This is a genomic window from Streptomyces sp. NPDC003379 (assembly GCF_053589195.1).
In genome coordinates this window covers 112,844-215,245 of the sequence record NZ_JBSFRK010000009.1, presented here as the reverse complement: position 1 = coordinate 215,245, position 102,402 = coordinate 112,844, and the positions used below count along the sequence as shown (strand labels likewise).

Sequence of the window (102,402 nt, the reverse complement as noted above, 5' to 3'; positions counted from 1 at the left end):
GCTCGGGCCCAGCGGCCGTTCGCTGCTGCGCGGGCCGACAGGTCGTCCTCGACCGCCGCGACCGAGTGGCCGTCTTCCGCCACTGACGTCGACGGGGCCTCCTCCGCCGCTCGGGCCCAGCGGCCGTTCGCTGCTGCGCGGGCCGACAGGTCGTCCTCGACCGCCGCGACCGAGTGGCCGTCTTCCGCCACTGACGTCGACGGAGCCCCCTCCGCCGCTCGGGTTGGCAGGCCGTCCTCCTTCAGCACCACCCACGCCGCCAACCGCTTGCCGCCGTCCGGCGCGGGCCTCGCGGCGACCACCGCGCGGGTGACGCCGGGGCAGGTCATCAGTGCTGCCTCCACCTCCGCCGGTTCGACTCGGAAGCCGCGGATCTTGAGCTGGTCGTCGGCGCGGCCCGCGAATTCGAGGGTGCCGTCAGGGGTTCTGCGGGCCAGGTCGCCGGTGCGGTACATACGGGTGCCCGGGGTGCCGTGCGGATCGGGGACGAAGCGTTCGGCGGTGGCGGCGGGGCGGGCCAAGTAGCCATGGGCGAGTCCGGATCCGGCGATGTACACCTCGCCCACGCAGCCGTCCGGCACGGGGCGCAGGCGGGCGTCCAGGACGTGGACGCGGGTGCCGTCCAGCGGGCGGCCGATCGGCAGCGGGCCGCCGCTCGGGGCGGTGTGCGGGAGGTGGGGGGCCGGGTTGTGGGGGGCCGGGTTGTGGGGGGCCGGGTTGTGGGGGGTCGGGTTGTGGGGGGACATAACGCGCGGGGTCGTGGCCCGGTCGACCGGGGCGCCGGGGGCCAGGGCGCCGGGAGCCAGCGCACCGGTGACCGGAACGTGCTGGTCCGGGACTCCGTCGGCCGGGACTCCGTCGGCCAGGACTCCGTCGGCCAGGATTCCCTCAGCCGGGAGGTGGTGGGCCGAGACACCGGGCGCCGGAAGGCCGGTCGCCGGGGTGCCGTCGGCTGGGATGTCGGAGGCCGGGGCGTGGTGGACCCTGGTCCGGTGGGGCGGGATGACGTCGGTCGGTATGCCGGGGGCCGGGGCATCGTCGGCCGGGGCACCGGACACCGGGAGCCCGGACACCGGGAGCCCGGGCACCGGGACGCCTGGCACCGGGACGCCTGGCGCCGGGACACCGGGCGCCAGGACACCGGGCGCCGGGACACCGGGCGCCGGGATGCTGGGGCCCAGCACACCCGCAGCCGGAACGTAATGCGTCGTCGCGAAGACCGTCGTCTCCGTAGGGCCGTAGCCGTTGACGATCGCCGTGCCGGGGCAGTGTTCCCTCACGCGGCGCACCGCTTCGGGGTCGACGATGTCGCCGCCGGTCCACACCTCGCGCTGCCCGCGCAGCGACCGCGGTGCCAACTCCGCGACCGTGCGGAAGAGTTCCGCCGTGAGCCACAGCGCGGTGACACGCCGCTCGGGCAGCACCTTCGCCAGCAGGGCGGGGGTGACGGGCTCGTCGGGGCAGATCACCACCGTGCCGCCGTTCAGGAGCGGGACCCACACCTCGTACGTGGCGGCGTCGAACGTGTGCGGGCTGTGCAGCAGGACGCGGCTGTGCGCGTGCGCCGCACCCGGCTCGCCCCTCCCCCCGGGTCGGAAACGCGTGTCCCCGGCCAGTTCCACGATCGCCCGCTGCGGGACCACGACTCCCTTGGGCTCGCCGCTCGAACCGGATGTGTACATCACGCACGCCGGGGACTCGGGGTGCGGCGACACGGTGAGCCGTCCGGCCTCCGGTGAATCCCCGTGCACGGGCAGTCGGCGTACGTGCGCAGGTAGCCGCGCCGACGGCTCCCCCTCCGTCAGCACCAGCCGCGCCGACGCCCCGTCCAGCAGACGCGCCAGCCGCTCGGCCGGCTGCGCCTGGTCCAGGGGCAGCCAGCACGCCCCCGCCTTGAGCACCGCGAGCTGCGCGATGACCAGCGACGGCGAACGTCGTAGGAGCAGAGCCACCGTCGAGCCGGGCGTCACGCCCGCCGCGGTGAGGCGGCGGGCCAGGCGGTCCGACTCCTCGGCCAGTCGGGCGTACGTGAGGATGTTGTCGCCGTCGGCGCTCTCTACGGCTGGCGCGTCCGGCGTGCGCGCCGCCTGCTCGGCGAACCGTCCGGTCATGGTGGCGGGCCCGGCCGAGGGCGCCGTCCGCGCCGTCCGCGCCGTCCGCGTTCCGGCGGACCGTGCCAGCAGTTCGCGGTGCTCCTGCTCCGGGAGTACGTCGATCCGGTCCACCGGCGTCGCGGGGTCGCCCGCCAGCTGCTCGAACGCCCGCGCCACGCGTGCCGCGACCGCCGCCGCGGAGATGCCACGCCGGCAACCCACCGAGAGGAGCATCCGTTCGCCCGCGACGACGGCGAGCGTCACGGGGTAGTGCGTGGCATCCCGTACGTCCGTGACGCGGACGGTGTGCGGGCCGTCGTCCCGCGGGCCCCGCGCCGCCCCACGCGGGAAGTTCTCGAACGCGAGGACGGAGTCGAAGAGTTCGCCCGGCCCGGGACCATGTCCACGTCCCGTGCCGGGGATCGGGATCGCCATCCGTTGTACGTCCGTGAGCCGCACGTGGTGGTACGGGGCGAGGCCCCACTGCTCGTCCTGGATCCGGGTGAGCAGCTCCCCGACGGTCTCCCCGTCGCGCAGCCGGACCCGTACGGGCAGCGTGTTGATGAACAGGCCCACCATCTCGCCCGCACCGGGCAGATCGTGCGGGCGGCCCGAGACGACCCCGCCGAAGACCAGGTCCCGCCCGCCGGTCATCCGGGCGAGCACCAGGGTCCAGGCGGCCTGCGTCAGGGTGTTGAGCGTGACGCCCTCGGCGGCGGCGCGGCGAGCAAGGGCGGTGGTGAGCTCGGCGGTGAGGTGCAGGCGCACGGTATCGGGCTCGTCGGCGGAGTCGCCGCCCGTGTCGCCGCCCGCGTCGTCGCCCGGGGGCGCCGGGGCTGCCGGAGGTACCGGGGGTACGAGGGGTGCGGGGCGCTCCAGGCCCGCGAGTGCCTCGCGCCAGGCCGCCTCGGCGCGGCCCTGGTCCTGGCGGCTCAGCCACAGCGCGTACTGCCGGTAGGGCACGGCGGGCGGCAGCGTCCTGCCGGTGACCAGGGCCGCGAGGTCGCGTTCCAGGACCGGGACCGACCAGCCGTCGAGCAGGATGTGGTGGAAGGAGAGGACGAGTTCGCTGCCGGTGTCGTGCCGTATGAACAGGGCGCGGAGGGCCGGCGGGCGCGCCAGGTCGAAGCGGCGGGTACGGTCGGCGGCCAGCAACTGGGCGGTGGCCGCGTCCACTTCGGCCGGTGCCCGCCCGGTCAGGTCGGCCTCCCTCCACGGCACGGCGACCTCGTGCGGGATCACCTGTACGGGCCGGTCGAGACGTTCGTACCGGAAGCAGGCCCGCAGATTGGGATGCCGCTCCATGAGGGCGCCGAGCGCGGCCCGTACTGTCTCGGGCCTGATCGCGTGGCCGATGTGGAAGCGGGCCTGGACGAGGTAGGGGTCGGGGCCATCAGAGTCCCGTACGGCGTGAAAGAGCAGCCCTTCCTGGACCGGGGTGAGCGGCAGAACGTCCGCGATACGCCCGTTCATCGCCCACCCTCCGGCTCCGCCGCCGGGTCGGGAAGGTCCGCTGGGCCGGGTAGGTCGGCTGGGCCCGAGAGGCTGCCCCGCGCAGGGAGACCCCCCGGACCCGCAAGGCCCGCCAGACGAGAGAGCCCGACCCCATCGCCGGGGCTCGCCTCGTGGAGACCTGCCCGGCCAGGCACATCCGCCGGGCCAGGAAGGTCCGCCGGGCCCGAGAGGCTGCCCCGCGCAGGGAGATCCCCCGGGCCAGCAAGGTCCGCCAGGCCAGGGAGTCCGACCCCGTCGTCGGGGCTCGCCTCGTGGGGACTCGCCCCGTCGGGAAGACCCCCGGGCTCAGCAAGACCCGCCAAGTCCCCCTCCAGCATCGCCAGCTGCTCCATCGAGAGGCCCACCAGTGGGAAGTCCGACGGCGTGGCGCCGACCGGACCGCCTCTCTCCGTCTCCCGCGCCAGTACGGCGATCGCATCCCGCCACAGTCGGGCGAACTCCCGTACCTCCGACTCCGCGAGGACCCCTTCCGCGTACGAGAAGGTCGCTTCGAGGCACAGCCCACCGTCCTCACCCTCCTTGGCGAGGGCGTCGATCTCCACCGCGTGGGCTAGCGGGACCGCGTCGGGGCCGGCCGCGAGGAGTTCGCCGCCCGCCGCGTCCTCGGAGGTGAAGCGGCCGAGGTAGTTGAAACGTACGTCGGGTGTGGGGAGTTCGGCGAGGAGCGGGGCCGTCTTCGGGTTGAGGTGGCGCAGGAGTCCCCAGCCGATGCCCCCGTTCGGCACGGACCGCAGCCGCTCCTTCACGGCCTTGAGCGCCTCGGCGCCCCCCTCCTGTCCCAGGTCGAGCAGGACCGGGTACTGCGTCGTGAACCAGCCGACCGTGCGGGACACGTCCGCAGGCGCGGACAACGCCTCCCTGCCGTGTCCTTCCAGATGTACGAGCAGGCCGGTGCCCGAACCCCGGTGGCGTACGGCGGCTGAGGCGAGCGCGGTGAGCAGTACCGCGTCGGGGCCGCAGTTGAAGGCGGCGGGCAGCGTGGTGAGTGCGGCCTCGGTGAGGTCGGCCGGGAGGTCCACGGTGAGGGTCGCGCGGCGGGCGCCCGCACCCCGCCCCGTCGTCGCGGTGACGAACCTGGACTCCTCCGGCTCCGACGCCGACACACTCGCCTGCCACCACGGCAGTTCCGCCTCCAGCTCCGGGCTCATCGCTGCCTCGGCGAGCAGCCCGGCCCAGCGGTGGAAGGAGGTGCCGGGGGCCGGGGTCACGGTCACGGCGCCCCCGCCCCCGCCCCCGCCGTCGCCCGATAGCGCTGCGGCCAGTTCCGGGCCGATGATCCGCCATGAAACGCCGTCGACCGCCAGGTGGTGCAGGGTCAGGAGCAGCAGGCCCCGCCGACCCGGCCCGGCGTCGAGCCAGACGGCGCGCAGCATCTCTCCGTCCTCGGGGGCGAGGCGGGTTTTACGTGCCAACTCCCGTGCTGTGCCGAGCGCTTCGGTCTCGTCGGTGACCTCGACCCGTACGAGTCCGGCTGCCCCGGGCGGAGCCTCCTGCGTCACCTCGATCTCCAGCTCCGACGCCAGCAGCCGCATCCGCAGCGCCCCGTGCCGCTCCGTGAGCGCGCGCACCGCGGCCTCGATCCGCTCCCGGTCCGTGCCGGGCGGCACGGGGAACGCCATCGACTGGGTGAACGCCCAGGTGTCGCCGCCCTGTTCGAGCCACCACCGCATCATGGGCGTGAGCGGGAAGCGGCCGACGCCGGTGTCCGAGGCGTCCGGGCCGCCCTCGGCGGTCGCCGACCGCGCGTGGACGGCCAGCTGTGCGGGCGTACGCAGGGTGAACACGTCGCGCGGGGCGAGGACGAGTCCGGCCGCCGACGCCTGTCCGGCGAGCTGGATGGCCATGATGCTGTCGCCGCCGAGCCGGAAGAAGTCGTCGTCGGCGCCGATCTCTTCGGCACCGAGGACCTGGGCGAAGAGGCCACACAGTTCTCGTTCGCGGGTAGAGGCGGGTGCCCGCGTCGATGAGCGGGGCCGGGGTGCGGGCAGGGCCGTACGGTCGAGTTTTCCGCTGGGAGTGAGGGGGAGTTCGGGCAGCTGCACTATGTCCGAGGGCACCATGTGTGCGGGCAGCCGGGTGGCGGCGTAGGCGAGGAGTTCGTTCGGGTCGAGGGTGTGTGTTCCGGGGGCGGGCACGGCGTAGGCGATCAGTTGTGGCCTGCTGCGGTGACTGCCGCTGTGGCTGCTGTGACGGCCGTGGCTGCTGTGGCGGCTGTGGCGGCTGTGGGTGTCGTCGCCGTCCTCGCTGCCGTCCTCCCCGCCGTCCTCGCGTATGACCGCGACCGCCCGCGCCACCGCGGGGTGCTCGGTGAGGGCCGCGGCGACCTCGCCCGGTTCGATGCGCAGGCCGCGCAGCTTGACCTGCTCGTCGGTGCGGCCCAGGTAGTGAAGGGTGCCGTCGTCGTCGCGGTACGCCAGGTCGCCGGTGCGGTACATGCGGGAGCCGGGGGTGCCGTAGGGGTCGGCGACGAAGCGTTCGGCGGTGGCGGCGGGCCGGTTCAGGTAGCCGCGGGCCAGACCCGCCGAGGCGAGGTAGAGCTCGCCCGCGACTCCGGTGGGCACGGGGCGCAGCCGCGCGTCGAGGACGTACGCGGTGGTGCCCGCGACGGGGGTGCCGATGGGCGGGGCGGTGCCGTCGCCGGTCAGCGGGCCGGAGAGGGTGGCGGCGACGGTGGCCTCGGTGGGCCCGTACGCGTTGTGGAAGCGGCGCCCGCCGACGGCCCAGCGGGCCACGAGCGCGGGCGGGCAGGCCTCGGCGCCGACCGCGAGCGCGCGCAGCGCCGGGTAGGGGCCCTCGGGCACGGTCGCGAGGACGGACGGCGGCACCATCGCGCAGGAGATCCGCCGCTCGGTGAGGACGCGGCCCAGGCCGTCCCCGGCGAGCGGGCCCGGCGGTGGCACGACGAGGGTGCCGCCGGGCCCGAAGGCCATGCACATCTCGGCGACGGAGATGTCGAACGCCGGTGAGCCGAGCAGCAGGACCCGGGACCCGGCGTCCAGCGCGAAGCGGTCCACAAGGCTGTGGACGAGCGCGGCGACCCCGGCGTGGGTGACGACGACGCCCTTGGGGGTGCCGGTGGAGCCGGAGGTGTGGATGACGTAGGCGGCGTGGGTGGGCGGGTGGGGTGCGGGGCTGAGGGGCGCGGGGGCGAGGGGTGCGGGGGCGAGGGGCGTGGGGGTGAGGGGCGTGGGGGTGAGGGGCTCGGGCGCCAGGGACTCCCCCGCATACACGCCCTCGTCCAGGACCAGCCACGGCAGGTCGGTCCGCGGCAGCACCCCGGCGGTGGCCGTCCGCGTGTCCGTGATGAGAAGTACCGGTGCCGCGTCGTCGAGCGTGCGGCGGACGCGTTCCGTCGGGTAGTCCGGGTCGACCGGCAGATAGGCGGCCCCGGTCCGCTGCACGGCGAGCGCGGCCACCGGGAGGTCCGCGCCGCGCCCGACGGCGAGCGCGACGGTCCGCCCCGGTCCCGCCCCGTGGCGGGTGAGCACCTCGGCCAACCGCTCGACCCGCGCGGCGAGTTCGGCGTACGTCAGACTCAGCCCGTCCGCTTCCAGGGCGGGCGCGTCGGGGGTCCGGGCGGCGTGCCGGGCGACCATGTCCGGAAGGGACTCGGCCGCGGGCGCGGCCGGGCCCCGCGCCAGGGCGAGCAGGCGGCGGCGTTCGGCCTCGGGGACCACGTCGAGGTCCCGCAGGAGGGCGGCCGGGTCGGCGGCGACCTGCTTGAGCAGATGCAGGTAACTGTCCGCCCAGCGGATCACCGCCTCGGGCGAGAACAGGTCCGTACGGATCTCGAAGCTGCCGTCCATGCCGTCGCCGCTGTCCCGTACGACACCCACGAGGTCGTGCTCGCCGCCGGTGTGGATGCGCTCGGGCTCGGCGAACTCCCGTACGGCGGAGACGCTCGGCTGCTCCGTGAGGTGCATGAACACCCACTGGAAGAGAGGGGAGCGGCCCGCGCTGCGTTCGGGAGCGGCGGCCGAGACGATGCGGCCCACCGGCAGGTCGGCGCCCGCCATCAGGGCGGGGAAGTCCGTGCCGAACCGGGCCAGGACGTCGGCGAAGGAGTCGTCTTCGGCGATGCGCCAGCGGGTCGGCACGGCGTTCATCACGTATCCGATGACGTGTTCGAGGCCCTTGGTAGAGCGGTTGGCTACCGGCGTGCCGATGACCAGGTCGTCGGCGCCGGACACGCGGTGCGCGAGGACCGCGAAGGCCGTCATGAGGACGACGTACACGGACGCGCCCCGCTCGCGGGCCAGCGCGCGGACGGCCCGTGTGGTGTCGGCGTCGACGCGGAAGCGGATCTGCACGATGCCGTCCTCGCCGTCGGTCGACGGGCTGTCGGTCTCCGGGCTGCCGGTCTCCGGGCTGCCGTGGCCCGGCACCGTCAGCGGACCCGGCGGGTCGGCCAGGTACCGGCGCCAGAAGTCGAGACGCGCGTCGAAAACCCCGGCGGCCTCCAACTCGCCCTGCCAGGAGGCAAAGTCCGCGTACTGGACGGTGGGCCGGGCCAGCTTCGGCTCGGTGCCGTCGCGCACGGCGCGGTACGCCTCGGCGAACTCGCTCTGCAGGACGTCGAAGGACCACCAGTCGGTGATGATGTGGTGCAGGCTCAGCATCAGCGTCGTACGCGTGTCGTCGACGCGCACGAAGCGGCCCCGGATCAGCCGCTCCGCCGTGAGGTCGAACGGGCGGCGGCGGAAGGCCCGGAAGGCCTCCTCGATGGTGGTGCCCGTGCCGCGCAGGTCCTCGCGCTCCAGTACGAAGGGACCCTCGTCGGGGAAGTCGACGCGCGGGTCGTCCGCCGTGCCGGAGATGCGGGTGCGCAGGATGTCGTGGTGGGCCTGGATGAGGGTGAGCGCGGCCTCCAGGTGGGCCGGGTCGACGGACACGCCTGCGTCGTCGAAGTGGTAGGCGCAGCAGAGGTTGAGGGCCGGAGTACCGGGATACAGCGACTCGTACACCCACAGGTCCCGCTGGGCGGGGCTCAGCGGCACGGTGCCGCCGGCGTCGCGGGGCGGCACGACCGCGGGAATCTCCCGGGCGCGGCCCGCGTCGACGAGGCGGCGCATCAGCCGTATCCGCTGTTCACCGCTGAGGGCGCTGAAGCGGTCTGCCATGGAGGGCTGGTGCGGGGTCGTGGAAGGCTGGTTCGGGGTCACAGTGCGGCGGCCTCTCTCAGCTCGGCGAGGCGGTGCAGCCCCGCGAGTACTTCGTCCCGTCCGATGCCGAAGTCGATGAAACAGGCCACCTCGTCGCAGCCCAGGTCGCGCAGGTCGGCGAGCATCTTGGCGCAGGTGCCGGGCGAGCCGAGGAGGCTGCCCCAGGTCAGATAGCGCTGGAAGGCGAACTCGGCGAGCATCGCCGTCTGTTCGCCGGTCAGCTCCGCGCCCTCGCGCGCCCCGGCGGCGCGGTTGGCGGCGGTCTGCCGCAGATACGAGGCGAGGTACGACTTGAGGGGCGCGGCGGCCAGGCGCCGCACCTCCGCGTCGTCCGCGCCGACGTACGTGTGTGCCATCAGCGTCACGCGGCCGTGCGCGTCGGTGCCCGCCTGGTCGGGGGCGGCGGCGCAGGCGGCGCGGTAGCGGGCGATCTTCTCGGCCAGCTCGTCCCTGCTCTGCCCGACGGTCGCGCCGAGCACTCCGGCGCGCAGGCGCCCGGCGGCCTCCCAGGTCTCGGGGTTGCCGGAGGTGGTGATCCACAGCGGCAACTCCCGCTGCACGGGCCGGGGTTGCGAGACGACGCCGACGGGCTGCCCGGTGCCGTCCGGATAGGTGGCCGCCTCGCCCGCCCACAAGCGCCGCAGCTCCGGGATGGCCCGAAGGGTCCGCTCGCGGCGGTCCTCGTAGTGGTCCGGGGCCAGGGTGAAGTCGGTGGAGTGCCAGCCGGTGGCGACGGAGATCCCGGCCCGGCCGTGCGAGAGGTTGTCGACGACCGCCCAGTCCTCGGCGACCTTCAGCGGGTGGTGCAGCGGCAGTACGACGCTGCCCGCGCGGATGTGGATGCGCTCGGTGGCGACGGCGAGGGCCGCGCTGAGCACGGGCGGGCTGGGGAAGACCTGGCCCACCTGCTGGAAGTGGCGCTCGGGGGTCCAGATGGCGTGGAAACCGAGGCGGTCGGCGGTACGGGCGACGGTGAGGATGTCGTCGTATGTCTGTGAGTGGGGGGTGGCGCGGTCCGCGTTGACCGCACCGGCTGCACCGCCTGTACTGACTGCACCGCCTGCGCTGTCCGCGCTGTCCGCGCCGAAGAACATCACGCTGAGGTCCACGGCCTCTCCTCCTGTTTCTTGCCGAGGTGGCTCTGCTGTTCCTGTCGGCGGGGCACGCGTGGCCGCCGTGGGATGGGGGCGGGGGCGGGGCCTGCGGTCACGGGCGCCCGGGCCAGTTCGGTGGCGAGGGCGGCGACGGTCGGGGCGGCGAAGAGCTGTGCGGCCGTCACGGTTCGTGTGTCGGTGGTGAGGCGGGCCGCGACCCGTAGCGCGCGCAGTGAGTTGCCGCCGAGGGCGAAGAAGTCGTCGTCCCGCCCGATGCCGTCCGGCACGCCGAGGACGTCGCGCCAGACGGCGGTGATGTCGCGCTCCAGCGGGGTGACGGGGCCGGCTGCGGCCACGTCGCTACCCCTGTCCCCGTCCCCGTCCCTGCCCCCGCCCCTGCCCCTGCCCCTGTCGCTGTCGTCCGCGCGGCGCGGGGGCCCGGTGGGGACGAGTGCGGACAGTGGTGTGTCCGGTGCGGCGGCCGCTGCCTCCAGGGCCTGGGGCAGCGCGTCCGCGAGCCACTCCACGAAGGGCTCCTCCAGGGAGTCGACGCGGTACTCGAAGGTCATCGTCAGGCCCTCGGGGGCCCCGCCGGGTCCGACGGCGTCGGTGACGTCGACGAGCAGCTCGAAGCGGGCCTCGCCGGTACGCACCACCTCGACTCCGGCGTCGGCGCCGGGCAGGTCCACGTCGGCGCGCGCGTTGTTCTGCAGGGCGAGGACGACGTCGGTGAACGGCTGCCGGCCCCGCGTACGCGGCGGATTCAGCTCGCCCACCACATGCTCGAACGGCACGTCCTGGTGGGCGAAGGCGCCGAGGTCCGCCTCCCGGACGCGGGCGAGCAGCTGCCGCGCGCTCGGGTCGCCGGAGACGTCGGTGCGCAGCACGAGCATGTTCACGAAGAACCCGACGGCGTCCTCCACACTGCCGTCCCCCGCGCGCCCCGCCACCGGCGCGCCGATCGCCAGATCCTCGCCCGCGCCCGCCCGCGCGAGGACGCCGGCGAGTGCGGTGTGCAGAGCCATGAAGAGGGTGGCGCCCTGAGCGCGGGCGGCGTCGACGACGCGAGCGTGGACGGCCGCGTCGAGCCGACGCACCACGGTCGCGGCGACGGACCCCGGCACGGCGGGCCGGTCCGAACGCCGGGGAAGCAGAGGCCCGTCGGGTCCGACGCCTCGCAGGGTCCGCTTCCAGTAGTCGAGTTGGCGGGCGGCGAGGGACGAGGGGTCGGCGGGCGAGCCGAGACGGGCTGCCTGGCGGCGGGCATGTTCGGCGTAGGTGAGGGGCAGGGGCGGCAGCGTTCCCGGGCCGGCGGGGCCTGCTGCGGCCAGGGCGTCGAGGGACGCGTCATCGACGGGCGCAGCGGACGAGCCGAGGTCGTCCGCCGAACGGCGGGCCTGCCCGACGTAATCGCTGGGCAGGGGCGCCAGCAGCCCCGAGACGGCGGAGCCTCCCGCAGTCCGAGCGGACCCTGCGTCGTCGCGGGCAGCGGACGCGCCGAGGTCATCCGCCGAACGGCGAGCCTGCCCGACGTAACCGCTGGGCAGGGGCGCCAGCGGCCCCGAGACGGCGGAGCCTCCCGCAGTCCGAGCGGCGAGGGACGCGGGGGCGGCGGGCGGACCGGAGCGGGGTGCCTGGCGGCGGGCCTGCTCGGCATCCGTGATGGGCAAAGGCGGCAGCGTTTCCGAGACGGCCGTGCCCGCCCCCGCGGTCCGTGCCGCGTACGCGCGTGACAGGTCGCGGAAGAGTGGTGCGAGGGACCAGCCGTCCCCGGCGATGTGGTGGACCAGGACGAGCAGGGCGTGCTCGTCGGGTCGCTCGTGGGTGCTGAACAGCGCGCCTCGCAGGGGCAGTTCGCGGCGCAGGTCGAAGTGGTGCCGGGAGGCGTCCTCGACCGCCGTTGGCAGATCGGCCCGCGGCACCGTGCGGTGCCGGAACGGTGGCCTGGCCTCGGTGCCGCTCAGTACGCGCCGCACCGGAGCGCCGTCCACCTCGTCGAAGACGGTACGGAGCACCTCGTGCCGGACGGCGACGTCCGCGAGGGCGTCCCCCAGGGCGTCCGGGTCGACCGCGCCGCGCAGCCGCACCAGCATGGGCAGGTTGTACGCGACTCCGGCGCCGAGCCGGTCCAGGAACCACAGCCGGTGCTGGGCGTGGGAGACGGGCAGCGGGGCGGCGGTGGCGAGCGGCGAAGGGGCCGCGGGCCGCGGGGACTTGTCGGCGGCGGCGGCGTCGACGTACGGTGCCAGCCCCGCCGGGGTGGCCGCCGTGAAGAGCGTACGAAGGTCGAGTTCGGCGCCCAGCGTCGCGTGGACGCGGCCGAGGACCCGCGCCGCCAGCAAGGAGTGGCCGCCCAAGCCGAAGAAGTCGTCGTGCGGGCCGACCGACGCGACGCCGAGGACATCGGCGAACAGGGTGCACAGGGCGCGGACCGTCCCGCTCTCCGCGTCGTCGACGTCGGTTGCGCGCGGTGCCGGGGTCTCGGCCCGGAGCGACGGCTTCGGGAGCGCCGCCCGGTCCAGTTTGCCGTTGGCCGTCAGCGGCAGCGCGTCCAGCGGGACGAAGGCCGCGGGCACCAGGAAGTCGGCGAGTTCGCGTTCCGCGTGGGCGCGCAATTCGGCTTCAGAGACGGCCTGTTCGCTTCGGGCCGTAGGGACCACGTACGCGACCAGTTGCCGCTCGCCGTCCGCCTCCGCGCGGGTCGCCACCACGGCGGCGCGGTCGACTCCGGGGTGGCGGGCCAGCGCGGTCTCGACCTCGCCCGGTTCCACCCGGAAGCCCCGGATCTTCACCTGGCCGTCGGCCCTGCCCAGGTACTCGAAGGTCCCGTCGGCCCTTCGCCGCGCCAAGTCGCCGGTGCGGTAGACGCGTTCACCCGCGGCCTCGGCGCCGGTGCCGGGCGGCGCCGCCACGAACCGCTCCGCCGTCAGCGACGCGTCGCAGTAGCCGCGCGCGACGCCCGCCCCGGCGGCGTACAGCTCACCGGTGACGCCGTCCGCGACCGGCCGCAGCCGCTCGTCGAGCACGTACAGCCGCTTGCCCGCCAGCGGGCGGCCGATCGGTATCGGACCGTCTCCGCGTGCGTCCTCCGGGGTGACGTGGTGGACGGTGAGGAAGACCATGCACTCGACGGGGCCGTAGCCGTTGGTGATCCGCAGGCCCGGCTCGCGCTCCAGGGCGCGGGCCACGTGCGGGGGCGACAGCGTCTCGCCGCCGACGACCAGTTCGCGAAGCCCGGCGATCGCGCGCGGATACTCGTCGACGATGACGTTGAACAGGGACGCGGACAGGTACATGGACGTGACGCCGTACGCGGCGACGAGCCTCGCGATCACGACCGGGTCGGGGCGGCGCCCCGGATGCAGGACGCACGTCCCGCCGCCCAGCAGCGGCCCCCACAGCTCCAGCGCGAACGCGTCCCACGACACGGGCGCGCTCTGCACCCACACCGAGCCGGGACCGAAGGAGGCGAAGTCCTGGCCGGTCAGCGTGGCGGTGACGGCGCGGTGCGGTGCGACGATGCCCTTGGGCCGCCCCGTCGACCCGGAGGTGAACATCACGCAGGCCACGTCATCGGGCGCCACCCGCACCGCCCCGCGCGCCAAGGGCCGCGCGCGTGCGGCGTCCTCGACGTACACCACTGGCACGCCCGCATCCCCCACGGGCCCGCCCGCAGCACGCCCCGCCAACACCACCGCCACCCCCGCGTCCGCCGCCATCCCCCGCAGCCGTCCCGCCGGGAAGCCGGGGTCCAGCATCACGTAGCCCGCCCCCGCCTTCAGCGTGCCGAGGACCGCCACCGCCAGCTCCACGGAGCGCTCCAGGTACACCCCGACGGTGGCGCCGCGCGTCACGCCGCGCGCCGCGAGGAGGCCCGCCAACCGGGCGGCCCGGGCGTCCAGTTCGGCGTACGTCAGCCGTTCACCCTCGTACACCACCGCTGTCGCGTCAGGCGTACGTCCCGCCCACTCCTCGAAGAGCTCATGCACGCACCGCGTCATCCTTCTCACCGCCCTTGCCACTCTTGACGCCTTTGACGCCCTTGTCGCCCTTGTCGCCCTTGCGCTCGGTCTCGTCGCCATCGCCATCGCCACCGTCGACATCGGCGTCGATGTCCGGCAGCAGTACGTCGATGTCCCTGATGGAGCGGCTCGCCAGGCCCCACAGTGCGACCGCGAGGCCCGCGACGCCGGCGAGGAGGAGCATCCCCGCCATGCCGCTGCCCGGCGCGTCGCCCAACAGGGGGCCGAGGAGTACGAAGACGCCGGCCCCGTCCGCGGCCTGCGGCTCGAAGAGGCCGTCGGCGAGCGGCCCGGAGACGGCCGTGGCCAGCGGTACGGAGATCTGCGACAGGAACATGACGGCGCCGAAGACCCGGCCCTGCCACTCCTGGGGGACCTTGGTCTGCACGATCGCCTGCATCGAGGCGTTGACGAGCGTCATGAGCAGCGCGCCGACCAGGATGGCCGCGCACCAGCCGGCGACCCCGCCGACCAGGGCCATCCCGATCTGCGCCGACAGGCACATGCCGACGATGCCGAGCATCATGCCCCGGCCCCGGTTCTTCGGGCCGCCCCAGGCCGCCATCAGCAGACCGCCGACGACTCCGCCGACGCCGATCGCGCTGTTGACGGCGGCGAGCGCGCCGTTGCCGGACTTGAGCAGGACCATCGGCTGGATGACGGCGAAGCCGAAGACCATGACGAGGTTGACCGTGCAGAAGTTCACGGTCATGTCGCGCAGGCTCGCCTGCCGGAAGAGGTAGCGCAGCCCTTCCACGGCCTCCGCGACGATCTTGGAGCGGGGCGCGCCCGCGCCCTCGGGGACCTTGTCGCCCCTCATCCGTACGACGCGTACGCCGATGAGCGCGAAGGCGTAGCTCACCAGGTCGATGACGAGGACGGCACCGATCCCGGAGACGGCGACCATGACGCCGCCGAGCGCCGGGCCGCAGATCCCCGCGGCGCTCCTCGCTCCGGCCAGCAGGCCGTTGGCGCGGCCCAGTTGGTCCTTGCGCACCAGGAGGGGTACGGCGGCGGTGAGCGCGGGCAGCTGGAAGGCGGCGCTGACGCCGAGGAGGACGGTGGCCGGGTAGACCTGCCACGGTTCCAGGCCGCCGCCGAAGAAGTGCACGGCGGCGAGGAGACCGACGGTGAGGAATCCGCCCGCGTCGGCGATCTGGAGGGCGGAACGTTTGCGGATGCGGTCGATTATCGCGCCCGCGAACGGGCTGAACAGCGCCTGCGGAAGCAGGGCGCAGAGAGACAGCGCGGTGACGGCGGTGGCCTGCTCCCCGGTGGACCAGACCTCGATAATGAAAGCGAATCTGAGAACGGCGCTTCCGACCAGTGATACGGCCTGTCCGGACCACACGAGCATCAAGGGACCCGCACCGCTGAAGCGGCCCACCCCCTCTTTTCCGTCCCCCCGCGACGCCGCTTTTCCCTCTGCCCTTTCGCGGTCGGTCACGTCAGGAGCCGGATATCAGGCTCGCCGGACGCATGTCCGTCCAGTGCTCCTCCACGTAGGCCAGGGAATCGGCCCGTGAACTCGCCTCTTGTACGACGGTCCAGCCGGACGGGGTGTCGAGCCCGGCGGGCCAGAGGGTGTGCTGATTCTCGTGGTTCACGAGTACCAGATATTCCGCACCATCATCTTCAAATGGATTAGTGGCCATATACCTAAACCCTCCGGAAATCCTAAAGAATCCCATTGTGTCCGCAGAGATCATTGCGCGGAGGGTCTAATTCCATCAAGCGATTGTGACATCTATCACAGGTCACAAAAGGGCGAGAGGGTGCGGTTTGACCGTATTCAGTTGAGGACTTTATGCGGCTCGCTCTCGTAGTTGTCCTCGGCGGCCCTCTCGGCGCGGCGGCCGAGCTTTGCAATTTGCCGTGCCGCGTCAACCGCCAACCGCCAACCGTCAACCACGCGAGTGGCGGGCATTCGGCGCCGATTCACGCGGACGCCCGGCGCTTCGCCGTCGCCTTCTTCGCCGGCGCCGCCTTCTTCTGGGTCGTCTTCCGGGTCGTCTTCTGGGCCGCCGACCTGCCCGTCGCCGCCTTGCCCGCGGCCGGCTTGCGGGCCGTCGACGTGGACTTCGTCGCCGTCCTCTTGGCGGGGGCGTCCTTCTTCTTCGCCGAGGCCGACGTCGACTTCTTGCCGCCGACCTGCTTGGGGGCGGCGGGGGACGACTTGCGCGCCGAGCCCGAGCCCGACGCCGACGCCGACGCCGACGCCGACTTCGCGCGGCGGGCGCCGAGTTGCGTGACCTCCGCCTCCGTGCCGCCCTCTTCACCCTGGACGCCCGCGTCGGACTCGCCGGACCCGCCGGACTCGCCCCGGGCCGTGCGGGCCGCGCGAACGCTGTTCTCCAGCGCGGCCATCAGGTCGATGACCTTGCCACCGCCCGCCTCCGCGGCGGGGGCCTGCTCCACGGGAGTGCCGCCCTGGACCTTCGCGGCGATCAGCTCCTCCACCGCCGAGCGGTAGTCGTCATGGAGTGTGGACATGTCGACCTCGCCGAGCGTGTCCATCAGGGCGTCCGCCAGGTCGAGTTCGGCGTCGCGGACCGTGACGTCGGAGTCGGGCGCCACCCCCTCGGGCTGCCGGATCTCGTCCGGCCACAGCAGCCCGTGCATCGCGATCACGTCGTCGACCACACGCAGCATGCCGAGCCGCTCCCGCCCCCGGAGCGCGTACTTCGCGATGGCCACCCGCCGGCTCCGCTTCAGCGCCTCGCGCAGCAGCGTGTAGGGCTTGGCGGCGGGGACGCCGTTCGCCGAGAGGTAGTACGCCGCGTCGATCTGGAGCGGGTCGATGCGGTCCGCGGGGACGAAGGCGACGATCTCGATCGTCCTGGCCGTCGGGATGGGCAGCGCGGCCAGGTCCTGGTCCGTGATGGGGATGATCGAGCCGTCCGCGTCCTCGTAGCCCTTGCCGATCTCCGCCGAGGTCACCTCGCGCTCCTCCAGCTCGCACACCTTGCGGTAGCGGATCCGGCCGCCGTCCTCGGTGTGGATCTGACGGAAGGAGATCGAGTGGTTCTCGGTGGCGTTGACGAGCTTGATCGGGATGCTGACCAGGCCGAAGGAGATCGCACCGTTCCATATGGATCGCACGTCCGGGACCTCTCGCTGTGGGGGCAAGGGAACAAGGGAACAAGGGAACAAGTTTTGTGACCGATTCATGGCGTTTCATACGTTTTATGGGACTCTCATGGTATGACGCCGATCACAGAGGTGGAGGGGCGAAGGATCTCGCTCAGCAACCTGGACAAGGTCATCTATCCCGCGAGCGGCTTCACCAAGGGCGAGGTCCTGCACTACTACGCCAGCACGGCCGACGTCTTCCTGCCGCACCTCGCGGACCGGCCCATGTCCTTCCTGCGCTACCCCGACGGGCCCGACGGGCAGCGTTTCTTCACCAAGAACGTGGTGCCGGGCACCCCCGAATGGGTGCGGACCGCCGAGGTGCCCCGCTCCGACGGGATCGCCCGCCAGATCCTCGTACAAGATCTGGCCTCGCTGATGTGGGCGGCCAATCTGGTGACCGAGTTCCACACGCCGCAGTGGCGGGCCGACGCCCCGGCGCAGGCCGACCGGCTGGTGTTCGATCTGGATCCCGGCCCGCCCGCCACCGTCGTGGAGTGCTGCCGGGCCGCGCTCTGGCTGCGCGAGCGGCTCACGGCCGACGGGTTCCACGTGTACGCGAAGACGTCCGGGAGCAAGGGCCTCCATCTGCTCGTGCCGCTGGAGGCGACGCCCTCCGAGCAGGTCAGCGCGTACGCGAAGTCGCTGGCCGTCAGGGCCGAACAGGAGCTGCCCCAGCTCGTCGTGCACCGCATGACGCGCAGCCTGCGGCCGGGCAAGGTCTTCGTCGACTTCAGCCAGAACGCCGCCGCGAAGACCACCGCCGCGCCCTACACCCTGCGGGCCCGCGCCGAGCCGACCGTCTCCACCCCCGTGACCTGGGCGGAGGTCGAGGCGTGCGAGGAGCCCGGCCCGCTGGTCTTCATGGCGGACGACATCGCGCCCCGGCTGCGCGAACACGGCGACCTGCTCGCCCCCCTCCTCGACCCCGACCGGGCCAGACCCCTGCCCCTGCCCCCGCCCACGGGAAGCACCCGGAGCGCCCGGAGCGCCCGGAGCGCCCGGACCGCGCGATGAGCCTCCCCCGGCCCGTACGGGTGGCCCTCGCGGAGGGCGTGAGCGCGCTGCCGGAGGGCGGCGGCTGGGCGTACGAGCCGAAGTTCGACGGTCACCGCATGGTCGTCCTCCGGGAGGACGGTGGCCAGGTGACCCTCCAGGCCCGCTCCGGGCGAGTCGTCACCTCCGCCTTCCCCGACCTCGCCGAGGCCGCCGCCCGGCTGCCCGAGGGGACCGCCCTCGACGGCGAGGTCGTGGTGTGGTCCGGCGGGCGCATCGACTTCGCCGCCGTGCAGCAGCGGGCGGCGGCCACACGCGCGCGTGCCGCCCTCCTCGCGCGCACCCTGCCCGCCTCGTACGCCGCCTTCGACCTGCTCGCGGAGGGCGGCGAGGACTGCCGGCGACTGCCGTACGAGGAGCGGCGCGCGCGTCTCGTACGGCTGCTCGCGCCCTGGGGGCCGCCGCTCCAGGCGGTGCCGTCGACGACCGACCGCGACACCGCACTGACCTGGTACGAGTCGCTGCCCGGCACCGGCGTCGAGGGCCTGGTGATCAAACGGCTCGACGGGGCGTACCGGGGCGGCACGCGCGCGTGGCTGAAGTTGCGGCACAGCGACACCCGGGACGCGGTGGTGATCGGCTGCACCGGGAACCCCGCCCGGCCCCAGGCGCTGGTCCTCGCGCTGCCGGGGGACGGCACCCCGGTGGTGTCGTCGCCGCTGTCCCCGGCGGTGCGGTCGGCCGCCGCGCGGGCGCTGCCGGAGCCGGTCGGTGAGGGCGTGGCGACCGCGGTGGGCATCGGCGACGTCACGTACGCGGTGCTGCCCGCGGAGCCTGCGGTGGTGGTGGAGGTACGGCAGACCACGACGCGGCACGCGACGGCGGTCGTGGTCCGTTTCCGGTGACGGCGCCCCTCGGGCCGAAGCCCGGCACTTGTGACCGGCATCACGTCTAATCAAGTTTGACTAGTGGCCCAACGAGGCATAACCTCCTCAACGATAGTCAAAGTTGACTACCTATGGCTTACTGCTGAGGAGACCGCGTGACCTTCCTGCCCGAGACCGGATACGTCCCGACCGACGAGGACCGCGCGAGCCTGGACGCCTGGTTCGCCGAGTACGACGCGCACAGTGCGAAGCGCGATGTGGAGCGCATGGCCGATCTGGCCGTCTTCCCGCTCAACCTGGTCAGCGACGACTCCGCCGGTGACGGGCGGGCGGCGCAGTGGGGCCGGGAGCAGTTCGTCCGGACGATGACACACGTGATGGGGGACGGGAGCGAGGACATCACCTTCGAGTCGACGCGCACGCCCGTCTTCCTCTCCCCCGCCATGGCCGTCGTCTTCACCGACTCGGCGATGACGGCGAACGGCGAGACGCAGCACCTGCGGTACGCCGACATCCTGATCAGGCGCGGTGGGTCATGGGCCTTCCAGACCATGATCCAGGGAGGCTGGGGGGACAACCTCTGACGCCGTCCCTCTGACGCCGTCCCTCTGACGCCCCGGGCGGGGCCCCTCGGCTCAGACCCGCTGCCAGGTGTGGCGGTCCCTGGCCAAGGCGTGCAGGGCCTCCACATCGGCCGGTTTCAGTACGCCGCCCAGGCGGGCCAGCGTCGGCAGGTCGCCCTCGGGCAACACTCGTACGTCGCGGGGCGGCGCCGCCACGTCCGGGTCCGCCGCCCCCGGCCCGGCCAGCGCCAGGACGGGCCGGACCTCGGCCGTCAGCGCGAACGAGGCGCGGCCCGCGTCGGAGCGGATCGTGCGCAGCAGCGGGGCTGGGTCGCCGCGGCCGACCGTCACCATCGGGTCGGCGATGCGCACCCGCTGCTTGCGGACGGCGAGGGTGCCCACGCAGAACAGGCCACCGGGGCCGATCAGCAGATGGTGGATGCGGGCGCCGCCCGGCAGCGGGACGGAGTGCAGCACGCGCCAGCCCGCGCCTTCGAGGGCGTCCAGGGCGTCACCGACCGCCTGTTCCGCCGCGAGCGCGCGGTGCCGGGGGTCGGCGCGCAGCCTGCGCGCGGGCGGCCGGTCGCGGTCCAGGGCGATGTGGAGGGCCTCGCCGGGGCGGTTCGGGGCGAGGTCGTCGTCGGGGTGCAGCGCGAGGCGGGCCAGCTCGGCGGGGGTGGGTACCGGCGGCGGGCCCACCGTGACGTCACCGGTGAGGTAGGGCGCGAGGACGCGCAGGACGTCCGCTTCGCGGTCCTCGCTGAGCAGGTTCACGCGGGATGTGTCGCGGTCGTACCAGGCCACGCTCCCGCCGTCCGCGAGACAGACGTACAACCGCTCCTGCCCGTGCCGCCAGGCCGGTACGACGCGCAGTCCACTCATGCCGCATCACCCCTCGACCATGGGACCAGCCCGCATGCCACCGGGGCAAGAACCCGTCGGCGGCGCACGGAAGTTGAGGCGTCTTTACGCCGACTTCGACCGGTCCGGGCCCGAAGTCCCCCCGGTCCCGTAACAGCACTGCCCGCACAGTTATGGCGCGTTGTTACACGGCTGGCGGGCCTCCGCAATGGCGGACACCTACCTTCGAGGTCGTCCATCCGATCGCTCCGGAGCCACCGGCACCCGGCCGACCGCAAGGAACGTCCCGTGAGCACCCACCGCCGCCACCCCTCCCTCCGTGCCGCCGCCGTCTCCGCCCTCGTCGGCGGGGCGCTGCTCGTGCCGGCCGCCGGGGCGTTCGCGGACTCGCCGCCGTCTCCGGAGCCGAAGACCGAGGTCTACGACGTCGCCCTCGGCGACGGCGCGAAGGCCGAGGTGCGCCACCGCGGCGGCTCGTACGCCGCGACGCTCTCCGTCGAGGGCCGGCAGATAGCCACCCTCTCCGTGAAGCACCCGACGGTCACCGAGGGCGGCGTGCGGTACGAGCTGTACCCGTCCAACGGGCACATCGGCATCACCCACCTGAAGGGCGAGGCCCCCAAGGGCGGCAGCGAGGCCGTCACGCCCAGGGGTGGCGTCAAGGCGGGTGCCGAGGGTGTGCGGAGCGGGGGCGATCCGGTGTTCCTGGTGGCGGGTGGCGGCATGGCGGCGGCCGGCGCCGCGGGCCTGGGCTTCGCCATGCTGCGCCGCGGCCGCACGGACTCCTGACCGCCCGCCCTCCACCGCGGAGAGCGAGTGGGCCAAGGAGACCGAGGAGCCTTCTGTGCGCACCCCCCACAGCGCGGTGGAACGCCGGCGTCGCCGCACCGCGCCCCTCCCTGCCGTCGCGGCCGTCGCGGCCCTCACCGCTGCCCTCGGCATCGCCCTGATCGCCTGCGGGCAGGGCGCCAAGGGTTACCCGGCCCCCGACGTCACGGTGCACGACGCCGCCACCACGCGGCCCGGGCGTGCCCCCGCCCCGTTGAAGGCGTCCAGGCCGACCGGTCTGCGTATCCCGGCGGCGGGCGTCGACGCGAAGTCGATGCTCGGGCTCGGCGTGGGCGCGGACCAGGAGCTGGAAGTGCCGCCGGTGGACAAGGCGGACGAGCCCGGCTGGTGGACCGGCGGGGTCACGCCCGGCGAGAAGGGCGCCGCCGTGATCGTCGCGCACTACGACACCGCGAACGGCCCGGCGCTGATGAGGAACGTCGCGAAGGTCGGGGTCGGCGACACCGTCGCGGTGCCGCGCGCGGACGGCGGCACGGCGACGTTCGAGGTGCGGGAGATCCAACAGGTGGACAAGAAGGACTTCCCCACCCATAAGGTGTACGGGGCGACCGGGCGGCCCGAACTGCGCCTGCTGACCTGCGGTGGGCCGATCGTCGGCGGTCACCGGTCTGACAACATCATCCTCTACGCCGACCTGGTGTCCTGACAGCGGGCCGGGCACCACGACAGGCCGCGCCCCGCGGCAGGCAGGAGCGCAGTGAACCGCAGCCGGCTCGCCCTCACCGCCGCCTTCGCCGCCCTCGCCGCGGCGCTGGCCGGCGGCTGCGGCGACCCCGGCGGGCTGCGCGGCGCCGGTGCGACGCCCACCGCCCAGGGCCCCACGCACCTCTGGCCCGACCTGCCGCCCCCGTCCGCGCCCGCCGAGGACTACGGCGCCATAGAGAGCGTGCGCGTCACCGGTGTCAAGGTGCCCGGCGGCGATCTGCGCAAGGTGGACCCCGCCGACGTCGTCCGCGCGGACTTCGACCAGAACCCCGGGACGTACGACCCCTCTGACTCCTCGTACAAGAAGACCGTCGAGCGGCTCGACGACTGCGCCGACGACACCTCCGACGACGCCTCCGACGCACGGGAGCGGTGCCCGGTCCTCAAGGCGTACTACCGCGATCTGACCGGCGACCGGAAGGACGACCTGATCGTCGGCGTCTCGACGCCCGACGACAACCTCGACATCCGCGTCTACGCCGAGGAGGGGCGGCGGCTGACGCAGATCATGGAGATGAGCGACGCCGTGCTCGGCGTGGAGCTGGCCGGACGCGATCTGATCATCCGGGCCGTCTCCAGCCTGCCGGGGTACGAGTACCACACGGTGTGGTCGTGGGACGAGCACCAGAAGACGATGCTGCCGACGCGGGACGAGATCGTCCGCTCCGCGAACGCCTCTCGCCCCAAGCCGCCTCGGTCCACGCCCGCGAGGCCGTCGGAGAGTGCCTCCCCGGGCGGCGGGCGATGAGCCGCCGCCGGCCGCGCGGGCCGCGGCTCCCCGCCTGGACGGCGACGCTCACCTGGAAGGCCGCCGTCTTCATCGCCGTCATGTGCTGCGCGCTGGCCGCGCTGCTCGGCGCGCTCGTGCACGTCTCGGTGACCAACCAGACCGTCGGCCAGGCCCGTGAACGGGCCCTCGACCGCCTGAAGGAGGCCACCGAGCGGTACGAGGCGGGCGACCGGCTCGGCCCCGGCGCGGGCGTCGACCCGGAGGGCCTGCCCGAGGGGCTGCGCGAGCTCGCGGTGAGCGGGGAGCGCGGCACGATGGTCGCCGCGCACGAGTCCCGGCCGACGATGTGGGCGGCGGGGCCCGCCGACGGGGGCCGCGCCATCGCCGTCCAGGTCGACTACGCCCAGGGTGCCCGCACCATCGACGGGCTCGACCGGGCGATCCTCGGCTCCTCCGTCCTCGCGATCGGCGCGACGCTGCTGGTCGGCGCGTTCGCGGTGACGCGCGTGACCCGGCGGCTCCACCAGACGGCGCAGGTCGCCCGGAGGATCAGCGCGGGTGACCTCGACGCGCGCGTCGGCGACCCGCGTACGAAGGTTCCGGCCCGGCGCCAGGACGAGGTGGCCGCGGTCGCCGGGGCCCTGGACACCATGGCGTCCTCGCTGCAGGGCAAGTTGCTGAGCGAGCAGCGGTTCACCGCCGACGTGGCGCACGAGCTGCGGACGCCGCTGACCGGGCTGCACGCGGCGGCCGAACTCCTTGAGCCGGGGCGCCCCACCGAGCTGGTGCGGGACCGGGTGGCCGCGCTGCGCACGCTGACCGAGGACCTCCTGGAGATCTCCCGGCTCGACGCCAAGAGCGAGCGGGTGGACCTGGACGCCCACCAGCTCGCCCCTTTGGCGGAGCGTGTGGTGCGGGGTTCCGGCGAGGGCACGGAGCTGGTCGTCGTACGCGATGTCTGTGTGGAGACCGACCGGCGGCGCCTGGAGCGGGTGCTCGGCAATCTCGTCGCCAACGCGCTCAAGCACGGGCGGGCGCCGGTCGTCGTGACCGTCGACGGGCCCGTCGTCACCGTGCGGGACCACGGCGACGGCTACCCCGACTACCTGCTGGAGCACGGCCCGCAGCGCTTCCGTACGGAGGGCACCAGCAAGGGGCACGGCCTCGGTCTGACCATCGCGCTCGGCCAGGCCGCGGTCCTCGGCGCCCGGCTGACGTTCGCCAACGCCTCGGACAGCGGCGGGGCGGTGGCGACGCTGCGGCTGCCCTTCGAGGAGAACCCCGAGGGGCAGGAACAGCCGGACGGACCCGAAAGCGCCACCTGAGCTTGTGTGCTGACACTGTGTCGCTTTTAGTGGGGTTTGCGGCCTTTGCGCAATCGCCAGAAGCCACCAGACCCGCCCTTCCCAGAGGAGGCTCCATGTCCCTGCGGACCACCGCCGTCCGGCTCGCCACACTCGCCGCCGGCACCGCCCTCACCACGCTCACCGTCGCCGGCCCCGCCACCGCCCTGGACGACGCCGACCACAAGCGGCCCGTCTACAAGGGCCGCGTGACCGCCAAGTCCGGGCTGCTGCTGCGCGACAACCCGATCCGTGGCAGCCGTGTGGTCCGCAGCGAGCCCTACGGCAAGGTCGTCACCCTCTACTGCAAGACGAAGGGCGACCAGGTGGGCCACACCAAGCTCTGGTACCTGCTCACCGACGGGACCTGGGCCTGGGGTTCCGCCCACTACATCGCCACCATCGGGAAGGCGCCGCGCTGGTGCTGACGCCGTCCTGCCCCGCTGGCCGACATAGACGACATAAGCGGACTTGAGGGCGGGTTGCTTGCTACGTTCCGGGCATGACCGGAACGAGAGCGGGCTCGGCACCCCCCGTGGTCCCCGCCGTCCGTGTCCCCCGGCGCCGCGGCACCGAGCTGGCCCTGCTCGTCCTCGCCGTGCTGCTGTCCGTGTACGGCTACTGCGATGTCGGCCTCGCCAAGAACGGCACCATCCCGCCCGGCGCCGCCGGTTACGGCGCCGGGCTCGGCGTGCTCGCCCTCCTCGCGCACCTCGCCGTCCGCTTCCGCGCCCCGTACGCCGATCCGCTGCTGCTGCCCATCGCGGTCCTCCTCAACGGGCTCGGCCTCGTGCTCATCTACCGCCTCGACCTGGAGACGCCGAACGACGAGGCCGCGCCCGCCCAGCTGATCTGGTCGACCGTCGGCGTCGGTCTCTTCACCGCCGCCGTGCTCCTCCTGCGCGACCACCGCGTGCTCCAGCGCTACGCCTATCTCTCCGTCGTCACCGCGCTGATCCTGATGATCGTGCCGATCTTCTTCCCGGCCGTGAACGGCGCCCGGATCTGGATCAGGGTCGGCGGGTTCTCCATCCAGCCGGGCGAGTTCGCCAAGATCCTGCTCGCGGTCTTCTTCGCCAGCTATCTGGCGGCCAACCGCAACGCGCTGGCCTGCACCGGCCGCACCCTGTGGAGGTTCAGACGCCTCCAGCTGCCCACCGGGCGCGTCCTCGGCCCCATCGTCGCCATCTGGCTGCTGAGCGTCGGCGTCCTGGTCCTGGAGCGCGACCTCGGCACCTCGCTGCTCTTCTTCGGCCTCTTCGTGATCCTTCTCTACGTCGCCACGGGCCGCACCGGGTGGATCGCGGTCGGCCTGCTGCTCGCCGTGCTCGGCGCGTACGCGGTCGGCTCGCTCGAACCGCATGTGCACAGCCGCGTCCAGGACTGGCTGCACCCGTTCGCCTCCATCGACGCGGGCGAGGGCCCCAACCAACTCGCCCAGTCCCTCTTCGCGTTCGCCGCCGGCGGGATGCTCGGCACCGGGCTCGGGCTCGGCCACTCCATCCTCATCGGCTTCGCCGCCAAGTCCGACTTCATCCTGGCGACGGCGGGCGAGGAGCTCGGCCTCACCGGGCTCTGCGCGGTCTTCCTGCTCTACGCCCTCCTCGTCGAACGCGGCTACCGCGCCGGGCTGGCGCTGCGCGACCCCTTCGGGCGGCTGCTCGCGGTCGGGCTCGCCTCGATCGTCGCGCTCCAGGTCTTCGTGATCGCCGGTGGCGTCATGGGGCTCATCCCGCTGACCGGCATGGCGATGCCGTTCCTCGCGCAGGGCGGTTCATCGGTCGTCACCAACTGGATCATCGTGGCGCTGCTCATCCGGATCAGCCACTCGGCGCGCAGCCAGCCCGTCGGGGAGGCACCCCGATGACCCGGTACATCCGGCACGCCGCCGCGTTCTGCGCGCTCCTGCTCATCGCCCTGCTCATCAACGCCACCCGCGTCCAGGTCGTCGACTCCGACTCCCTCGACCACAACCCCGCCAACCGCCGCCTCGCCATCGTCCGCTTCGACCAGCCGCGCGGCGACATCCTGGTCGAGGGGCGCCCGGTCACCGGCTCCGAGGACACCGGGGAGCAGCTCCGCCATGAACGTACGTACAAGCACGGGCCGTTGTACGCCCCGGTGACCGGTTTCGCCTCCCAGATGTACGGCACGACGTTCCTGGAGAACGCCGAGGACGACATCCTCTCCGGCACCGAACCGATGCTCGCCCCGCTCCCCCTGTGGAACGACATCACGCGCACGCAGAACCCCGGCGGCAAGGTCGAGACGACGATCAAGGCGGCGGTGCAGCGGGCCGCGTACACCGGGCTCGGCGGCAAGAGGGGCGCCGTCGCGGCGATCGAGCCGTCCACCGGGAAGATCCTCGCGCTGGTCAGCACGCCGTCGTACGACCCCGAACGGCTCTCCGGCAGCAGCCGGTCGGTGGCGAACGCCTGGGCCGGGCTGAACGGCAGCGCAAGCAAGCCGATACTGAACCGCGCGATCCGCCAGACGTATCCGCCCGGCTCCACGTTCAAAGTGGTCACGGCGGCCGCCGCGCTGGACGCGGGCGTCGTGACGGATCTGGACGCGCCGACGAAGTCCCCCAGCCCCTACACCCTCCCGGGCACCAGCACACAGTTGACCAACGAGGTGGACGGCTGCACCAACGCCTCGCTGCGGTACGCCTTCCGGTGGTCCTGCAACACGGTCTTCGCGAAGCTCGGGGCCGACACGGGCCTGAGGTCGATGGTGAGCACCGCACGGAACTTCGGCTTCAACGACGACGGGCTGCGCATCCCGTCGTCCGTCGTGCCCAGCAACTTCGACACGTCCCTGGACAAGGCGCAGCTCGCGCTCTCCTCCATCGGCCAGTACGACACCCGTGCGACGCCCCTCCAGATGGCGATGGTCTCGGCGGCCGTGGCCAACGGCGGCTCGGTCAAATCGCCCTACCTGGTGGAGAGGACGACCACGGACGACGGTGACGTGGTCACCACCACGGGCACTCGGACGCTGCGCCAGGCGATGAACCCGGCGTCGGCGGCACGGCTGCGCGACCTGATGACGGAGGTCGTCGAGAAGGGCACCGGCAAGAACGCCGGCATCCCGGGAGCGACGGTGGGCGGCAAGACGGGCACCGCCCAGCACGGCATCGACAACTCCGGCACACCGTACGCCTGGTTCGTCTCCTGGGCGCGGGGCGCCGACGACCATGAGCCCTCGGTGGCGGTGGCGGTGGTCGTCGAGGACGCGTCGGCGGACCGCGGCGACATCAGCGGCGGCGGCAGCGCGGCACCGATCGCGAAGGCGGTGATGGAGGCGGCGCTCAGCGGCGGCGGGGCGCGGGGAAGCCGATGACCAGGGGGAACGGCGCTCAGTCCGCCGCCCCGCCGGACGCGATCGCGTCCCGTACCTCCTCGACCCGCTCCCGCTCCTCGGCCGCGAAGCGCTCCGCGTCCAGCTTCTCGGCGATCTCCTCGTCCTCCGCCATGAGCTGGTCGAGGTTGGCGTCGCCCATCTCGAAGACGCCCATGTCCACGTACGCCTGCTGGAGGCGCTTTCCCCACAGGCCGATGTCCTTGACGCACGGGACGATGCGGCTGAAGAGCAGCTGCCGGAAGAGGGCGAGGAACTCGGACTGCTCGCTGTACTGCTCGGCCTGCGCCTTGGGGATGCCGAAGTTCTCCAGGACCTCGACGCCGCGCAGCCGGTCCCGCATCAGGTAGCAGCCCTCGATGACGAATTCCTCGCGCTCGCGCAGCTCGGCGTCCGTGAGCTGCTTGTAGTAGTCACGCAGCGCCATCCGCCCGAACGCCACGTGCCGGGCCTCGTCCTGCATGACGTACGCGAGGATCTGCTTGGGCAGCGGCTTGTCCGTGGTGTCGCGGATCATGCCGAAGGCGGCGAGCGCGAGGCCCTCGATGAGGACCTGCATGCCGAGGTAGGGCATGTCCCAGCGGGAGTCGCGCAGGGTGTCGCCGAGGAGCGCCTGGAGGTTGTCGTTGATCGGGTAGAGCATCCCGATCTTCTCGTGCAGGAAGCGGCCGTAGATCTCGGCGTGCCGGGCCTCGTCCATGGTCTGGGTCGCGGAGTAGAACTTCGCGTCCAGGTCCGGCGCGGACTCCACGATGCGCGCCGCGCACACCATCGCGCCCTGCTCGCCGTGGAGGAACTGGCTGAACTGCCAGGAGGCGTAGCTCCTGCGCAGCTCGCCCTTGTCCTTCTCGGTCAGCTTCGCCCAGTGGGGCGTGCCGAAGAGCGACATCGACTCGTCGGGGGTGCCGAGGGGGTCGAGCGGGTCGACCTCCAGGTCCCAGTCGATGCGCTTGACGCCGTCCCACTGCTTGTCCTTGCCCTTCTGGTACAGGGCGAGGAGACGGTCCCGCCCTTCGTCGTACTCCCAGCTGAAGCGCGCCGAACCGGCTGACGGAACCTGCCAGTTGGGCTCCGACGGGGGCCTGGTGTAAAGCTCATGCGTCGACATATGGGCAGGCTCACACGCTCCTAGACGCGGGGTCAACAAGTCGTGCGCGAGGGATTGACGGCCTTGCTGACAGGGAGTCTCATAAGAGTTGACCGCCGGTAACCCGCGACAAGGCAGGAACAGTCATGACGACCGTGACGGAAGATGTCTCCCTGGAGGGCCTGCGGGACGCGCTCGGACTGCTCAAGGACCGGGAGCAGGTGGCCGTCCGTCTCCTGGAGTCCTCCGCCAAGCACTCCTTCGACCCCGACAAGGAGCTCGACTGGGACGCCCCCGTCGAGGAGGGCAAGTGGTTCTGGCCCCCGGAGCTCGTCTCGCTCTATGACACCCCGCTGTGGAAGAAGATGTCCGAGGAACAGCGGATGGACCTCGCCCGGCACGAGGCCGCCTCGCTCGCCTCGCTCGGCATCTGGTTCGAGATCATCCTCATGCAGCTGCTCGTACGGCACATCTACGACAAGTCGGTGACCAGCGCGCATGTGCGGTACGCGCTGACCGAGATAGCCGACGAGTGCCGCCACTCGATGATGTTCGCCCGCATGATCGAGAAGGGCGGCGCGCCGACGTACCCCGTCACGCGCCTCAACCACAACCTCGCGCGCGTCCTGAAGACGGTGTCCACCACGCCGGGTTCGTTCGCCTGCACGCTGCTCGGCGAGGAGATCCTCGACTGGATGCAGCGGCTCACCTTCCCGGACGAGCGCGTCCAGACCATCGTGCGCGGCGTCACCCGTATCCATGTGGTGGAGGAGGCGCGCCATGTGCGGTACGCCCGTGAGGAGCTGCGGCGCCAGATGGTGAGGGCACCGCGGTGGGAGCGGGAGTTGACGCGCCTCAGCTGCGGCGAGGCCGCCCGCGTCTTCTCCCTCGCCTTCGTGAACCCCCAGGTGTATACGAACGTCGGTCTGGACCGGCGCGAGGCCGTCGCGCAGGTGAAGGCGAGCGGGCATCGCACGGAGGTCATGCAGACCGGTGCGAAGCGGCTGACCGACTTTTTGGAGGACATCGGCGTGATGCGGGGGGTCGGGCGGCGACTCTGGAGGTCTTCGGGGCTGCTGGCATAGCCGCCGAAGTGCGCTGCCCGGTTACGCTGCGAGGCATGACCTCGCCCGCCACCGCCCCCGCGTACCGCCGCCTCAGCGTCGAAGCGCGGCGGCGGCAGCTTCTGGAGTCCGCGCTGTCCCTCTTCGCGCACCGCGCGCCCGAGGAGGTCAATCTCGACGACGTCGCGGAGGCGGCCGGCGTCTCACGGCCGCTCGTGTACCGCTACTTCCCCGGCGGCAAACAGCAGTTGTACGAGGCCGCGCTGCGGTCCGCCGCCGACGAGCTCGAGCAGTGCTTCGCCGAGCCCCAGGAGGGCCCGCTGACCCAGCGCCTCTCCCGGGCGCTCGACCGGTATCTGGCCTTCGTCGACCAGCACGACACGGGGTTCAGCGCGCTGCTCCAGGGCGGCAGCGTGGTGGAGACCTCCCGGACCACCGCGATCGTGGACGGCGTGCGCAGGGCCGCCGCCGAGCACATCCTCGCCCATCTGCACGTGCCTGAGCCGGGGCCGCGGCTCCGGATGACCGTACGGATGTGGATCACCGCGGTGGAGGCGGCCTCGCTGATCTGGCTGGACGAGGAGAAGCAGCCGCCGCTGGACGACCTGCGGGACATGCTCGTCGAGCAGTTCCTGGCGGTCCTCGTGGCGACGGCGGGACGCGATCCGCAGACGGCGGCGGTCGTGCGGTGGGCGCTGGCCCTGGAGACACTGGAGGGGCCCGTGGGTTCCCTCGCGCGGCGCGTGCTGCCCGTGGTCGCCGACGCGGCGCATCTGCTGTGACACACGTGGTGTGACACTGGTGGTGTGAAGAGCGAAGACACCCCCTTCGTGGGTGGCCCCCTGGACGGCCGCGTACTCCCGGTCCTGCTCGGCCCGACCGGGCACCCGCCGAAGGTCTACCGCGTGCCCGTACCGGACGACGCGGGCGGCCCGCCGACCGTCCTGGTGTACCGCCGGGTGGCGGCGGAGACGGGCAGGCGGCTCGCGCTCACCCCCAAATGGCAGTACGAGTACGACGCCGAGGGCGACAAGGACGGCGGCCTGAAGTGGCCGTGGTCGAAGCCGAAGAGGCCCTGAGCTCCCACGCAACACACCACACCGCCCAGCCCTGAACGAGTGACCGCATTGCGCCGACCGCCCCCCGCCGGGAGGCGGACCCGGCGCCCGGACCCGACGCTCACGGTGCGCGCAGGAGGTACCTCCGCGCACCGGAGGTGATGACGTGTCAGAACGGTTGCTGCGCTGGGCCTGCACGGGGGCCGCCCTAGGCGCCCTGTGCACAGCCGCTCCCCCGGCCCAGGCGGCCCCGGGGCCAGGAGAACGCCCCGTGGCCGAGCTGCTGACGGACCTTCAGCGGCTGTACAGATCGGCCGAGGAGGCCACGGAAACCTACAACGCGACCGAGGAGAGGCTGAAGGAGCAGCGCGCGAGGGCCGAGGACCTCGCCACAGAGTTGGCGAAGGCGCGCGCCACCCTGCACGACAGCCGGGGCGCCGCGGGCCGCCTCGCCCGCCAGCAGTACCAGGGCGCCACCGAGCTGTCCCCCTACGTACGTCTGCTGCTCGCCCGCGATCCGCAGCGCGCCCTCGACCAGGGCCACGTCATCCAGCGGGTGGCCGCCGGGCGCGCCGCCGCCGTGGAGCGCCTGGCCGGCGGCGAGAGGAAGGCCGACGAGCTGGCCGGCGCGGCGAAGAAGGCGCTGGCCGCGCAGAGCGCCCTGGCCGCACGGCACAAGGAGCAGCGGGACGAGGTCGACGGACAGCTCAAGGAGGTCCAGGAGCTGCTCTCCGCGCTCACCCCCGAGCAGCTGGACGCGCTGCGGGAGGCGGAGGACGCGAGCACGGCCAGGGCGCAGCGGGAGTTCCTGGCGTCCGGCGCGCTCAGCGGCAGCCCGGCCACGCGGGCGCCGTCACGGCAGGGCGGCGCGGCCCTGGACTTCGCGGTGCGGCAGATCGGGAAGCCCTACAGGTGGGGCGCCGAGGGCCCCGACGCGTACGACTGCTCCGGGCTGACCTCCCGGGCCTGGGCGCGCGCGGGCCGCGAGATCCCCCGGACCAGCCAGGAGCAGTGGGCCCAGCTGCGGCGCGTCCCGCTGTCGAAGCTGCGCCCCGGTGATCTGGTCGTCTACTTCCCCAAGGCCACGCATGTGGCGTTGTACCTGGGCGAGGGGAGGGTCATCCAGGCGCCGCGCCCCGGCGCCAGGGTCAAGGTGTCGCCCATCGCGGCCAACCCGATCCTCGGCGCGGTGCGGCCCGACCCCGAGCGCCGCCCCATGCGCGGATACACCCCGCCGAAGCTGCCCGAGGGAGCGACCTCGGGCAGCGACCTGGGATACAACGGCGATCAGGCGCCGGGCGCGACCGACTCCAGGTAGGCGGCGGCCTTCTCCGGGTCGTAGAAGAAGTTCTCGAAGTCGGCCGGGTCGTTGAAGCCGTTGGCGAAGCGGTCGGCCACCGGCTGGAGCTGCCCCGCCGCGCCGAGGATGTTCAGGACGTGCTCCGGCGGGGCGCCCAGCATCGCGTTCGTCCACTTGGTGACCCACTGCGCGGTGTCCCAGTAGCGGTCGAAGGCCGACTGCATCCACGCCTCGTCGAACGGCTGGTCGCCGTGCTCGACGATGGAGGAGATGTACGAGGCGGCGCACTTGGACGCCGAGTTGGAGCCCTGCCCGGTGATCGGGTCGTTGGCGACGACGACGTCCGCCACACCGAGGACGAGCCCGCCGCCGGGCAGCCGGCCGACGGGCTTGCGGACGGTGGGCGCGTACCGCCCGGCGAGCGTGCCGCCCGCGTCGGTCAGCTCGACGTTCGTGGCGCGCGCGTACTCCCAGGGCAGGAACTTCTCCAGGAGTTCGAGCGTCAGCGCCAGATGCTCCGAGGGGTCCTTGATGCCCTGGAAGACATCGAGGGGACCGCCCGGGACGCCTTCCCAGAAGAGGATGTCCGCGCGGCCGGAGAGGGTGAGGGTCGGCATGACGAACAGCTCGCCGACGCCGGGTACGAGGTTGCAGCGCACCGCGTCGAACTCGGGGTGCTCCGGACGCGGGCCGAGGCCGTGGACGTACGCGACCGAGAGGGCGCGCTGCGGCTCGGTGAACGGCGAGCGGGACGCGTCGCGCTCGAACATCGAGACAAGCTCGCCCTTGCCCGCCGAGACGAGCACCAGGTCGTAGGCGCGCGAGAAATAGTCGAGGTCGGAGACCGCCGCGCCGTGGATGACCAGCTGGCCGCCGCGCTGGGCGAACGTGTCCATCCAGCCCGCCATCTTCACGCGCTGGTCGACGGACTGGGCGTACCCGTCGAGCCTGCCGACCCAGTCGATGACACGGGAGGAGTCCGGGCCGGCCACCGAGACGCCGAGGCCCTCGATCTTCGGAGCCTGCGACTCCCAGAAGTTCACCTGGATGTCGCGCTCGTGCTGGAGGGCGGTGTGGAACATGCACTGGGTGGACATGACCCGCCCGGAGCGGATCTCGTCCGCCGTGCGGTTGGACATCAGGGTGACCTCGTACCCCTGCGCCTGGAGCCCGAGGGCGATCTGGAGACCGGACTGTCCGGCTCCGACGACAAGTATCTTCCGCATGCGGGTCCTTCTTTTCCTCAGGGCTCTTACTCAGGGGTGACGTCCACGCAGGAGTGACGCTACTCAGGAGTGACGTCGAGCGCGTGTCCGACCAGGGCGAGCAGCGACTCGATCACCGAGATCCGATGCCGGGCGTCCATGATCAGCACGGGTATGTGCGGCGGCACCGTCAGCGCCTCGCGCACATCGGCCGGCTCGAACTTCTCGCTGCCGTCGAAGTGGTTGACGGCCACGATGTACGGCAGGCCGCAGCTCTCGAAGTAGTCGAGCGCCGGGAAGCAGTCGGACAGGCGGCGCGTGTCGGCGAGGACGACGGCGCCGATCGCGCCGCGCACCAGGTCGTCCCACATGAACCAGAAGCGCTGCTGACCGGGCGTGCCGAAGAGGTACAGCACCAGGTCGTCGTCGAGCGTGATGCGGCCGAAGTCCATGGCGACCGTGGTGGTCGTCTTCTCCGGGGTGCCGCTCAGGTCGTCGGTGTCGGCGCTCGCCTGCGTCATCAGCGCCTCCGTCTGGAGGGGCGTGATCTCGGAGACGGCCGTCACCAGCGTCGTCTTGCCGACGCCGAAGCCGCCCGCCACCACGATCTTCGTGGCGATCGGGGCGCGCGACCGGTCCGTCTGCCAGGCCTGCAACTGACTCTCGTTCTCGTCCTCGACGAGGAGTTCAGAGACGGCGGAGTCCACTCAGCACCCTTTCCAGCAGTGCGCGGTCGGGCCGACCCGGGCCGTGGCCCGTTCCGTACACGCGGATCTTTCCCTGGTCGGCGAGGTCGCTGATGAGTACGCGGACCACGCCGAGCGGCATCTTGAGGAGGGCCGCGATCTCCGCGACCGTGCGCATGCGGCGGCAGATCTCGACGATCGCCCGCATCTCCGGCATGACGCGGGACGAGAGCGTGCCCTTGGGCAGTTCGAGGCGCTCCTCGGGGGCCTCGATCGCCGCGTTGCTCGCCACGAAGGTCTCGACGAGCAGGACGTGCCCGAACCTGGTCCGGCCGCCGGTCAGCGAGTAGGGGCGTACGCGAGCGGGCTTCCGCCCCCCGCCGCGCTGAGGCAACCTGGCCGCCGTGGCTGCCGTGGCCGCCTTGGCCGCCTTCGCCTTACGGCTGCTGCTGCTCATCGGGCGCTCTCCATCGACTTGCGCAGCTCGCTGCGGAGTTCGGGGGTGAGGACGTGCCCGGCGCGGCCGACGAAGAGCGCCATGTGGTACGCGACGACGCTCATGTCGCAGTCCGGTGTGCCGTGCACGCCGAGCAGCGAGCCGTCGCTGATCGACATGACGAAGAGGCTGCCCTCCTCCATCGCGACCACGGTCTGCTTGACCGCTCCGCCGTCCATCAGCTTGGCGGCGCCGATGGTCAGGGAGCCGAGCCCGGAGACGATGGTGGCGAGGTCGGCGCTGGAACCCTTGGGGCCCGTGGGGTTCGCGGCGGGTCGCTCGGCGTTGCGCCCCGGGTCGGAGGAGAGCAGGAGCAGTCCGTCGGACGAGACCACCGCGACGGAGAGGATCCCGGGCACCTCCTCCACGAGGTTCGTCAGCAGCCAGTGCAGGTTGCGGGCTTCACTGCTCAGGCCGTATGTGGCGGGTCCGGCCGGTGCGGCGGGTGCGGCGGGTGCGGCGGAAGAACTGGGCGTGCGCATGGGCGCAGTCAACTGCTTGCCTCCTCGACTGAGTCCCCCATTACGTCTGCGGCTTTTACGATCTTTTCGTTACGTTCCGACGGTTCCGACGGTTCCGACGACTCCGCCGGATTCCCCTCGGCGGCGATCTCGGCCTCCACGTCCCGCCGCCCGCTCTGCGCCCCCTGATGGAAGCCGCCGAGCCGACGGCGGAGCGCGTCGGCGTCCACGGAACCGCTGCGCGGCTTGGGCGCGGCGGACACGGGCGCGGTGATCTTCGGAGTCCGCTTGGGCAGCCCCTTGTCGGTGACGCGCTCCCATGCGGGGGGCGCGGGCGCGGACGCGGCGGCGGGCTCGGATTCCGACGCGGTCGCGGCGGCGGAGTCGGGCTGGGGCTTCGGCCCGGCCTGGGACTGCAGCTCCGGCCCGGCCTGGGGCTTCGGCCCGGCCTGGGACTGCGGCCCGGCCTGGGACTGCGGCTTCGGCCCGAGCTCGGGCTCCGGCTCCGACCCGGCCTGGGGCTGCAGCTCCGGCCCGGCCTGGGACTGCGGCTTCGGCCCGGCCTGGGACTGCGGCTTCGGCCCGGCCTGGGGCTGCAGCTCCGGCCCGGCCTGGGACTGCGGCTTCGGCCCGGGCTCGGGCTCCGACTCCGGATCGCTCTGGAGTTCCGGCTCCGGTTCGGTCTGAGGCTGCGGCTTCAGCCCGGACTCGGCTGCGGGCCCGGGCTTCAGCCCGGCCTCCGGTTCCGCCTCCGGAGTGGGCGGGACGATGAGCTCCATGGTCGTCTCGGCCGAGGGCGACGGAGACGGCACGGGGCCGGATTCCGACGCGGCTTCGGCCGTGAACTCCCGCACGCCGCCAGCTGCGCAACCCGGCCCGGCTTCCACCGCAGACCCCTGCGTACCCCCGGCTGCGGACCCCCGCATGCCTTCAGCCGCAGACCTCGGCGTGGCCTCAGCCGCAGAGCCCCGCACGCCTTCGGATGCGGACCCCGGCGCGGCTTCCACCGCAGAGCCCCGCACTGCTGCGGGCTCCGGCGCGGTGCCCGGCGTGGGCTCGGTGGTGGGTGTTGGCGTGGGCGTCCCCGCCCGCTTCGGCAGGGTTGTTTCCAGGGTTCGTTCGGCCGCCGCGATCAGCGGGTCCTCGCCGGGGGCGCCGGACGAGCGTCCCGGGAGTACGTTCGAGTTGGCCTCGGCCTCCGAGCCCGGCAGGTGCATCACGGGCTCACCGCCCCGAGGCGGGGCGACCACCGCGGCCGTGGAAGGCGCCTCCGCCAGAATCGGCTTCGGCAGGACCACGACCGCCGCGATCCCGCCCTGCTTCTGGTCCCGCAGCCGCACCCGCGCGCCGTGCCGCGCCGCGAGCCGCGCGACGACGTACAGGCCCAGCCCGAGGCCGTCCCCGCTCTCCTGGTCGTACGCGTCGTCGGGGTCGAAGTCCGCGAGGCGCGCGTTGAGCTCGCGCATGCGGTCCTGGGTGACGCCGATGCCCTCGTCCTGGACGGAGAGCATGACCTCGCCGCTCTCCAGGAGCCAGCCGGAGACCTCGACGGAGGCGTCCGGCGGCGAGAACGACGTGGCGTTCTCCAGGAGCTCGGCGGTGAGGTGACTGATGTCGTCCGCCGCGAAGCCCGCGATGTGCGCGTGCGGCGGCAGCGTGGCGATGCGCACCCGCTCGTACCGCTCGATCTCGGAGACGGCGGCGCGCACGACGTCGACGAGCGGGACCGGGCCGGGGTGATGGTGGCCGTGCTCGGCGCCCGCGAGGACCAGGAGGTTCTCGCTGTGCCGGCGCATGACGGTGGCGAGGTGGTCGAGCTTGAAGAGCGTGGCGAGCCGGTCGGGGTCCTGCTCGCGGTCCTCCAGGTTCTCGATGACGGCGAGCTGGCGCTCGACCAGGCCGAGGGTGCGCAGGGCGAGGTTGACGAAGGTGCCGTGGATGGACTGGCGTACGCGCTCCAGGTGCGCGGAGGCCTCGGCGAGTTCGGCACGCAGGGCCTCGCGCTCATCGGCCATGGACTGGCGCTTGCCGATGAGGTGCTTGCGGTCGGTCTCCAGGGTGGCCAGGCGCTCGGTGAGGGCGGCGGCGTGGCCGTGCAGGGCGTTGACGGAGCGTACGACCTGGGCGAACTCGTCGTCGCGGCCCGTGAAGCGGATCGGTTCCTGGGGCGCGGGCTCGGTCGCCAGGCGGGTGGAGCCGAGCCGCAGGACGGCGAGCGGGCGGGTCAGCGAGCGGGCCATCGCCATGGAGACGCCGACCGCGACGAGCAGGAGTACGCCGACGAGCGCGACGCGGATCTCCAGCGCCGTGACGTCGTCGTCGCGGAGCTGGGCGAGCTGCTTGGTGCGGTCGACGCCGAGCGCGGACTCGGCGCCGCGCATCGTCTCGATGCGGGCGGAGAGCGCGGCGTCGAGCTTCTTGCGGTCGTAGTTCTGCTCGGCGGTGGAGAGCGTGGGCTGGTCGGTGAGCTTGGCGAGGTGCTTCTCGGCGGCGGTGACCTCGGGTCCCGTGACCGTCGACTCGTACGTGGCGCGGGCGGAGTCGCCCGCGGCGTCGCGGAAGTCGGCGAGCGCGGCAAGTTCGCGCAGGTGGGCCTGCTGGGCGGCGGCGCTGAGCCCGTCGCGCCGCTTGCCGTCTGCGTCGTCCGGTGACTCGTCCGTGCCGGTGGCGGGGAGGCCGGTGACCGGGTCGATCCCGGGGGTGGTGGTGCGGGGCACGGCGAGGGCGGCGAGGAGGAGGCCGCGGGCGGCGGCGGCCTGCTCGACGGCGTGGTCGAGGTCGGCGAGGGCGAGGGCGCCCCTGTTGACCTCGGACGGCAGCTGCTCGGCCAGGTCGCGGGTGAGGCCGTGGAGTTCGGCGATGACCTTCGTGTACGCCTCGTGCGCTTCGAGGGCGGTGCTCTTGCCGGTGAGGGCGGCGCGGCGGACGGCGGCGATGTCGGCGAGCTCGCCGCGCAGCCCGGCGGGGGCGTCGGCGCCGCGCAGCTCGTCGATCTGCCGGTCCACGCGGGCGCTGCGGCTCTCGGAGAGGCCCTTGCCTTGGGGGCGGCCCGCGGCGATGAAGGAGGTGACCTCGTCGCGCTCGTCGGCCAGCGAGTGGCCGAGGGAGACGGCCTGCTGGGTGTGCTCGGCGAGGGTGACCAGGCTCTGCGTGTCGTTCAGCCGCCCGGAGGCGGCGACGATGGCGGGCCCACCGGCTCCGGCGACGGCGGCGGCCACGACCGCCACGGCGACGATCAGCCGATTGCGCACGCGGGCGGTGGGCTTCTTACCGATCCCGGCAGCGGCCACGGCGGCCGCCTTGGCGGCCTCCCCGGCGGGGGGCGCGGCCGCGGTCTGCCCGACGGGGACCTCGGAGGATGCCGCTTGCCCAGCAGCCGCCCCGGACGGCGCCGCCTGCCCAGCAGGAACCCCGGCCGACGCCGCCTGCCCGCCGGATGCCCCGCGCGGCGCCGCCTGACCCGCGGACGCCCCGGACGGCGCCGCCTGCCCGGCGGATACGCCAGTGGGTGTCGCCTGCCCAGCGGATGTACTAGTCGGTGTCGCCTGTCCTGCAAACGCCCCACGCGACGATGCCTGCCCAGCGGGAACCCCGGACGGCGTCGCCCGCTCGGCGGATACCCCACGCGGCGTCACCTGCCCCGCAGGCATCCCAGCCGACGCCGCCTGCCCGGCAGATGCCCCACGCGGCGTCACGTGACCCGAAGGCGCCCCAGACGGCGCCGCCTCCCCCGCAGCCGCTCCGGCCGATGTCGACTGCCCCGCAGCCGATCCAGGCGTCGCTTCCCCAGCGGCGGGCGCCCCAAGTGGCGTCGTCTCCCCCGCGGCCGCTCCCGGGGACGTCACCTCAGACGTCGCCCCCGCACGCGCCGCGGCGGATGACTCAGGCGGAGTGGAGGCATCCCGCCCCGTGGGCGCGTCCACCCGCGCCGCTGGGTCCGTGGCGGCGCGCTCCGGCGCATGCTCGGTCGGAGTGGTCGCGCCCGGCGTGGTCCCTTCCGGGGCCGTCTGCTTGCCTTTGCGCCCAGGCCGCATCATCTGCACCGGTGCTCGCATTCCTGTTTTTCGTCTGCCCATGGGCCCGGGTGACGATCCGTCAACACGAGCGCGCCCCCGGTACGGCTCCCGACCCTTTCAGTGCCGGTGAGTGGCGGTCGCGCATCGCCTGCCCGGCCACCCGAAGGAGTGAACATCGGCGGGGAGTTGGCGAGCAAGTCCCGGCGTACGGAACACCCGGCACAAGCGGAGCGCCGGTTGGACGTCGCCGACCGGCTTTGGCAGGATGCGCCGCCACACCCCGCCGGAGTCGATCATTCCGGTCGAATTCCGGCGCGTGGCCCGCAGGTCCGGGCCAATCCCGCCGCCCTTCGCCGCTTCCGGCGGACCCCGTGAAGGGCTCGTGCAGACTGGCCGGATGCGTATCGAACTCGCCACAGAGCCCGGAGACCCCGCACGCCCCAACGAGGACTACGCGTCGGTCGCGCTTCCCGCGTCCGGACAGGGCGGATCGCTCGTCCTCCTGGACGGCGTGACGCCACCCGAGGGATCGGTGGGCTGTCTGCATTCCGTCCCTTGGTTCACCGCACGACTCGGCGGCGCCCTGGGCGAACTGTCTGTTTCGCGGCGGGATATGACGCTCCCTGAGGTGTTGGCGGCCGCCATCTCGCGTACCGCCGACACGCATAGTTCAACCTGTGACCTTTCTCACCCACGGACCCCTCAGGCAACAGTGGTGCTCGTGCGGTGGGACGCCGAGCGCGTCGAGCACCTGGTCCTGTCCGACTCGGCGCTGCTCATGACGGGCCACGGCGGCGAGGTGACGGCCGTCCTCGACCGGCGTCTGGCCGAACTGCCGCCCGCCGTACGCGCCCTGCGCGACCAGGTGCGCGCCCTGCCGCGCGGCTCGGCCGAGCGGGAGATCGCCGGTCGCGCGTACGGCGTGGCGGTCGAGGCCCTGCGCAACGCGGAGGACGGCTTCTTCACCGCCGCCGCGGACCCCTCGGCCGCCCAGCGCGCGATCACAGGCGAGGCGGCGCGGTCGGACGTCGCGGCGATGGCGGCGCTCACCGACGGGGCGTCGCGGTGGGTCGAGACGTTCCGCGAGGGCGACTGGTCCGAGTGCTTCGCGCTGCTGCGCAAGGAGGGCCCGCAGCACCTCCTCGACCGGGTACGGGAGTTGGAGCTCACCGACCCCGCCGGCCTCGCCTTCCCGCGCGGCAAGCCGCACGACGACGCGGCGGTGGTGTACGTCGAGCTGTAACCCACCCGGTCGAGCTGTAACTCACCCGCGCCTGCCCTCTACGACTCCGCGCTCGCGTTCAGCTGCCCGAGCAGCCGGGCCAGCTCGGCGACCTCCGTCCGGTCCCAGCCCTGGAGTTGACGCACGTACCGGGCGCGGCGGGCGGCGCGCACCGTGCGGAAGCGGGTGCGGCCGTCGGGCGTGAGCCGGATGAGCCAGGCGCGCCCGTCCGCGGGGTCGGGCTCGCGGGAGACCAGGCCGAGCTCCTCCATGGCACGCAGCTGGCGGCTCATCGTCGCCTTGCCGACCCCGATGTACGCGGCGAGGTCGGTGGCCCGCTGCGGTCCCGAGTCGTCCAGGCAGACGAGCAGACCGTACGCGGCGGGCTCCAGGTCGGGGTGGACCTGGCGCGCCATCTCGCCGGACGAGGCCCGTGCGCGGCGCAACAGCAGGGACAACTCCCGTTCCAGGGAGAGGAACTCACGGTCCACGCCCGGCTCGGCGTCACCGTGCGTCCCGACCTTCACGCCCTCTTCTGCAGCACCCATGTCCCTTTTTCCGATTCTGAAAGTTATCGCCGGAAGGCTCTCGCGCCGCGGCCGTGGCGCCAGCGGCCTGACCAGTATTTCGCAAGGTCGAGGCGGTGCCGCACCGGTGGCGCCGCCACAGGAGTGGACCAACGGCAGCCATCTGCCCCTCTTCCCTCGCGACGGTCTACGTGCGTAGCTTTTCAAGTGACATGTTCACACCATGAACCTGTCGCAAGGTCCCCCCCAGAGCACCACCGAGGCCTTCGGAGGCACGCATGCCCGTGCACAGACCCGGACCGGCCCGCCGCCCGCGCTTGTCGCCGGCGGGGGTTCTCCTCGCAGCACTCTCCGCTCTCTCCCTCCTCCTGACGCTCCCCACGGCGGCCCAGGCGGACGACGTCCCCCCGCGCGGCTCCGCCCGCCTCGGCCAGGGCGTCATCGAGCACGACGGCCAGGGCGGCCTGCCCAGCGGCGGCGGCGCCACCCAGACCGAGGGCGTCGACGTCAGCAGCCACCAGGGCAACGTCGCCTGGTCGACCCTGTGGAACAGCGGAGTGAAGTGGGCCTACGTGAAGGCCACCGAGGGCACGTACTACAAGAACCCCTACTTCGCCCAGCAGTACAACGGTTCGTACAACGTGGGCATGATCCGCGGCTCCTACCACTTCGCGACGCCCGACACCACGAGCGGCGCCGCCCAGGCCAACTACTTCGTGGACAACGGCGGCGGCTGGTCGCGCGACGGCAGGACGCTGCCGGGCGCGCTGGACATCGAGTGGAACCCATATGGGGCGGCCTGCTTCGGCAAGTCGCAGTCCGCGATGGTCAGCTGGATCCGTGACTTCCTGAACACCTACAAGGCGCGCACCGGCCGCGACGCCGTGATCTACACCGCCACCAGCTGGTGGAAGCAGTGCACCGGCAACTACAGCGGCTTCGGCGCGAGCAACCCGCTGTGGATCGCCCGCTACGACACCAGCCCGGGAGAACTCCCGGCGGGCTGGGGCTTCCACACCATGTGGCAGTACACCTCTTCCGGGCCGACGGTCGGGGACCACAACAAGTTCAACGGCGCCTACGACAGGGTCCAGGCGCTCGCCAACGGCTGAGTACGCGAACGGCTGGGTACGCGAACGGCGGCCGCCCCGTGCGAGGGCGGCCGCCGTTCCCTTGCCGTTACGCCGCGACCGGGGCCTTCACCTCGGCCACGGTGGCGGTGGCTTCGGTGAGCGCCAGTTCGAGCACCTGGCGCACATCCGTGACCGCGTGCACGTCCAGCTTCTCCAGGACCTCGGCCGGGACGTCGTCCAGGTCCGCCTCGTTCCGCTTCGGGATGATCACCGTGGTGATCCCGGCGCGGTGCGCGGCGAGCAGCTTCTGCTTGACGCCGCCGATCGGCAGGACCCGGCCGGTCAGCGAGATCTCACCGGTCATCGCCACGTCCGTACGCACCTGGCGCCCGCTGAGCAGCGAGGCGAGGGCGGTCGTCAGCGTGACGCCCGCGCTCGGCCCGTCCTTGGGGACCGCGCCGGCCGGGAAGTGGACGTGCACCCCCCGGTCCTTCAGGTCGCCGACGGGCAGCTCCATCTCGGCCCCGTGGGCGCGCAGGAAGCTCAGCGCGATCCGCGCCGACTCCTTCATCACGTCACCGAGCTGGCCGGTGAGCGTGAGCCCCGTGGCGCCGGTCTCCGGGTCGGCGAGCGACGCCTCCACGAACAGCACGTCGCCGCCGGCTCCGGTGACCGCGAGTCCGGTGGCCACGCCCGGCACCGCGGTGCGGCGCTCGGCCGGGTCCTGGGCGGACTCGGGCACGTGGTGCGGCCGCCCGATCAGGCCCCGCAGATCCTCGTCGGTGACGGTGAACGGCAGCTGCCGCTCACCCAGTTCGTGCTGGGCCGCGACCTTGCGGAGCAGCCGCGACACGGAGCGTTCGAGGTTGCGGACGCCCGCTTCGCGCGTGTACTCACCGGCGAGCTTGCGCAGCGCGCTCTCGTCGAGGACCACCTCGTCCTTCTCCAGGCCCGCCCGCTCCAGCTGGCGCGGGAGCAGGTGGTCGCGGGCGATGACGACCTTCTCGTCCTCGGTGTAGCCGTCGAGCCGGACCAGCTCCATGCGGTCGAGCAGCGCCTCCGGGATGGCTTCGAGGACGTTCGCCGTCGCCAGGAAGACGACGTCGCTCAGGTCCAGCTCCACCTCCAGGTAGTGGTCCCGGAAGGTGTGGTTCTGCGCCGGGTCGAGCACTTCGAGGAGGGCGGCGGCCGGGTCGCCCCGGAAGTCCGAGCCCACCTTGTCGATCTCGTCGAGGAGCACCACCGGGTTCATGGACCCGGCCTCCTTGATGGCCCGCACGATCCGTCCGGGCAGCGCCCCCACGTACGTACGACGGTGTCCGCGGATCTCCGCCTCGTCGCGTACGCCACCGAGCGCGACCCGCACGAACTTGCGGCCCATGGCGTGCGCGACGGACTCGCCGAGACTCGTCTTGCCGACACCCGGAGGGCCCACCAGGGCGAGGACCGCACCGCCGCGGCGGCCGCCGACGACGCCGAGGCCGCGCTCGGAGCGGCGCTTGCGCACCGCGAGGTACTCGGTGATGCGCTCCTTCACGTCTTCGAGGCCCGCGTGCTCGGCGTCGAGGACGGCCTGCGCGCCGCGGATGTCGTACGCCTCCTCGGTCCGCTCGGTCCAGGGCAGTTCGAGAACGGTGTCCAGCCAGGTCCTGATCCACGAGCCCTCGGGCGACTGGTCGCTCGCGCGCTCCAGCTTGTCGACCTCCTTGAGGGCGGCTTCACGCACCTTCTCGGGCAGGTCGGCGGCCTCGACGCGGGCGCGGTAGTCGTCGGACTCCTCGGCTGCGTCCTTGCTGTCGCCGTTGAGCTCGCGCAGCTCCTTGCGTACGGCGTCCAGCTGGCGGCGCAGCAGGAACTCGCGCTGCTGCTTGTCCACGCCCTCCTGGACGTCCTTGGCGATCGTCTCGGCGACGTCCTGCTCGGCGAGGTGCTCGCGCAGCTGCGCGGTGGCGAGCTTGAGGCGGGCGACCGCGTCCTCGGCCTCCAGGAGTTCGATCTTCTGCTGGGTGGTGAGGAAGGGGGAGTATCCGGAGTTGTCGGCGAGCGCGGAGACGTCGTCGATCTGCGTGACGCGGTCGACGACCTGCCAGGCGCCGCGCTTCTTCAGCCAGCTGGTGGCGAGGGCCTTGTACTCCTTGACCAGCTCGGTGACGGCGCCCGGCAGCGGTTCGGGCACGGAGTCGTCGATCTTCTGCCCCTCGACCCAGAGGGCCGCGCCGGGGCCGGTCGTACCGGCGCCGATCCGCACCCGGCCGCGGCCGCGGATGAGGGCGCCGGGGTCGCCGTCGGAGAGCCGCCCGACCTGCTCGACGGTGCCGAGGACGCCGGTGGCGGCGTACGTCCCGTCGATGCGCGGAACAAGCAGCACCTTCGGCTTGCTGTCGCCCTCGGAACGGGCCGCGGCCTGCGCGGCCTCCACCGCGGCGCGCACCTCGGCGTCGGAGAGGTCGAACGGGACCACCATGCCGGGCAGGACCACCTCGTCGTCGAGCGGCAGCACAGGCAGAGTGAGCGGAGTGTACGAGGTGGACTCAGTAGCCATGATCTCCCTTTCGGCATCCAAGTTGAGCTATACCGACTCAATGCTTGTGAGTGCCGCGATGTTCCCCAAGGGCTGTTCGCTCTGAGCGATCACCTGTCGGGGCGCCCGGACCGGCGCCCGCGCCCGAGCAGCGGCCACGTCGAGACGCCGACCACGAGCGCCAGCAGGTGGCCCCAGTTCGTCATCGGGTCGGCGAACTCGATCAGGTCCTCGATCAGCATCCAGCCGAAGCCGGCCAGCACGGCCCACCGCGGCCACGGCGGGAGCAGCCCCGCGAGCGCGCCGACGCCGGCGGCCACGCCGAAGCTGATGCCGTAGTCGAGGCGGTGCAGCGAACTGTCGGGCAGATGCCCCGCGAGCACCGAGAGCCCGACCGGCACCTCCGTCGCGAGGGTGGCGACGACGTGCCCGAGCAGGAAGACCCCGGCGGTGCGCCGGCCCCCGATGCGGCGCTCCAGCGCGGTGAGAACCAGCAGAAAGCCGATCGCGTACGGCGACGCGATGCCACCCGCGATCCACAGGGCGCTGGCGACGAGCACGAGGGCGGGGCTGTGCACGAGGTGCGCGACATCGGTACTGGACCCACGGAGCAGCGCGTCGACGAGGTCCGGGTCGGCGTACTGACCGAGAAGAGAGGTGGCGACGAGAACGAGCGCGTACCCGAAGGTGAAGGGCGTGCCCTTGGGGCCGGGCAGCAGCAGCCAGGGCCGAATCCGGGGGCGGCGCCCGCCGGTTGTGCCGGTCGCTGCCGCGGCCGGGGGTTCCAAGGGCTGCGGGCGGCGGCCCGGCTGGCGGGGGAGCCCGTTCAGGGGCGGCGGCCCAGGGGGGACCGGCGCGGTGTCCGAGGGCTGGACGCTCTGGTTCACGGGTGAGGCGCTCCTTCCGTCCCGCCCCACCCTTTGCCCTCTTTTCGGGCGCTGTCTATGACCGACGCCACGCGGGACGCGATTCACAGCAACCTCAGGGGCGACTTCCGCGTTGCCGCACAGGCTGGCAGGCCCCGAGCTCCCGCTCATACGCTGAGCCCATGCCCACCCACACCACCACCGCCCCCGTCGTCCTGGACCGGCGCGAGGGCCCGTACGGCGAGGTCGTGCTGCGGCGCCACGGTGAGCTGCTGCAGATCATCGCCAACGGCTGTTTCCTGATGGACACCTCCGACGGCCGCTCCGAGCGACTGCTCGTCGACGCGGCGCGGGACGCCCTCGACGGCCGCCCGGAGCCCGCCGTGCTGATCGGCGGACTCGGCGTCGGGTTCTCCCTCGCGCACGCCGCCGCCGACCCCGGCTGGGGACGCATCACCGTCGTCGAACGGGAGAGCTCCATCATCGACTGGCACCGGCACGGACCGCTCGCCGAGCTGTCCGCCGCCGCGCTCGCCGATCCGCGTACGCGAATTCTTCACACCGACCTCGTCACCTACATCAATGGGCGCACCGAGGGGGGCGCGGAACCGCTCTCCGGCCCGCCGGAGACGTACGACGCGCTCTGTCTCGACATCGACAACGGACCCGACTGGACGGTGACGGAGGGCAACAACTCCCTTTACTCGCCTGCCGGTCTGGCCTCCTGCAAAGCCCGCCTCACCCCCGGCGGAGTCCTCGCCGTATGGTCCGCCAAGCCCTCGTCCGCTTTCGACGACGCTCTACGGAATGCCGGATTCCAGGGGGTACGGACGGAAGAGATCCGCGTTGCCCGAGGCGTCCCCGACGTGGTGCACCTCGGCGTCAGGGCTGCGTAGCCGAGGTGCCTTCGCGACCCGTACCCTGCTGACCGAACACAAGCGATCAGTGTCAGGGGCGGGCGATGGAGCAGACACACACCTCCCACAACAGCGCCACGGCGGCGACACCGGGCGCCCAGCGCCGGGTCCTGGTGGTCGAGGACGACCCGACGATCGTCGACGCCATCGCCGCCCGGCTGCGTGCCGAGGGTTTTGTTGTGCAAACGGCCGGGGACGGTCCTTCGGCGGTCGACACGGCTCAGGCCTGGCAGCCCGACCTGCTGATTCTCGACATCATGCTGCCGGGCTTCGACGGCCTGGAGGTGTGCCGCCGGGTCCAGGCCCAGCGCCCCGTCCCGGTCCTGATGCTCACCGCGCGTGACGACGAGACGGACATGCTGGTCGGACTCGGCGTCGGCGCGGACGACTACATGACCAAGCCGTTCTCCATGCGCGAGCTCGCGGCCCGCGTGCACGTCCTGCTGCGCAGGGTCGAGCGGGCCGCGCTCGCCGCGACCACCCCCCGCAGCGGCATCCTGCGCCTGGGCGAGCTGGAGATCGACCACGCCCAGCGGCGTGTGCGCGTGCGCAGCGAGGACGTCCATCTGACACCCACGGAGTTCGACCTCCTGGTCTGTCTGGCCAACACCCCGCGCGCCGTCCTCTCCCGCGAGCAGCTGCTCGCGGAGGTCTGGGACTGGGCCGACGCGTCCGGCACCCGGACCGTGGACAGCCACATCAAGGCGCTGCGCCGGAAGATCGGCGCCGAGCGGATCCGGACGGTGCACGGCGTGGGATACGCCCTCGAAACCCCGACGCCGTGAGGCCGGTCCTGCCATGAGCGGGCCATTCGGGCCTTTCGGGTCTTTTCAGGGGCTGCGGCCGTTCTCCATCAAGACCAAGCTCGGCGCCCTCGTGGTCGTCTCCGTCTTCATCACCACGGGGCTGCTCCTCGTCGCCATGAAGACCGAGACCGAGCTGCGCTTCATCACCGTCTTCTCGGTGATCGCCACGCTGCTCATCACGCAGTTCGTGGCGCACAGCCTCACCGCGCCGCTCGACGAGATGAACGCGGTGGCCCGCGCCGTCAGCCACGGCGACTACACGCGCCGGGTGCGCGGCGCCGACCGGCGCGACGAGCTGGGCGACGTGGCCACCACGATCAACGCCATGGCCGACGACCTGGAGGCCCAGGACACCCAGCGCAAGGAGCTCGTCGCCAACGTCAGCCACGAGCTGCGCACCCCCATCGCCGCCCTGCGCGCGGTCCTGGAGAACGTCGTCGACGGAGTCTCGGCGGCCGACCCCGAGACGATGCGCACCGCCCTGAAGCAGACCGAGCGCCTGGGGCGGCTCGTCGAGACGCTCCTCGACCTCTCCCGGCTCGACAACGGCGTCGTACCGCTCAAGGCCCGCCGCTTCGAGGTCTGGCCGTATCTGTCGGGCGTACTGAAGGAGGCCAACATGGTCGCCTCCGCGCGCGCGGGCATCGCCTCCGGCTCCGGCAGCCACACGCGTACGGACGTCCATCTGCACCTGGACGTCTCGCCCCCGGAGCTGACCGCCCACGCGGACGCGGAGCGCCTGCACCAGGTCGTGGCGAACCTCATCGACAACGCGGTCAAGCACAGCCCGCCGCACGGCCGGGTGACGGTGCGGGCCCGGCGCGGCCCCTGCCCCGAGTCCCTGGACCTGGAGGTGCTCGACGAGGGCCCCGGCATCCCGGAGTCGGAGTGGCACCGCGTCTTCGAGCGCTTCAACCGCGGCAGCCACGCCGGAGCCCCCGCCAAGAACTCGGCCAACGACGGCGGCACCGGCCTCGGCCTCGCCATCGCGCGCTGGGCGGTCGATCTGCACGGCGGCCACATCGGGGTGGCCGAATCCCCTCGCGGCTGCCGCATCCAGGTCACTCTTCCGGGCCTGTCCGAGGCGTGAAGTTGACGTAGGGTTCGAAGCGGAAGCGATTCACCGGCCGCTCTCGTGGGCACTCGGGGACCGCCGCCGCGCGTAAACGTCCCGTAGACGTACTCGCGCGGCCATCTCGCGTTGCGGAACCTCGCTTGTTTCCCGCCATTTACACCCCCGAAACCCCCGGCCCAGTGTGACTTACGCGACGGATGACGGGCCCGGTCTGCACCTCGCGCCGATGGAGGCGTAGCCTTTATTTCCGCTGTCCATCACCTTGTGAAGCGGAAGAGGGCGGTTACCGCCGTGTCGCCACAGTCCCCCAGTAACTCGAGCATCTCGACCGACCAAGACGGGCAGGGCAAGAACCCTGCCGCAGCCTTCGGTCCCAACGAGTGGCTCGTCGACGAGATCTATCAGCAGTACCTCCAGGACCCGAATTCGGTCGACCGAGCCTGGTGGGACTTCTTCGCCGACTACAAGCCAGGGGTGGGCGCTTCCGTAGCAGCCGCCCCGGCGAAGCCGGCGGGTGACGCGGCCGCGGGGGCCGCGTCCCCCAGCACTCCCGCCACGCCCGCCGCGCCCGCCGCGCCGGCTCCGGCCGCCCCGGCACCCGCGGCGCCGCAGACTCCGGCCGCACCGGCCGCGAGCGCCGCCGCGCCGCAGTCCGCTCCCGCCGCGGCGAAGCCCGCCGCGGCCGAGCCGGCCACCGCGAAGCCCGCCGCCACCAAGGCGGAGCCCGCGAAGGAAGCCCCGGCCGGTCCGGAGTACGTGACGCTGCGCGGCCCCTCCGCCGCTGTCGCCAAGAACATGAACGCCTCGATCGAGGTCCCGACGGCGACGTCGGTCCGCGCGGTCCCGGTGAAGCTGCTCTTCGACAACCGCATCGTCATCAACAACCACCTCAAGCGCGCCCGCGGCGGGAAGATCTCCTTCACGCACCTGATCGGGTACGCGATGGTGCAGGCCATCAAGGCCATGCCGTCGATGAACTACTCCTTCGTGGAGAAGGACGGCAAGCCGACGCTGGTCAAGCCGGAGCACATCAACTTCGGCCTCGCCATCGACCTGGTGAAGCCCAACGGCGACCGCCAGCTGGTCGTCGCGGGCATCAAGAAGGCCGAGACCATGAACTTCTTCGAGTTCTGGCAGGCCTACGAGGACATCGTCCGCCGCGCCCGCGACGGCAAGCTCGGCATGGACGACTTCACCGGCGTCACGGTCTCCCTGACCAACCCCGGCGGCCTCGGCACCGTCCACTCCGTGCCGCGTCTGATGCCCGGCCAGTCGGTCATCATGGGCGTCGGCTCGATGGACTACCCCGCGGAGTTCCAGGGCACCTCCCAGGACACCCTGAACAAGCTCGGCATCTCGAAGGTCATGACGCTCACGTCGACCTACGACCACCGGGTCATCCAGGGCGCCGCCTCCGGCGAGTTCCTGCGGATCGTCGCCAACCTCCTCCTCGGCGAGCAGGGCTTCTACGACGAGATCTTCGAGGCGCTGCGCATCCCCTACGAGCCGGTCCGCTGGCTCAAGGACATCGACGCCTCGCACGACGACGACGTCACGAAGGCCGCCCGCGTCTTCGAGCTGATCCACTCCTACCGGGTGCGCGGCCACGTCATGGCCGACACGGACCCGCTGGAGTACAAGCAGCGCAAGCACCCCGACCTGGACATCACCGAGCACGGCCTCACCTTGTGGGACCTTGAGCGGGAGTTCGCGGTCGGCGGCTTCGCCGGCAAGTCGATGATGAAGCTGCGCGACGTCCTCGGCGTGCTGCGCGACTCGTACTGCCGCACCACCGGCGTCGAGTTCATGCACATCCAGGACCCGAAGCAGCGCAGGTGGCTCCAGGACCGCATCGAGCGCCAGCACGCCACCAAGCCGGAGCGCGAGGAACAGCTGCGCATCCTGCGCCGTCTGAACGCCGCCGAGGCGTTCGAGACGTTCCTCCAGACCAAGTACGTCGGTCAGAAGCGCTTCTCCCTGGAGGGCGGCGAGTCCGTCATCCCGCTGCTCGACGCGGTCATCGACTCCGCCGCCGAGTCGCGCCTGGACGAGGTCGTCATCGGCATGGCCCACCGTGGCCGGCTGAACGTCCTGGCGAACATCGTCGGCAAGTCGTATGCCCAGATCTTCCGCGAGTTCGAGGGCAACCTCGACCCGAAGTCGATGCACGGCTCCGGCGACGTGAAGTACCACCTGGGCGCCGAGGGCACCTTCACCGGCCTGGACGGCGAGCAGATCAAGGTCTCGCTGGCCGCCAACCCCTCCCACCTGGAGGCGGTCGACCCGGTCCTGGAAGGCATCGTCCGCGCCAAGCAGGACATCATCAACAAGGGCGGCACGGACTTCACGGTCCTGCCCGTCGCCCTCCACGGCGACGCGGCCTTCGCGGGCCAGGGCGTGGTCGCGGAGACGCTGAACATGTCGCAGCTGCGGGGCTACCGCACCGGCGGCACGGTCCACGTCGTCATCAACAACCAGGTCGGCTTCACCGCCGCCCCGGAGTCGTCCCGCTCGTCGATGTACTCGACGGACGTGGCGCGGATGATCGAGGCGCCGATCTTCCACGTGAACGGCGACGACCCCGAGGCCGTCGTCCGCGTGGCGCGGCTCGCCTTCGAGTTCCGTCAGGCGTTCAACAAGGACGTCGTGATCGACCTCATCTGCTACCGCCGCCGCGGGCACAACGAGTCGGACAACCCGGCGTTCACCCAGCCGCTGATGTACGACCTGATCGACAAGAAGCGCTCGGTGCGCAAGCTCTACACCGAGTCCCTCATCGGTCGCGGCGACATCACCCTGGAAGAGGCCGAGCAGGCGCTCCAGGACTACCAGGGCCAGCTGGAGAAGGTCTTCACGGAGGTCCGCGAGGCCACCTCGCAGCCCTCGCCGGTGGAGGTCCCGGGCCCGGAGGCCGAGTTCCCCGTCACGGTGAACACCGCGATCTCCCAGGAGGTCGTCAAGCGCATCGCCGAGTCCCAGGTCAACATCCCCGACCGCGTCACCGTGCACCCGCGTCTGCTGCCGCAGCTGCAGCGCCGCGCGGCCATGGTCGAGGACGGCACGATCGACTGGGGCATGGGCGAGACGCTCGCCCTCGGCTCCCTGCTCCTTGAGGGCACCCCGGTGCGCCTCGCGGGCCAGGACTCGCGCCGCGGCACGTTCGGCCAGCGCCACGCGGTCCTCATCGACCGCGCGACGGGCGACGACTACACCCCGCTGCTGTACCTCTCCGAGGACCAGGCGCGCTTCAACGCCTACGACTCGCTGCTCTCGGAGTACGCGGCGATGGGCTTCGAGTACGGCTACTCGCTGGCCCGTCCCGAGTCCCTCGTGATGTGGGAGGCCCAGTTCGGTGACTTCGTCAACGGCGCGCAGACCGTCGTCGACGAGTTCATCTCCTCGGCGGAGCAGAAGTGGGGCCAGACCTCCGGCGTCACCCTGCTCCTGCCGCACGGCTACGAGGGCCAGGGCCCGGACCACTCGTCCGCCCGCCCGGAGCGCTTCCTCCAGCTGTGCGCGCAGAACAACATGACGGTCGCGATGCCGACCCTCCCGTCGAACTACTTCCACCTCCTGCGGTGGCAGGTGCACAACCCGCACCACAAGCCGCTGGTGGTCTTCACGCCGAAGTGGATGCTGCGCCTGAAGGCCGCCGCGTCCAAGACGGAGGAGTTCACGACGGGCGGCTTCCGCCCCGTCATCGGCGACGCCACCGTGGACCCGAACGCGGTCCGCAAGGTCGTCTTCTGCGCGGGCAAGCTCTACTACGAGCTGGAGGCCGAGCGGCAGAAGCGCGGCGTCACGGACACGGCGATCATCCGCATCGAGCGCCTGTACCCGCTGCCGGGTGCGGAGCTCCAGGAGGAGATCTCCAAGTTCCCGAACGCCGAGAAGTACCTGTGGGCGCAGGAGGAGCCGGCGAACCAGGGCGCGTGGCCCTTCATCGCCCTCAACCTCATCGACCACCTGGACCTGGCGGTCGGCGCGGACATCCCGCACGGCGAGCGGCTGCGGCGCATCTCGCGCCCGCACGGCTCGTCCCCGGCGGTCGGCTCCAAGAAGCGCCACGAGCAGGAGCAGGAGCAGCTCCTGAGCGAGGTCTTCGAGGCCTAGGTCTCAGCGGTCCCGCGAACGGTGGGCCCGGCCCCGAGTGCTTGTCGCTCGGGGCCGGGCCCACCGGCGTACGCGTCTCAGATCGGGTGGGGCTCGAAGTCCCAGTACAGGCGGGCGCGTTCGGTGTGCTTCTCGGGGCGGCCCGACGGCTCGTAGTCCAGGGCGAGCCCGGCCCTCAGGTCGCGGGTGAGGCCGTGCGACTCCCCGAGGACGCGGGCGGAGCGCGCCACCGCGGCCTCGCCGAGGTCCGCCGCTGCCGCGATGTCGCCGCTGAGCGCGAGCGTCGTGGCGGCGTTCAGCGCGCAGCCGAGCGTCCAGGGGTGGTCCGGGCCCACGGCCCGCTCCATCCGGGCCCGCGCCCGGTGGGACACGGCGAGGGCCGCGCGCAGGTCGCCCGCGTCCCGCAGCAGCACGGAGACGTTGTCCCGTGCCCCGGCGGCGTACGGATGGGCCTCGCCGAGCTGCGTCTCGTACAGCGAGGCGGTGCTGTCGGCCAGCTCGCGGGCCTCGTCGGCACGGCCGAGGTGGCGCAGGAGCATGGCGTAGTCGCAGGACACCATGAGCGTGTCGGGGTGCCGGGCGCCGCGTTTGCGCAGCAGCTTCTCGCGGACCCGGCCCATCATGGCCTGCGCGAACTGGAGGTCTCCCGTGCGCCGTGCGCACAGCGCGAGGTTGTGCTCGGCGTACAGCGTCTGGGTGTGGTGGCGGTCCAGGACCTGGCTGTGCAGGCGGGAGTTGTGGCCCTGGATCTGCTGGGCCTCGGCGTAGTTGCCGAGCAGGCGCAGCATCCAGGCGGTGCGCAGCGCGGAGTGCAGCGTCAGCGGGTTCTTGCCGCCGAGGAGCTGGACGCGGGCCTCCAGGATCTTGCGGTGCAGGGCGAGGGCTTCGGCGTAGTGGCCCTGGAGTCCGACGGCGACCGCGAGGTTGCTGCGCAGGCTCAGGGTGCGGGGTACGTTCTCGCCGCCCAGCTCCGTCGACGCCTGGCCGGCGGCGTCCTCGAAGAACGCGCGGGCCTCGCCGTACCGGCCGAGGGCCATGAGGGTGCCGCCGAGGCCGTCCTTGGCGCGGATCACCTCGATGGGGCGGGCTTCGTCGGTGGCGGTCAGGCGCTCCAGGATGTCGCGGCCCACGGCCTCCGCCTCGGTGTTGCGGCCGAGGCCGCGCAGCATGTTCGCCTGCTGGTGGACGGCGACGAGCACGGCGCGGTCGGTGGGGCCCGACGCGGGCCGCCAGTGCCTGACGGCTTCCCTGCTGAGCCACCAGCCGTCCTTCTCCTCGCCGCGCATGCGCAGGTACTCGATGCAGTTGAGGACGAGTTCGCGTACGTCGTCGTCGGTGGAGGCGAGGGCGCCGGACGGCTCCAGGTGGGGTATCAGTTCGGCGTAGCGCGCCCAGTTGCCGGGCGAGGCGGGGTCACGCGGGTCGGCGGAGACGAGGACCTTGCGGGCGGCCTCGGAGTAGCGCCTGCGGTCGAGGGGGGACTGGATGCCGACGACGTAGCGGTGGAAGAGGCGGTGCATGCGCAGGGTGCTGACGCGCTGGATGTCCATGCGCCCCGGCTCGTACTCGACGCGCATCGAGGTGATCTCGGAGAGTCTGCGCAGCGCGGTGTTCCAGCTGCTCGGCTCGGAGACCAGCTCGGCGAGCGGGCGCGGCAGGTCGCCGTGGCGGGAGGTCTGGAGGAGCCGGACGGGCACGACGTCCGGGGAGAAGCAGGCGAGGAGGTTGAGGAGCTGCCAGGCCGTCGCGGCGCCGTCGCGCAGGGTGTTGAGGGTCTTGGCCCAGGCGACCTGGAAGGACTCGGGGTAGTCGCGGGACTCCACGACGCCGAAGCGGTCGGGTTTGCCGGCCCGGATGTCCTTGATGTAGCCGGGCACGTCGGCGGTGGGGGTGACGTCGAGCCAGGCCGCCATCTGGTCGAGGAGCAGCGGCATGTCCTCGACGGCCTCGGCCAGCCGGTCGGCGTCGTCCTCGGTGAGCCTGGCGGCCCTGCGGCCGACGAACGCGACGCTCTCGCCGCGCTGGAAGGGCGGAATGCGTACGGCCTTCTCGGTGTGGACGGCCCACTCGGCGCGGAGGGTGGTGATCAGGACGTGGCCGCGCCCCTCGGGTATCAGGTCGAGGACCTTCTCGGGGGTGTCCGCGCCGTCGAGGACGATCAGCCAGGGGCGCGTCGTGCGGGCCAGTTCGCGCCGTGTGGCGTCGATGACGGTGTCGAGCTGCCCGGACATCTCGATGCCCAGCTGCGGAGCGAGGGCCGCGAACTGCTCGCGGGCGGTGACGCGGCCCGCCGCGGTGACCCACCACACGATGTCGTAGTCGCCGGCGAAGCGGTGGACGTACTCCAGGGCGAGCTGGGTCTTGCCGATGCCGCCCGGGCCGTGCAGGGCGATGGTGCAGCCTTCGGTGCCGGCCGCCGCGAAGGTGTCGTGGACGGTCTCCAGGAGGCGGGTGCGGCCGGTGAAGCGGCGGTTGCGGCGCTGGGCGTTCCACACCTCCGGCAGGTCGTCGGGGAAGCGGGGGCCCGGCGAGAGGTCGACGAGAGTGGCGGGGGCGGCGATCCCCGCGCACTCCAGGACGCGGCTGCGGGCCACCTCGGGGCGCAGGCCGCGCAGTTCGACGGGGGCCAGCGCGATGACGGCGTCGGGCAGGGCCCGCGCGGTGATGCTGACGGCGGCGATGCGGTCGCGGTGGGCGGGCAGCACCTCGCGGAGCGCGGCGGCCCAGTCCTCGAAGCGGTCGTTGCCGAGCCGCTCGTACCAGTCGTCGATGAGGAGCAGGACGCGGCCGGGGGCTTCGAGGAGGCCGGTGAGGGCGTCGGTGGCGGGCGGGCGCCGCAGCGGGTTCCAGCGGACCAGGGTGGTGGCGCGGCCCGCGGCGCGGATCTGGTGCTCGATCCACTTGGCCCAGGACTCGCTCTGGCCGGCGAAGACCACGGTGACGTGCGGCCGTTCACCCCCGGTGTCTCCGGTCATGTGCGGCCTCCTTCTCCGGTGTCGCCGACGGGTCACGCCAGGGCGAAACGGTCACGTGTGTGCACAGGGAATCCAATTGTGCGCCAAAGGGGCGTCAGAATAGACGACTTGGGGCGGGTAATGCGGTCGCGGTGGTGGAAAGACGGTCGGCGATGTGCCGAATGAGCCGTTCCAGGTCGGCGCAGTAGACGCTGGGGTGCAGGAATCCGCTGCCGGGGGCGTAGCGGTGTACGTAGTTTCCGCCGCCGCAGACCCGGACCACCGGGCAGGCCCGGCACTCCTCGGAGCGGCCTTCAAGACCGAGTTGGCGGGCGGCGACGCCAGGATGGCGCAATGCCTCTTCGAAGTCGTGCCCGAAGACGTCGAGGCCGGTCGCGGGGGCTCCCGCGTACGCCGACTTCAAGGAGTCGACCTGTTCGATCGCGCCGTCCGTGTCGACGACGACCGCGGCGAGCGGCGAGAGCCCCACGGCCTCCGCGGTGCTGGGCAGGCCGAGGAGGAGCGCCACGATCTCCCGGAAGAGGCGGACCCGGGTGCGCATCCGGCCGGCGTCCCACCAGGCGTCGAAGAGGGTGGCGAGCCAGTCGCCGTAGGGGGTGGGGCGTGGCCGGTGTCTGCCGGGCCGCTCCTCGGGCGCGATGCCGGGCGGCGGGGCGGCCCAGTTGCCGTGCGGGAGCAGGAAGTCGACGCCGGGCGGGTCCAGGCCGAGCAGCGACTCGTACACGTCGACCGGGTCGGCGGCGAGGTCGATGGTGCAGAGGATTCCGGCGTACGTGTCCGGGCGCGCCGCCAGCAGCCGGGCGGCGTTCCGAGCGGCGGGCCAGGCGGGGCGGCCCGCGTGGTCGGTGCGGCGGGCGTTGTGGGCGGCGCGGCCGCCGTCGAGGCTGAGGCCGACGCGGATACCGGCGGCGGCGAGGCGGTCGAGGGCGCGTCCGGTGAGCAGGGTGCCGTTGGTCTGGACGGTCGCGGTCACCCGGCAGTCGGCGGGCACGGCGTCCCGGACCTCACGGGCGTACGCGATGACGGCGTCGGGGCCGGTCAGCAGCGGTTCGCCGCCGTGCAGTTCGATCCGTATCCGGGGCAGCCGGTGCCGGGTGACGTGTTCGGCGACGCGGGCGGCGGTGCGGCGCATGACGGTGGTGTCGGCACGGGCGGGGCGCTCGCGCCAACTGGCGTCCGGGGAGCGGTAGACGTAGCAGTACGAGCAGTCCAGGTTGCAGCGGCCGTGGACCTTGAGGACGAACTGACGGAAGGGGACGGGCCGGTGTGCGGCCGGGTCCAGGGTGGCGTGCGGCCAGGCGGGGTGGCTCACGGGGCGTCCTCGTACTGGGCGACGACAGGACCCTCGTACGCGGCCGCTTCGACGAGATCGGCGAGCAGCGCGGCGTAGACGGGGTGGCCGGCGCGGTCCGCGTGGGGCGCGAGGGCGGCGAGGGGCGGCAGCTCGGGCAGGGGTATGCCGCTCGGGGCGGCGGGGGCGCTCACGCCTCGCCCGGGAGGGACTCTAGGCGGGCCAGGGCGGCGCGCAGCTCTTCGGCCCGTACGGCGACCGCGGCGGACGGAGGTTCGGGGAGCCGGCGCAGGGCCTCGCGGTACGCGAGAACGGCCAGATCGGGCTCCTCCAGCTGCTCCAGCGTCTCGCCGCGCGAGTGGTGCGCCTCGGCGGCGAGGTCGGCGTCGCCCGCCTCGACGGCGGCCTCGGCGGCGCGGCGGTAGTACTCGTCGGCGCGGCGCAGCTGGGCGAGGGCGTCGGTGCGTACGGCGAGGCGCGCCGCGACCTCGCCGCGCCGCAGCCAGCTGTACGCGGCGAGGTGCGGGTCGACGAGGGAGCGGGCCACCGCGCCGAACAGCCAGTCGGCCTCGTACAGGTCGGCGAGGACCTCCTGCGCCGCGAAGCGGGCGACGTAGGCGTCGGCCAGCTGCATGCGCCGCTCGTCGCGCTCCGGGTCGGCCGTCGAGGTCGCCTCGACGGCCTCGCGCAGATGGCGTACGGCCGCGTCGGTGTCGGCCGCCGAGCGGGTGTCGGCGCCGCGCCGGGCGAGGGCGGCGCCCAGGCGGTGCAGCAGGCGCGCCCTGGCCGGGTCGTCGCGGGGGGCCAGTGGGAGAGCCATCTCCCAGCGTTCGACGGCCAGTTCGCGGTACTCGTCGCGGCCCGAGCTGACGTACCGCGCCCAGTGCACGTCCGCGCCGCGCGCATGGCACTCCAGAATCAGGTCGTGGTCGCCGTCCGCCGCCGCCAGGGCCTCGTCCACGGCGGCGAAGATCAGCCGCTGGCCGCCCTCGTCGGGGTCGTCGGCGCGGGCGAGCTGGAGGGCGTCGGCGAGGTCGAGCCAGGCGCGCGTCCGCTCGGCCGCGTCGAAGCCGTCGTGCGCCAGGGCCACCCGGAGGTCGTCGCAGGCGTCGAGGGCGACGCCGCTCGCGTCCGGCACGGAGCGGCCGCCCAGGTCGTCCCTGGGGATCTCGCCGCTCCCGCTGTAGTGCCGCGCGAGCCGCTTGCGCAGCCTGCCGCGCAGGAGGTGGCCGCCCGCCTGGTCGGGGCCGAGGGTGAGGACGCCGGTGGTGCTGATGGCGCGGCGCATGAAGTCCACGTAGACGTCTTGCGGGCGGGGGTCTTCGTAGGCGTTCTGGAGATGCGGGACCTGGGCGTAGGTGTCCTGGGGGCGCGGGGCCTCTGCGTGGGTGTCCTGGGGGCGCGGGGCCTCGGCGTAGCCGTCACCGCGGGCCGCGAACCAAGGGCTTTCCTCGCCGGAGCCGTCCCGCGCGCGGCTCTCCTCGCCGGGGGCCGCGAACCAGGGGCTTCCCTCGTCGGCGCCGTCCGGGGCGCGGTGGCCTGCGGAGCCGGGGCGGGCCCGGCCGAGCGTGCTGCCGTGGAAGGCGGCGTCACCGAGGTCGAGGCGGCCCGCGCGGGGGCCCGGGCCTTCCGGTGCGGTGTAGCCGTCCGCGTCCGCCGTGGAGAAGGTGAGGCTTCCGTCCCCGGAGTCCGCGCCCGCGCCGGTCGCAGCGAAGAGCGCCGCGTGCACGGCGTCCGCGTACCGCCCCTCCGTCTCCGCGTCGAACGGCGTACGCCCGGCGGCGAGCTCCACGCGCGCGTGCTCCTCCAGGAGCTGCGCGACGACCGCGCGGGCGTACTCCCGTTCGTCCTCGTCCGACATCGGGGTGACGCCCATGTTCCGGTCGCGGCGGCGCTGCTCGGCGATGCGGTCACCGGCCTCCTCCTTGAACCGCCGGGCCAGCTGGAGATCGACGGGCGCGTTCGGCCCGCGCCGCGCGTACGCGCCCGAGGAACCGCTGCGGGACCCGCGCGTGGAGCCGCCCGCATCGCGGGCCGCCACCCGCACGCCCCCCTCCACGAGCCGCGCCGCCACCACCGCGAGGCGGCCGAGCGCTTCCGCCAGGGCCTGCTGCGCCGGCCAGCCCGGGTGCGCGGCGTCGTCGCCGAGGTGGGCGGGAACGGGCAGCAGCGCGTCCGTCGCGTCGTCCAGGAGGAGGTACTCCGCCCAGAGCGCCGCGAGGGGCCCTTCGCCGCCCAGGCGCTCCGCCTGGCCCCGCACCGCGTCCGGCAGCGCCGCCGCGGCCGTGCCGGAGCGCTCCACCTCCTCGGCGGTCGCGATGAGCGCCGCGCCGAGCAGCAGCCGCGCCTGCGCCGACCGCTCCCCGACCGTGGCCACGACCCGCAGCGTGTCCCGCAGGTCCGCCGCGCCGTGCCGCGCGGTCCACCGCAGGAACAGCGTCTCCCCGAGCTCTTTGAGAACCTTGTCCCTCACCGCGTCGCCGCACCGCTCGGCCGCCGCCTCCAACAGCTCCACCGCGCGGTCCAGGTCCCGCACCTGCCGCTCCCGCGCGTACCGCTCACGCGCCTCCCCGGCGGCCTCCCGCAGCGCCTCGGGGTCGTCGCGCCCGGGCTCCCGCCCCTGCGCCCGCGCGCTCGGCAGGAACCGCCGCAGGACCTCCCCGGAGACCTCGGCGAAGGCCCGCAGCGCCGGGTGGTCCACGTCGGCCCCGGGAGGCGCGGGCGCGGGCTCCCCGCTGTCGCCGAGCAGCGCCACCGCCGTGGCGGGGAAGTTGTGCACGCTGCGCCCGAACCGCCGCTCCAGATAGTCCGAGCAGTGCTTCTGCAGCAGCAGGGCGTCGTCGCGCTCCAGATGCCCGAGCAGCTCCTCCTCGACGCCCTCCAGGAACCGGTAGCCGAGCACCTCGGGGTCCTCGTCCCGCTCGCGGCGCTTGAGGAGCCCGCCGAGCAGCACCTCCGCGAGGACCTCGGGCCCGCTGCCCGCCAGCATGGCGCGCTGCACCAGCTGCATCACCGGCAGGATCGTCGGCACCGCCGACAGGTACACGGCGAGCTGCCAGGCCGCGGGCGACGCGGTGCGCCGGAACGCCCGCACCCGCTCCGCGCCACCGACCTCCTGGCGGGCCCGCACCGGCGCCCTGGACGGCCCGTGCCCGGCCTCTGCGTGCCCGGCGGCCGCCTCCAGGGACTGCCCGGTGGCGCCCGACACCAGCTTGGCCCAGCCCTCGACGGACGACCTGCGCAGCGCGAGCACCGGCACCGGAATGCCCCGCCGCCGCGCCGCGCCGCCGTTCGCGGGCTCGAACTCCAGGCGCCCGGCGGGCCCTTCGCGCCGGTGCAGATGGCCGCGCTGCGCCGGAAGATGCGTACGCCGCCACATCCGCTGCGGCAGCGGCTGCACCACGGCGACCGGCGCGAGCGAGCCCCAGCGGTACAGCAGCCGCTGCATCCGCCCGCTGCGCCACATCGGGCCCGCGCAGTCGCTCAGGACCAGGGTCAGCCTGCTGCCCGTGGGGTCGCTCAGGCGTTCGGGGTCCTGGAGGGCGGCGCCGGGGCGGACCGTGGCCGCGTACCCGGGGCGGCCGTCCTCGCCCTCGTGCAGGAACTGCACCTGCACCTCGCGGAAGGCCCCCGCGCGCTCGCACACGTGCCGCAGCTCGCCGAGCGCCTGCTCCCACACGACCGTCGACGTGGACAGGTCCATGACGAGCAGGAGCCGTGCCTCGCGCCGCCGGGCGTGCCGCAGGACGGGGACCACGAGGCCGGTGTCGGCGGCGCGCTCCGCCGTGGCCTGTTCGTCGAGGTCGCGCGGGACGGGCCGCACGGGCGGCCGGTAGCGCTGAAGGGGCCGCAGGGCGCGCTGCAGGGCGAGCGGGTCGGGAAGCACCGCGGCGGCCGGTACCTGCACGGGCACGCCGTCGCGCCGCTCGGCGCCGCCGCCCTCCTCGACGGGCACGACCAGGCGGGCCCGGGGCACCGCCCGGGGCGCCGCACGGGGCGCGGGGGCGGGCGGGACGGGTGCCCGGTGCCGTCCGGCGTCGTCGTGCGCGCCGCCGCCGGAGCGGATGGGCCGCGGCGGGTCGGCGGCGGGCCGCTCCTCGACGCCCTCACCGCACGCCGTGACCTGCCGGGCGAGCCATAAGGAGTCGGCCAGCTCCCGGACGGTCGGGGCCAGTTCCGCGTCCCGCAGGCGTGCGACGAGCGCCGCGAGCGCGTCGCTCACGGCGTCGGCACGGTGCGGGGCGGGGGTCATGTCGTCACCGCGGTCCGCGGTCCAGGGGCCGCATGAGCAGCCCGGCGATCTCCTCGCGCCGCTCGGGCTCCTGCCGCGCGGCGTGCTGGGCGAGGAAGATGGCGTTCAGGAGCTGGTCGGTGGGGCGCAGCGCGCCGTCCGACTCGGCGTCCGTGAACTGGTCGACGAGGTCGAGGTTCGTGTCGTACGAACCGGCTCCGAAGTGCGCGAGGACCATCGCGGCGAGCCGCTGGTCGCGCGGCGGTTCCAGGTCGAGGGGAACGCAGCGGCGCAGCAGCGGACCGGGGAACTCGCGCTCGCGGTTGCTGGTGAGGACGACGACGGGGAAGGCCCGGCAGCGCACCCGGCCGCGGGTGACCGGCACGCGGCGGCCGTCGTCGGTGAGGACGCGCACGGTCTCCTGCCCGGGCCGGTCGGCGATCCGCTCCAGCTCCGGGATGCCGAACTCGCCCTCCTCCAGCACGTTCAGGAGGTCGTTGGGCAGGTCGATGTCGCTCTTGTCGAGCTCGTCGATGAGCAGGACGCGCGGCCGGTCGGAGGCGATGAGCGCGGTGCCGAGCGGCCCGAGCCGCAGATAGCGGCCGATGTCCTCGGCGTGGTCGCGGCCGAGCTGGTTGTCCTGGAGGCGGCCGATCGCGTCGTAGGTGTAGAGCCCGTCCTTCAGTTCGCTGCGGCTGACGATCGCCCACTGCAGGACGCGGCCGAGTCCCAGTTCGTACGCGAGTGAGTGCGCCAGGGTGCTCTTGCCCGAGCCGGGCTCACCGGTGACGAGGAGGGGGCGGCGCAGGTAGAGGGCGGCGTTGACGAGTTCGAGCGCGTCGGTGCCCTGCACGGACATCGGGACGTTGCTGTCACCGAGGCGGCGGCGGGTGGCCGAGTCGATGTCCGGGACCTCGTACGGCACCGGAGCGGCGTCGAACGCGCGCCAGGGCGGCGGCCCCGGCAGCCGTCCGATCTTGTCCGGATCCGGACCACCGACGCCCTCGTAGATGAACCATCCGCTCACAGCGTGCTCCTCGTCGACGGTAGATGGCTTCGATGGCTCAGCCGGCTTCGACGGCTTCGACGGCTTCGGTGACTGGTCAGGTCCTGGCCGACGGGGGCGACGCGCGCCCGCGCCGGGCACCTGGGAATGTACCCACGCGCGCGTGCCTCAACAGCGGCTTTCGGCCAGGGAGTTGTCGGGTCCGCGCCATCGACGGACGTACGCGTGTCCGCTGTCGCCCTCACGGCGAGTCCGCCGGCATCGTGTCCTCGGGCGGCAGCGGCCTGCGCGGGTCGTCGTACAGCAGGGCGAGCGGTTCGGCCCAGCGGCGGTCGCCCCGGCCGGCGCTGATGTCCTGCCGGATGTGCCGGAGCGCGTCGGGCAGTTCGGCCACCGACCCCACCCGGCCGAGCAGCCGCTCCACGCCCGCGTGCAGCTCCTCGCACGAGTCCTGGCAGCCGCGGGTGGCGTGCCCCTCGATGTGCCAGAGCATGACGCCGTGGCCGCTGCCGAGGGCGAGCTTCATGGCGTCGCGGCCCGCGCCGCGCCCGGCGGGGCGGCACATCACGGGGATCGACGCATGCGGCAGCTTCTGGAAGTGCCGGGCCTGCGGCCTGCTGTCCCGCTCGGGCACCCGGGCGGGCGCCAGCTCCCGGGCCGCGGCGATCGCCTCCCAGCGTTCGTGCCAGTCGGCGTTGTCCGGATCCACGCGGCGCGCGAGGTCGCGCAGGACCACGCGCCGCTGTGTGCCGAGGCGCTCGGTGGCGTACAGCTTCGCGATGTCGTCGAACTGCCAGCGGTGCACCTGGGTGTCGAAGTGCTCGGCGGGCAGGGCGAATTCCAGCGGTACGGGGGCGCCCTCGCCGTCGAGCCTGTGCAGGGTCCGGCTCAGCGGGGCGCGCAGCGCCTGGACGAGCTCGCCGGGCAGGAACCCTTCTCCGGAGTAGTCCTCGGCTGCCATCTCCGTGTCGCCGCGCTCGAAATCGCCCCCCTGTCCGCTGTGGTTGATCCACACCTGCCAGTGGAAACGGGCGGGCGTCACGCTGATCACCGGGTCGAGCAGGACGGTCACCGTGGGCCCCTCCCCCGGCCCCGGGTAGGGCACGGACGCGCGCTCCGGGCCGCCGGGCTCGGGGCGCAGCTCGTCGGGGAGCCGGGCGTCGGTCACCAGGGCGTGCAGATGGGTGCGGTCGTCCTCCCTGAGCCGCTCGGCGACCCAGGCCTCCAGTGGCTCGGCGTCGCCGCCGCGGCTGCGTACGTACGCGGCGACGAGCCGCAGATAGTGCAGGAACGTCAGCGCGTCCTCGGGCAGGGCCCCGTCGTAGAGCAGCCCGTGGCCGTCGCGCCAGGTCATCAGCGCGGGGGCGGCGCCGGGCGGTCTGCGGCCCCGCACCTTGCGCACGATCTTGGCGACGGACGGCGCGGCGCCCGGGTCGGGCAGGCGGGCGAGCAGGCCGAGGGCGGCGCGGCGGTCCTTCGGGGTCCACAGGTCGGGACCCGGGCGCCGCTCCGTGCCGAGGAGCCGCTGCTGTTCGTCGATCCAGTTGTCGCCGGTGATGACGCGCGGGACGGTGCCGTGCCAGCGGTCGTGGGCGGCGGTCACCTCGCGGTAGGCGGCACCGAACCGCCGCAGCGCGAGCGTCGCTACGGCCATGCCGCCGTCCCGCTCCCTGCGCCGCGACTTGATGAGGCCGACGACGGCGCCGGTGCGCGGGTCGAGCAGGGGGCCGCCGGAGACGCCCTTGGGGAAGGCGATGTCGGGCTTGAAGCGCAGCCCGGCGCCGTCGTCGCGGACGTTGATCTCGGCGTCGGCGCTCCAGGGCTTGGCGCCCGCGCTCGCCTCGTTCTCGTCCGGCCGGTAGCCGTACGCGACGACCTCGCCGAACGGCCGTACGGCGCGGTCGGCGAGCCACACGCACTCGTGCTCGACGGTGTCGTCGAGGAGCCGGACCAGCGCGAGGTCCTCCTCGGGCGGCACGAGGGACCGCTCGTGGTCGCTGATCAGCCAGTGCGCGAGACGGGCCGCTACGGGAATGCCGTCATCAAGATCGGCCCCCCGCACCGCGAACGGCCGCTCGCGGTCCTTCGCGAGGTGCGGCCGCAGCACATGGGCACAGGTCAACACCCACCCGGGCGCAACAAAAAACCCACTGCCCCACATAGGCGCGTCCCCCACACCACCACACCCGACCCCGCCACCGTCCCCTGCGAGGAGGTGCACGGTGGCGGCTTGCGCGAGGGCGTCCAGGCGGGGGGTGGGCTCAGGCATGTGGGGGTGTGGGGGGATGGGGGGCGGCGGGGTGGGCGGCGCCGGCGCCGCTGTGGGCGGCCGGAGGGGCGCCGGGCGCGGTGGCGCGGCGGTCTTCGGGGCGGGCGGCGGGCCGGGCGGCGGGTGCGGTGGACTGGCCGTCAGGCGTGACGGCGCCGGGCGCGGGCGCAGGGCCACCGGGCGGGGTGCAGCCGGGCGTGGCGGCGCGGCGATCTACGTGGCCGGCGGCGGCCCGGCCGTCGGGCCAGTCGTCGGACGCGGCGGACTGGCCACCAGGCCGGGTGCCGCTGTGGGCAGTGGACCGGCCATCAGGCGCGGCGACCCGGTGAGCGGCCGGAGGGCCGTCAGGCGTGACGGCGCCGGGCGCGGGCGCAGGGCCGTCAGGGTGGGCGGCGCGGCCGTCAGGCGCGGCGGCGCCGTGCGCGGCCGCAGGGCCACCGGGCGTGGCGGCGCGGCCGTCAGGCGTGGCGGCGCCGGGCGCGGGCGCTGGAGGGCCGTCAGGCGTGGCGGCGCTGCCGTTCAGCTGCCAGGTGAGCGTGACCTGCACGGACGCCTTGGCCTCGCCCTCGGCGAGCACGGCGATGACCTTGCCGGGCTTGGCGCTGAGCTCCACGCCGAAGGTGACGCTGGCCTCGTCGGGCCGCGCGGCGGCCGCCGCGTCGAGCACGGTGCCGCCGACCCCGCGGATCAGCTCGCCGAGCTCCTCGACCTTGGCGACGGCGGTGTCGAGGACGCCGACATCCTCGTCGTCCGCACCGTGTCCGCCGACCGCGCCGATCCTGGCGTACACCGTCTTCCCGCCGGGCAGCTCGATCCGCTGGACATGCCCCGCCACAGCCCATCCCCCCGCTCTCAACTCACCCTTCGAACCCCGCTACTTGATCTGCGACGAGGTTACTGGCCTGCACGGTTGCAGGGCGAGCCCCGCAGGCCGTACGAATCCGGCCACACCGGCAGCACAGCGCCCACCGCCTACCATGGGGCGACAGAGACCGTCCGCATCAGGAGCATGAGTTGTACTTCACCGACCGTGGCATCGAGGAGCTGGAGAAGCGGCGCGGCCAGGAGGAGGTCACCTTCGAGTGGCTCGCCGAGCAGCTCCGCACCTTCGTGGACCTCAACCCCGACTTCGAGGTCCCGGTCGAGCGCCTGGCGACGTGGCTCGCGCGGCTGGACGACGAGGACGAGGACGAGTAGTCACACCGCCACGAGCGCGGGCGCGAGCTCACGCCACTCGGGCAGCGGCAGGGCCGCGGGATCGGCCGTGAGCACCTGTACGCAGACGTGGTCGGCGCCCGCGTCGAGATGCTCCCGCACGCGCGCGTGGAGCACGTCCACGTCTCCGTAGGCGACGATCGCGTCGACCAGCCGGCGACGTCCTCGTCGCCGAAACCCATGCGCCGGACGTTCGCCGCCTGGTGGGGCGCGCTGGTGACGTAACCCGCGACGTGCCGGGCGGCCACCTCGCGGGCCCGCTCGACATCCGTGTCCAGGACGACGCTCGACGCCGAGGAAGGCGTCCGATCCCATGATCTCGCGCGCGAGCGCGGTGTGCTCCGCGGGCACGAAGTACGGGTGTGCGCCCCAGGCCCGCTCGGCGGCCAGCGCCAGCATCTTCGGGCCGAGCGCCGCAAGGACGCGGCGCGGCGCCGGGTCGGGAACCGGCCCGTGGGCCGGGGCGGCGTCCATGGAGTCCAGATAGCGGCGCATCGTCGAAAGGGCCCTCCCGCGCGCGGGGACGGGATACCCGTCGACCTCGTGGACGGTGTCATCGACCCGGTGGCCACCGAGGCCCAGCAGATAGCGCCCCGCGGCCGACAGCCCCGCGCGGACGCTCGCCGCAATCGTGAGCGCATCGCCGCCGCGGCGCGCGAGGCATTCTCCGAAGCGGGTCCGGAGGCGTCCCTGAACGACATCGCCCGCCGGGCAGGCGTCGGCCCGGGCACGCTCTACCGCCACTTCCCCGCGCGCCACGCCCTGCTGACGGCGGTACTGAAAGACCGCATCGACACCCTGTGCGACCGCGCGGACGAGCTCTCGGCCGCCACCTCACCCGAGGAGGCGCTGGCCGAGTGGCTGCGCGCCTTCCTCGCCCACGCGCGCGGCAGCCACGGCTTGGCCGGCGCCCTGATGGCCGAAGAGCCACAGCAACACACACCGGACGACGCTCCGGCCTTCGACTGTCATCAGCGCATCCAGGACACGGCACACCAACTGCTGACCCGCGCGCAGCGCACGGGCACGGCCCGCCGCGACCTCACCGCCCCTGACCTGGTCCAGCTGGTCGTCGGAATCGCCCTGTCGACGGCCCATGCGACCGCGGACCCCGGTCGGCCAGAACGCCTGCTGGCCTTGGTCCTCGACGCGGTGACGCGGCACCCGAAGACCTGACCCGACCGCGCCGGGCCATATAGGCCAAGCCCGACCGGACTGGACCGGGAGGCCCAGCGCCGAGGACCATCGCGAGGAGGTCAGCCGCGATGGCCCCAGTCGCCCGCCCGCATCCGGTCGTACGCGAGTCCGAGCGCCCCCTGCGCCAGCAGCACCGCGGCCGCCACGGCCCATCCCCCGCTGCGCCGCCGTACCGCCCACGCCGCGAGCGGCAGACCGGCCGCCACCTGCGCCACGGCCAGCGCCCGCGCCTTGGGACCGCGCACCCAGGGGCCGAGCGGGCCGTTGTCGACCACGTCGAACTCCGCCCGCACCGCGTCCCGCCATCCGGACCATTCGACCTTGCGTACGTCCCGCTGCACCCGCGCCACCTCACGGAGCCGGTCGGCCGCTTCACCGGGAACCAGGCCCACCGGAAGGGCAAGGCCCGCACGCGTGAGGACACCGAGAAGACCTCGCACCCTGGAGCGCGCGTCGGCCCCCGTGTCGGGCCTGGTCAGCGCCTCCAGGGACTGCATGTCCAGAACGGGATCGAGGCCGAGCCGCGCGGCGAACGTCCGCATCGCCTCGTCCTCGCCGACGGGCGTGCCGTTCGCGAGCCATTCGTAGCCGACGGTGCGCCGAAAACCGGCGGCGAGGGTGTAGCCGGAGCGGTCGGTGTCCCACCACAGGGCGAGCACGGGCCGGCCCGAGCCGACCGCCAGCGCGGTGGCCCAGCCGGTGAGCACCCGGTCGACCGGTTCCTCGCCGTGCAGCCAGGGCTTGCCCTCGGGCACCAGCACGCTCCAGCCGCTGCCGGCCGGCGCGAGCAGCATCCCCTCGCGGAGCAGATGGGCCGCGGGCTCCATCGTGTCGATGTCGGCCCGGCAGAGCAGCAGCGCGCCGACGCCCTGGGCACGCGCACGCTCGGAAGCTTCTGACGACATGCCCCCCACGCTAGGACAGATCACAACATTCGGCGCATAAACCGCGACAGCTGGCCGCAGGCCACACGGCAGACGGTTCACCCTCGCCACGCCTTGACTTCCCACAACCGCGATATATCGTGAATAGCAGAGACGCGATATGGCGCGTCTGCCGTCTCACACCCGCCCGTCAAGGTTCCACGTCGCCAAGGAGGTCAGCCCATGTCCGTGTCGGAGTGGTCCGTCGCCGAGCCCCGGAAGCTCACGTTCGACGCCCCGGTGGCGACACTCCAGGTCCGCGTCGTCAACGGAACGGTGAACGTGGTGGGCACGGACGGAGGCTCCGCCCGCCTGGAGGTCTCCGACATCGAAGGCCCTCCCCTGACCGTCACCCAGGCGGACGGCATCCTCTCCGTCGCCTATGACGACCTGCCCTGGAAGGGCTTCCTCAAGTGGCTCGACCCCAAGGGCTGGCGCCGCAGCGCGGTGGTCTCGGTGGCCGTGCCCGCGGGCACCCGCGTGGAGGTGGGCGTGGTCGGCGCGGGCGCCACGGTCTCCGGCATCAAGGGGCACGCGGAGGTGAAGGGCGTCACCGGTGACACGACCCTGGTCGGCCTCTCGGGCCCGGTCCGCGCGGACACGGTCGCCGGGAACGTGGAGGTGCAGGGCGTCACCGGCGACCTGCGGTTCACCTCCGTGTCCGGCGACCTGACCGTCGTCGAGGCAGCGGGCTCCTCGGTCCGGGCCGACTCCGTGAGCGGCTCGATGATCGTGGACCTCGACCCGGCGGGCAGCCCGACGGACGTCGCCCTGACGAGCGTCTCGGGAGAGATCGCGATCCGCCTCGCCCACCCGGCGGACGCGGAGGTGGAGGTGGACACCGCGAGCGGCTCGGTGTCGAACGCCTTCGAGGATCTCAAGGTCAGCGGCGGTGGAGTCCCCCCTGCTCCGGGCCGTTCACCGGCTTGGGGATGGGGCGCCAAGCGGATCACGGGACGGCTCGGCTCGGGCGGCGGAAGGCTCAGGGCGACGACGGTCTCCGGGTCGGTCGCGCTCCTGCGCAGGCCACCGACGGAGGAAGATCCCTACGACGAGGCCCCCCTGGACATCCCCCCGGCGGACACCGCCGACCCGACCGACAAGAAGGTGCTCTGAAATGCCTCCCGTGTTCGCCCACGGCCGCCTGCGCCTGTATCTGCTCAAGCTGCTCGACGAGGCCCCCCGCCACGGCTATGAGGTGATCCGCCTCCTCGAAGAACGCTTCCAGGGGCTGTACGCACCCTCGGCCGGCACGGTCTACCCGCGCCTCGCGAAGCTGGAGGCCGAGGGCCTGGTCACGCACACCACCGAGGGCGGCCGGAAGGTCTACGCCATCACGGACGCCGGCCGTGCCGAGCTGGCCGGCCGCGGCGGCGAGCTGGCCGACCTTGAGCTGGAGATCCGCGAGTCGGTCGCCGGGCTCGCCGCCGAGATCCGCGACGGAGTCCAGGGCGCGGCGGGCGAGCTGCGCCGCGAGATGCGGGCGGCCGCGGAGGAGGCACGCGCCTCGGGTGGCGCGGCCTCCTCCACGGGCTCCTCCACCGGCAAGGGCTTCCCCGACGCGGCCGACTTCTTCGAGGGTGCCTGGGGCGACAAGGACGGTTGGCGCCAGGCGAAGGAGGAGTTCAAGCGCGCCAAGCAGGAGTGGAAGGAGCAGGCGCGCCGCGCGAAGGACGAGAGCCGCCGCGCCCGTGAGGAGGCCCAGCGGGCACGCCGCCAGGCCAAGGACGCCCAGGAGAAGGCGCGGACCATGGCCCAGGAAGAGTTCCAGCGCATCGCCCAGCGCGTCCAGGAGCAGGTCCAGGACCACTTCACACGAGGCGACTGGCCGACGGGCGTACGCGAGGGCCTGACCGAACTGGCCAAGGAGTTCAGCGCCTTCGGCCTGGACCTCGGCAAACACTTCCCCCACTCGCCCGGCCAGCGCCCTACCTCCGGGACCGGCGCCGGAAGCAAGCCTCAGGCCGATTCCCCGACCGAGCCCGCAGCCACCTCCAGTGAGCCCGAGGCAGGCCCCGGCCCCAAGTTCAGCGCCGCCCCCGAGGGGCTGGCCGTGGATTACGTCCCCGAGTGGGCCCAGGAGGACTCGACCGGCGATCCGGCCCGTGACCTCGATCGCCTGCTCGACCGGTTCCGCGACGACATCCGCGACGCGGCCCGAGACAACGGCGTCAGCGAGGGGCAACTCCACAATATCCGCGCACACTTGGCGTCGACCGCCGCCCATATCGGGGCGGCCCTGCGTCCACCGAGGGCCTGACGTCGGGCGGCGTCGACTGAGGCCAGACCCGCGTCAGCCGACGCCGCCCGCGCCAGACCACGCCAGACCACGTCAAGCCACGTCAGCCGACGCCACCCGCGCCAAACCGCGCCGTGCCGCGTCAGACGACGTCAGCCGACGCCACCCGCGCCCGCACCCCGACCCGCGGCCCCGCCGTAAAGGACCCGGTCCACCGACGCATGGGTGACCCCGTGATCCGCGAGCACCTCCGCGACGACGCCCGGGCGGACGGTGAGGGCGAGCAGGATGTGCTCGTCGCCGATGCGACGGTCACGGCGGGCGGTGGCGATGCGCAGGGACTTCACCAGGGCGTCCTTGGCCTCGCGGGAGAAGGGCACACGGCCGAGCCAAGCCCGCACGGCCTTGCCGCCCCCCTTGCCCCCCTTGCCCGCCCTGCCCGCCTTCCCGCCGCCGCCCGCCAACGCACCCTCACCGTGCGCCTCTTCGACCCGGGAGACGAACTCGGCCACGTCGATGCCGAGCCCGGCCAGCGCGTCCGTGTCGGCCTGCGACAGGCCCCCACGGCGCCGCGCGCCACTCAGCGCCTCCTCGATCGAGTCCCGGTGGCGCGCGGCCCCGAGCGAGGCCAGGGCGAAGGACCCCCGGCTCGCCTCACGGTCGAGCAGGGCGAGCAGCATGTGCCCGCCGTCGACCGAGTCGGCGCTCCCCCGCTCGGCGTGCTCGACCGCGCCCAGCACCACGGCGCGGGCGTCCTTGGTGAACCGCTCGAACATCACTGCCTCCCGTACTTCTTGTGCACGGCCTGCCTGCTCACTCCGAGCTCCGCGGCGATCTCCTGCCACGACCAGCCCTGCCGGCGCGCACCGCGCACCTGCACGGCCTCGAGCCGCTCCACCAGCTTCCGCAGCGCGGAAACGGCCCGCAGCCCGACCCGTGGGTCCTGATCACCCGCGCGCTCGGCGAGATCCGTAGCTTCGGTCATGCATGTCAACTTACGTTGACAGAAGCCCGCCGTCAACCATGGTTGACGCGAGACGCGAGACGCGAGACGTGTGGCGTATGGCGTGAGGCGTGAGGCGTGAACCGCCAATCGGCAACCGCAACCGCAACCGCCACCCCCCGGTCAGACCTCCAGCACGATCTTCCCGAACTGCTCCCCGGACTCCAGCCGCTCAAAGCCCTCTCGCGCCCGGTCCAGCGGAAGGACCTCGTCGATGACGGGGCGCACACCGGTCGTGGCGCAGAAGGAGAGCAGGTCCTCCAGTTCGTCCTTGGTGCCCATCGTCGAGCCGACGACCTTCAGCTCCAGGAAGAAGATCCGGGTCAGCTCCGCGTGCGAGGGACGGTCACCGCTCGTCGCGCCCGAGATGACCAACGTACCGCCCGGTTTCAGCGACTTGACCGAGTGCGACCAGGTCGCCGCGCCCACCGTCTCGATGACGGCGTCGACCCGCTGCGGCAGCCGGGCGCCCGACTCGACCGCCTCCACGGCGCCCAGCTCCAGCGCCCGCCTCCGCTTGGCCTCGTCGCGGCTGGTGGCGAAGACCCGGAGGCCCGCCGCCTTGCCGAGCATGATCGCGGCCGTGGCGACACCGCCACCGGCGCCCTGCACGAGGACCGAGTCCCCGGGGCGCACACCGGCGTTGGTGAAGAGCATGCGGTACGCGGTGAGCCACGCGGTCGGCAGGCAGGCCGCCTCGGCGAAGGAGAGCTCCTTCGGCTTGGGCAGCACGTTCCAGGTGGGCACGGCCACGCTCTCCGCGAAGGTCCCCTGGTACTTCTCGGTCAGGATGGACCGGCCCTCGCGGGGTCCGACCCCGTGCCCGGACTGCCCGATGACGGAGTGCAGGACGACCTCGTCGCCGTGCTCGTCGATCCCGGCGGCGTCACAGCCGAGGATCATCGGCAGCTTCTCCTCGGCCAGGCCGACCCCGCGCAGCGACCACAGGTCGTGGTGGTTCAGGGAGGCGGCTTTGACCTTCACGGTCGACCAGCCGGGGCGCGCCTCAGGGGCGGGGCGCTCCCCCAACTCAAGGCCGCTCAGCGGCTGGTCACGGTCGATTCGGGCAGCGTAGGCAGCGAACATGACGCCGACCATAGGCCGCCGCCGGGCCACGAAGGAACCTCGTACGAATGTGACACGCGCCGCGCCCGCCCCCGGCCAGGCCGCCATCCCGCGCCCACGCCCCGGAAACACCGTGTCCCCCGCCGCGGAACGCACGGCAGAGGACACGGTCACATCATCACGCGGTCACACCATCACACACGCACACCATCACGCAGACACTCAGCTGCGAGCGACGCCCTCCGCACGCGCGGCAGCGGCCACCGCCGCCGTCACCGCCGGGGCGACCCGCTCGTCGAACGGCGACGGAATCACGTACTCCGCGGAGAGCTCGTCCCCGACGACCCCCGCGAGGGCGTCGGCCGCGGCGATCTTCATGCCCTCGGTGATCTGCGAGGCCCGCACCTGGAGCGCCCCGGCGAAGATGCCCGGGAAGGCGAGGACGTTGTTGATCTGGTTCGGGTAGTCCGAACGCCCGGTCGCCACCACGGCCGCGTATTTGTGCGCGACGTCCGGGTGGACCTCCGGGTTCGGGTTGGCCATGGCGAACACGAAGGAGTTGGGCGCCATGGAGGCGACCGCCGGCTCGGGGACGGTTCCGCCCGAGACGCCGATGAAGACGTCCGCACCGGCGAGCGCGGCCTCCAGCGAGCCGCTCAGCCCGGCCTTGTTGGTGAGCTCGGCGAGCTCCCGCTTGACCGGCGTGAGGTCGTCCCTGTCACGGCTGACGATGCCCTTGCGGTCCGCGACCGCCACGTCCCCGAGCCCCGCTTCGAGCAGGAACTTGGCGATGGCGACACCGGCCGCGCCGGCACCGGAGATGACGGCACGCAGCTCACCGAGGGTCCGGCCGGTCAGCTTCGCCGCGTTGCGCAGCGCCGCCAGCGTCACGACGGCCGTGCCGTGCTGGTCGTCGTGGAAGACCGGGATGTCGAGCCGCTCCTGGAGCTTGCGCTCGATCTCGAAGCACCGGGGCGCCGAGATGTCCTCCAGGTTCACGCCGCCGAAGGACGGGGCGAGCCGCACCACGGTCTCGACGATCTCATCGGCGTCGGTCGTCGCGAGCGCGATCGGCACCGCGTCCACGCCGCCGAACTGCTTGAAGAGAATGGCCTTGCCCTCCATGACGGGGAGCGAGGCCTCGGGGCCGATGTCGCCGAGACCGAGCACGGCGGTCCCGTCGGTCACGACGGCGACGACGTTCGACTTCCACGTGTAGTCATGGACAAGCTCCGGCCGCTCGGCGATCGCGCTGCACACTTTCGCGACGCCGGGCGTGTATGCGAGGGACAGGTCGTCCTTGTCGCGGACCGGCACGGTGGCCTGCACCGCCATCTTGCCGCCACGGTGCAACGCGAAGGCCGGATCGAAGGGCTCGTCTGCACCAGCAGGGCCCTCATGATCCGTACTGCTGTCGCTGCGAGGATTGACGATCTCCGCTGCCACTGTTCTGACCCCTTAAGTCTTAATCATTCGTTGAGGGTGTCCACTCCCGGTTGAGAAGTGGGCGGGCACCGTGTCCGTTCCCCGTCTGTCGACGGGGGAGAGGTACGGACACGCGGGCGCGCCGCACACGCGCCCTGAGCCCCGGATGAGGGGTGTAGCCAACCTTTGTACCCGAAGGCGGTGCGCGCGGGCGAGTGACATTGGTTTCAGCCCGCGCCAACGAGGGCGAGACGGGTCCACATGGCGAGATTCGCGGGATATCGATTGGTTAACGGCGGTTTGCGCCCTGACCCATACGCCCGCGCTGTACCGGGCTGTCGGCATTCGCCGTCGGCCCGTTATCCGATTTTGACATCTCCGGCACCCAGAATCGGACGGTCCGAATGGCAAGATGCCGTCATCACACGAGGTCGCGACACCCGAAGGTGTGTGCCCGACCCATCGGCAACTCCCTCATCCGCCGGAGGACCCACCATGACCGCAAGCTCCATTTGTCGTAAGACCGCAGCAAAGTCCGCGAAGTCCCGGATTGCCGCGGTCGGCGCGATCGCGGTCGCCGGTGCGCTGCTGCTTTCCGGATGCGGTGACCAGACCAACGACAAGAAGAGCGACGCGGTCAGCAACGCGCCGCTCGCCGACAAGCTGCCCAAGGACATCCGCGCCAAGGGCGTCATCAAGGTCGGCTCCGACATCGCCTATCCGCCGGTCGAGTTCAAGGACAAGTCCGGCAACACGGTCGGTATCGACCCTGACATCGGCGAGGCGCTCGGCAAGCAGCTCGGCGTGCGGTTCGAGTTCGAGAACGGCACCTTCGACACCCTCCTCGGCGGCCTGCGCTCCAAGCGGTACCAGCTCGCCATGTCGGCCATGACGGACACCAAGAACCGTCAGGAGGGCATCGACGAGGAGACCGGCAAGAAGCTCGGCACCGGCGTCGACTTCGTCGACTACTTCACCGCGGGCGTCTCGATCTACACCAAGAAGGGTGACGACCAGGGCATCAAGACCTGGTCGGACCTCTGCGGCAAGAAGATCGTCGTCCAGCGCGGCACCGTCTCGCACGACCTGGCCAAGAGCGAGTCGAAGAAGTGCAAGGGCAGCAAGAAGATCTCCATCGAGCAGTACGACAACGACCAGCAGGCCCAGACCCGGCTGCGCTCCGGCGGCGCTGACGCCGGTTCGTCCGACTTCCCGGTGGCCGCGTACGCGGTGAAGACCTCCGGCGGCGGCAAGGACTTCCAGCTGGTCGGCGAGCAGGTCGAGGCGGCTCCGTACGGCATCGCTGTCTCCAAGAAGAACCCCGAACTGCGCGACGCGATCAAGGCCGCGCTCAACGCCATCATCGAGAACGGCGACTACGAAAAGATCATCAAGAAGTGGGGCGTCGAGGACGGCGCGGTCAAGGAAGCCAAGATCAACGGCGGCAAGTGACCCCGTCCCTCCCTCAGGCCGTGTCCTCCCTCCCAGGCCGTGTCCTAGCCGCTCCAGTCGCTGAAAGGCCACTCACGTGACCACCGACATCTCCAAGAAGGGCCCCGGGGACGACGTCCCGAAGGCCTCACCGGCGGAGGCCATCAGGGCCGTCCCGGTCCGCCACTTCGGCCGCTACATCGCCGCGGTCCTCGCGATCGGCGTCTTCGCCTCGATCGTCTACGCCTTCTCGCAGGGCGACATCAACTGGGGCGCGATCCCCGACAACTTCTTCGACGAGCGCATCCTCAGGGGTGTCCGCGAGACGCTGATCCTCACCTTCCTCTCGATGCTCATCGGCGTCGTCGGCGGCGTCATCCTGTCCGTGATGCGCCTGTCGAAGAACCCGGTGACCTCGTCGATCGCCTGGTTCTACATCTGGTTCTTCCGCGGTACGCCGGTCCTGGTCCAGCTCTTCGTCTGGTTCAACCTCGGCTTCGTCTTCGACTACGTGAACCTCGGCCCCGTCTACAAGGACGAGTGGTCGGACTTCATGACGCCGTTCCTGACGGCGCTGCTCGGTCTCGGCCTCAACGAGGCGGCGTACATGGCGGAGATCTGCCGCGCCGGTCTGCTCTCGGTCGACGAGGGCCAGACCGAGGCCTCGCACGCGCTCGGCATGAGCCACAACAAGACGCTGCGCCGCGTGGTGCTGCCGCAGGCGATGCGCGTGGTCGTGCCGCCGACGGGCAACGAGTTCATCAACATGCTCAAGACGACCTCGCTGGTCGCCGCCGTCCAGTACTACGAGCTGCTCAAGTACGCGCAGGACATCGGCACCTCGTCGGGCGCGACCGTGGAGGCGCTGCTGCTCGCCGCCACCTGGTACCTGATCATGACGTCGATCCTCAGCGTCGGTCAGTTCTACCTGGAGCGGTACTACGCGCGCGGCTCGTCCCGTTCCCTGCCCGACACCCCCTTCCAGAAGATCAAGGCCAACATGCTGTCGCTGAGCAATCGCGGCGCGGGAGGTGTGCGCTGATGACCGCCATGGTGAAGGCCGAGGGCGTCCACAAGTCCTTCGGTCACGTAGAGGTACTCAAGGGCATCGACCTGGAGGTGGCGAGCGGTGAGGTCTTCTGCCTGATCGGCCCGTCCGGCTCCGGGAAGTCGACGTTCCTGCGCTGCATCAACCACCTGGAGAAGGTCAACGCCGGTCGGCTGTACGTCGACGGGGAGCTGGTCGGCTACCGGCAGAAGGGGGACAAGCTGTACGAGCTCAAGGACAGCGAGGTCGCCCTGAAGCGCCGGGACATCGGCATGGTCTTCCAGCGCTTCAACCTCTTCCCGCACATGACGGCGCTGGAGAACGTCATGGAGGCGCCGGTCCAGGTCAGGGGCGTCCCCAAGGCCCAGGCCCGGGAGCGCGCCGGGCAGCTCCTGGAGCGCGTGGGCCTCGCCGACAAGGCGGGCAACTACCCCACGCAGCTCTCCGGCGGCCAGCAGCAGCGCGTGGCGATCGCCCGCGCCCTTGCGATGGACCCGAAGCTGATGCTCTTCGACGAGCCGACGTCGGCGCTCGACCCCGAGCTGGTCGGCGACGTCCTCGACGTGATGCGTGACCTCGCCGAGTCCGGTATGACGATGGTCGTCGTCACGCACGAGATGGGCTTCGCCCGCGAGGTCGGCGACAGTCTCGTCTTCATGGACGGCGGCGTGGTGGTCGAGTCGGGCCGCCCGCGCGATGTGCTGGGCAATCCGCAGCAGGAGCGGACGCAGTCGTTCCTGTCGAAGGTGCTTTAGCGCTCCGCCGGGTTCAGCCAACGCCAAGGGGCCGGTACGAATCGTGGATCCGTACCGGCCCCTTGGCGCGCCCCGTAAGGGCGCGGGGAGCTGCGCGCCCAGCCCAGCCACGACCGACCCGCGGCCGAAGATTGTCTACTTCAGGCCCAGGACTACCGCGTCCGAGGGCGAGGCCCATACCGGGCGGGCCTCCGCGAAGCCCGCCTCGCGGAGAGCGCGGGCGTGCCACTCGGCGGAGGGCATGTCGCCGTCGGCGTGATCGCCGTAGATCTCGAACCGCTTGGCGGTGGGACCGGCGAGGACCGGGTCCTGGGCGGCGAGCTGCCACCACTCCTTCCAGTCCAGTACGCCCTCGGCCTTGGCGCGCTCCATCCGGCGGTGGCGGTAGGCGCTCTCGGCGGCGTTCAGCCGCGGGGTCGCCGGGTCGGGCATGTGGTCGGCGTTCATGAAGACGCCGCCGTCGCGGACGAGTCCGGCGAGCCGGCCGTAGAGCGTGGCGAGCGGTTCGCTGTAGAGCCAGTGCAGGGCGGTCGCGGTGAGCACGGCGTCGTACGAGTCGTGCGGGAGCGCGGAGACCCACTCGGGGTCCGTCAGATCCGCGGTGACGAAGGTGACGCGGTCGTCGTCGGCGAAGGTCCCCTCGGCGATGGCGAGCAGCGCGGGGTCGAGGTCGACGCCGACACTGGTGGCGTCGGGGAACCTCTTGAGCAGCCGGTCCGTAATACTTCCCGTACCGCACGCCAGATCGAGCACGCGCGGCGCGGGGCCGACCACGGCCTCGACCATGTCGAGCATGATCTGGAACCGCTCCTCGCGGTCGGGCAGGTACCACTGCTGCTGCCGGTCCCAGCTCTCCTGCCAGGCGCGCCAGTCGGTGCCGAGCCCGGCCCCCGTCTCGACTCCAGTCCCTGTCTCGACTCCAGTCCCTGTCTCGACTCCGGTCCCCGTCTCCGTCATCTGAACCCCTCCAGTCCGTAATACCCTGGTACCGCAATCGGCTATTACTTGCCGACGAGATGACCATAGCCCGCCCTCGTAAGGACTACAAGTGGAACTGGCCTATTACTCGGACTACGCCGTACGCCTGGTCAACAGCGAGGAGCCGGGCCGCAACAAGGACGCGCTGACCTCGGTCGAAGTGATCCGGGAGCTGTTCGGACCGAGCACGCAGATGGCGCGCCGCGCGACGGACTCCGACCTCACGCGCTTCCGTTCCGTACGGGGCAGGCTCCGGGCGGTCTTCGAGGCGGCGGACGACGGCGACGAGACGCTCGCGGTCGACCTGCTGAACTCACTGCTCCTGGAGTTCCCCGTGAGCCCGCAGATCTCGGGCCACGACCACCGGGACGACGACGGGCGCCCGCTGTGGCACATGCACCTGGCGGACCACCCCTCCAACGCCACCGCCGGGTACGCCGCGATCGCCGCGATGGGCCTCGCCTTCCACCTCACCGAGCACGGCGTGGACCGCCTGGGCCTCTGCGAGGCGGCACCGTGCCGCAACGCCTACCTCGACACGTCCACGAACCGCTCCCGGCGCTACTGCTCGGACCGCTGCGCGACCCGCGCCAACGTCGCTGCCTACCGCGCCCGCAAGCGCCTGGAGACGGAGCGCTCGGCGAGCACCGGCCGCACGGCGGAGACCGCCCAGCGCACCAGCGCCAACGGCGAGCGCCGCCCGGACACGGGCGGCCGGTAGCGGAACCGCACCCTGCCCAGGACGAGCTCCTCGGGGACGACGCCGTAATCCGTACTGTCGCCCCCCGCGAACGCGTTGTCGCCGAGCACCCACCAGCCGCCCTCGCGGCGCTCCTTGGCCCGCTTGACGACCAGCAGGTCCTGCTGGAACGGGTGGCGCAGGACCACCACGTCACCCGGGCGGACGCGCGCGCCCCACCGCACGAGCAGCCGGTCCCCGTGGTACAGCGTGGGCACCATCGAGGGACCCGTCACCTCGGCCGCGCCCCACGGCAGGACGGCCCTTCGTTCGCTCTCCTGCGACAGCTCCGGCATCACCGGCACCTCCCCGGTCCTATCCTCCACCGGTCCCAGTCTGACCCTGGACTTTTGTCCTAAGCCCATGGGGGCACTCGCGAAAACCGGCCTCTCACGGAGTAATGTCCCACCTGAGAAGACGATCACGAGGAGGACAGCTCCATGCTTTCCCGCCTGTTTGCCCCCAAGGTGAAGGTCAGCGCTCACTGCGACCTGCCCTGCGGCGTGTACGACCCGGCCCAGGCCCGCATCGAGGCGGAGTCCGTCAAGGCCGTCCAGGAGAAGATGGCCGGCAACGACGACGCCCACTTCCAGGCGCGCGCCACCGTCATCAAGGAACAGCGCGCAGAGCTCGCGAAGCACCACGTGTCGGTGCTCTGGAGCGACTACTTCAAGCCCCCGCACTTCGAGAAGTACCCGGAGCTGCACCAGCTGGTCAACGACACCCTCAAGGCCCTCTCGGCCGCGAAGGCGTCGACGGACCCGGCGACGGGCCAGAAGGCGCTCGACTATGTCGCCCAGATCGACAAGATCTTCTGGGAGACGAAGAAGGCCTGATCTGCGCAGGCATCCCGTAGGGGCCCGTCCGGAGCATCGGACGGGCCCCTTCGGCGTCCTGCCGTCTTCCTGTCCGTCCTTCCGCCTTTCCGCTAACGCGTCCCGCGGGGCCGGGCCAGGCCAGGCCATGCCTGGCCCAAGTCGTACGCGAAGGCGTCTGTCAGGCGGCGGGTGACGGTGGGGGCGAGCATGGCCTCGCCCGAGGCCACGACGCGGACGCCGGCGAGGAGTTCCTCGGGCAGCGCGTCCTCGAGGAGGAAACCGGAGGCCCCGGCGCGCAGGGCGTCGTGGACGTAGGCGTCCTGGTCGAAGGTGGTCAGGACCAGGACGCGCGGGGTCACCGCTCCGGCGCCCGTGGTCAGCGGGCGGGTCGCCGTCACGCCGTCCATGCCCGGCATGCGGATGTCCATCAGGACGACGTCCGGGGAGAGTTCCGCGGCCAGCTGCACGGCCTCGGCCCCGTCCCGCGTATCCGCCACCACGTGGAGGTCCGGCTCCGCGTCGACGATCGCCGCGAACCGGGCGCGGACCACGGCCTGGTCGTCGACGACCATCACTCGTACGCCGCTTCCAGTACCGGCCGCGCGCGCCGTCGTCGCCGACGCCGACTGCGGCTTCGGCTTCGGCTTCGGCTGCGGCTTCGGCTTCGGCTGCGGCTGCGATGGGCGTCTCGGCCGCCGACATGGACTGGATGTCGGTCGCCGTCGACGTCGTGATGCTCCGCGGGTACGCGGCACTGGTGCTGCGGGTGGCGGGCCGCCGGGGCGTCCAAGCGGTGAGCGCGGCACCCAGGGATGCCCGTAGCGGGCGTGGAAGACAACCGGCGGTACTGATCGGCGACGTGCTCACCCATCCGCCGCGCGCCCCCGCTTAATCGGTTGCCGCGCCCGACAGCCGCCTGCTGCACTGGCCGGAGCCGGCGAGAGACCGGCGCAGTCGATGAAGGAGAAGGAAATGCGGCGTTCGTGCATGTCCCGCCCCGAAGGAAGTCACCTCTCTTCAAAGGACATGACGGTACGTGCATTCACCTGCCCCGCACACGCTGCACCCGAAGCGGAAGCCGAAGCCGAACCTGAACCTGGGCATCCTGGCCCACATCGACGCCGGTAAGACCAGCCTGACCGAGCGGCTCCTGCACGCCGCCGGTGTCATCGACGAGGTCGGCCGCGTCGACGACGGGAACACCCAGACCGACTCGCTCGCCCTGGAGCGGCAGCGTGGCATCACGATCAAGTCCGCGGTCGTCTCCTTCGTCATCAACGTCCCCGAGGCGGACGACGGGCCGGGCGGCGACGGCGTCACGGTCAATCTCATCGACACCCCCGGCCACCCGGACTTCATCGCCGAGGTGGAGCGGGTCCTGAGCGTGCTCGACGGCGCCGTGCTCGTGATCTCCGCCGTGGAGGGCGTCCAGGCACAGACCCGCGTCCTGCTGCGCACCCTGCGCCGGCTGCGCATCCCCACGCTGATCTTCGTCAACAAGGCGGACCGCGCCGGCGCCCGCTACGACGGCGTCCTGAAGCACATCACCGAGCGCCTGACGCCGGACATCGTCCCGATGGGCACGGTCACGAACCTCGGCACGCGCGAGGCGCGCTTCACCTTGTTCCCCGCCCATAACTCCGAAGACGGCGGCTTCACCACCCGCCTGACCGAGCTGCTCACCGGACACGACGACACGTTGCTGGCCGCGTACGTCGACGACGCGGCGTCCCTCTCGTACGACCGTCTGCGCGGCGAACTGGCCCGGCAGACCGGTCGCGCCCTGGTGCACCCCGTCTTCTTCGGATCGGCGGTGACAGGCGTCGGCATCCCCGAACTGACGGAAGGCGTCAGGCAGTTCCTGCCCACGGCCACCGGGGACCCAGAAGGCCCCGTATCGGGCCGCGTGTTCAAGGTCGAGCGCGGGACCGCCGGGGAGAAGATCGCGTACGTACGTCTGTTCTCGGGCACGATCCGCACGCGCGACCGCGTCGACATCCGCGTCGGCATCCGCGACGGCGAGGCGGGAGCGGCGGGCAAGGCGGCCGGTGACAGCCGCGAGTGCCGCGAGGGCAGCGAGGGCAAGGTCACCGCCGTCAGCGTCTTCGCCGAGGGCACGGACGTGCGCCGCGCGGAGGTCCGGGCGGGGCAGATCGGCAAGCTCTGTGGGCTCGGCGACGTACGGATCGGCGAAGTGATCGGCGTACCGCCCAAGGAAGCCGAGCCCGGCGGGCGCTTCTTCGCGCCGCCCACCCTGGAAACGGTCGTGTCCCCGGTCCGCCCCGCCGACCGGGGCGCCCTGCACGTCGCGCTCACCCAGCTCGCCGAGCAGGACCCGCTGATCGACCTGCGGCAGGACGCCGTCCGGCAGGAGGTGTCGGTCTCGCTCTACGGGGAGGTGCAGAAGGAGGTCATCCAGGCGACGCTCGCCGAGGACTTCGGGCTCGACGTCGCCTTCCGCGAGACGACGACGATCTGCGTGGAGCGGGTCGTCGGCACGGGCGCGGCGTTCGAGCTCATCGACAAGGAGCCCAACCCGTTCCTCGCCACGGTCGGGCTGCGGGTCGGGCCCGCGCCGGTCGGCGCCGGGGTGGAGTTCCGGCTGGGGGTCGAGCTGGGTTCGATGCCGTACGCGTTCTTCCGCGCCGTCGAGGAGACCGTCAGGGAGACCTTGCACCAGGGCCTCCACGGCTGGCGCATCCCCGACTGCACGGTCACGATGACGCATTCCGGCTACTGGCCACGCCAGAGCCACGCGCACGGCACCTTCGACAAGAGCATGTCGAGCACCGCCGGTGACTTCCGGCATCTGACGCCGCTGGTCCTGATGGACGCGCTGCGCGAGGCGGGCACGGCGGTGCACGAGCCGATGCACCGCTTCCGGCTCGACGTGCCCGCCGACACGGTCGGAGCGGTGCTGCCCGCCCTCGCCCGGCTGCGGGCCGTGCCGCACACGTCGGCGGCGAGCGGAGCCTCGTACCGCCTGGAAGGGGACATCCCCGCGCAGCAGGTGCACGCGCTGGAGCAGCAGCTGCCCGGACTCACGCGCGGCGAGGGCGAGTCGGAGACCGCCTTCGACCACTACGAGCCGGTGCGCGGCGCTCCCCCGCGGCGCGAGCGGACGGACCACGATCCGCTCAGCCGCAAGGACTATCTGCTGCGGGTGGTGCGCAGGACGCCCGCCTGAGCAGGCAGGCCGGGGCCCCGAACTCCGAAGCGGGGCCCCGGCCTTCCTCAGACCCCGAACTGGGGAATGTTCAGGTTCCGCAGCCGCTCGGGGTCCGCGATGATGTCGATCTCCACGATCTTGCCGTCCACGACCGTGAAGGACCCGAGCGAGAACACCTCGCCGCCCGGCGTCGCGACCAGGCCCGGCAGGCCGTTGATGAGCACCACGTGCTGGTCCGCGGCGAGCCGCGCGAACATCGACGCCTGCTCGGCCACCGTCGCCGCGCCCCGCACGAGCTTCGACAGGCCCGAGGCGACCTCGCCGGTGTCCGCGCGCAACACGACGTCCGGGTCGAGGAGTTCGAGCAGCGCGTCGAAGTCACCGGCCTTCGTGGCGGCCGTCCATGCCTCCACTATCTCCCGCTGCCTGGCGACATCGGTGTCCTGCGCCGGGGCCGAGCCCTGCACGCGGCGGCGGGCCCGGCTGGCCAGCTGCCGGGTCGCGGCGGGCGAGCGCTCCACGATGGGCGCGATCTCCTCGAAGGGCACGGTGAACATGTCGTGCAGCACGAACGCGAGCCGCTCGGCGGGCGCGAGGGTTTCGAGTACGACGAGCAGGGCGAGGCCCACCGAGTCGGCGAGCAGCACCTCCTGCTCGGGGTCGACCACGTCCACGCGGCTGACGACCGGGTCCGGCACGTGCGTCTCCAGGGAGACGTCCAGGGAGTCCTCGCGCCGGGACTGCCGCGAGCGCAGCAGGTCCAGGCAGACCCGGCCGACGACGGTCGTCAGCCAGCCGCCCAGGTTCCGGACTTCGCCGGTGCCGGACGCCGATGACTCAGATCCCGACGACTCAGACCCCGACCCGGATACCGACGCGGCGGCCGCCTCGGTGCGGCTGAGCCGGAACCACGCCTCCTGGACGGCATCCTCGGACTCGCTCAATGAGCCGAGCATGCGGTACGCGACCGCGTTCAGCCGGGGCCTGTGCTCCTCGAAGCGGGCGGCCAGGCCGGCTTGGGCCGAAGCGTTGTCGTCCATCAGTCACATTCTCCCGTCGCGATCCGTCATGGCTGTGACACCTGACAGCTATGGCTGTGAAACCCGACAGCTGAGGAGAACAGTAATGAACGCACGTATGAAGAACCCGGCCCAGGTCCTCCCCGCGTCCGTGCCCGCCGTCCAGAGCCTGTTGGAGACGGTGCGGAGCGCCGGTGTGCCGGAGGCGACCCTCGAACTCGTCCACCTGCGCGCCAGCCAGATCAACGGCTGCGGCTACTGCGTCGACTCCGGGGTGCGCAGCGCCAAGAAGAACGGTGAGACGGACGAGCGTCTGCACGCCGTGGCCGCCTGGCGTGAGGCCCCCTACTTCACCGACTCCGAGCGGGCGGCGCTCTCCCTCGCCGAGCACGCCACGCGCCTGGCCGACCGGTCGGACGCCGTGCCGGACACCGTCTGGGACGACGCCGCCGACCACTTCGACGAGCGGCAACTCGCCGCGCTCATCCTCATGATCGGCGTGACCAACCTCTTCAACCGCGTGAATGTCACGACCCGCCAGTCGGCGGGCCACGCCTGACGCGAACCAGTGAGGCGGGGCCAAAGGGAGGGAGGCGGAGGCGGAGGCGAAGGCGAAGGCGAAGGCGAAGGCGAAGGCGTCAGAGAAGCGACGCCAACGCCGCCCGCAGGTCGGCCGGTTCGCGGTACAGCAGGCCGGTCATCCCGAGTGCTCGGGCGGCCTCCACGTTCTCCTGACGGTCGTCCACGAAGAGGCAGCGGCCAGGGGCGACCCCGGCCCGCTGCACCGCCGTCTCGTAGATACGACGGTCCGGCTTGGTGACGCCGAGGTCGGCGCTGCTGATCACGTCGTCGAAGAGCCCGGCCGGACCGGTGAGGCCGAGCAGGGCCAGATCATCGGCCAGCCACGGCGTCGCATTGGTCACCAGCAGGACTGGAAGCCCGGCCGCACGGACCTGCCGGAGCAGCCCGACCACCACGTCGTCGGCGCGGAACTTGGTCTCCGCCAGCGTGATCCCGAGCTCCTGTCCGCGCTCCCACGGCACCCGGTCGGCCAGAGCGCGGGCGATCGAGTCGATCCACTGTTCCTTGGTGATCTCGCCGCGCATCAGCGGCAGATCGGTCTCGGGCGCGAAGGCGATCTCGGCGGTACTGCCTGGCGGCAGTCCGGCCGCGGTCTCCAGCTGTTCCAGTTCCGCCATGTCGTAGAAGCGGATCACGCCGTCGAGGTCACTCAGTACGGCGTCGAACGCCCGGCCGGAGATGGTCATCGGATGTGTCTATCACGCGCCCTGCCGGGGCCGTACCGGGGATGGGGCCGGGCCGGTCCCGCAGCCAGTACGGAGGTCATCCCTCCACCTCCAGGGTGTACCGCAGCTTCTCCTTGGCGCGGGCGCCCAGACGGTCGTAGAAGCGGATGGCTCCCTCGTTCCACGCGGGCGTCTGCCACTGCACCACGGTCAGGCCGAGGGCGCGGGCCTCGGCGGACACCGCGTCCATGAGGAGCGGTCCCAGGCCGAGGCCGCGGTGGCCGTCGCGCAGGAAGAGGCAGTCCATGTGGAGGTACTCGGCGCCGTCCCATGTGGAGATCTCGGGCGCGCACGTGGCGTACCCGACGAGTTCACCCCCGGGCAGCTCCGCCACCAGACAGCGCAGGCGAGCCTCCGGGACGCCGAAGAGGAGCGTGCCGAGCCGCTCCGCCAGCCCGGCCGCGGGCGGCGCCGCCTTCTCGAACATGGCGTGATCGGCGGCCAGTTCTGCGACGAGCGGCAGGTCGTCGGGCCGGGCGTGACGTACGACCGGGACTCCGGACGCGTCAGCACTGAGGAGGGCCAACTGATGTACGTCCACGACCCTCGGCACCACCTTGACCGCATTCATGGCCCCATCATGCCGATCACGGAACCTGGCCCCGGCGGCGCCCTCCTCTCCGTCGGCGGGAACCTCACGTCGGCGCGAGACTTACGTCACCGAGAGCCTGGCAACCGCGACCGAGAGGCAGGCCTCCCCGACCGAGAGGCAGACACCCTCGACCGAGAGGCGGGCGTCCGCGCGGGCACGACGCAGCGCACCACGACGCTTGCCGTAACACGGGATCGCCCAGCCGCGCTCACTTCGTGTCGTCGTCGACGCCCGGCTGCGAGGCCGGCAGGTCAGGCTCCACGTCATCGTCGGGGTCGTGGGCGTCCCGGCCTCGGCGGCCCGGTAACGCCGCGGACCTCCTGCCACGCCGCGACCGGAAGTGCTTCCCGGCGCCGGAGTGTGGCGCGTCGGCCTCGTCCACGCAGGCCTCACAGTGCGCGTTACGACACGGCCCGGGGCCCCATACAGGGACGAACACCCCGAGCACCTTACGCCGCCGGATGACCGTACCGACCGGTTCTCCGCAGGCCCCGCACACAGGCTCGGGCTCGTCCTGCGGGCCGGGGCCGGACCGGGGCCCTTCGCTGCCCATGCGCGGAGTTTATTCCTGTCCGGCCCCGCTGTGCAGCCCCACGGCGCCCCCGCTCGCTTGGCCGCACGCCCGGCCAAGCACACCGCCGCGCCCCAGCACCGCCCGCAACACTCGGACGCCGTCAGACAGACGCCCGCGGCTCACGCCACATCGGCCACATCCGCGGCCCCTCCGGCAGGTCGAGCGACGCCCCCGTGAAGGCGAACCCCAACCGCTCGTACAGGTCGCGGCTCCGCGCGGTGCTCGCCTCCAGATAGGCGTGCAGGCCCTCCCGATCGCACCGTTCGAGAACGGCGTTGACCAGCGCCGTACCGAGCCCCTCCCCCTGCCGGTCCGGCCGCACCGCGATCATGTGCAGGTACTCATGCGGCCGGTCGGTCGGATGGGCTGCTTCCGTCAACCGGCCGATCAGCTCGACCCGTTCGTTCTCGGGGTCGACGGCCTGCCGCAGCAGCGCTGGACCATCGACCTCCACATCGGCCTCGGCCTCCGCCGCTGCCCCTGGGTCCTCCCCGCCCCGCCCGGCAACCTCCGGGACAGCCGCCGGTACGGACCACCACAGGGCCGCCGCCGCACCGTCCTCGGTGATGTCGATATACCCCTCGCCGAGTGCGAGGTCGAAGAAGGCGCCCATCAACGCGCCGTGCCTACGCCGACGGTGCTCCTCCCCTGGAAACACCCAACCGCTCACCGGATCCCCCATGAACGCCTCGTCGAGCAACCGGACCACCTCGGCCCGGTCCCCCACCCCGGCTCTACGGATCGCCACACCCATCAGCCCGCCCCACCCCTCACCACTCGCCCGCAACCAATGGCGCACCGCCCCGCGCTCAACTCCGCGCCACCGCACGCCGTTTGCAGACTAAGTGATCGCCCCCGCCGACGCGGAAGGCTCCGCGCACCACCAGAATCCCGGCAGCCGCGGGGCCCTCACCTCACCGCACCCCCCTACCCGCACCCCCTCCCAACGTCCCTCCCCGCACCCCCTACCCTCACCCCAGCCCCCTTGGGCTTCGGCCTCCCCTCCTCAGCCCACAGCCCCTCCCGGCCCCCCGCACCCCTCAATGCGTACGTCGCGTCACGAACTCCGCAAGTGCCAGCAGCCCACCCGCCGACTCCGGATCGGGCACCGCCCTCGCGAGCTGGCCCACCGCCCTGGACATCCGGTCGGCCGCGTGCACCTGCGCCCAGTCACGCCCGCCCGCACGCTCCACCGCGCGGGCGGCCCGCTCCAGCTCGTCCTCGCCCTTGGCGGGCGGCCCGACATAGAGCTGGGCCAGTTCCACCGCGGCCGGCGTGCCCGAGGCGAGCGCGGCGACCACCGGCAGGGACTTCTTACGGGCCGCCAGGTCGGCGCCCGCCGGCTTGCCCGTGTGACCGGGGTCGCCCCAGATGCCGATGACGTCGTCGATGAGCTGGAAGGCGAGCCCGGCCTCGCGGCCGAACCCGTCGAGCGCGTCGACCTCCTCCGGCCCCCCGCCCGCGTACAACGCCCCCAGCGCGCACGCGCAGCCGAGCAGCGCCCCGGTCTTGGCCTCCGCCATGGCGAGGCACTCGTCGAGCGTCACCTCGTCGGGGCCTCGGCGCTCCAGCGCGCAGTCCGCGTGCTGGCCCGCGCAGAGCTCCACGACACAGCGGGCGAGGCGGGCGGAGGCCGCCGGGGCCCCCGGGTGGGGGTCCTCGGCGAGCAGCCGCTGTGCCAGTGCCTGCAGGGCGTCACCGACGAGGATCGCGTCGGCGTCACCGAACACGGTCCAGGCGGTGGGCCGGTGCCTGCGCGTGGTGTCGCGGTCCATCACGTCGTCGTGCAGCAGTGTGAAGTTGTGGGTCAGCTCCACGGCCGCCGCCGCCCGGACGGCCGTGGCGGGCTCACCACCGAGCGCCCGTACCGCCGCGAGGACGAGCGCGGGCCTGATGGCCTTGCCGGCGTTCCCCGCGGCCGGTGTGCCGTCGGCGTGCTCCCACCCGAAGTGGTAGCGCGCGACCCGGCGCAGGGATCCCGGCAGCGAGTCGACCGCCCTGTGCAGTTCGGGATCGACGCACGCGCGTGCCGCCGCCAGGATCTCCGCGGCCTCATGCCGCTCGCCGGGCTCCGGTGGCCGCGCCACCGCCTCGGCAGCGCCTGCCGTGTCCGTCGTCGTGTCCGTCATGGACTCACCCCGGGGTGAAAGGGGACGGTGGCGGTTCCTCGGCCTGTGGGCGCGTACGGAGGGGGTGTACCCCGCGCGGTGGCCACGGACACGGACACGGTCCCGGGCTCACGTCCAGCGGCCGATCTCGACGTTCTCCAGGACGCCGAGCGCATCGGGCACGAGCACGGCGGCGGAGTAGTAGGTCGACACCAGGTACGAGATGATCGCCTGTTCGCTGATGCCCATGAACCGTACGGACAGGCTCGGTTCGATCTCGTCCGGGATGCCGCTCTGCCGCAGGCCGACGACGCCCTGCTCCTCTTCGCCCGTACGCATGCAGATGATGGAGGTCGTGCGGGCCTCGGTCACCGGGATCTTGTTGCACGGGAAGATCGGGACACCGCGCCAGGTGGGGATCCTGTTGCCGCCCATGTCGATGGTCTCGGGGACGAGTCCGCGCTTGTTGAGCTCGCGGCCGAACGCGGAGATCGCGCGCGGGTGGGCGAGGAAGAGCTTCGATCCGCGCCTGCGGCTGAGCAGTTCGTCCATGTCGTCGGGGCTGGGCACGCCGTCGTGCGGCTGGATCCGCTGGTCGTACTCGCAGTTGTTCAGGAGACCGAACTCGCGGTGGTTGATGAGCTCGTGCTCCTGGCGCTCCTTGAGCGCCTCGACGGTGAGCCGCAGCTGCTGCTCGGTCTGGTTCATCGGCTGGTTGTAGAGGTCGGCCACGCGCGTGTGGATGCGCAGAACTGTCTGGGCGACGCTCAACTCGTATTCACGTGGCGCCGATTCGTAGTCCACGAAGGTGCCCGGCAGCACCGCCTCGCCGACATGTCCGGCCGAGAGGTCGATGGCCGCCTCGCCGAACTTGTTGGTGCGCTGGGCCGGGATGGTCCGCAGCCGCTGGAGGTGCCCGCGCAGCGATTCGCTGCGCTCGGCGACCTGTTCGAGGTCCTGCCTCGGCAGCGTGAGGACCGTACAGGCCGTCACCGCGCGTGCCGTGTACTCCCAGATGGCCTCGGAGTCGAGGAGCGCCGCCTCTCCGAAGTAGGAGCCGTCGGCGAGTGTCCCGAGCACCGAGTCGTCCCCGTAAGGACCCGTGCCGATCTTCTCCACCCGGCCGTGCGCGAGGAGGAACACCTCGTCCGCCTGGCTCCCGAACGAGGTCAGGATCTCGCCCGCGGCGAACTCCCGCTGCTGGCAGCGCCGCGCCAGCTCGCTGAGCACTTCCTGGTCCTCGAAGTCCCGCAGCACCGGCAGCTCGCCGAGCTCCGCCGGGATGACCTGCACCTGGTCGCCCGTCTTCACGAACGTCACCCGGCCGTCACCGACCGAGTAGCTCAGCCTTCGGTTCACCCGGTATGTTCCGCCTTGGACCTGCACCCAGGGCAGCATCCGCAGCAGCCAGCGCGAGCTGATCTCCTGCATCTGCGGTGCCGACTTGGTGGTGGTGGCCAGATTCCGGGCGGCCGATGTGCCGAGGCTCTGCTGCGGCTTCTCCGACTCTGCGCGGACCTCTTCGCCTACCGACATTGCGTGTGCCCCTCCCGAGTACCTGCGGTGATCTGCAGACGCCACCCTTCCAGCACGGACCGTGGCCGCGCCATTACACGAACGAGCGGGAATGGATCACGCCCGGGCTGGGCAGGGGGCGCATTTCCACCTGTTCGGCCCAACCGGTTCACCCGTCCGCAGGAGGCCGGGAACCGCAAGATCGCGGTTTCCGTTGAACTGTTTGCGGGGCATCCACCGCCCGCACCCTTGGCTTCAACGGCAGGAGACAGCAATGGCAGGCTTCCTGGATCGCGCCAAAGAGCAGGCGCAGCGGGGCCTCACTCAGGGCAAGCAGAAGATCGACGAGGTCCAGGAGAAGCGCGCGGGTGACGCCCTCCTGAAGAAGCTCGGCGCCGCGTATTACGCGGAGCGCCGTGGCACCGGTTCCCCGCAGGCCACCCAGCAGGCTCTGGAGGCCCTGGAATCCCACATCGCGACGCATGGCGACAGCTTCCTGCACGGTAGCTGACCGGATCGGCTCGCACGGTGCCCGAACAGGCCTCGGATCGATTCCGAACAGCTGGTCCGGGCACCGGAGTTCCGGTACAAGCAGGGCGTACGAGGCGGTCCGCGACCGGCGGCCGTCGCGCCCCGCAAAGGAGGCGGTCATGGCCCCACCCATGTCCGCGGGACGCTTCTTGGACGCCCTGCGAGACGAAGGCGTGACCGTGGTCGAAGTCGGCGAATGGGAGCAGCACAACCGCAACCACAAGGGCCCCTGGGGTCCCGTGCACGGCGTGATGATCCACCACACCGTGACGTCGGGCAGCGAGCACACGGTGGAGATCTGCCGCGACGGGCACGCGTCGCTGCCCGGACCGCTCTGTCACGGCGTGATCACCAAGGACGGCCGCGTCCACCTCGTCGGCTACGGCCGTGCGAACCACGCCGGCCTGGGCGACGACGACGTGCTGCGCGCGGTCATCGCGGAGAAGCGCCTGCCGCCGGACAACGAGGCGAACGCCGACGGCAACCGCCACTTCTACGGCTTCGAGTGCGAGAACCTCGGTGACGGCGAGGATCCCTGGCCCGACGCCCAGCTGGACACCATCGAGAGGGTCTCGGCCGCGATCTGCCGCGTCCATGGCTGGACGGAGCGCTCGGTGATCGGCCACCTGGAGTGGCAGCCGGGCAAGGTGGACCCGCGCGGCTTCACCATGGCCCAGATGCGGGAGCGCATCGAGGAGCGCCTCAAGTAGCCCCCCGGGGGAGCCCGGCGCAAGGCTCCCCCGCCGAACCGCCCCCTGTCGGGCAGCGTGCCTCGGGGGACAATGGCGGGGTGCACCACACCCCGCCCGCCGGTCTGCGACCCCGGCTTCCGTCGCCGCTGCAGCGCATAGAGGACGACCGCTTCGGCCGCCACGGCGTGCGGCTGCTGCTCAAGCGGGACGATCTGATCCACCCGGACCTGCCGGGCAACAAGTACCGCAAGCTCGCCTTGAACCTCCGGGCCGCGGCCGATGCGGGCCACGACACGCTGCTCACCTTCGGCGGCGCTTACTCCAACCATCTGCGCGCCACGGCCGCCGCCGGACGCCTCCTCGGCTTCGCCACGGTCGGCGTCGTGCGCGGCGACGAACTCGCCGGGCGCCCTCTCAATCCGTCTCTGACCCGGTGCACGGCGGACGGCATGCGCCTGCACTTCGTCGACAGATCGACGTACCGCGCGAAGAGCGAGCCCGGGACACTGGCCGCGATCCTGCGAGAGGCGGGCGCGCGGTCCGCGTACGTGATTCCGGAGGGCGGCAGCAACGCCCTCGCCGTGCAGGGCTGCACGGCCCTCGGCGAGGAGCTGCGCGAGCACACGGACGTGGCGGCCGTCGCCTGCGGCACCGGCGGCACGCTCGCGGGCCTGGCCGCCGGACTCGGCCCGGACCGGCGGGCCCTTGGCATACCGGTCCTCAAGGGTGGCTTCCTGGACACCGACATACGGGCCCTGCAACGAGAGACGTTCGGCGAGCCGACCGCCAACTGGCACCTGGACGACCGCTTCCACTGCGGCGGCTACGCCCGCACGCCTCCCGAGCTCCTCGCCTTCGCCGAGGACTTCGAGCGCCGCCACGGACAGGAGACCGGCCTCTCCGTAGAGCACCTCTACGTCGCCAAACTGCTCTACGCCCTGACCGCCCTCTCCGAAGAGGGCGCCTTCCGGCCCGGCACCCGCCTCACCGCGGTGATCACCGGCACCGGAGGGAGCCCGGCTCACTCCTCGACCTCCCGGTAGGCGGCCGCCTCCTCCAGGTCCAGCTTGCGCAGCAGCGTCCGCATCATCTCGTCGTCGATGCGCCGCTCGTCCCGCATCTTCACGAACACCTCGCGCTCCGCGGCGATGGCCTCGCGCGCCAGTCGGCGGTAGGTGCCGTCCGCCGACTCCCCCGTCACGGGGTTGGGCTGGCCGAGCCGTTCCCACACGGAGTTGCGGCGCCGCTCCAGGACGGTGCGCAGACGGTCCTGGAGGGGCTGTGGAAGGCAGTTGCGCTCGTCCCGCATGAGTTCCTCCACCCGGGCCTCCGCGGCCTGCGAGGCGGCGTTCTGCGCCTGCGCCTCGGCGAGGGTCTGGGCCTGCGCGTCGCGGCCCGGCAGTTTCAGGACACGGATCAGCCACGGCAGCGAGAGCCCCTGCACGACGAGCGTGCCGATGACCGTGGTGAAGGTCAGAAACAAGACAAGGTTGCGCGCGGGGAAGGGCCCCCCGTCGTCCATAACGAGCGGGATCGAGAAGGCGATGGCCAGCGAGACCACGCCCCGCATCCCGGCCCAGCTGACGATCAGCGGTCTGCGCCAGTCCATGTCGTCCTCGCGCTCCCTGATGCGCGTCGACACGGCACGCGGCAGGTATGTGGCCGGGTAGGACCACAGGAACCGCGCCACGACCACGAAGACGAAGACGCCGATCGCGTACGAGACCGCCTGCCCGACGCTGTACTCACCGAGCCCCTTGAGCACGATGGGCAGTTGCAGCCCGATGAGCGCGAAGACCGCCGACTCCAGGATGAACGCGACGACCCTCCACACCGCGGCCTCCTGCAGCCGCGTCTCGAAGTCCACCTGCCAGGAGCGGTGCCCCAGGTAGAGGGCGACGACGACCACGGCGAGCACTCCGGAGGCGTGCACCTGCTCCGCGGCGGCGTACGCGACGAAGGGGATGAGCAGCGACAGGGTGTTCTGCAGCATCGCCTCCTTGAGGTGGGTGCGCAGCCAGTGGATCGGCACCATCAGGAGCAGCCCGACGCCGACGCCGCCGACCGCGGCCACCAGGAACTCCCGGACGCCGCCCGACCAGCTGGCGCTCTCTCCGACGGCCGCCGCGAGGGCCACCTTGTAGGCGGTGATCGCGGTCGCGTCGTTCACCAGGGACTCGCCCTGGAGGATGGTCGTGATCCGCGAGGGCAGTCCCACCCGGCGCGCGATGGCGGTCGCCGCGACCGCGTCCGGGGGTGCGATCACGGCGCCGAGCACCAGGGCGGCGGTCAGCGGCAGGTCGGGGATCAGCAGATAGGTGAGCCAGCCGACGGCGAGCGTGGCGAACAGGACGTAGCCGACGGAGAGCAGCGCGACGGGTCTGATGTTGGCCCGCAAGTCCAGATAGGAGCTCTCCAGGGCGGCCGTGTGCAGCAGCGGAGGCAGGATGAGCGGCAGCACGATGTGCGGATCGAGGTGGTAGTCCGGCACTCCGGGGACGTACGAGGCGATGAGCCCCACGCCGACGAGGAGCAGCGGCGCCGGTACGGAGGTCCTGCGCGCCGCCCCCGCCACCACGGCGCTCGCCGCGATCAGTGCCACCAGGGGCAGTACATCCATCGGCAGACCCCTCCGCCTTCCGTGTTCCCGTCGTAACCTGGCAATCATGAACGAGTGCCCGCACGTCGCAGCGCTGCCGCACCCCGAGGTGGTCCCGCTGAGCGACACGTGCCTTGAGTGCCTGGCGGCCGGCAGCCACCCGGTCCAGCTGCGGCTGTGTCTGGAGTGCGGTCATGTGGGCTGCTGCGACTCCTCGCCGTTCCAGCACGCGACGGCGCACTTCAAGGAGACCTCACACGCAGTGATGAGGACCTTCGAGCCGGGAGAGAGCTGGCGTTGGTGCTTCGTGGACGGTTCGATCGTCTGACGCCTGGGTACGTCAACCCGACGCCTGTTCTTTCCAATTGGGCCTGCCGGACCCCTAGCCACTGTGCGTACTCATATGCTTACTATGAGTGACAGCAACGGGGCGGGGTCCACGGGACACAGAGCTGGGGAGCGCGGTAGCGTCACCGCAGAACTACGTGGTGCGTTACCCGTGTGACGCAGTCCGGACCGCCGCTGGACGGCGGTTCTGGAGCCCCGAAAGTGCTTGTACCACCTTGGAGGTGAGGGTGTCCCAGATCGCAGGCGAGCCCGGGAATCAGGACTTCGTGGAGGTCCGCCTTCCTGCTGCGGGTGCCTACCTGTCGGTGCTGCGGACGGCGACGGCCGGCCTCGCGGCGCGTTTGGACTTCACTCTCGACGAGATCGAGGACCTCCGCATCGCGGTCGACGAGGCCTGCGCGATCCTGCTCCAGCAGGCCGTGCCGGGCTCCGTGCTCAGCTGCGTCTTCCGGCTCGTCGACGACTCGTTGGAGGTGACGGTCTCGGCGCCCACGACCGACGGCCGGGCCCCGGAGCGGGACACCTTCGCCTGGACTGTGCTGTCGGCCCTCGCGGGCCAGGTGGACTCCGCCGTCGCCGAGGACAACACCGTCTCGATCAGCCTCTACAAAAAGCGCGGCGCGGGACCCGGGCCGGCGTGAGGAACGGGGACGGGCCGGTGCGGGACGAAGAGCGCGGCACACAGAGTCTGCCCGCCGACGGCAGGGAGGGGGTGCGCCGTATGGCCACCGGGATCCCCGAACAGCAGGCCAAACCTCACCCGGAGGACCCGGGACATCCGGATCCGCCGACGGTGGCCGATGTGTCGGAGCAGGCAGAGCCGACCGCCAAGGACGAGCTCAAGCAGCTCTCCGGCCGGGGCGGCGGGCGACGGGCGGGAAACATGAGCGAGCACGAGCACAGCCGGCACGATCCACGGGACCGCAGCGGCGCACGCGCGATGTTCATCGAGCTGCGCGGCCTGCCGGACGGCAGTCCGGAGTACGCGGAGCTGCGCAACCAGCTGGTCCGCATGCACCTGCCGCTCGTCGAGCACCTGGCCCGCCGCTTCCGCAACCGCGGCGAGCCCCTGGACGACCTCACCCAGGTCGCCACCATCGGCCTGATCAAGTCGGTGGACCGCTTCGACCCGGAGCGCGGAGTGGAGTTCTCCACGTACGCGACGCCGACGGTCGTCGGTGAGATCAAGCGCCACTTCCGCGACAAGGGGTGGGCGGTCCGCGTCCCGCGGCGCCTCCAGGAGCTGCGTCTCGCGCTGACGACGGCCACGGCGGAGCTGTCCCAGCTGCACGGCCGCTCCCCCACGGTGCACGAGCTCGCCGAGAAACTGGCGATCTCCGAAGAGGAGGTCCTCGAGGGCCTGGAGTCGGCCAACGCCTACTCCACGCTGTCCCTGGACGTCCCCGACACGGACGACGAGTCCCCGGCCGTCGCGGACACCCTGGGCGCCGAGGACGAGGCCCTGGAGGGCGTCGAGTACCGCGAGTCCCTCAAGCCGCTCCTGGAGGACCTGCCTCCGCGCGAGAAGCGCATCCTGCTCCTGCGCTTCTTCGGGAACATGACCCAGTCGCAGATCGCGCAGGAGGTCGGCATCTCACAGATGCACGTCTCGCGCCTGCTCGCCCGCACGCTGGCACAGCTGCGGGAGAAGCTCCTCGTCGAGGAGTAGTCGCTACTTCTGGTCCTGTACGTTGCCGGGGCCCCGGATGCCGAGGGCCTCGGTCGTCGCCGGATTGACCAGGAGCACCAGCGACGCGACCGCCACGATCGCCAGAGCGATGCCGGCCGGGATCGCCACGCTGTCGGCCTGCAGCAGCTGCCAGGCCACCGGCAGCGCCATGACCTGCGTGATGATCGCGGGCCCTCGGCTCCACCGGCGCAGCTTCATCAGCCCGCGGGCGGCGAGCAGCGGCAGCAGCGCGAGGACGATCAGGGTGATGCCGCCGGTCTCGGCCTGCCGGGGGTTGTCGGGCGAGCCCGCGAGGCCCATCACGAGCATGTAAGCACCCCCGGCGAGCAGGGCGAGGCCCTCCAGCGCGGACAGGGCAGCGGCGGCGGTCAGCCGGGCGGGACGCGGGCCCGACGCGGCCGGCACCAGGGCTTCGGGGGTGGTTTTCCGCTCAGTGCTCACTCCAGCAGGGTAGCTCTGCGTACGCGCGTGTCGACACGTCGGCCCGGGCCGCCTCGCCACCTCGGTCTAGGCCAGGTAAGGGCCGCTAGGTAGTCTGCTGGGCATGCGTGCACTTCTCGTGGTCAACCCGGCGGCAACCACCACCAGTGCGCGTACGCGTGACGTCCTGGTCCACGCGCTGGCGAGCGAGATGAAGCTCGAGGCGGTCACCACGGAGTACCGCGGGCACGCCAGGGATCTGGGCCGGCAGGCCGCGGAGAGCAAGGACATCGAGCTGGTCGTCGCCCTCGGCGGTGACGGCACCGTCAACGAGGTCGTCAACGGCCTGCTGCACCACGGCCCCGATCCGGACCGCCTTCCCCGCCTCGCGGTCGTCCCCGGCGGCTCCACCAATGTCTTCGCGCGCGCCCTGGGGTTGCCGAACGACGCCGTGGAGGCCACCGGTGCCCTGCTCGACGCCCTGCGCGAGGGCAGCGAGCGCACCGTGGGTCTGGGCATCGCGGGCGGCACTCCGGGTTCGGAGGACGAGGCGATCCCCTCGCGGTGGTTCACGTTCTGCGCCGGCCTCGGCTTCGACGGCGGCGTGGTCGGCAGGGTCGAACAGCAGCGCGAGCTCGGCAGGCGCTCGACGCACGCCCTCTACGTGCGCCAGGTGCTCCGCCAGTTCCTGGACGAGCCCCACCGGCGGCGCGGAATGATCACGGTCGAGCGCCCCGGCGAGGACCCGGTGGCGGACCTGGTGATGTCGATAGTCTGCAACACCTCGCCCTACTCCTACCTGGGCAATCGCCCCCTGTACGCGTCCCCGCGGGCCTCCTTCGACACGGGCCTGGACGTGCTCGGTCTGAAGAAGCTCTCGACGGCCGCGGTGGCCCGGTACGGCACACAGCTCCTGACGTCGACACCGGAGCGCGGACCGCACGGTAAGCACGCGGTCACGCTCCACGACCTGACGGACTTCACCTTGCATTCGAAGGTCCCCCTCCCCCTGCAGATGGACGGTGACCACCTGGGACTGCGGACGAGCGTGACGTTCACAGGCGTTCGCCGTGCACTGCGTGTGATTGTGTGAGTGGAAGGGCCCAAAGTCCTTTCACTCGAACGTTTAGGCCAGGGTCCACCCCATGGAAGTACGGCTGTGACCCAGCCGACACTGAGGAATCAAAAAAAACTTTCCTGAAGGGGTTGTATCCGCAGCCGAGGTTTGCGAATCTCTACATGGCGATCGGGACGGCCCGCAACATCGGCCCCACAGAGAGCCAGAACCCCTCCTCCACCACAGGTCCACACCAGGCGACTGGGCGTCGGCCCTTCCCGTGCGGGGGGATTCGTGAAAGCGTTCACATTCACAAGCAACCTGCATGTAATACCAAGGAGAGGTAGCAGCCATGGACTGGCGTCACAACGCCGTTTGCCGCGAGGAAGACCCCGAGCTCTTCTTCCCCATCGGCAACACCGGTCCTGCGCTGCTGCAGATCGAGGAAGCCAAGGCCGTCTGCCGCCGCTGCCCCGTCATGGAGCAGTGCCTGCAGTGGGCGCTCGAGTCCGGCCAGGACTCCGGCGTCTGGGGTGGCCTCAGCGAGGACGAGCGCCGCGCAATGAAGCGCCGCGCCGCTCGCAACCGTGCACGCCAGGCCAGCGCCTGACGCCCACGCCCCCTACGAGCCTCAGCTTGGCGGCGCGTACAGCGAGTACGCATCTCCCGCCCCCGAGCCGCAGCCGCGCAGTACCCCCGATGCGCAACGCAACGTGAGCAGTGAGCCCCGGACCACATCGGTCCGGGGCTCACTGCTGTGCTCTGCGCTTCTACTTGTCGCCGCTGACCGGGACGTCGAGGCGCACCTGCGTGCCGCGCTCGGGGGCGGGGACCATGTCGAAGGTGCCGCCCAGCTCACCCTCGACCAGGGTGCGCACGATCTGCAGCCCGAGGTTGCCGGAGCGGTGCGGGTCGAAGCCCTCGGGCAGGCCGATGCCGTCGTCCTGGACGGTGATCAGCAGCCGCGCGTCCTTGCTCGTACCGCCGCGGACCGCGGAGACCTCGACCGTTCCGGTGTCCCCTTCGCGGAAGCCGTGCTCCAGTGCGTTCTGCAGGATCTCCGTGAGAACCATCGACAGGGGCGTCGCCACCTCCGCGTCGAGGATGCCGAAGCGCCCGGTGCGCCGGCCGGTGACCTTGCCGGGCGAGATCTCGGCGACCATCGCGAGCACCCGGTCGGCGATCTCGTCGAACTCCACGCGCTCGTCGAGGTTCTGGGAGAGCGTCTCGTGGACGATGGCGATGGAGCCGACGCGGCGCACGGCCTCCTCCAGTGCCTCCCGGCCCGTGGCGGAGTCGATGCGGCGTGCCTGCAGGCGCAGCAGCGCGGCGACCGTCTGGAGGTTGTTCTTCACCCGGTGGTGGATCTCCCGGATGGTCGCGTCCTTGGTGATCAACTCCCGCTCGCGGCGACGGAGTTCGGTGACATCACGGAGGAGTACGAGAGAACCGATGCGGGGCCCCTTCGGCTTGAGCGGGATCGCGCGCAGCTGGATCACTCCGTCGCCGCCCTCGATCTCGAACTCGCGCGGGGCCCAGCCGCTGGCGACCTTGGCCAGGGCCTCGTCCACGGGGCCGCGGGACGGGGCGAGTTCGGCCGTGGCCCTGCCCAGATGGTGGCCGACCAGGTCGGCGGCGAGGCCGAGACGGTGGTACGCGGAGAGCGCGTTCGGCGACGCGTACTGGACGATGCCGTCGGCGTCGAGCCTCAGCAGACCGTCGCCCACGCGCGGGGAGGCGTCCATGTCGACCTGCTGCCCCGGGAAGGGGAACGACCCGGCGGCGATCATCTGTGCGAGGTCGGACGCCGACTGGAGATACGTCAGCTCCAGCCGCGAAGGTGTGCGCACCGTCAGCAGGTTGGTGTTGCGGGCGATCACTCCCAGGACGCGCCCTTCCCTGCGTACGGGGATGGACTCGACGCGCACCGGAACCTCCTCGCGCCACTCCGGATCGCCCTCGCGCACGATGCGGCCCTCGTCCAGGGCGGCGTCCAGGAGAGGGCGGCGCCCGCGCGGGACGAGGTGGCCGACCATGTCGTCCTGGTAGGAGGTGGGGCCGGTGTTGGGCCGCATCTGCGCCACGGAGACGTAACGGGTCCCGTCGCGCGTGGGGACCCACAGCACGAGGTCGGCGAAGGAGAGGTCGGAGAGCAGCTGCCACTCCGAGACCAGCAGATGCAGCCACTCGAGGTCGGAGTCGCCGAGGGCGGTGTGCTGGCGTACGAGGTCGTTCATGGAGGGCACGTGTGCGAGCGTACCTGCCGCGTCCGGCGGCTCCGCTCGCGAAGATCTCCGGCGGGACGACGCTCCGGCGCGTATCGAGGGGGCCCGGAGGCGAATCCCGACGAGCCGCGGCGCCAGGGCGGGACCCTCAACCCACCCACGGCACCGCAGCCCTTCAGGTGCATCGGCGGTCGGAATGTGCGGTACCGACCGGCCGATCGGGAGGATCCGGCGCGGTCAGGGCAGAGAGCGCCAGGTCCTCGGTCCGCTCTCCTGTGCGGGAAGAGCGGAGGCTTTACCCACGCATTGTGGACTAGACCATTCTCTCATGTCTATGCGTCGGCAGATCTTTGTTACGGCCGGGTCGCCATGTCCTCGCCCTCCGGCCGTCAGGCTCCATTCTGCCTCCCGGCGCTCTGTGGCCACGCCAGCATGGCGAGATCGGCGACCGCTTCCAGGTCCTCCCTGGTGGCTCCGTCCCTGGCCTGCTGGGACATGCCCTGGAAGACCGCCGCGGTGTAGCGGGCGAGGGCCGCGGGGTCGGTGCTCGCGGGCAGCTCCCCCGTCGCGACGGCCGCGCGGATGCGGGACTCGATGCCCGCGATGTTGGCGTTGCGCCGCTCCCGCAGCCCTTCCTCCACCTCCGGCGTCGTGCAGTTGGTGGCCGCGCTGATGACCAGGCAGCCCGGAGGGTGGGCCGGATCGGTGAACTCGGCCGCGGCTTCGCGGAGCAGCCGCGCAACGGCGCCGCGCGCGGTGGGCTCCTCGTCGAAGGCGCGCCCGCTGAAGGCGCCGTGCGTGACCCCGTACCGCACGACGACCTCGTCGAAGAGCGTCCGCTTGTCGCCGAACGCGGCATAGAGGCTGGGCGCCCCGATCCCCATGACGCGTGTCAGGTCAGAGACGGAAGTCCCCTCATACCCGTGCTCCCAGAAGGTGCGGATCGCCTGCTCCAACGCTGTCTCGCGGTCGAAGGAGCGGGGGCGTCCACGCTGTTTCGTCGCCATGGGGTGAATTGTATAGCGGGCACTAGAAAATCGATCCGGGGTCGGGTACGGTTTTTTCTGTAGCGATCACTAGAGAAAGAGGGGACGGCCGGCATGGGTGCATCCGAGAACGGTCCGGGCAGGCTTGCGGGGAAGACGGCACTGGTCACGGGCGGGAGCCGAGGCATCGGACGAGGAATCGCCGAGCGGCTCGGGCGGGACGGGGCGCGGGTCGCCGTGCACTACGGCAGCAATGAGACGGCCGCGAAGGAGACGGTGACCGCGATCGAGGCGGCGGGCGGATCCGCCTTCGCGATCGGTGCGGAGCTGGGCGTGCCCGGTGACGCCGAGGCGCTCTGGGCGGAGTTCGACCGACACGCGGACGGACTGGACGTGCTGGTGAACAACGCGGGCATCGGGCTGTACAGCCGGGTGGGAGAAGTGCGGGAAGCGGATTACGACCGAGTGTTCGCCGTCAATGCCAAGGCGCCGTTCTTCATCGTGCAGAAGGGGCTCGGCCGGCTGCGCGACGGCGGCCGGATCATCAACATCTCCTCGGGCGTCACCCGGATCGCCTTCCCGATCACCATCGCCTACTCCATGACGAAGGGCGCGGTGAACGTGCTGACCCACACGCTGGCGCAGGAGCTCGGCCCGCGCGGGATCACGGTCAACGCGGTGGCGCCGGGAATCATCGAGACGGAAATGATGGACGGCGCGCCCGAGGAGCAGCGGGCGGAGATGGCCGGGTACTCCACCTTCAATCGCATAGGACAGCCCGCCGACGTGGCGGACATCGTCTCCTTCGTCGCGTCGGACGACGCACGGTGGATCACGGGCCAGTACATCGACGCGACGGGAGGCTCGGCGCTGGGCCTCTGACGGTTGCCTCTGCCTGATGGGGCGGCCGGCCCGCCTCAGCGGGTCTCGGTCACCTTGGCGAGAGCTCTGGGCGCGTCCGGGTCCTGGCCGCGGGCGATCGTGACCTCGTAGGCGAGGAGCTGGAGGGGAATGATCTCCAGGATCGGCTGGGCCTCTTCGGCGACCCCTTCGGTGGGCAGTACGAAGCCGGCCGAGGCCTGTTCGACCTGGACCTTCGGGCCGATGACCACCAGGTCGGCGCCCCGGCCGCGGAGCCGGGTCGAGGACGGGTTGCAGCGCCTCGCCGCCCCGGCCGTCCGTCACGACGGCGATGACCGGCGAGATGTTGTCGACCATCGCGAGCGGGCCGTGCAGCAGATCGGCGCCGGAGTAGGCGAGCGCCGGGATGTAGCTGGTCTCCATCAGTTTCAGGGCTGCCTTCTTCGCGGTCGGGTAGCCGTAGCCACGGGAGGTGATCACCATGCGCTCGGCGAAGCGGTAACGGGCGGCGAGGGCCTTGACCTCGCCCTCACGGGCGAGCAGCGAGGCGGTGTACGTCTTCGTGGCGGGCAGCGCCCGCTCCGGTGCCGCGAGGATGTCGATGTGGTGCTCGGAGACGGCGGCCAGGGGTGAGTCGGGGTTGTTGGTGACCGCGAGGGTGATCGCGCCGGCCTCACGGGCGGTCCGGGTGGAGGCCACCAGGTCGGGCGAGCCGCCGGACTGACTCACGGTGACGACGAGGACGTCCCGCAGGTCGGGCTTGGCGCCGTACGCCGTGACGGTGGACATCGAGGTCAGCCCACAGGGCATGCCGAGGCGGACTTCAAGGAGGTACTTCGCGTAGCGCGCGGCGTGGTCGGAGCTGCCGCGTGCGGTGAGCAACACGAAGCGGGGCTTGCGCTCGGCGACCCGCTGAGCGATCTCACGGATCGTCGGGACGCCGGTACCGAGGATGCGGCGCAGCACTCCGGGCTGCTCGGCCATCTCCCGGGCCATGATCCGCCCCGGCCGCTCACTCTGCGGATCGCGCACGTCCTGCGGAGTCTTGGCGCTCATGCCCCTGCTTTCGCTGCTCTTGGGCTGGGGCGCATGGGCGGGCCGGGGGCCTGGGCCGGCTGCTGGCCGGGGGCCTGGGCCGGCTGCCTGGGGCTCGGCGGCTCGGCCGGTGCCGCTCGGCGGCGCGGGCGGAGCTAGCGCGGTGGGCGAGGTGGGCGGGAAGGCGGGAGCATGGAGGGTGGAGCAGGGGTGGTGTGGGGGCGGGGCTCTGCTAGATTGGTCTATACCACAGTCTTCTTGAGTTCCCTCTCCAGATCGGCAGGCCCAGCGTGGAAGTTGTCATCGTCCCGGACGCCACGGCAGGCGGCGAGCTCATCGCGGAGGCCATGGCCGCCCTGGTGCGCCGTAAGCCTGACGCCCTGCTCGGTGTCGCCACCGGCTCCACCCCGCTACCCATCTACGAGGCGCTGGCCGCCAAGGTGGCCGCCGGTGCCGTGGATGCCTCGCGGGCGCGGATCTGCCAGCTCGACGAGTACGTCGGGCTGCCGGTCGGGCACCCGGAGTCGTACCGTTCCGTCGTGCTGCGCGAGGTCGTGGAGCCGCTCGGGCTGAGCGAGGAGTCGTTCATGGGCCCGGACGGCAGCGCCGAGGACGTGCAGGCTGCTTGCGTGGCGTACGACAAGGCGCTCGCCGAGGCGGGTGGGGTCGATCTCCAGCTGCTCGGGATCGGGACCGACGGGCACATCGGGTTCAACGAGCCCTGCTCGTCGCTCGCTTCGCGTACGCGCATCAAGACGCTCACCGAGCAGACGCGGGTGGACAACGCGCGCTTCTTCGACGGGGACATCGAGCAGGTCCCGCACCACGTCATCACCCAGGGGATCGGGACGATCCTGGAGGCGCGGCACCTCGTGCTGCTCGCCACCGGTGAGGGCAAGGCGGACGCGGTGGCCGCGACGGTGGAGGGGCCGGTCGCCTCGGTGGTTCCCGCCTCCGCGCTGCAGCTGCACCCGCACGCCACGGTCGTCGTCGACGAGGCCGCCGCGTCCAAGCTGAAGCTCGCCGACTACTTCCGTCACACCTACGCCAACAAGCCCGACTGGCAGGGACTGTAGAAGTCATGAAGAACGACGAAGGGGCGTCCCCGGTTGGGGGCGCCCCTTCGTCGTCGTCCAAAGGATCACGCGCCGGTGATGACCTCCGCCGCCGCTTCGCCGCAGACCCTTGCCGCGCCGCGCGTCGCGATGTGGAGGGCGCCGGTCGGGGGTGACTGGGGGACGCCCATCTCCACCACCACGGT

General features: G+C 72.2%; 84 protein-coding genes and 3 pseudogenes (1 of these 87 running past the window's edge). 42 read left to right on the top strand and 45 right to left on the bottom strand.

What is annotated here, in order from left to right:
* The 7 genes from ACWDVB_RS11445 to ku form a co-directional block, all read right to left on the bottom strand.
* On the bottom strand, positions 1-3,566 hold a 3,566-nt coding region (locus ACWDVB_RS11445; protein ID WP_451512790.1), incomplete at its 3' end, for an AMP-binding protein.
* Positions 3,563-8,728, bottom strand: a complete 5,166-nt coding sequence (locus ACWDVB_RS11440) for an amino acid adenylation domain-containing protein (RefSeq protein ID WP_451512789.1) — start codon at positions 8,726-8,728, stop codon at positions 3,563-3,565. The genes ACWDVB_RS11440 and ACWDVB_RS11445, both read right to left, overlap by 4 nt.
* Positions 8,729-8,766: 38 nt before the next feature.
* Complete coding sequence (locus ACWDVB_RS11435; RefSeq protein WP_451512788.1) at positions 8,767-9,879, bottom strand: MupA/Atu3671 family FMN-dependent luciferase-like monooxygenase; 1,113 nt, start codon at positions 9,877-9,879, stop codon at positions 8,767-8,769.
* On the bottom strand, positions 9,864-13,853 hold the full coding sequence (locus ACWDVB_RS11430) for an amino acid adenylation domain-containing protein (RefSeq protein WP_451512787.1): 3,990 nt from the start codon (positions 13,851-13,853) through the stop codon (positions 9,864-9,866). Before ACWDVB_RS11430 ends, ACWDVB_RS11435 begins: the two co-directional genes overlap by 16 nt.
* Entirely contained in the window at positions 13,846-15,243 is a 1,398-nt protein-coding gene (locus ACWDVB_RS11425; protein ID WP_451611959.1) for an MFS transporter, read from the bottom strand. The genes ACWDVB_RS11430 and ACWDVB_RS11425 overlap by 8 nt, the downstream gene beginning before the upstream one ends.
* Before the next feature lie 91 nt (positions 15,244-15,334).
* The gene (locus ACWDVB_RS11420; protein WP_451512914.1) at positions 15,335-15,541 is read right to left on the bottom strand and encodes an MbtH family protein; all 207 of its coding nucleotides are present in this window, start codon (positions 15,539-15,541) and stop codon (positions 15,335-15,337) included.
* A gap of 283 nt (positions 15,542-15,824) precedes the next feature.
* Positions 15,825-16,988 (bottom strand): non-homologous end joining protein Ku, encoded by a 1,164-nt coding sequence (gene ku / locus ACWDVB_RS11415; RefSeq protein WP_451512785.1) that lies wholly within the window; start codon positions 16,986-16,988, stop codon positions 15,825-15,827.
* 102 nt (positions 16,989-17,090) lie between these two features.
* Between ku and ligD the strand changes: the two genes are divergently transcribed.
* The 3 genes from ligD to ACWDVB_RS11400 all read left to right on the top strand — a co-directional run bounded on the left by ligD (position 17,091) and on the right by ACWDVB_RS11400 (position 19,485).
* The gene (gene ligD, locus ACWDVB_RS11410) at positions 17,091-18,035 is read left to right on the top strand and encodes a non-homologous end-joining DNA ligase (protein WP_451512784.1); all 945 of its coding nucleotides are present in this window, start codon (positions 17,091-17,093) and stop codon (positions 18,033-18,035) included.
* A complete protein-coding gene (locus tag ACWDVB_RS11405) occupies positions 18,032-18,919 on the top strand; it encodes an ATP-dependent DNA ligase (RefSeq protein ID WP_451512783.1) in 888 nt (295 codons plus the stop codon). Before ligD ends, ACWDVB_RS11405 begins: the two co-directional genes overlap by 4 nt.
* Before the next feature lie 137 nt (positions 18,920-19,056).
* The gene (locus ACWDVB_RS11400) at positions 19,057-19,485 is read left to right on the top strand and encodes a nuclear transport factor 2 family protein (protein ID WP_451512782.1); all 429 of its coding nucleotides are present in this window, start codon (positions 19,057-19,059) and stop codon (positions 19,483-19,485) included.
* Between the two features lie 51 nt (positions 19,486-19,536).
* Here the strand turns inward: ACWDVB_RS11400 and ACWDVB_RS11395 are convergent, their stop codons facing one another.
* Complete coding sequence (locus ACWDVB_RS11395) at positions 19,537-20,346, bottom strand: nuclease-related domain-containing protein (RefSeq protein WP_451512781.1); 810 nt, start codon at positions 20,344-20,346, stop codon at positions 19,537-19,539.
* Positions 20,347-20,613: 267 nt separating this feature from the next.
* On the opposite strand from ACWDVB_RS11395, the gene ACWDVB_RS11390 reads away from it, so the two are divergent.
* From ACWDVB_RS11390 to ACWDVB_RS11360, 7 genes are all read left to right on the top strand, one after another.
* On the top strand, positions 20,614-21,114 hold the full coding sequence (locus tag ACWDVB_RS11390) for a hypothetical protein (protein WP_451512780.1): 501 nt from the start codon (positions 20,614-20,616) through the stop codon (positions 21,112-21,114).
* 55 nt (positions 21,115-21,169) lie between these two features.
* Entirely contained in the window at positions 21,170-21,820 is a 651-nt protein-coding gene (locus ACWDVB_RS11385) for a class F sortase (RefSeq protein ID WP_451512779.1), read from the top strand.
* A 51-nt stretch (positions 21,821-21,871) separates the two neighbouring features.
* Entirely contained in the window at positions 21,872-22,627 is a 756-nt protein-coding gene (locus tag ACWDVB_RS11380) for a hypothetical protein (RefSeq protein ID WP_451512778.1), read from the top strand.
* Entirely contained in the window at positions 22,624-23,934 is a 1,311-nt protein-coding gene (locus tag ACWDVB_RS11375; protein ID WP_451512777.1) for an ATP-binding protein, read from the top strand. Before ACWDVB_RS11380 ends, ACWDVB_RS11375 begins: the two co-directional genes overlap by 4 nt.
* A gap of 95 nt (positions 23,935-24,029) precedes the next feature.
* Positions 24,030-24,380, top strand: a complete 351-nt coding sequence (locus ACWDVB_RS11370; RefSeq protein WP_451512776.1) for an SH3 domain-containing protein — start codon at positions 24,030-24,032, stop codon at positions 24,378-24,380.
* A 74-nt stretch (positions 24,381-24,454) separates the two neighbouring features.
* A complete protein-coding gene (locus tag ACWDVB_RS11365) occupies positions 24,455-25,819 on the top strand; it encodes an FtsW/RodA/SpoVE family cell cycle protein (protein ID WP_451512775.1) in 1,365 nt (454 codons plus the stop codon).
* On the top strand, positions 25,816-27,294 hold the full coding sequence (locus tag ACWDVB_RS11360) for a penicillin-binding transpeptidase domain-containing protein (protein ID WP_451512774.1): 1,479 nt from the start codon (positions 25,816-25,818) through the stop codon (positions 27,292-27,294). The genes ACWDVB_RS11365 and ACWDVB_RS11360 overlap by 4 nt, the downstream gene beginning before the upstream one ends.
* Before the next feature lie 16 nt (positions 27,295-27,310).
* On the opposite strand, the gene ACWDVB_RS11355 is transcribed toward ACWDVB_RS11360, so the two are convergent.
* A complete protein-coding gene (locus ACWDVB_RS11355) occupies positions 27,311-28,420 on the bottom strand; it encodes a ferritin-like domain-containing protein (protein WP_451512773.1) in 1,110 nt (369 codons plus the stop codon).
* Between the two features lie 125 nt (positions 28,421-28,545).
* Here ACWDVB_RS11355 and ACWDVB_RS11350 point away from each other — a divergent pair, with 125 nt between their 5' ends.
* The 4 genes from ACWDVB_RS11350 (at position 28,546) to ACWDVB_RS11335 (ending at position 31,839) form a co-directional block, all read left to right on the top strand.
* The gene (locus ACWDVB_RS11350) at positions 28,546-29,484 is read left to right on the top strand and encodes an AurF N-oxygenase family protein (protein WP_451512772.1); all 939 of its coding nucleotides are present in this window, start codon (positions 28,546-28,548) and stop codon (positions 29,482-29,484) included.
* Positions 29,485-29,519: 35 nt separating this feature from the next.
* The gene (locus ACWDVB_RS11345; protein WP_451512771.1) at positions 29,520-30,245 is read left to right on the top strand and encodes a TetR/AcrR family transcriptional regulator; all 726 of its coding nucleotides are present in this window, start codon (positions 29,520-29,522) and stop codon (positions 30,243-30,245) included.
* A 24-nt stretch (positions 30,246-30,269) separates the two neighbouring features.
* The gene (locus ACWDVB_RS11340) at positions 30,270-30,542 is read left to right on the top strand and encodes a hypothetical protein (protein ID WP_451512770.1); all 273 of its coding nucleotides are present in this window, start codon (positions 30,270-30,272) and stop codon (positions 30,540-30,542) included.
* A gap of 145 nt (positions 30,543-30,687) precedes the next feature.
* Positions 30,688-31,839, top strand: a complete 1,152-nt coding sequence (locus ACWDVB_RS11335; RefSeq protein WP_451512769.1) for an NlpC/P60 family protein — start codon at positions 30,688-30,690, stop codon at positions 31,837-31,839.
* On the opposite strand, the gene ACWDVB_RS11330 is transcribed toward ACWDVB_RS11335, so the two are convergent.
* Genes ACWDVB_RS11330 through ACWDVB_RS11310 form a run of 5 tightly spaced genes read right to left on the bottom strand, consistent with a single transcriptional unit; the run spans position 31,809 to position 37,959 of the window.
* Positions 31,809-33,047, bottom strand: a complete 1,239-nt coding sequence (locus ACWDVB_RS11330; RefSeq protein ID WP_451512768.1) for a styrene monooxygenase/indole monooxygenase family protein — start codon at positions 33,045-33,047, stop codon at positions 31,809-31,811. The two genes, ACWDVB_RS11335 and ACWDVB_RS11330, sit on opposite strands and share 31 nt — an antisense overlap.
* Positions 33,048-33,106: 59 nt before the next feature.
* Entirely contained in the window at positions 33,107-33,733 is a 627-nt protein-coding gene (locus ACWDVB_RS11325; RefSeq protein ID WP_451512767.1) for a GTP-binding protein, read from the bottom strand.
* Entirely contained in the window at positions 33,714-34,169 is a 456-nt protein-coding gene (locus tag ACWDVB_RS11320; RefSeq protein ID WP_451512766.1) for a DUF742 domain-containing protein, read from the bottom strand. Before ACWDVB_RS11320 ends, ACWDVB_RS11325 begins: the two co-directional genes overlap by 20 nt.
* Positions 34,166-34,690 (bottom strand): roadblock/LC7 domain-containing protein, encoded by a 525-nt coding sequence (locus ACWDVB_RS11315; protein WP_451512765.1) that lies wholly within the window; start codon positions 34,688-34,690, stop codon positions 34,166-34,168. Before ACWDVB_RS11315 ends, ACWDVB_RS11320 begins: the two co-directional genes overlap by 4 nt.
* 8 nt (positions 34,691-34,698) lie before the next feature.
* The gene (locus tag ACWDVB_RS11310) at positions 34,699-37,959 is read right to left on the bottom strand and encodes a nitrate- and nitrite sensing domain-containing protein (RefSeq protein ID WP_451512764.1); all 3,261 of its coding nucleotides are present in this window, start codon (positions 37,957-37,959) and stop codon (positions 34,699-34,701) included.
* 1,123 nt (positions 37,960-39,082) lie between these two features.
* On the opposite strand from ACWDVB_RS11310, the gene ACWDVB_RS11305 reads away from it, so the two are divergent.
* Positions 39,083-39,928 carry a hypothetical protein gene (locus ACWDVB_RS11305; protein WP_451512763.1) on the top strand — a complete coding sequence of 282 codons (846 nt, stop codon included), beginning with the start codon at positions 39,083-39,085 and terminating at the stop codon, positions 39,926-39,928.
* A 38-nt stretch (positions 39,929-39,966) separates the two neighbouring features.
* On the opposite strand, the gene ACWDVB_RS11300 is transcribed toward ACWDVB_RS11305, so the two are convergent.
* Positions 39,967-40,455: a MarR family winged helix-turn-helix transcriptional regulator gene (locus ACWDVB_RS11300; protein ID WP_451512762.1), complete on the bottom strand. Its 489-nt coding sequence runs from the start codon at positions 40,453-40,455 to the stop codon at positions 39,967-39,969.
* A gap of 257 nt (positions 40,456-40,712) precedes the next feature.
* Here ACWDVB_RS11300 and ACWDVB_RS11295 point away from each other — a divergent pair, with 257 nt between their 5' ends.
* Entirely contained in the window at positions 40,713-41,546 is an 834-nt protein-coding gene (locus tag ACWDVB_RS11295; RefSeq protein WP_451512761.1) for a lysozyme, read from the top strand.
* A gap of 67 nt (positions 41,547-41,613) precedes the next feature.
* On the opposite strand, the gene lon is transcribed toward ACWDVB_RS11295, so the two are convergent.
* Both lon and ACWDVB_RS11285 read right to left on the bottom strand, forming a co-directional pair.
* The gene (lon, locus tag ACWDVB_RS11290; protein ID WP_451512760.1) at positions 41,614-44,049 is read right to left on the bottom strand and encodes an endopeptidase La; all 2,436 of its coding nucleotides are present in this window, start codon (positions 44,047-44,049) and stop codon (positions 41,614-41,616) included.
* 89 nt (positions 44,050-44,138) lie between these two features.
* Positions 44,139-44,915 (bottom strand): rhomboid-like protein, encoded by a 777-nt coding sequence (locus ACWDVB_RS11285; protein WP_451512759.1) that lies wholly within the window; start codon positions 44,913-44,915, stop codon positions 44,139-44,141.
* A 161-nt stretch (positions 44,916-45,076) separates the two neighbouring features.
* Here ACWDVB_RS11285 and ACWDVB_RS11280 point away from each other — a divergent pair, with 161 nt between their 5' ends.
* From ACWDVB_RS11280 to ACWDVB_RS11265, 4 genes are all read left to right on the top strand, one after another.
* Positions 45,077-45,790, top strand: coding sequence for a spermidine synthase (locus ACWDVB_RS11280; protein ID WP_451512758.1), 714 nt, complete (start codon positions 45,077-45,079; stop codon positions 45,788-45,790).
* 65 nt (positions 45,791-45,855) lie between these two features.
* A complete protein-coding gene (locus ACWDVB_RS11275; RefSeq protein ID WP_451512757.1) occupies positions 45,856-46,596 on the top strand; it encodes a response regulator transcription factor in 741 nt (246 codons plus the stop codon).
* Positions 46,597-46,609: 13 nt separating this feature from the next.
* Positions 46,610-47,707: a sensor histidine kinase gene (locus ACWDVB_RS11270; protein ID WP_451512756.1), complete on the top strand. Its 1,098-nt coding sequence runs from the start codon at positions 46,610-46,612 to the stop codon at positions 47,705-47,707.
* A 276-nt stretch (positions 47,708-47,983) separates the two neighbouring features.
* Positions 47,984-51,805 (top strand): multifunctional oxoglutarate decarboxylase/oxoglutarate dehydrogenase thiamine pyrophosphate-binding subunit/dihydrolipoyllysine-residue succinyltransferase subunit, encoded by a 3,822-nt coding sequence (locus ACWDVB_RS11265; protein ID WP_451512755.1) that lies wholly within the window; start codon positions 47,984-47,986, stop codon positions 51,803-51,805.
* Positions 51,806-51,882: 77 nt separating this feature from the next.
* Here the strand turns inward: ACWDVB_RS11265 and fxsT are convergent, their stop codons facing one another.
* The 7 genes from fxsT to ACWDVB_RS11230 form a co-directional block, all read right to left on the bottom strand.
* Positions 51,883-54,780, bottom strand: a complete 2,898-nt coding sequence (gene fxsT / locus ACWDVB_RS11260) for an FxSxx-COOH system tetratricopeptide repeat protein (protein WP_451512754.1) — start codon at positions 54,778-54,780, stop codon at positions 51,883-51,885.
* Positions 54,781-54,874: 94 nt separating this feature from the next.
* The gene (locus ACWDVB_RS11255; protein WP_451512753.1) at positions 54,875-56,092 is read right to left on the bottom strand and encodes an FxsB family cyclophane-forming radical SAM/SPASM peptide maturase; all 1,218 of its coding nucleotides are present in this window, start codon (positions 56,090-56,092) and stop codon (positions 54,875-54,877) included.
* Positions 56,089-56,265 carry a hypothetical protein gene (locus ACWDVB_RS11250; RefSeq protein WP_451512752.1) on the bottom strand — a complete coding sequence of 59 codons (177 nt, stop codon included), beginning with the start codon at positions 56,263-56,265 and terminating at the stop codon, positions 56,089-56,091. The genes ACWDVB_RS11255 and ACWDVB_RS11250 overlap by 4 nt, the downstream gene beginning before the upstream one ends.
* Positions 56,262-60,323: an SAV_2336 N-terminal domain-related protein gene (locus ACWDVB_RS11245; RefSeq protein ID WP_451512751.1), complete on the bottom strand. Its 4,062-nt coding sequence runs from the start codon at positions 60,321-60,323 to the stop codon at positions 56,262-56,264. Before ACWDVB_RS11245 ends, ACWDVB_RS11250 begins: the two co-directional genes overlap by 4 nt.
* A gap of 4 nt (positions 60,324-60,327) precedes the next feature.
* Positions 60,328-61,329: an AAA family ATPase gene (locus tag ACWDVB_RS11240; protein ID WP_451512750.1), complete on the bottom strand. Its 1,002-nt coding sequence runs from the start codon at positions 61,327-61,329 to the stop codon at positions 60,328-60,330.
* 220 nt (positions 61,330-61,549) lie between these two features.
* Positions 61,550-63,577, bottom strand: a complete 2,028-nt coding sequence (locus tag ACWDVB_RS11235) for a VMAP-C domain-containing protein (protein ID WP_451512749.1) — start codon at positions 63,575-63,577, stop codon at positions 61,550-61,552.
* Positions 63,570-64,412, bottom strand: a complete 843-nt coding sequence (locus ACWDVB_RS11230; protein WP_451512748.1) for a CU044_2847 family protein — start codon at positions 64,410-64,412, stop codon at positions 63,570-63,572. Before ACWDVB_RS11230 ends, ACWDVB_RS11235 begins: the two co-directional genes overlap by 8 nt.
* Before the next feature lie 179 nt (positions 64,413-64,591).
* Here ACWDVB_RS11230 and ACWDVB_RS11225 point away from each other — a divergent pair, with 179 nt between their 5' ends.
* Positions 64,592-64,774, top strand: a complete 183-nt coding sequence (locus ACWDVB_RS11225) for a DUF6104 family protein (RefSeq protein ID WP_055509879.1) — start codon at positions 64,592-64,594, stop codon at positions 64,772-64,774.
* On the opposite strand, the pseudogene ACWDVB_RS11220 reads toward ACWDVB_RS11225, so the two are convergent.
* Positions 64,775-65,392, bottom strand: a pseudogene (locus ACWDVB_RS11220) (TIGR03620 family F420-dependent LLM class oxidoreductase); the annotation flags it as partial. It abuts the gene before it with no gap.
* Here ACWDVB_RS11220 and ACWDVB_RS11215 point away from each other — a divergent pair.
* Positions 65,336-65,968 (top strand): TetR/AcrR family transcriptional regulator, encoded by a 633-nt coding sequence (locus ACWDVB_RS11215; RefSeq protein WP_451512747.1) that lies wholly within the window; start codon positions 65,336-65,338, stop codon positions 65,966-65,968. The pseudogene ACWDVB_RS11220 and the gene ACWDVB_RS11215 sit on opposite strands and share 57 nt — an antisense overlap.
* Before the next feature lie 80 nt (positions 65,969-66,048).
* Here ACWDVB_RS11215 and ACWDVB_RS11210 read toward each other — a convergent pair whose 3' ends face one another.
* The gene (locus tag ACWDVB_RS11210; RefSeq protein ID WP_451512746.1) at positions 66,049-66,894 is read right to left on the bottom strand and encodes a hypothetical protein; all 846 of its coding nucleotides are present in this window, start codon (positions 66,892-66,894) and stop codon (positions 66,049-66,051) included.
* A 207-nt stretch (positions 66,895-67,101) separates the two neighbouring features.
* On the opposite strand from ACWDVB_RS11210, the gene ACWDVB_RS11205 reads away from it, so the two are divergent.
* Both ACWDVB_RS11205 and ACWDVB_RS11200 read left to right on the top strand, forming a co-directional pair.
* Positions 67,102-68,028 (top strand): DUF4097 family beta strand repeat-containing protein, encoded by a 927-nt coding sequence (locus tag ACWDVB_RS11205; RefSeq protein WP_451512913.1) that lies wholly within the window; start codon positions 67,102-67,104, stop codon positions 68,026-68,028.
* Position 68,029: 1 nt separating this feature from the next.
* Positions 68,030-69,172, top strand: a complete 1,143-nt coding sequence (locus ACWDVB_RS11200; protein ID WP_451512745.1) for a helix-turn-helix transcriptional regulator — start codon at positions 68,030-68,032, stop codon at positions 69,170-69,172.
* A 131-nt stretch (positions 69,173-69,303) separates the two neighbouring features.
* On the opposite strand, the gene ACWDVB_RS11195 is transcribed toward ACWDVB_RS11200, so the two are convergent.
* From ACWDVB_RS11195 to ACWDVB_RS11180, 4 genes are all read right to left on the bottom strand, one after another.
* Positions 69,304-69,927, bottom strand: a complete 624-nt coding sequence (locus tag ACWDVB_RS11195) for a Clp protease N-terminal domain-containing protein (protein WP_451512744.1) — start codon at positions 69,925-69,927, stop codon at positions 69,304-69,306.
* Positions 69,927-70,136, bottom strand: coding sequence for a helix-turn-helix domain-containing protein (locus ACWDVB_RS11190; protein WP_451512743.1), 210 nt, complete (start codon positions 70,134-70,136; stop codon positions 69,927-69,929). Before ACWDVB_RS11190 ends, ACWDVB_RS11195 begins: the two co-directional genes overlap by 1 nt.
* Before the next feature lie 141 nt (positions 70,137-70,277).
* Positions 70,278-71,240, bottom strand: a complete 963-nt coding sequence (locus ACWDVB_RS11185) for a zinc-binding dehydrogenase (RefSeq protein ID WP_451512742.1) — start codon at positions 71,238-71,240, stop codon at positions 70,278-70,280.
* A 201-nt stretch (positions 71,241-71,441) separates the two neighbouring features.
* On the bottom strand, positions 71,442-72,665 hold the full coding sequence (locus ACWDVB_RS11180; protein ID WP_451512741.1) for an NAD(P)-dependent malic enzyme: 1,224 nt from the start codon (positions 72,663-72,665) through the stop codon (positions 71,442-71,444).
* A 474-nt stretch (positions 72,666-73,139) separates the two neighbouring features.
* On the opposite strand from ACWDVB_RS11180, the gene ACWDVB_RS11175 reads away from it, so the two are divergent.
* The 3 genes from ACWDVB_RS11175 (at position 73,140) to ACWDVB_RS11165 (ending at position 75,878) form a co-directional block, all read left to right on the top strand.
* Positions 73,140-74,096, top strand: a complete 957-nt coding sequence (locus ACWDVB_RS11175; protein WP_451512740.1) for an ABC transporter substrate-binding protein — start codon at positions 73,140-73,142, stop codon at positions 74,094-74,096.
* 76 nt (positions 74,097-74,172) lie between these two features.
* A complete protein-coding gene (locus ACWDVB_RS11170) occupies positions 74,173-75,117 on the top strand; it encodes an amino acid ABC transporter permease (RefSeq protein WP_451512739.1) in 945 nt (314 codons plus the stop codon).
* Positions 75,117-75,878, top strand: a complete 762-nt coding sequence (locus ACWDVB_RS11165) for an amino acid ABC transporter ATP-binding protein (RefSeq protein WP_451512738.1) — start codon at positions 75,117-75,119, stop codon at positions 75,876-75,878. Before ACWDVB_RS11170 ends, ACWDVB_RS11165 begins: the two co-directional genes overlap by 1 nt.
* A gap of 135 nt (positions 75,879-76,013) precedes the next feature.
* Here ACWDVB_RS11165 and ACWDVB_RS11160 read toward each other — a convergent pair whose 3' ends face one another.
* Complete coding sequence (locus ACWDVB_RS11160) at positions 76,014-76,835, bottom strand: class I SAM-dependent methyltransferase (RefSeq protein WP_451512737.1); 822 nt, start codon at positions 76,833-76,835, stop codon at positions 76,014-76,016.
* Between the two features lie 91 nt (positions 76,836-76,926).
* Here ACWDVB_RS11160 and ACWDVB_RS11155 point away from each other — a divergent pair, with 91 nt between their 5' ends.
* Positions 76,927-77,577: a CGNR zinc finger domain-containing protein gene (locus tag ACWDVB_RS11155; RefSeq protein WP_451512736.1), complete on the top strand. Its 651-nt coding sequence runs from the start codon at positions 76,927-76,929 to the stop codon at positions 77,575-77,577.
* Here ACWDVB_RS11155 and sodX read toward each other — a convergent pair.
* Positions 77,460-77,891: a nickel-type superoxide dismutase maturation protease gene (sodX, locus tag ACWDVB_RS11150; protein ID WP_451512912.1), complete on the bottom strand. Its 432-nt coding sequence runs from the start codon at positions 77,889-77,891 to the stop codon at positions 77,460-77,462. The genes ACWDVB_RS11155 and sodX overlap by 118 nt on opposite strands.
* Before the next feature lie 144 nt (positions 77,892-78,035).
* Between sodX and sodN the strand changes: the two genes are divergently transcribed.
* Entirely contained in the window at positions 78,036-78,431 is a 396-nt protein-coding gene (gene sodN, locus ACWDVB_RS11145) for a superoxide dismutase, Ni (RefSeq protein WP_451512735.1), read from the top strand.
* Positions 78,432-78,553: 122 nt separating this feature from the next.
* Here sodN and ACWDVB_RS11140 read toward each other — a convergent pair.
* Positions 78,554-78,985: pseudogene (locus ACWDVB_RS11140) on the bottom strand (response regulator); the annotation flags it as partial.
* A gap of 107 nt (positions 78,986-79,092) precedes the next feature.
* Here ACWDVB_RS11140 and ACWDVB_RS11135 point away from each other — a divergent pair.
* Positions 79,093-79,305 carry a hypothetical protein gene (locus ACWDVB_RS11135; RefSeq protein WP_451512734.1) on the top strand — a complete coding sequence of 71 codons (213 nt, stop codon included), beginning with the start codon at positions 79,093-79,095 and terminating at the stop codon, positions 79,303-79,305.
* 144 nt (positions 79,306-79,449) lie between these two features.
* Entirely contained in the window at positions 79,450-81,600 is a 2,151-nt protein-coding gene (locus tag ACWDVB_RS11130; RefSeq protein ID WP_451512733.1) for a GTP-binding protein, read from the top strand.
* Positions 81,601-81,647: 47 nt separating this feature from the next.
* Here the strand turns inward: ACWDVB_RS11130 and ACWDVB_RS11125 are convergent, their stop codons facing one another.
* The gene (locus ACWDVB_RS11125) at positions 81,648-82,622 is read right to left on the bottom strand and encodes a sigma-70 family RNA polymerase sigma factor (protein WP_451512732.1); all 975 of its coding nucleotides are present in this window, start codon (positions 82,620-82,622) and stop codon (positions 81,648-81,650) included.
* An 85-nt stretch (positions 82,623-82,707) separates the two neighbouring features.
* Between ACWDVB_RS11125 and ACWDVB_RS11120 the strand changes: the two genes are divergently transcribed.
* Positions 82,708-83,160, top strand: a complete 453-nt coding sequence (locus tag ACWDVB_RS11120) for a carboxymuconolactone decarboxylase family protein (protein WP_451512731.1) — start codon at positions 82,708-82,710, stop codon at positions 83,158-83,160.
* A gap of 79 nt (positions 83,161-83,239) precedes the next feature.
* On the opposite strand, the gene ACWDVB_RS11115 is transcribed toward ACWDVB_RS11120, so the two are convergent.
* The 5 genes from ACWDVB_RS11115 to ACWDVB_RS11095 form a co-directional block, all read right to left on the bottom strand.
* Entirely contained in the window at positions 83,240-83,869 is a 630-nt protein-coding gene (locus tag ACWDVB_RS11115) for an HAD family hydrolase (protein ID WP_451512730.1), read from the bottom strand.
* 76 nt (positions 83,870-83,945) lie between these two features.
* Positions 83,946-84,479, bottom strand: a complete 534-nt coding sequence (locus ACWDVB_RS11110) for an N-acetyltransferase family protein (protein WP_451512729.1) — start codon at positions 84,477-84,479, stop codon at positions 83,946-83,948.
* Between the two features lie 695 nt (positions 84,480-85,174).
* On the bottom strand, positions 85,175-85,828 hold the full coding sequence (locus ACWDVB_RS11105; RefSeq protein WP_451512728.1) for a GNAT family N-acetyltransferase: 654 nt from the start codon (positions 85,826-85,828) through the stop codon (positions 85,175-85,177).
* A 286-nt stretch (positions 85,829-86,114) separates the two neighbouring features.
* Entirely contained in the window at positions 86,115-87,203 is a 1,089-nt protein-coding gene (locus tag ACWDVB_RS11100; RefSeq protein WP_451512727.1) for a family 2 encapsulin nanocompartment cargo protein polyprenyl transferase, read from the bottom strand.
* A gap of 108 nt (positions 87,204-87,311) precedes the next feature.
* Positions 87,312-88,718 carry a family 2B encapsulin nanocompartment shell protein gene (locus tag ACWDVB_RS11095; protein WP_451512726.1) on the bottom strand — a complete coding sequence of 469 codons (1,407 nt, stop codon included), beginning with the start codon at positions 88,716-88,718 and terminating at the stop codon, positions 87,312-87,314.
* A gap of 253 nt (positions 88,719-88,971) precedes the next feature.
* Here ACWDVB_RS11095 and ACWDVB_RS11090 point away from each other — a divergent pair, with 253 nt between their 5' ends.
* The 3 genes from ACWDVB_RS11090 to ACWDVB_RS11080 all read left to right on the top strand — a co-directional run bounded on the left by ACWDVB_RS11090 (position 88,972) and on the right by ACWDVB_RS11080 (position 90,963).
* The gene (locus tag ACWDVB_RS11090; protein WP_451512725.1) at positions 88,972-89,208 is read left to right on the top strand and encodes a hypothetical protein; all 237 of its coding nucleotides are present in this window, start codon (positions 88,972-88,974) and stop codon (positions 89,206-89,208) included.
* A gap of 139 nt (positions 89,209-89,347) precedes the next feature.
* On the top strand, positions 89,348-89,938 hold the full coding sequence (locus ACWDVB_RS11085) for an N-acetylmuramoyl-L-alanine amidase (RefSeq protein ID WP_451512724.1): 591 nt from the start codon (positions 89,348-89,350) through the stop codon (positions 89,936-89,938).
* Positions 89,939-90,018: 80 nt separating this feature from the next.
* Complete coding sequence (locus ACWDVB_RS11080; protein ID WP_451512723.1) at positions 90,019-90,963, top strand: 1-aminocyclopropane-1-carboxylate deaminase/D-cysteine desulfhydrase; 945 nt, start codon at positions 90,019-90,021, stop codon at positions 90,961-90,963.
* On the opposite strand, the gene ACWDVB_RS11075 is transcribed toward ACWDVB_RS11080, so the two are convergent.
* Positions 90,942-92,540 carry a Na+/H+ antiporter gene (locus tag ACWDVB_RS11075; RefSeq protein WP_451512722.1) on the bottom strand — a complete coding sequence of 533 codons (1,599 nt, stop codon included), beginning with the start codon at positions 92,538-92,540 and terminating at the stop codon, positions 90,942-90,944. The two genes, ACWDVB_RS11080 and ACWDVB_RS11075, sit on opposite strands and share 22 nt — an antisense overlap.
* Before the next feature lie 46 nt (positions 92,541-92,586).
* On the opposite strand from ACWDVB_RS11075, the gene ACWDVB_RS11070 reads away from it, so the two are divergent.
* The 3 genes from ACWDVB_RS11070 to ACWDVB_RS11060 all read left to right on the top strand — a co-directional run bounded on the left by ACWDVB_RS11070 (position 92,587) and on the right by ACWDVB_RS11060 (position 94,536).
* Positions 92,587-92,847, top strand: coding sequence for a UBP-type zinc finger domain-containing protein (locus ACWDVB_RS11070; protein WP_451512721.1), 261 nt, complete (start codon positions 92,587-92,589; stop codon positions 92,845-92,847).
* Between the two features lie 247 nt (positions 92,848-93,094).
* Entirely contained in the window at positions 93,095-93,508 is a 414-nt protein-coding gene (locus tag ACWDVB_RS11065) for an ATP-binding protein (RefSeq protein ID WP_062782207.1), read from the top strand.
* 17 nt (positions 93,509-93,525) lie between these two features.
* Positions 93,526-94,536 carry an RNA polymerase sigma factor SigF gene (locus ACWDVB_RS11060; RefSeq protein ID WP_451512720.1) on the top strand — a complete coding sequence of 337 codons (1,011 nt, stop codon included), beginning with the start codon at positions 93,526-93,528 and terminating at the stop codon, positions 94,534-94,536.
* 3 nt (positions 94,537-94,539) lie between these two features.
* Here the strand turns inward: ACWDVB_RS11060 and ACWDVB_RS11055 are convergent, their stop codons facing one another.
* On the bottom strand, positions 94,540-94,998 hold the full coding sequence (locus ACWDVB_RS11055; protein ID WP_451512719.1) for a hypothetical protein: 459 nt from the start codon (positions 94,996-94,998) through the stop codon (positions 94,540-94,542).
* 103 nt (positions 94,999-95,101) lie between these two features.
* Between ACWDVB_RS11055 and ACWDVB_RS11050 the strand changes: the two genes are divergently transcribed.
* Positions 95,102-96,070, top strand: coding sequence for a diacylglycerol/lipid kinase family protein (locus ACWDVB_RS11050; RefSeq protein ID WP_451512718.1), 969 nt, complete (start codon positions 95,102-95,104; stop codon positions 96,068-96,070).
* Positions 96,071-96,386: 316 nt separating this feature from the next.
* Positions 96,387-96,644, top strand: a complete 258-nt coding sequence (locus tag ACWDVB_RS11045) for a WhiB family transcriptional regulator (protein ID WP_016639615.1) — start codon at positions 96,387-96,389, stop codon at positions 96,642-96,644.
* A 160-nt stretch (positions 96,645-96,804) separates the two neighbouring features.
* Here ACWDVB_RS11045 and ACWDVB_RS11040 read toward each other — a convergent pair whose 3' ends face one another.
* Positions 96,805-98,271, bottom strand: a complete 1,467-nt coding sequence (locus tag ACWDVB_RS11040; RefSeq protein WP_451512911.1) for a sensor histidine kinase — start codon at positions 98,269-98,271, stop codon at positions 96,805-96,807.
* 377 nt (positions 98,272-98,648) lie between these two features.
* Positions 98,649-99,266, bottom strand: a complete 618-nt coding sequence (locus ACWDVB_RS11035) for a TetR/AcrR family transcriptional regulator (protein WP_451512717.1) — start codon at positions 99,264-99,266, stop codon at positions 98,649-98,651.
* A gap of 93 nt (positions 99,267-99,359) precedes the next feature.
* On the opposite strand from ACWDVB_RS11035, the gene ACWDVB_RS11030 reads away from it, so the two are divergent.
* Positions 99,360-100,127, top strand: a complete 768-nt coding sequence (locus ACWDVB_RS11030; protein ID WP_451512716.1) for an SDR family oxidoreductase — start codon at positions 99,360-99,362, stop codon at positions 100,125-100,127.
* 35 nt (positions 100,128-100,162) lie between these two features.
* Here ACWDVB_RS11030 and ACWDVB_RS11025 read toward each other — a convergent pair.
* Positions 100,163-101,162 (bottom strand): annotated as a pseudogene (locus tag ACWDVB_RS11025) (SIS domain-containing protein).
* Positions 101,163-101,431: 269 nt separating this feature from the next.
* Between ACWDVB_RS11025 and nagB the strand changes: the two are divergent.
* A complete protein-coding gene (gene nagB, locus ACWDVB_RS11020) occupies positions 101,432-102,217 on the top strand; it encodes a glucosamine-6-phosphate deaminase (RefSeq protein ID WP_451512715.1) in 786 nt (261 codons plus the stop codon).
* 65 nt (positions 102,218-102,282) lie between these two features.
* Here nagB and ACWDVB_RS11015 read toward each other — a convergent pair whose 3' ends face one another.
* A protein-coding gene (locus tag ACWDVB_RS11015; RefSeq protein WP_451512714.1) for a glycoside hydrolase family 3 protein crosses the window boundary here: on the bottom strand, positions 102,283-102,402 show its 3' end. 1,395 nt of this gene lie beyond the right edge of the window; 120 of the gene's 1,515 nt are visible here — the last part of the coding sequence; its start codon lies off the right edge, out of view; it ends in the stop codon at positions 102,283-102,285.

Bases quoted from the DNA above. Each gene is read 5' to 3' on its own strand.
- ACWDVB_RS11405 (WP_451512783.1), top strand. From the start codon at position 18,032: ATGAGCCTCCCCCGGCCCGTACGGGTGGCCCTCGCGGAGGGCGTGAGC.
- ACWDVB_RS11300 (WP_451512762.1), bottom strand. From the start codon at position 40,455: ATGGGTGCTGCAGAAGAGGGCGTGAAGGTCGGGACGCACGGTGACGCC.
- ACWDVB_RS11160 (WP_451512737.1), bottom strand. From the start codon at position 76,835: ATGACGGAGACGGGGACCGGAGTCGAGACAGGGACTGGAGTCGAGACA.
- ACWDVB_RS11280 (WP_451512758.1), top strand. From the start codon at position 45,077: ATGCCCACCCACACCACCACCGCCCCCGTCGTCCTGGACCGGCGCGAG.
- ACWDVB_RS11360 (WP_451512774.1), top strand. From the start codon at position 25,816: ATGACCCGGTACATCCGGCACGCCGCCGCGTTCTGCGCGCTCCTGCTC.
- sodX (WP_451512912.1), bottom strand. From the start codon at position 77,891: ATGCCGGAGCTGTCGCAGGAGAGCGAACGAAGGGCCGTCCTGCCGTGG.
- ACWDVB_RS11195 (WP_451512744.1), bottom strand. From the start codon at position 69,927: ATGTTCGAGCGGTTCACCAAGGACGCCCGCGCCGTGGTGCTGGGCGCG.
- ACWDVB_RS11050 (WP_451512718.1), top strand. From the start codon at position 95,102: ATGCGTGCACTTCTCGTGGTCAACCCGGCGGCAACCACCACCAGTGCG.
- ACWDVB_RS11350 (WP_451512772.1), top strand. From the start codon at position 28,546: ATGACGACCGTGACGGAAGATGTCTCCCTGGAGGGCCTGCGGGACGCG.
- ACWDVB_RS11105 (WP_451512728.1), bottom strand. From the start codon at position 85,828: ATGGGTGTGGCGATCCGTAGAGCCGGGGTGGGGGACCGGGCCGAGGTG.
- ACWDVB_RS11035 (WP_451512717.1), bottom strand. From the start codon at position 99,266: ATGGCGACGAAACAGCGTGGACGCCCCCGCTCCTTCGACCGCGAGACA.
- ACWDVB_RS11270 (WP_451512756.1), top strand. From the start codon at position 46,610: ATGAGCGGGCCATTCGGGCCTTTCGGGTCTTTTCAGGGGCTGCGGCCG.
- ACWDVB_RS11165 (WP_451512738.1), top strand. From the start codon at position 75,117: ATGACCGCCATGGTGAAGGCCGAGGGCGTCCACAAGTCCTTCGGTCAC.
- ACWDVB_RS11190 (WP_451512743.1), bottom strand. From the start codon at position 70,136: ATGACCGAAGCTACGGATCTCGCCGAGCGCGCGGGTGATCAGGACCCA.
- ACWDVB_RS11355 (WP_451512773.1), bottom strand. From the start codon at position 28,420: ATGTCGACGCATGAGCTTTACACCAGGCCCCCGTCGGAGCCCAACTGG.
- ACWDVB_RS11030 (WP_451512716.1), top strand. From the start codon at position 99,360: ATGGGTGCATCCGAGAACGGTCCGGGCAGGCTTGCGGGGAAGACGGCA.
- ACWDVB_RS11370 (WP_451512776.1), top strand. From the start codon at position 24,030: ATGTCCCTGCGGACCACCGCCGTCCGGCTCGCCACACTCGCCGCCGGC.
- ACWDVB_RS11295 (WP_451512761.1), top strand. From the start codon at position 40,713: ATGCCCGTGCACAGACCCGGACCGGCCCGCCGCCCGCGCTTGTCGCCG.
- ACWDVB_RS11235 (WP_451512749.1), bottom strand. From the start codon at position 63,577: ATGCCTGAGCCCACCCCCCGCCTGGACGCCCTCGCGCAAGCCGCCACC.
- ACWDVB_RS11375 (WP_451512777.1), top strand. From the start codon at position 22,624: ATGAGCCGCCGCCGGCCGCGCGGGCCGCGGCTCCCCGCCTGGACGGCG.
- sodN (WP_451512735.1), top strand. From the start codon at position 78,036: ATGCTTTCCCGCCTGTTTGCCCCCAAGGTGAAGGTCAGCGCTCACTGC.
- ACWDVB_RS11175 (WP_451512740.1), top strand. From the start codon at position 73,140: ATGACCGCAAGCTCCATTTGTCGTAAGACCGCAGCAAAGTCCGCGAAG.
- ACWDVB_RS11200 (WP_451512745.1), top strand. From the start codon at position 68,030: ATGCCTCCCGTGTTCGCCCACGGCCGCCTGCGCCTGTATCTGCTCAAG.
- ACWDVB_RS11085 (WP_451512724.1), top strand. From the start codon at position 89,348: ATGGCCCCACCCATGTCCGCGGGACGCTTCTTGGACGCCCTGCGAGAC.
- ACWDVB_RS11075 (WP_451512722.1), bottom strand. From the start codon at position 92,540: ATGGATGTACTGCCCCTGGTGGCACTGATCGCGGCGAGCGCCGTGGTG.
- ACWDVB_RS11210 (WP_451512746.1), bottom strand. From the start codon at position 66,894: ATGTCGTCAGAAGCTTCCGAGCGTGCGCGTGCCCAGGGCGTCGGCGCG.
- ACWDVB_RS11345 (WP_451512771.1), top strand. From the start codon at position 29,520: ATGACCTCGCCCGCCACCGCCCCCGCGTACCGCCGCCTCAGCGTCGAA.
- fxsT (WP_451512754.1), bottom strand. From the start codon at position 54,780: ATGACCGGAGACACCGGGGGTGAACGGCCGCACGTCACCGTGGTCTTC.
- ACWDVB_RS11100 (WP_451512727.1), bottom strand. From the start codon at position 87,203: ATGACGGACACGACGACGGACACGGCAGGCGCTGCCGAGGCGGTGGCG.
- ACWDVB_RS11275 (WP_451512757.1), top strand. From the start codon at position 45,856: ATGGAGCAGACACACACCTCCCACAACAGCGCCACGGCGGCGACACCG.
- ACWDVB_RS11135 (WP_451512734.1), top strand. From the start codon at position 79,093: ATGGGCGTCTCGGCCGCCGACATGGACTGGATGTCGGTCGCCGTCGAC.
- ACWDVB_RS11395 (WP_451512781.1), bottom strand. From the start codon at position 20,346: ATGAGTGGACTGCGCGTCGTACCGGCCTGGCGGCACGGGCAGGAGCGG.
- ACWDVB_RS11090 (WP_451512725.1), top strand. From the start codon at position 88,972: ATGGCAGGCTTCCTGGATCGCGCCAAAGAGCAGGCGCAGCGGGGCCTC.
- ACWDVB_RS11120 (WP_451512731.1), top strand. From the start codon at position 82,708: ATGAACGCACGTATGAAGAACCCGGCCCAGGTCCTCCCCGCGTCCGTG.
- ACWDVB_RS11045 (WP_016639615.1), top strand. From the start codon at position 96,387: ATGGACTGGCGTCACAACGCCGTTTGCCGCGAGGAAGACCCCGAGCTC.
- ACWDVB_RS11420 (WP_451512914.1), bottom strand. From the start codon at position 15,541: ATGGCCACTAATCCATTTGAAGATGATGGTGCGGAATATCTGGTACTC.
- lon (WP_451512760.1), bottom strand. From the start codon at position 44,049: ATGGCTACTGAGTCCACCTCGTACACTCCGCTCACTCTGCCTGTGCTG.
- ACWDVB_RS11110 (WP_451512729.1), bottom strand. From the start codon at position 84,479: ATGAATGCGGTCAAGGTGGTGCCGAGGGTCGTGGACGTACATCAGTTG.
- ACWDVB_RS11115 (WP_451512730.1), bottom strand. From the start codon at position 83,869: ATGACCATCTCCGGCCGGGCGTTCGACGCCGTACTGAGTGACCTCGAC.
- ACWDVB_RS11315 (WP_451512765.1), bottom strand. From the start codon at position 34,690: ATGCGCACGCCCAGTTCTTCCGCCGCACCCGCCGCACCCGCCGCACCG.
- ACWDVB_RS11040 (WP_451512911.1), bottom strand. From the start codon at position 98,271: ATGAACGACCTCGTACGCCAGCACACCGCCCTCGGCGACTCCGACCTC.
- ACWDVB_RS11330 (WP_451512768.1), bottom strand. From the start codon at position 33,047: ATGCGGAAGATACTTGTCGTCGGAGCCGGACAGTCCGGTCTCCAGATC.
- ACWDVB_RS11245 (WP_451512751.1), bottom strand. From the start codon at position 60,323: ATGACCCCCGCCCCGCACCGTGCCGACGCCGTGAGCGACGCGCTCGCG.
- ACWDVB_RS11320 (WP_451512766.1), bottom strand. From the start codon at position 34,169: ATGAGCAGCAGCAGCCGTAAGGCGAAGGCGGCCAAGGCGGCCACGGCA.
- ACWDVB_RS11425 (WP_451611959.1), bottom strand. From the start codon at position 15,243: ATGCTCGTGTGGTCCGGACAGGCCGTATCACTGGTCGGAAGCGCCGTT.
- ACWDVB_RS11440 (WP_451512789.1), bottom strand. From the start codon at position 8,728: ATGGCAGACCGCTTCAGCGCCCTCAGCGGTGAACAGCGGATACGGCTG.
- ACWDVB_RS11365 (WP_451512775.1), top strand. From the start codon at position 24,455: ATGACCGGAACGAGAGCGGGCTCGGCACCCCCCGTGGTCCCCGCCGTC.
- ACWDVB_RS11185 (WP_451512742.1), bottom strand. From the start codon at position 71,240: ATGTTCGCTGCCTACGCTGCCCGAATCGACCGTGACCAGCCGCTGAGC.
- ligD (WP_451512784.1), top strand. From the start codon at position 17,091: ATGACGCCGATCACAGAGGTGGAGGGGCGAAGGATCTCGCTCAGCAAC.
- ACWDVB_RS11305 (WP_451512763.1), top strand. From the start codon at position 39,083: ATGCGTATCGAACTCGCCACAGAGCCCGGAGACCCCGCACGCCCCAAC.
- ACWDVB_RS11125 (WP_451512732.1), bottom strand. From the start codon at position 82,622: ATGGACGACAACGCTTCGGCCCAAGCCGGCCTGGCCGCCCGCTTCGAG.
- ACWDVB_RS11095 (WP_451512726.1), bottom strand. From the start codon at position 88,718: ATGTCGGTAGGCGAAGAGGTCCGCGCAGAGTCGGAGAAGCCGCAGCAG.
- ACWDVB_RS11070 (WP_451512721.1), top strand. From the start codon at position 92,587: ATGAACGAGTGCCCGCACGTCGCAGCGCTGCCGCACCCCGAGGTGGTC.